At 46.7% G+C, this 115,343-nt stretch carries 86 protein-coding genes and 1 pseudogene (1 of these 87 running past the window's edge); 67 read left to right on the forward strand and 20 right to left on the reverse strand.

Annotation, left to right across the window (positions count from 1 at the left end):
- Window positions 1-323 precede the first annotated feature (323 nt).
- The 3 genes from GC096_RS18270 to GC096_RS18280 form a co-directional block, all read right to left on the reverse strand.
- The gene (locus tag GC096_RS18270; RefSeq protein ID WP_171632151.1) at window positions 324-3,440 is read right to left on the reverse strand and encodes a S8 family serine peptidase; all 3,117 of its coding nucleotides are present in this window, start codon (window positions 3,438-3,440) and stop codon (window positions 324-326) included.
- Window positions 3,441-3,547: 107 nt separating this feature from the next.
- Window positions 3,548-4,948 carry an MFS transporter gene (locus GC096_RS18275; RefSeq protein ID WP_171632153.1) on the reverse strand — a complete coding sequence of 467 codons (1,401 nt, stop codon included), beginning with the start codon at window positions 4,946-4,948 and terminating at the stop codon, window positions 3,548-3,550.
- A 61-nt stretch (window positions 4,949-5,009) separates the two neighbouring features.
- Entirely contained in the window at window positions 5,010-5,609 is a 600-nt protein-coding gene (locus GC096_RS18280) for a TetR/AcrR family transcriptional regulator (protein ID WP_171632155.1), read from the reverse strand.
- 321 nt (window positions 5,610-5,930) lie between these two features.
- Here GC096_RS18280 and GC096_RS18285 point away from each other — a divergent pair, with 321 nt between their 5' ends.
- From GC096_RS18285 to GC096_RS18320, 8 genes are all read left to right on the forward strand, one after another.
- Window positions 5,931-9,857, forward strand: coding sequence for a polysaccharide lyase family 8 super-sandwich domain-containing protein (locus tag GC096_RS18285; protein WP_171632156.1), 3,927 nt, complete (start codon window positions 5,931-5,933; stop codon window positions 9,855-9,857).
- Between the two features lie 138 nt (window positions 9,858-9,995).
- Window positions 9,996-12,308 (forward strand): AraC family transcriptional regulator, encoded by a 2,313-nt coding sequence (locus tag GC096_RS18290; RefSeq protein WP_171632158.1) that lies wholly within the window; start codon window positions 9,996-9,998, stop codon window positions 12,306-12,308.
- A gap of 202 nt (window positions 12,309-12,510) precedes the next feature.
- Window positions 12,511-13,503 carry an ABC transporter permease gene (locus GC096_RS18295; protein ID WP_171632159.1) on the forward strand — a complete coding sequence of 331 codons (993 nt, stop codon included), beginning with the start codon at window positions 12,511-12,513 and terminating at the stop codon, window positions 13,501-13,503.
- 1 nt (window position 13,504) lies between these two features.
- Window positions 13,505-14,383 (forward strand): carbohydrate ABC transporter permease, encoded by an 879-nt coding sequence (locus GC096_RS18300; RefSeq protein ID WP_171632160.1) that lies wholly within the window; start codon window positions 13,505-13,507, stop codon window positions 14,381-14,383.
- Between the two features lie 99 nt (window positions 14,384-14,482).
- The gene (locus GC096_RS18305) at window positions 14,483-16,030 is read left to right on the forward strand and encodes a type 2 periplasmic-binding domain-containing protein (protein ID WP_171632162.1); all 1,548 of its coding nucleotides are present in this window, start codon (window positions 14,483-14,485) and stop codon (window positions 16,028-16,030) included.
- A 79-nt stretch (window positions 16,031-16,109) separates the two neighbouring features.
- Window positions 16,110-18,440: a glycoside hydrolase family 95 protein gene (locus tag GC096_RS18310; RefSeq protein WP_171632164.1), complete on the forward strand. Its 2,331-nt coding sequence runs from the start codon at window positions 16,110-16,112 to the stop codon at window positions 18,438-18,440.
- Window positions 18,441-18,452: 12 nt separating this feature from the next.
- Window positions 18,453-19,634, forward strand: coding sequence for a metallophosphoesterase family protein (locus GC096_RS18315; protein WP_171632165.1), 1,182 nt, complete (start codon window positions 18,453-18,455; stop codon window positions 19,632-19,634).
- Between the two features lie 40 nt (window positions 19,635-19,674).
- The gene (locus GC096_RS18320; protein ID WP_171632167.1) at window positions 19,675-21,108 is read left to right on the forward strand and encodes an alpha-L-fucosidase; all 1,434 of its coding nucleotides are present in this window, start codon (window positions 19,675-19,677) and stop codon (window positions 21,106-21,108) included.
- 64 nt (window positions 21,109-21,172) lie between these two features.
- Here GC096_RS18320 and GC096_RS18325 read toward each other — a convergent pair whose 3' ends face one another.
- From GC096_RS18325 to GC096_RS18335, 3 genes are read right to left on the reverse strand one after another with little or no spacing between them, the layout of a single operon-like run.
- Complete coding sequence (locus tag GC096_RS18325; RefSeq protein ID WP_171632168.1) at window positions 21,173-21,991, reverse strand: alkaline phosphatase family protein; 819 nt, start codon at window positions 21,989-21,991, stop codon at window positions 21,173-21,175.
- Window positions 21,992-22,007: 16 nt separating this feature from the next.
- Window positions 22,008-22,862 (reverse strand): EamA family transporter, encoded by an 855-nt coding sequence (locus GC096_RS18330; RefSeq protein WP_312886310.1) that lies wholly within the window; start codon window positions 22,860-22,862, stop codon window positions 22,008-22,010.
- 35 nt (window positions 22,863-22,897) lie between these two features.
- Complete coding sequence (locus GC096_RS18335; RefSeq protein ID WP_171632172.1) at window positions 22,898-23,839, reverse strand: metallophosphoesterase family protein; 942 nt, start codon at window positions 23,837-23,839, stop codon at window positions 22,898-22,900.
- Window positions 23,840-24,074: 235 nt separating this feature from the next.
- Between GC096_RS18335 and GC096_RS18340 the strand changes: the two genes are divergently transcribed.
- On the forward strand, window positions 24,075-24,845 hold the full coding sequence (locus GC096_RS18340) for a DeoR/GlpR family DNA-binding transcription regulator (RefSeq protein ID WP_171632174.1): 771 nt from the start codon (window positions 24,075-24,077) through the stop codon (window positions 24,843-24,845).
- A gap of 302 nt (window positions 24,846-25,147) precedes the next feature.
- Here GC096_RS18340 and GC096_RS18345 read toward each other — a convergent pair whose 3' ends face one another.
- Window positions 25,148-26,068 (reverse strand): helix-turn-helix domain-containing protein, encoded by a 921-nt coding sequence (locus tag GC096_RS18345; RefSeq protein WP_171632175.1) that lies wholly within the window; start codon window positions 26,066-26,068, stop codon window positions 25,148-25,150.
- 173 nt (window positions 26,069-26,241) lie between these two features.
- Here GC096_RS18345 and GC096_RS18350 point away from each other — a divergent pair, with 173 nt between their 5' ends.
- The 12 genes from GC096_RS18350 to GC096_RS18405 all read left to right on the forward strand — a co-directional run bounded on the left by GC096_RS18350 (window position 26,242) and on the right by GC096_RS18405 (window position 38,936).
- Window positions 26,242-28,026, forward strand: coding sequence for a glycoside hydrolase family 35 protein (locus GC096_RS18350; RefSeq protein WP_171632177.1), 1,785 nt, complete (start codon window positions 26,242-26,244; stop codon window positions 28,024-28,026).
- A 217-nt stretch (window positions 28,027-28,243) separates the two neighbouring features.
- Complete coding sequence (locus GC096_RS18355; RefSeq protein WP_171632179.1) at window positions 28,244-29,671, forward strand: spore germination protein; 1,428 nt, start codon at window positions 28,244-28,246, stop codon at window positions 29,669-29,671.
- The gene (locus tag GC096_RS18360; protein ID WP_171632180.1) at window positions 29,668-30,741 is read left to right on the forward strand and encodes a GerAB/ArcD/ProY family transporter; all 1,074 of its coding nucleotides are present in this window, start codon (window positions 29,668-29,670) and stop codon (window positions 30,739-30,741) included. The genes GC096_RS18355 and GC096_RS18360 overlap by 4 nt, the downstream gene beginning before the upstream one ends.
- Window positions 30,738-31,856, forward strand: a complete 1,119-nt coding sequence (locus GC096_RS18365; protein WP_171632182.1) for a Ger(x)C family spore germination protein — start codon at window positions 30,738-30,740, stop codon at window positions 31,854-31,856. The genes GC096_RS18360 and GC096_RS18365 overlap by 4 nt, the downstream gene beginning before the upstream one ends.
- Window positions 31,857-32,004: 148 nt before the next feature.
- Window positions 32,005-32,550: an NADPH-dependent FMN reductase gene (locus tag GC096_RS18370; protein WP_171632183.1), complete on the forward strand. Its 546-nt coding sequence runs from the start codon at window positions 32,005-32,007 to the stop codon at window positions 32,548-32,550.
- A 167-nt stretch (window positions 32,551-32,717) separates the two neighbouring features.
- Window positions 32,718-33,263, forward strand: coding sequence for a nucleoside/nucleotide kinase family protein (locus GC096_RS18375; RefSeq protein WP_171632185.1), 546 nt, complete (start codon window positions 32,718-32,720; stop codon window positions 33,261-33,263).
- 110 nt (window positions 33,264-33,373) lie between these two features.
- Window positions 33,374-34,135 (forward strand): TSUP family transporter, encoded by a 762-nt coding sequence (locus GC096_RS18380; RefSeq protein ID WP_171632186.1) that lies wholly within the window; start codon window positions 33,374-33,376, stop codon window positions 34,133-34,135.
- Window positions 34,136-34,241: 106 nt separating this feature from the next.
- Window positions 34,242-34,385: a hypothetical protein gene (locus GC096_RS18385; protein ID WP_171632188.1), complete on the forward strand. Its 144-nt coding sequence runs from the start codon at window positions 34,242-34,244 to the stop codon at window positions 34,383-34,385.
- A gap of 106 nt (window positions 34,386-34,491) precedes the next feature.
- Complete coding sequence (abc-f, locus tag GC096_RS18390) at window positions 34,492-36,423, forward strand: ribosomal protection-like ABC-F family protein (protein ID WP_171632190.1); 1,932 nt, start codon at window positions 34,492-34,494, stop codon at window positions 36,421-36,423.
- A gap of 348 nt (window positions 36,424-36,771) precedes the next feature.
- Window positions 36,772-37,470 carry a pirin family protein gene (locus GC096_RS18395; RefSeq protein WP_171632191.1) on the forward strand — a complete coding sequence of 233 codons (699 nt, stop codon included), beginning with the start codon at window positions 36,772-36,774 and terminating at the stop codon, window positions 37,468-37,470.
- A 33-nt stretch (window positions 37,471-37,503) separates the two neighbouring features.
- Entirely contained in the window at window positions 37,504-37,833 is a 330-nt protein-coding gene (locus GC096_RS18400; RefSeq protein WP_171632193.1) for a hypothetical protein, read from the forward strand.
- Window positions 37,834-37,847: 14 nt separating this feature from the next.
- Window positions 37,848-38,936: a nitric oxide synthase oxygenase gene (locus tag GC096_RS18405; protein WP_171632195.1), complete on the forward strand. Its 1,089-nt coding sequence runs from the start codon at window positions 37,848-37,850 to the stop codon at window positions 38,934-38,936.
- 148 nt (window positions 38,937-39,084) lie between these two features.
- Here GC096_RS18405 and GC096_RS18410 read toward each other — a convergent pair whose 3' ends face one another.
- Window positions 39,085-39,945: a sugar phosphate isomerase/epimerase family protein gene (locus GC096_RS18410; RefSeq protein ID WP_171632197.1), complete on the reverse strand. Its 861-nt coding sequence runs from the start codon at window positions 39,943-39,945 to the stop codon at window positions 39,085-39,087.
- Between the two features lie 13 nt (window positions 39,946-39,958).
- Window positions 39,959-41,119 carry a Gfo/Idh/MocA family protein gene (locus tag GC096_RS18415; protein WP_171632199.1) on the reverse strand — a complete coding sequence of 387 codons (1,161 nt, stop codon included), beginning with the start codon at window positions 41,117-41,119 and terminating at the stop codon, window positions 39,959-39,961.
- Window positions 41,120-41,412: 293 nt separating this feature from the next.
- Here GC096_RS18415 and GC096_RS18420 point away from each other — a divergent pair, with 293 nt between their 5' ends.
- The 20 genes from GC096_RS18420 to GC096_RS18515 all read left to right on the forward strand — a co-directional run bounded on the left by GC096_RS18420 (window position 41,413) and on the right by GC096_RS18515 (window position 64,306).
- The gene (locus GC096_RS18420) at window positions 41,413-43,215 is read left to right on the forward strand and encodes a sensor histidine kinase (protein ID WP_246302830.1); all 1,803 of its coding nucleotides are present in this window, start codon (window positions 41,413-41,415) and stop codon (window positions 43,213-43,215) included.
- Window positions 43,212-44,021, forward strand: coding sequence for a response regulator (locus GC096_RS18425; protein WP_171632201.1), 810 nt, complete (start codon window positions 43,212-43,214; stop codon window positions 44,019-44,021). Before GC096_RS18420 ends, GC096_RS18425 begins: the two co-directional genes overlap by 4 nt.
- Window positions 44,022-44,114: 93 nt before the next feature.
- On the forward strand, window positions 44,115-45,473 hold the full coding sequence (locus GC096_RS18430; RefSeq protein ID WP_171632202.1) for an extracellular solute-binding protein: 1,359 nt from the start codon (window positions 44,115-44,117) through the stop codon (window positions 45,471-45,473).
- Between the two features lie 87 nt (window positions 45,474-45,560).
- Window positions 45,561-46,442, forward strand: a complete 882-nt coding sequence (locus tag GC096_RS18435) for a carbohydrate ABC transporter permease (protein ID WP_171632204.1) — start codon at window positions 45,561-45,563, stop codon at window positions 46,440-46,442.
- Window positions 46,443-46,463: 21 nt separating this feature from the next.
- Window positions 46,464-47,345 (forward strand): carbohydrate ABC transporter permease, encoded by an 882-nt coding sequence (locus GC096_RS18440; RefSeq protein WP_171632206.1) that lies wholly within the window; start codon window positions 46,464-46,466, stop codon window positions 47,343-47,345.
- Between the two features lie 96 nt (window positions 47,346-47,441).
- Window positions 47,442-47,594, forward strand: a complete 153-nt coding sequence (locus GC096_RS18445) for a hypothetical protein (protein ID WP_171632207.1) — start codon at window positions 47,442-47,444, stop codon at window positions 47,592-47,594.
- 131 nt (window positions 47,595-47,725) lie between these two features.
- Window positions 47,726-48,610 carry an EamA family transporter RarD gene (rarD, locus tag GC096_RS18450; protein WP_171632209.1) on the forward strand — a complete coding sequence of 295 codons (885 nt, stop codon included), beginning with the start codon at window positions 47,726-47,728 and terminating at the stop codon, window positions 48,608-48,610.
- 554 nt (window positions 48,611-49,164) lie between these two features.
- On the forward strand, window positions 49,165-50,031 hold the full coding sequence (locus GC096_RS18455; protein ID WP_171632211.1) for a MurR/RpiR family transcriptional regulator: 867 nt from the start codon (window positions 49,165-49,167) through the stop codon (window positions 50,029-50,031).
- Between the two features lie 292 nt (window positions 50,032-50,323).
- Window positions 50,324-51,238, forward strand: a complete 915-nt coding sequence (gene murQ / locus GC096_RS18460; protein ID WP_171632212.1) for an N-acetylmuramic acid 6-phosphate etherase — start codon at window positions 50,324-50,326, stop codon at window positions 51,236-51,238.
- Between the two features lie 70 nt (window positions 51,239-51,308).
- The gene (locus GC096_RS18465) at window positions 51,309-52,745 is read left to right on the forward strand and encodes an ABC transporter substrate-binding protein (RefSeq protein WP_171632214.1); all 1,437 of its coding nucleotides are present in this window, start codon (window positions 51,309-51,311) and stop codon (window positions 52,743-52,745) included.
- A gap of 89 nt (window positions 52,746-52,834) precedes the next feature.
- Window positions 52,835-53,734, forward strand: coding sequence for a carbohydrate ABC transporter permease (locus GC096_RS18470; RefSeq protein ID WP_171632215.1), 900 nt, complete (start codon window positions 52,835-52,837; stop codon window positions 53,732-53,734).
- Between the two features lie 17 nt (window positions 53,735-53,751).
- Window positions 53,752-54,612: a carbohydrate ABC transporter permease gene (locus GC096_RS18475; RefSeq protein ID WP_171632217.1), complete on the forward strand. Its 861-nt coding sequence runs from the start codon at window positions 53,752-53,754 to the stop codon at window positions 54,610-54,612.
- Window positions 54,613-54,640: 28 nt separating this feature from the next.
- On the forward strand, window positions 54,641-55,609 hold the full coding sequence (locus GC096_RS18480; RefSeq protein ID WP_171632219.1) for a GNAT family N-acetyltransferase: 969 nt from the start codon (window positions 54,641-54,643) through the stop codon (window positions 55,607-55,609).
- Window positions 55,609-56,313, forward strand: a complete 705-nt coding sequence (locus GC096_RS18485) for a PIG-L deacetylase family protein (protein WP_171632220.1) — start codon at window positions 55,609-55,611, stop codon at window positions 56,311-56,313. The genes GC096_RS18480 and GC096_RS18485 overlap by 1 nt, the downstream gene beginning before the upstream one ends.
- A gap of 106 nt (window positions 56,314-56,419) precedes the next feature.
- Complete coding sequence (locus tag GC096_RS18490) at window positions 56,420-57,559, forward strand: exo-beta-N-acetylmuramidase NamZ family protein (RefSeq protein ID WP_171632222.1); 1,140 nt, start codon at window positions 56,420-56,422, stop codon at window positions 57,557-57,559.
- A 34-nt stretch (window positions 57,560-57,593) separates the two neighbouring features.
- On the forward strand, window positions 57,594-58,508 hold the full coding sequence (locus GC096_RS18495) for an N-acetylglucosamine kinase (RefSeq protein WP_171632223.1): 915 nt from the start codon (window positions 57,594-57,596) through the stop codon (window positions 58,506-58,508).
- A 25-nt stretch (window positions 58,509-58,533) separates the two neighbouring features.
- The gene (gene nagZ / locus GC096_RS18500; protein WP_171632225.1) at window positions 58,534-60,156 is read left to right on the forward strand and encodes a beta-N-acetylhexosaminidase; all 1,623 of its coding nucleotides are present in this window, start codon (window positions 58,534-58,536) and stop codon (window positions 60,154-60,156) included.
- 634 nt (window positions 60,157-60,790) lie between these two features.
- Complete coding sequence (locus GC096_RS18505) at window positions 60,791-61,861, forward strand: serine hydrolase domain-containing protein (RefSeq protein WP_171632226.1); 1,071 nt, start codon at window positions 60,791-60,793, stop codon at window positions 61,859-61,861.
- A 286-nt stretch (window positions 61,862-62,147) separates the two neighbouring features.
- Complete coding sequence (locus tag GC096_RS18510) at window positions 62,148-63,335, forward strand: anhydro-N-acetylmuramic acid kinase (protein ID WP_171632228.1); 1,188 nt, start codon at window positions 62,148-62,150, stop codon at window positions 63,333-63,335.
- Between the two features lie 134 nt (window positions 63,336-63,469).
- Window positions 63,470-64,306: a tetratricopeptide repeat protein gene (locus GC096_RS18515; RefSeq protein WP_171632229.1), complete on the forward strand. Its 837-nt coding sequence runs from the start codon at window positions 63,470-63,472 to the stop codon at window positions 64,304-64,306.
- Between the two features lie 332 nt (window positions 64,307-64,638).
- Here the strand turns inward: GC096_RS18515 and GC096_RS18520 are convergent, their stop codons facing one another.
- Complete coding sequence (locus GC096_RS18520; protein ID WP_171632231.1) at window positions 64,639-65,235, reverse strand: hypothetical protein; 597 nt, start codon at window positions 65,233-65,235, stop codon at window positions 64,639-64,641.
- Window positions 65,236-65,460: 225 nt separating this feature from the next.
- On the opposite strand from GC096_RS18520, the gene GC096_RS18525 reads away from it, so the two are divergent.
- On the forward strand, window positions 65,461-67,626 hold the full coding sequence (locus GC096_RS18525) for a GAF domain-containing sensor histidine kinase (protein ID WP_171632233.1): 2,166 nt from the start codon (window positions 65,461-65,463) through the stop codon (window positions 67,624-67,626).
- 36 nt (window positions 67,627-67,662) lie between these two features.
- Window positions 67,663-68,313: a response regulator transcription factor gene (locus GC096_RS18530; RefSeq protein WP_171632235.1), complete on the forward strand. Its 651-nt coding sequence runs from the start codon at window positions 67,663-67,665 to the stop codon at window positions 68,311-68,313.
- 384 nt (window positions 68,314-68,697) lie between these two features.
- Here the strand turns inward: GC096_RS18530 and GC096_RS18535 are convergent, their stop codons facing one another.
- Together GC096_RS18535 and GC096_RS18540 are read right to left on the reverse strand one after the other, a co-directional pair.
- Window positions 68,698-70,344 (reverse strand): MORN repeat-containing protein, encoded by a 1,647-nt coding sequence (locus GC096_RS18535; RefSeq protein ID WP_171632236.1) that lies wholly within the window; start codon window positions 70,342-70,344, stop codon window positions 68,698-68,700.
- A gap of 39 nt (window positions 70,345-70,383) precedes the next feature.
- On the reverse strand, window positions 70,384-70,770 hold the full coding sequence (locus tag GC096_RS18540) for a DUF4280 domain-containing protein (protein WP_171632238.1): 387 nt from the start codon (window positions 70,768-70,770) through the stop codon (window positions 70,384-70,386).
- 224 nt (window positions 70,771-70,994) lie between these two features.
- Between GC096_RS18540 and GC096_RS18545 the strand changes: the two genes are divergently transcribed.
- The 10 genes from GC096_RS18545 to GC096_RS18590 all read left to right on the forward strand — a co-directional run bounded on the left by GC096_RS18545 (window position 70,995) and on the right by GC096_RS18590 (window position 86,754).
- The gene (locus tag GC096_RS18545; protein WP_246302845.1) at window positions 70,995-74,420 is read left to right on the forward strand and encodes a copper amine oxidase N-terminal domain-containing protein; all 3,426 of its coding nucleotides are present in this window, start codon (window positions 70,995-70,997) and stop codon (window positions 74,418-74,420) included.
- A gap of 17 nt (window positions 74,421-74,437) precedes the next feature.
- Window positions 74,438-77,206, forward strand: coding sequence for an adenylate/guanylate cyclase domain-containing protein (locus GC096_RS18550; RefSeq protein ID WP_171632241.1), 2,769 nt, complete (start codon window positions 74,438-74,440; stop codon window positions 77,204-77,206).
- A 15-nt stretch (window positions 77,207-77,221) separates the two neighbouring features.
- Window positions 77,222-77,725, forward strand: coding sequence for a GNAT family N-acetyltransferase (locus GC096_RS18555; RefSeq protein ID WP_171632242.1), 504 nt, complete (start codon window positions 77,222-77,224; stop codon window positions 77,723-77,725).
- A gap of 30 nt (window positions 77,726-77,755) precedes the next feature.
- Window positions 77,756-80,818 carry an MFS transporter gene (locus GC096_RS18560; protein ID WP_171632244.1) on the forward strand — a complete coding sequence of 1,021 codons (3,063 nt, stop codon included), beginning with the start codon at window positions 77,756-77,758 and terminating at the stop codon, window positions 80,816-80,818.
- Between the two features lie 12 nt (window positions 80,819-80,830).
- Window positions 80,831-81,268 carry an ATP-binding protein gene (locus GC096_RS18565; protein ID WP_216626174.1) on the forward strand — a complete coding sequence of 146 codons (438 nt, stop codon included), beginning with the start codon at window positions 80,831-80,833 and terminating at the stop codon, window positions 81,266-81,268.
- Window positions 81,265-81,600, forward strand: a complete 336-nt coding sequence (locus GC096_RS18570) for an STAS domain-containing protein (RefSeq protein WP_171632246.1) — start codon at window positions 81,265-81,267, stop codon at window positions 81,598-81,600. Before GC096_RS18565 ends, GC096_RS18570 begins: the two co-directional genes overlap by 4 nt.
- A gap of 36 nt (window positions 81,601-81,636) precedes the next feature.
- The gene (locus tag GC096_RS18575; RefSeq protein ID WP_171632247.1) at window positions 81,637-83,049 is read left to right on the forward strand and encodes a PP2C family protein-serine/threonine phosphatase; all 1,413 of its coding nucleotides are present in this window, start codon (window positions 81,637-81,639) and stop codon (window positions 83,047-83,049) included.
- Between the two features lie 129 nt (window positions 83,050-83,178).
- A complete protein-coding gene (locus GC096_RS38755; protein ID WP_171632249.1) occupies window positions 83,179-84,141 on the forward strand; it encodes an eCIS core domain-containing protein in 963 nt (320 codons plus the stop codon).
- Between the two features lie 43 nt (window positions 84,142-84,184).
- Complete coding sequence (locus GC096_RS38485; protein ID WP_216626175.1) at window positions 84,185-86,218, forward strand: hypothetical protein; 2,034 nt, start codon at window positions 84,185-84,187, stop codon at window positions 86,216-86,218.
- Between the two features lie 14 nt (window positions 86,219-86,232).
- Window positions 86,233-86,754 carry a YbjN domain-containing protein gene (locus GC096_RS18590; protein WP_171632251.1) on the forward strand — a complete coding sequence of 174 codons (522 nt, stop codon included), beginning with the start codon at window positions 86,233-86,235 and terminating at the stop codon, window positions 86,752-86,754.
- A 74-nt stretch (window positions 86,755-86,828) separates the two neighbouring features.
- On the opposite strand, the gene GC096_RS18595 is transcribed toward GC096_RS18590, so the two are convergent.
- Complete coding sequence (locus tag GC096_RS18595; RefSeq protein ID WP_171632252.1) at window positions 86,829-87,563, reverse strand: hypothetical protein; 735 nt, start codon at window positions 87,561-87,563, stop codon at window positions 86,829-86,831.
- A gap of 414 nt (window positions 87,564-87,977) precedes the next feature.
- A complete protein-coding gene (locus GC096_RS18600; protein WP_171632254.1) occupies window positions 87,978-88,844 on the reverse strand; it encodes a pentapeptide repeat-containing protein in 867 nt (288 codons plus the stop codon).
- Between the two features lie 127 nt (window positions 88,845-88,971).
- Between GC096_RS18600 and GC096_RS18605 the strand changes: the two genes are divergently transcribed.
- The 5 genes from GC096_RS18605 to GC096_RS18625 all read left to right on the forward strand — a co-directional run bounded on the left by GC096_RS18605 (window position 88,972) and on the right by GC096_RS18625 (window position 93,491).
- Complete coding sequence (locus GC096_RS18605) at window positions 88,972-89,397, forward strand: GTP pyrophosphokinase (protein WP_171632256.1); 426 nt, start codon at window positions 88,972-88,974, stop codon at window positions 89,395-89,397.
- A gap of 82 nt (window positions 89,398-89,479) precedes the next feature.
- A complete protein-coding gene (locus GC096_RS18610; protein WP_171632257.1) occupies window positions 89,480-90,730 on the forward strand; it encodes an ATP-binding protein in 1,251 nt (416 codons plus the stop codon).
- A 509-nt stretch (window positions 90,731-91,239) separates the two neighbouring features.
- Complete coding sequence (locus tag GC096_RS18615; RefSeq protein ID WP_171632259.1) at window positions 91,240-91,767, forward strand: P-loop nucleotide/nucleoside kinase family protein; 528 nt, start codon at window positions 91,240-91,242, stop codon at window positions 91,765-91,767.
- Between the two features lie 70 nt (window positions 91,768-91,837).
- A complete protein-coding gene (locus GC096_RS18620; RefSeq protein WP_171632662.1) occupies window positions 91,838-92,926 on the forward strand; it encodes a low temperature requirement protein A in 1,089 nt (362 codons plus the stop codon).
- 25 nt (window positions 92,927-92,951) lie between these two features.
- Entirely contained in the window at window positions 92,952-93,491 is a 540-nt protein-coding gene (locus tag GC096_RS18625) for a GNAT family N-acetyltransferase (RefSeq protein WP_171632260.1), read from the forward strand.
- A 43-nt stretch (window positions 93,492-93,534) separates the two neighbouring features.
- On the opposite strand, the gene GC096_RS18630 is transcribed toward GC096_RS18625, so the two are convergent.
- Both GC096_RS18630 and GC096_RS18635 read right to left on the reverse strand, forming a co-directional pair.
- The gene (locus tag GC096_RS18630; RefSeq protein ID WP_171632261.1) at window positions 93,535-95,532 is read right to left on the reverse strand and encodes a hypothetical protein; all 1,998 of its coding nucleotides are present in this window, start codon (window positions 95,530-95,532) and stop codon (window positions 93,535-93,537) included.
- A gap of 506 nt (window positions 95,533-96,038) precedes the next feature.
- The gene (locus GC096_RS18635) at window positions 96,039-97,379 is read right to left on the reverse strand and encodes an MFS transporter (protein ID WP_171632263.1); all 1,341 of its coding nucleotides are present in this window, start codon (window positions 97,377-97,379) and stop codon (window positions 96,039-96,041) included.
- Between the two features lie 48 nt (window positions 97,380-97,427).
- Between GC096_RS18635 and GC096_RS39560 the strand changes: the two are divergent.
- Window positions 97,428-97,555: pseudogene (locus tag GC096_RS39560) on the forward strand (transposase); the annotation flags it as partial.
- 52 nt (window positions 97,556-97,607) lie between these two features.
- Here GC096_RS39560 and GC096_RS18645 read toward each other — a convergent pair.
- Window positions 97,608-98,501, reverse strand: coding sequence for an AraC family transcriptional regulator (locus tag GC096_RS18645; protein ID WP_171632264.1), 894 nt, complete (start codon window positions 98,499-98,501; stop codon window positions 97,608-97,610).
- A gap of 365 nt (window positions 98,502-98,866) precedes the next feature.
- Here GC096_RS18645 and GC096_RS18650 point away from each other — a divergent pair, with 365 nt between their 5' ends.
- Complete coding sequence (locus GC096_RS18650; protein ID WP_171632266.1) at window positions 98,867-100,168, forward strand: heparin lyase I family protein; 1,302 nt, start codon at window positions 98,867-98,869, stop codon at window positions 100,166-100,168.
- A gap of 151 nt (window positions 100,169-100,319) precedes the next feature.
- Here GC096_RS18650 and GC096_RS18655 read toward each other — a convergent pair whose 3' ends face one another.
- On the reverse strand, window positions 100,320-102,512 hold the full coding sequence (locus GC096_RS18655) for a helix-turn-helix domain-containing protein (protein ID WP_171632268.1): 2,193 nt from the start codon (window positions 102,510-102,512) through the stop codon (window positions 100,320-100,322).
- Between the two features lie 311 nt (window positions 102,513-102,823).
- On the opposite strand from GC096_RS18655, the gene GC096_RS18660 reads away from it, so the two are divergent.
- From GC096_RS18660 to GC096_RS18685, 6 genes are all read left to right on the forward strand, one after another.
- The gene (locus tag GC096_RS18660; protein ID WP_246302831.1) at window positions 102,824-103,783 is read left to right on the forward strand and encodes an ABC transporter permease; all 960 of its coding nucleotides are present in this window, start codon (window positions 102,824-102,826) and stop codon (window positions 103,781-103,783) included.
- 24 nt (window positions 103,784-103,807) lie between these two features.
- Window positions 103,808-104,677, forward strand: a complete 870-nt coding sequence (locus tag GC096_RS18665) for a carbohydrate ABC transporter permease (RefSeq protein ID WP_171632269.1) — start codon at window positions 103,808-103,810, stop codon at window positions 104,675-104,677.
- 37 nt (window positions 104,678-104,714) lie between these two features.
- Window positions 104,715-106,343, forward strand: a complete 1,629-nt coding sequence (locus tag GC096_RS18670) for an extracellular solute-binding protein (protein WP_171632271.1) — start codon at window positions 104,715-104,717, stop codon at window positions 106,341-106,343.
- Between the two features lie 129 nt (window positions 106,344-106,472).
- Complete coding sequence (locus GC096_RS18675; protein ID WP_171632273.1) at window positions 106,473-112,367, forward strand: S-layer homology domain-containing protein; 5,895 nt, start codon at window positions 106,473-106,475, stop codon at window positions 112,365-112,367.
- Window positions 112,368-112,599: 232 nt separating this feature from the next.
- Window positions 112,600-112,878, forward strand: a complete 279-nt coding sequence (locus GC096_RS18680) for an autorepressor SdpR family transcription factor (RefSeq protein WP_056608162.1) — start codon at window positions 112,600-112,602, stop codon at window positions 112,876-112,878.
- On the forward strand, window positions 112,875-113,513 hold the full coding sequence (locus GC096_RS18685) for an SdpI family protein (protein ID WP_171632274.1): 639 nt from the start codon (window positions 112,875-112,877) through the stop codon (window positions 113,511-113,513). Before GC096_RS18680 ends, GC096_RS18685 begins: the two co-directional genes overlap by 4 nt.
- A 42-nt stretch (window positions 113,514-113,555) precedes the next feature.
- Here the strand turns inward: GC096_RS18685 and GC096_RS18690 are convergent, their stop codons facing one another.
- On the reverse strand, window positions 113,556-114,539 hold the full coding sequence (locus tag GC096_RS18690) for a bile acid:sodium symporter family protein (RefSeq protein WP_171632276.1): 984 nt from the start codon (window positions 114,537-114,539) through the stop codon (window positions 113,556-113,558).
- A 42-nt stretch (window positions 114,540-114,581) separates the two neighbouring features.
- A complete protein-coding gene (locus tag GC096_RS18695; RefSeq protein WP_171632277.1) occupies window positions 114,582-115,013 on the reverse strand; it encodes an Lrp/AsnC family transcriptional regulator in 432 nt (143 codons plus the stop codon).
- A gap of 126 nt (window positions 115,014-115,139) precedes the next feature.
- Between GC096_RS18695 and GC096_RS18700 the strand changes: the two genes are divergently transcribed.
- Window positions 115,140-115,343, forward strand: partial view of an MBL fold metallo-hydrolase gene (locus tag GC096_RS18700; protein ID WP_171632279.1) — the 5' portion only. 558 nt of this gene lie beyond the right edge of the window; only the first 204 of its 762 coding nucleotides appear in the window; its start codon is at window positions 115,140-115,142; its stop codon lies beyond the right edge, outside the window.

Below are 115,343 nucleotides of genomic sequence, written 5' to 3' on the forward strand. Positions count from 1 at the left end.
GTCGCGGTGTTGTCAGAGGCAAGTCCTTAACGGACATGGATGCCGTTATTTCATATATACACTGGCAGTCATGGTGATAACGGACAGGTGTGACGCTATTTGGTGAAAAGGAGCTTGTTGGACTAGCGAAATGGCGGGATAACGTCGCTGCTGTCCGTAACATCTGAAAAAGGCGCATATAGTGTGGAATAACGTCTCCCTTGTCCGTTAGGATACGGGGGATGACATCTTGTGTGACGAAAAACGCGTTGCAAAAAAAACATGGAAGACGGCCAAATGGCCGCTTTCCATGGTTTTTTTGTAGTGGGCTTAGAGCACAGCCCTTATTGTACTTTGTCCAGCAATCGGTAAATCACAACCGCCGCCTGCGCTCTAGAAGCGTTATCCGCAGGAGCGAATTGTCCACCTGTCGTACCGCTGAGTAGACCTAAGGCAGAAGCGATTCGAACATAGGATCTAGCCCATGTACTGATCGTGCCTTCGTCGGCATATTTGACCTCTTGTGTGGTGACGATATCTGCAAGCTTTTTACCTGTTGCATGTAAATAAGCGTTGACCATGGTGAGAGCCATTTGTTCCCGTGTGATAGGAGCATCCGGAACAAAGGTTTGCTCGCTCATGCCGCTAATAATACCCGCAGAATAGGCGGCATAGACGGAATTCTGATACCAAGCATCCTTAGAAACATCTTGGAATATGTCTGTTTGGCTACCTGCCTGTAATTTTAATGCCTTAGCGATGATGGTGACGAATTGTGCTCTTGTTAATGTTGTATCAGGTTGGAAGGAATCTTGATCGATACCATCGATAATCCCTTTGCCAGCCAAGTTTTCAATTTCTTTTTGTGCCCAATGATCCTTAATGTCCTTAAGGATTGTCTCGTTTTGCTTCTCGAGAACAGCATATTTGGAGAAATGGGCAAGTGAAGCCGTCATTGTGCCATCCGAATTGAGTGTGCCGCCGATTGGCGTCCAAGCACCTTGATCTTCATCATAGAAATAAACGCTTAGTTTATGAACATCTTTGACCTTTTTGGCATCAAAAGGAATTGTAACTTTCACAGGTGAAGCGAATGAACCGAGTTTCGCCCCATCCTCGGTTACGGAGAAATCATAAATAGCGGATGCTGATGTGAAATTCGGGATGGACGTATTGGTTTTGCTTGATGTAAATAGGATTTTGCCAGTTGAAAGCTTGATCGGCCAAGCATTTGGCGGAATCTGCATGTTGATATCATTAGCCGCGATAACGATTGGTCTGTTCATTTGCGAAGCTTTTTGAACAATATCAGTGTCCATCTCGACGGAGAGGATATCCACGTTTTCCTTCGTTTTGGCATCTAGGGTTAATTCTGACAAAGCTTTATTTAATAAGATTAATAAATCAACGTGTGTTGGTTTGAACTCATAGGCCATTTTTCCATCGGCATTGAGGGAAGGAGGTTGTTGGGAGCTGCCGCCGCCTCCACCACCGCCACCGCCACCGCCGACTCGGGGGGCTGTAATCGTATATTGATAAGTTACATCATTACTGAATTCATTGTTATGATACATGGCAACATTTAAGACAGTATCTTCACTAAGTGTTAGCTCGCCACCTGATACAGGGAACGTTGAAATGTAAGCAGCTTTATTCTTTTGCTCGATCATATAGTAAATGATACCATTCGCGAAGGGAGAGGTGAGGGTAACCTTCTGTGTACCCGTGTAGGTTCCTGAAGCCAAGCTAACCTGCGGTGGGGCTGAAATGATATTAGAGCGGTGCTGAACTATGCCCCCTGTTGGAGTAGGCTCTTCCCATGTCCCGAACATATAGAAGTTATATCCAGAACCTATATTGCTTATTGTAGCTGTTAACTGTTTTTGACCGTTATGTAAGGGGGCCCATGAGGGTGTAGCGACAAATGCGTATGGCAAGTCTACTTCTCGATCAATCGTAGTTTCGTTATAGGCTCTGGCATGCAGATATACCGAATAGGTAACACTCACGACCGTATCATTAACATTCACTAGTTCAAAGTTATAACTGAGCGAAGGGTTTGTAGGGAAATTGAATGCTACGGCAGGTGACATTTTCAGCCTAGGCACTTCAAATGCGCGAATGCCATTAATGAGACCAGTACCATAAGCCATCGTTTGCGAAACATAGTTATATGGATAGTGGATGGATGGTTCATAGATATTTACCTGCAACGATTGTAGAGCGGTTGGCTGTGCTGACGTCTGAAGAATGAGACGAATGTCTTCTGCCTCCAGATTATGATTAGCTGCTTTCAGTAAAGCAGCAAGTCCTGCAACAAAAGGCGTAGCCATGGATGTTCCTGACTTATAATCATAGCTGCTGCCAATAATTGTGCTATAGATATTAACGCCAGGTGCGACGACATCTATTTTGCCTATATTAGAGAAATCCGCAATCGCAAAGCTTAGATCAGAAAGTTGGGCTACAGCACCAACACTTATCACTTCTTCATAGGCTGCTGGGTAGCTAGTAAAATAGGCAGTACGGTGGGTATCTGTAGTATCCCAAGGTTGCGTAGAGTATTGACCTATTTCGTCCTTCTTCCAATTGTTACTGTCGTTGCCAGCGGCTGAAACAATCACAGTACCTTGATCATGGATTGTTTTAATAATGTCATGTATGGCTTTACTGTTTCCATAACTGCCCAAACTCATATTGATCACATCAACTGGATGGATCTGCAAGTATTGGAAAGCTTGGTACAAATAGCTCGTATCCCCACCACCAGTGCTATCAAGAACTTTAAGTGGCATGATTCGGACGCCATGAGCGACACCTACATCGGCGCCGCCATAAGCTTGCGCTGCAATAATCCCTGAAACGTGTGTGCCGTGACCATTATCGTCTTGTGCATTGGTATCACTATTTACAAAGTCGTAACCTTGGATAATAGCACTTTGTAGAGCTGGATGTGTCATATCAATACCAGTATCCATCACGGCCACTTTGACATTCTGATTCAGAGAGAAGTTGGAGTAGGTGCCCATTTGATCAACATGTGCCGCGAGTTTCCCCCAAGTCCGCTTATATGCCTCCGTTCCAGAATAGACCGATTGTGAGACAGTGGGTGATACATCCGTCGCAATCAAATGCACCTTATAAACCGGCTCCGCATACTCCACATTCGGATCCTTTTGAAGTTCAGTGACCTTATCCGCGACGGATTGCTCATTGCTGAAGTTGAGCGTTGTCCAAGCAGAAACGGAGTGAGCGGACAGAGCCTGTATGCCGTTAGCAGCAGGCTGTTGCTTGTATTTCACAAGCACCTTCCCCGGAACGATGTCGTTCTCATTGAAGGAAGGCGCAGTGGATATACTGGCTAGATCATTCGGTTCTTGAGCATAGCCGAGTGTGCCAAGGGAAAGATTGAAGACGGTAAAGAGTGAAACGAGTGCAAGGAGTAATTTTCTTTTATGCAAAACCATGACTTCCCCCTAGTAAATGTAATATGAATACGAAAATGAAGATCCATTTCATATTTTACATGTAGGGAGGGTGGATCTTTGTCGGAATATGTCGAAGAGTTCTAAATATTCGATAAAACACTTGGTTGAGTCGCGTTTACTCGACGTTTCCGTCTTCCGAACGAAATATAGTAGAGACCGAGTATGATAAGCTGTGAACCGACCAACACGACATAGATATTGCTAAAAATAGTACCAGATCCGTGGCTGAAAAGTGGATTCCAGCTAGTTATCGAAGACGACCCTAGGTCGACGGCCTTGCTATACAGACTGATGGCGATACCTTGCCCAATGAAATTGGCCATCGACATCATGCCCATACCCACACCGACTTGATCCGCAGGGAGTGTTCGGGAAACCGAATTGTTCACCGCAATGACGATGAAGGATTGACCGACATTGCCCAGAACCAGGAAAACGGCAATAAGCATCGGCGAGCTGCTAGTAAATGTAGCAAGTAGCAGGAAGCAGGCTAGCAATAAGCTGGAAGCCATGTAGGCAACATGCGAGTTACCTTTGGCATCGGCAAGCTTGCCACCTTTGCGGCCAAATAGGGCAGACGCGACAGCGGCAGGAACCAAGGCAAAGCCAATCCAAACCGAAGGAAGGTGTTGAACATCCGTTAACAGCAAGGGACTGAGTACATAGAGCGAGCAGCAGCTCCCGCTAATGAGGAACGAGAGGGTAAGCCCGAGCGTGTATTTTCGATTTTGAAAAAGTTTCGGTGCAATAAATGGCTCACCCGCGGTACGAATACGCACCATGAATAATCCAAGAACAAACAATGCACCGAGTAAAAGCCAGACGCTGTTCGTCACGCTGAGCAGTAATAATGCAATGGTGATACCTAACAAACCGCCGCCAATCCAGTCGAACTTACTTGGACTTACTGGCTGTTCATTGCCTAGATATTTGCGGTAAAAGGGAAGTGCGGCCAGCACAATGAGAGAGACGGCGAAGAGCCAGCGCCATTGAAGTGTGCTTACAAGTAAAGCCGCGACAACGGGGCCAAGTGCATTACCGAAGGCCAGACCGACCGCAGTCATGCCAAGGGCAGCCCCTCTTCGCTCCAATGGGAAGAACCGTAAGGGAATAATCATCGACATTGCAGGTATAACGGCGGCGCCAGAAGCTTGCAAGCATCGACCGACGAGCGCCATGGCGAACGTTTGCGAGGTCAGACCAATCAAGGAGCCTAGCGCAAACAAAAGGAGACCGAAAGTGACTAAATCTTTTAACCTGTAGCGATCTGCCAGCTTTCCGTATGTGACTGCACCGATGGCATATATCAAGATATAAGCAGAAGAAAGCCAGCTTACCTGAGAAATTGTCAGATGAAATTCATTGCTAATTTTGGGAAGAGCAATGTTGAACATGACGCCGCTCATCATGGAGAGGGCCATCGTGAACATGAGGATACGCATTAATTTGTCAGCGGTTTGCAAAGGTGCTTTAGTTGCCATAAGGGCACTTCCTTTCAAGAAAAGACTGTCAGTACTTACTGACATAGAGGTGAGAAAAAAACTAGGGCCGTAAAGCCCTAGCAAATAATTGGATACTCTCTTGCACGAAGGGAGCTAAGGTAATGCCAGGATAACTTTTCTGAGCATCCAGATCATTCATAAAAGCCCCGAAATGCATCATAATAAAGGTAAAGGCATGCAACTCAGGGTTCGTTGTGACGATTTTCCCTTTTGCAGACATTTCAATGAAATAGTTCGTTAGGATCTCAAGCAGCTGCTGCGGATGCTTCTGGGTACGATCACGAAAGCCGGGCAATTGGCCTTCATCTTCTTTGAGGGAGATTTGAATCATTTTTCGATTACGGTTCATGATCTCATGGTAGGTCGTGCTAACAAGAAGAAGATCCGTCTCCAAATCCCAGATGAGCTTCTCGGCAAACAGTTTCTTCATCTCTTCCGCATAATGATAGCGGTCGAAGGCAGCCTCTAGAAGCTTCTGTTTCGTGCCAAAATGGCGAAATAACGTCTTCTCGCTAAGGCCAGCCGCGGTGGCAATTTCCAGCGTCGTGACACCGTTATAGCCTTTTTCTGCGATTAAATGGAGCGCAGCTAATAGCAGCTTATCTCCGCTTCCCATTTTGCTGCCGCTGCTGTCGTCCATAGTATCCCTCTTCCGAAACAATGTCAGTGCTTACTGACATTTATGATAAATGGGTTAGCGGTTAAAGTCAATGACAATTTCAGAGTAGGCTTGCTAACAGGCAGACAGTGAAAACTAGCATGCTCAAAATTGGATATGAAGGCTCCTAGAATGTTAAAAAAAGTGCATTGAATCGATAGAGAAACCTGTCACAACGGGGTTCTCTTTTTTTCGTCTCCGTCCATGTAGTCAGCAATAATTGGTCATTGTCACGGAACAACCAGTCAGGTACGATCGGAGTTGTGCAAGAGCTGGATAGAATGAGATAGGGAGGATGAATTAATGAAGAAGGTTAAAAAGAAAGTGAGTATGCTGTTAGCTGCTAATTTGCTTTTTAGTGTGGTTGCCTCATCTGTTCCATTTTTTGAAAGCGCAACCAAACAGGCGGAAGCCGCTACGGTGAATTTGATGACGAACGGAAGCTTCGAGCAGGCGACAACGGCCACGGATGCAAATTGGAGCAGCGCGAGTGCTCCTGTGGGTTGGGGGCTATGGATTCCTACTGGAAGCGGGAAGGCCCCAAACAAAACCGTGAATGTCACGTTGGATATGACGACAGCCCATGAGGGAACTAAGTCCGTATTGGTAGATGCATTCGCAACGAGCAGAGTCTCCATTAATCAGACGGTAACACCGGTGACCGCGGGGAAATCCTATCGATTGAAAATGTGGTTGAAAACGGAGAATGTAACAGGAACAGGTGCATACTTCAGAACACAATTTTATAACGCAAGCAAAGTTGGAGACGGTCCCTCAACCCCCAAATTGTTAGGTACGAACGATTGGAAGATGCAACAGGTTTTTATGACAATTCCAACGAATGCAACCAAATTGGTCATAGAACCATTTCTGGAGACAGGTATGGGGAAAGTATGGTTCGATGAAGTAAGTCTGGAGGAATATAACGGAGTAACAGGAATTGTTTTGGACCCAAGTGCGATTTCCATGACAAAAGATACAATGACTACGCTCACAGCGGTGCTCACTCCCACGAACGCAGTGGACAGAACGGTGATGTGGTCTTCAAGCAACCCAAGTGCAGTGACAGTGGACAGCAATGGAAATGTGACGGCTGTAGGGGTTGGGACTGCAACCATTACCGTTGCGACACCAGATGGGACGATTTCAGCGCAATGTACAATCAACGTGGAATCAGCGGAAATGGGAGCAGCTTACAATGCACTTCGACAGAAATGGAACGACAAGCTAACGGGCGGTGCTCTATTCAATCCTGCTGACCCAGATATGGCGGCTAACCTCACTAAACTGGCAGACAGTGTATCGAATGCTGCTCAAATAGGTTTATGGGACACATTGATAAAAGCAGGTAATCGGACAAATCTATGGAGTGATTTGACGAGCACAACAGATTCGAGCCAGATTAGCACGGCGTATGCGCGTTTAAAAACGATGGCCTTAGCCTATTCCATGCCAGGGACTCCCTTGTATCAAAGCACTGCGTTGCGAGATGATATCGTGAGCGCTATGGAATGGATGTATACAAACCGTTATAACGAAAACAAGAACCCCTATGGGAATTGGTGGGACTGGGAGATTGGGGTCCCGCAAACCTTAAATGATCTCATCGTGCTCATGTACGGGCAACTGACTCAGGGGCAGATCACCAAGTTTATCAAGCCGATTGATAAATTTTGTCCAGATCCGAAAGTTGGCTCCGTACTTGGTGTCAAAGGAAGCAAAATGACGGGTGCTAATCTGCTGGATAAAGCATTGGTTGTAACGGTTCGGGGTGTAATCGGGAAAAACAGTGCAAAGATTATACAAGGACGCGATGTAATGGGGCCAGAATTTGTTTACGCCGATCATGGGGACGGTGTTTATGAAGATGGATCTCTTGTTCAACATACCAATATTGCGTATACGGCGGGATACGGAGCCGTTTGGCTAAGCCGGGCTGCAGATATGACCTTCTTGTTGAATGGATCCCCTTGGCCAGTAACAGATCCTAATGTTAATAACGTGTATCAATGGGTATCAGATACGTTTGAGCCCGTCATCTATAAAGGCCTCTACATGGATATGGTCAATGGCAGAGGTATGTCGAGGCAAGCTTCTGGCAGTGCCAGAGGCACGATTACAACGTTGCTTCGCTTAGCTGAAGGGGCGCCGGCGGATGTGGCGTTATCCATTAAGCGAATGGCGATGGAATGGATTTTGTCCGATACGACGTACACCAATTATTTCGATGGCTTATCTATCTACGATTTGAGTCTTGTCAAAAATCTCTTAAACGATGCCTCGATACAGCCTAGAGGTGAATTGCTGAAAAATCAGGTGTTTTCAGGTATGGACCGGGTTGTCCATTTGCGTGAGGGATATGGTTTCGGAATCAGCATGTTCTCTAATCGCATCTCGGCGTTTGAAAAGGGCAATAACGAGAATTTAAAAGGTTGGTATACGGGGATCGGTATGACGTACCTTTATGACCAAGATCTAGGCCAATATCGTAATGATTTCTGGCCGACGGTAGATTCGTTTCGTCTACCAGGTACGACAACGAACGGCTCAGGCAAAGGCGTGACGCCAGGTGAATGGACCTCGTACATGAACGCGAAAGAGTGGGTGGGTGGATCGACGATCGATGGGCTTTACGGCGCGTCAGGCATGGACTTTTCCTTGGCCAAAGTGACGGGAAGCGACCTGCAAGGTAAAAAGTCGTGGTTTATGTTCGATGATGAAATCGTTGCATTGGGTGCAGGTATTTCAAGTAACAGTGCTGGACCACAGCCTGTAGAAACGATCATTGATAACCGCAAGCTGAGTGATGCGGGTGATAATGTGCTCACCGTGAATGGCGCAGCCAAAACAAGTCAGCTCGGTTGGTCGGAAAATATGGAGAACGTTAAGTGGGCTCATTTGGCTGGAAATATGCCGGGAACGGATATGGGCTATTATTTCCCAGAGGCGACAAGCGTTTATGGACTGCGTGAGGCCCGAACTGGCAAATGGAGCGACATTAACAGCGGTCAATCGGCTACGCCAATTACTCGGAATTACATGAGCCTGGCCTTTGAACATGGGGCTACACCTTCGAATGCTGCATATTCGTATGTGATGCTGCCACATAAAGACACTGCGGCTACTCAGCTTTACAGCAATGCGCCAGATGTTGAAGTAGTAAGCAATACGACAGATGTGCATGCGGTTAGAGAGAAGAAGCTCGGTATTACGGCAGCGAATTTCTGGAATCCAGGTACAGTTGATTTTATCTCCGCGCAAAATCCTTCTTCCGTCATGGTGAAGGAATCTGAAACGGAGTTAACTGTTGCCGTATCCGATCCAACACAAAAGCAAAGTGCGATTACGCTGGAACTGAACAAAGCTGCGTTATCCCTCGTACGAAGTGATGATACGGTTAAGGTTCTACAAACGTTGCCGACGTTAAAGCTGCAGATTAACGTAGCAGGTTCCGTAGGCAAAACGCACGCCGTAACGTTCAAGAAGGATACGACAGCTCCGAATACGATTGATAATGCAAAGCCAGATTGGCAGCGCAATGCCCAGACTGTGATATTGACTGCAAGTGACGAGGGCAGCGGCGTGCAGAAGATGTTCTATAGACTGGATGGCGGCACGTTTACGGAAGGGAACTCGGTTACGATCGCTGAAGATGGCGTGCATGAAGTCCAATATTACAGCGTGGACAATGCCGGCAATCAAGAGTCGGTCCAAACCGCGATTGTGAAAATCGATGTATCGACTCCCATCATCGTTCCAACAGTTTCGATGGTTGTCTACTGGACGGCTGGTGGCAGCCTGAATTTCGATATTTCCGATCCTGTTAGTGGCATAGCTGGGAAGTCGCTTCAATTGAACGGCAAAGAGGTAAGCCTCCCATACACGTTCAGTCCTTTAAGTCTGACGATTGGTGATCATGCTGTAGTCGTTACGGCAAGTGATAAGGCGGGGAACGAAACAAGATCATCGTACACGCTAAAAGTAGTCATGGATGTAGGCCATTTGGATGAGTTAGTCAGATACGCGTATCAGCAAGGTTGGATTACCAATCAAGGCATATATAATAGCTTGCTAGCCATGATTGATGCTCTTCAAAAGCATTTGAATCAGACACAAGATCAGCAAGCATTCAAAGCGTTAGAAAATCATATTCGTGCGCAATCAGGTAAAAAGATCGAAGCAGCATTTGCTGAGAGGCTGTTAAACGCTATTGCCTTTTTAAAGTCATAAAGTGAACAAGCTCATTTGAACGGTTACAACCCGACTTTGTCTGCTAGACGAAGTCGGGTCATCTTTATTCTCAGAAAACTTGATTTTATAGGTATAACCGATTAAAATGCTCATTATTCCGTTAATGAGGTGATTGCCATGCGCAAAATACTTACGAATTTTTGGAAGCGTTTTTTTCACCGTAAAACGATTTTTCGCAATATGATCACCTTGTCATTGTTCGCTGCGATTATTCCCGTTCTCGTTGTTGGGATAGGGAGTTATTTATATTCAGCCTCCGCTGTACAAAGTGAAGTGAATCAATCGAATGTTCGGATTTTAAATAACGTATCCTCGACGATCGATTCGACGTTGGATCGGATTCAAAACAATGCGATTCAAATGCTGCTGGGCTATTTTTTTAGCTCAAATTTGACTGAACTGAAAAATACGAATTATGCGGGCTTCTATTCCCGCAGTTCAAGTGAATTATCTGCGCTGATGAATGGGAACAAAGAAGTTGGCGACGTTGCGATGTACGTGCCGGATGAAGGCTATTTGATCTCACCTATTTATGGGGGGAGGCGAATTGAAGGTATAGCAGAGCGCGAGGCGCTGCTGAAGGAGCTTGGGACCGATGATCAGATCAAATGGGTCAGTGGACCTTATCCTTCAATACCAGGATATAACGACAATGGTGTAACGTTAATTGCCAAAATGCCGCTGCTTGCTAAACAGCCTATCGGGCTCATGTTTATACGGATTAATGAAGAGCTGTTCCAAAATATTATGAAACGTTTTATTAGCTATAAAGGTGAACAGATGTTCATCTTGGACGACAAGGGAGCGCTTATTACCTCCATGGGTGGGAGTGAGGTTCCCCCAGGTTTATTTGATCGCGTTACTCAAAAGGGTTCCGAGCAGCGTTTCCAGTTCGCCTTTAATGGAATCGAATATATGGCGACCCCGATTACTTCTTCTTTTAACAAATGGCAATATATCAATATGGTTCCGATCGATCAATTGAATGCGAAATCAAATGGGATTAAATTAATTACACTGGTCATTGTTCTTGTATGCTTGGTGTTGGGTGCACTCATTACGCTGTGGGGCACACGTCGTGTCTATCGTCCCATTCAGAATCTTGTCGCTTATGTCAAAGACGGACAAACCGATGAAGTGGAAACCGATGAAGTGGGCTTCGTGCACAAACGATGGGCGGAGCTCAGTAGTACGGCTAATGACATGCAGCAACAACTTAGTGACCAGCTGCCGCTTATTCGTGAAATCTTTGCTCTGCAGCTCTTGCAAGGGCGATTCCTTTATTATTCCGAGGATCAACTGGCCTCCATGCTTCGGAGGTATAACGTGCCTGCAGATAAGGAAAGCATCGTCATCGTAATTGCTTTCGATTTGCAGTCAGAAGGAAAGGTTCGTTTCCAAGAAAATGACCGTGAGTTAATTGTTTTTGCTGTGAAAAATATAGCGAGTGAACTTATACAATCCCATGCGATGGAAGGCATAGGTATCAATCTGCTGAATGATCAGGTTGCTGTGTGGCTGTATAGGGATCCGCTGCAAGCGGAAGATGATGAGTCCGACATCAAACAATTTGCCGAGCGATTGCGGCTGCTTGTATCTGACTATCTACATCTGCAGGTTACGATTGGGCTTAGTGGAAAAAGCGAGCAAATTAGCGAGTTGCCTGAACTATACGAAGAGGCGCTGCTTGCGGTTCGTTCTCGTATCATCGTTGGTGGGAATCAAGTCATAGCCCATACGAGTGGTAAAAGTCATTCCGACATGCATTATCGGTATCCGTTGGAAATCGAAACGCATTTTGAGAATTCGCTGCAGCTTGGCGATCGTGATGAAGCGGTCAGGATGATGGATGAATTTGCAAAATCGATGGGCGCTGCGATTCAGAAGCCTGAGCTCATTCAAATGTCGTATTATCGACTGCTAACTGCTGCGATTCGTACGGCCTACATGCTCGGATTGGATACAGCTCAATTATTTGGCGAATCGAATGAAGATCCGTATCTTCATATCCGCAATATCAGTACGACCTACGAACTGAATGCCTGGTTTAAAGAGCAATTGGTTGAACCCATTGTTGCTTATGTGCATGGCAAGCAGCATCAGGAGCATGAGCAGCTGATTGCGAAAGTAGTTCGGTATATGGAGGAGAACTACCATTTCGATTTGTCGTTGGATCAATGTGCACAAATTTGTGGATTGAGTCCGCAATATTTAAGCAAGCTGTTCAAAAAGAAAAAGGATCTCTCCTTTATTGAATATTTGACCAAGGTACGGATTGAGAAGTCCATTGAGTTGCTTCGTACGACGGATTTATCGGTGTCAGATGTGGCTGAGCGAGTTGGGTATCAGATGAAGAACTTTATCCGGGTATTTAAAAAGCAAATGGGTGTGACGCCAGGTCAATTCCGTGGATCAGACGAGGAAAATTAGAATGCCCAAAAATCGTTATATGGATTCAGTATGAAGCAAAAAATGAGGAAAATAGGAAGAGAAACCGCGTAGTTACGGGGTTTCTCTTTTTTTGTCTTGCGGGAAAAGCGTGAATAAGAATTGGTCATTGTTCCTAATACTTCCGATCAGGTACGATCGTTTCAAGCAAAACAACGAGATGCCAACGCAATAATGAGAGGTGATGACATTGTCACATAGTCAGGTGGAACAGTTTCAGAAAGCGATCCCGAGTGGACTCGAAGAAAGAAAGACATCTAAGAAATCAGGAGTGCACGAGTGGCAGGTCGCGCTAAAGCGTGACAAATATCTATATCTATTGGCAGCGCCAGGATTACTATTTTTCCTCATATTCAAGTATGTACCGTTATGGGGATTATTGCTTGCTTTTCAAAATTACTCTCCTTATTTAGGTTTCTGGGATAGCGAATGGGTTGGATTGAAATACTTTCATGAGTTTTTCACGAATCCCGATTTTATGCTGTTGTTTCGAAATACGATGGCGATCTCACTTCTAAATATCGTGTTTTTCTTCCCCATTCCCATTGTGGTTTCCTTATTGCTGAATGAGGTGAAGAGTTTACCCTTTAAGAAATTCGTTCAAACGGTCATCTATTTGCCCCATTTCTTATCATGGGTGATCATCGTCGGTATTTGTTTCCTGATTCTGGGCCAAAGCAGCGGGGTCATTAATCAATTAATCGTTGAGTTCGGCGGGCATAAGATTGAATTCCTATCGGAGCCCAATTATTTCTGGGCCATGCTCACAGCTCAAAGTATCTGGAAGGAAGCAGGTTGGGGGACGATCATCTTCCTGGCTGCCCTTGCAGGGATTAACTCAGAGCTCTATGAAGCAGCGCAAATTGATGGTGCGACAAGATGGCAGCAGATGAGGAATGTTACGATTCCCGGCATCAAAAGCACGATTATTGTTTTGTTAATCCTACGTTTAGGTCAAGTCATGGATGTAGGCTTTGAACAAATATTCCTTATGGCAAGCGGACCCGTATCGCAGGTGGCTGACGTATTTGATACGTATGCCTACCGCGTTGGTATTCAACAAGGTCGGTTCAGCTATGCCACGGTTGCTGGATTGTTCAAATCAGTTGTAGGACTCATACTGGTTGTTTCAGCAAACCGTGTAGCCAAGAAGTTCGGGGAGGAGGGACTTTACTAATATGGATAATCAGATGGGTTCTAAGATATTTAATGTCCTAAACTATACGGTATTAACGATTATTGGACTTGTTACACTACTGCCTTTCATTTATGTTGTGATCATTTCATTTACCGATCCTACGGAATACTTGACGAAGTCGCTGGTCCTGATTCCTGAGAAATGGAGCTTATCTGCCTACGAGTACATTTTCTCCACGAACGCATTCGTTCATGCGATGGGGATAAGCGGAATACTCGCTGTGTTCGGTACCTTACTAAGCTTAATTGTTACAAGTGCGCTAGCCTATGTGCTATCTCGCAAACGATTGAAAGGGAAGAAGTTCTTCCTTGTAGCGATCCTCATGACTATGTTGTTCAATCCGGGCATGATTCCGAACTATCTGCTCGTGGATAGTCTTGGTTTAATGGATTCCATTTGGGCACTGATCTTGCCGGCATTGACTAGTGCGTGGTACGTCTTCCTAATGAAAAATTTTTATCAAGAGATACCAGACGAACTAGAGGAAGCTGCCAAAATGGATGGATGCTCGGATATCGGCGTATTCTTTCGCATTATGCTGCCGATCTCCGTCTCAGCCCTTGCCGCTTTCGGGTTATTCTACGCTGTAGCGTATTGGAACACGTACTTTAGTGGCGTACTTTACATCAATAGTGATAGCTTGCGTCCGTTACAGGTACTCCTTCAAATGTTGCTCATCTCTGCATCGCAAATGGCTGATCCTTCGATGGCTGCTATGTTGGAAAGTGAACGTACCGTGCCACCACAGGTGATCAAGATGGCTGCCGTTGTAATCTCTTCCTTACCGATTGTCATGGTGTATCCGTTCTTACAGAAATATTTTGTTAAGGGTATGATGGTTGGTTCTGTGAAGGGGTGAGAGAACTGTACGGAGAGGGGTGATTCAGGCAGGGAAGTATTGGACATGCAGGTTGATATTTCGAATTGTATAATAAGCATATAAACGGGAGGTCTTTACATGAAACCAATGGTTAAAAAATTGGCAGTACTCTTAACAGCAACAGGGCTAGTCGCTTCGTTAGCGGCTTGTGGTAAAGCGAATGAAGCTGGGCCAGCAAGTTCTTCAGCAGCGAGTACAACTGCAGCATCAGCTAAACCTGCGGCACCGGCGGATATTTCCATCACGACACTTGCTTTCGCTGCTGCACCTACAGGTGAGTTGGAAGCAGTGAAAAAGCTGAATGAGAAGCTAAACGTCAACCTAAAGTTAAATTGGATTCCAGCAGCCCAAATTTCAGAAAAATTGAATGCACTTCTTGCTTCCCGCGATTTGCCTGATGTCCTATTCGTAGAAGATTTTAACTTAACGCCTGCCTTCTTGAATGCGATTGATCAAGGCGCTTTCTGGGATCTAGGCCCTTATATCAAAAACTATCCAAACTTAGCTAAATATCCAGAAAACGTATATAAGAATGCTTCTTTGAAAGGCAAACTGTACTCCCTTCCACGTGTAAGACCGTTGGATGGCCACGAGTCCATGCTAATTCGTAAAGATTGGTTGGATAAGCTAGGCCTACAACAACCGAAAACGATGGATGAGCTGGCTACAGTTCTCGAAGCCTTCGCACAGAAAGATCCAGACGGCAACGGCAAACCAGATACTTATGGTGCAGTCATTCCAGGATCACCTGGACCTGCTAGTTATCTGCTCTCCATGTTTGGCACGGGCACGAAGTGGAAAGAAGAGAACGGCAGTCTCATCCCGTATTGGTATACACCACAAGCCAAAGAAGCGCTGGCTTTCTGGAATAAATCATTTAAAGCAGGCGGTATTCTTCCTGATTTCCCTGTTCTCAAGGCAGCACAAATTAAAGATATGCTCGTTCAGGGCAAAGCAGGTGTAGCATTTGCCAACGTGATTGATGCCTATAAATACAACTTGGAGTTGCAAAAGGTAAATCCGCAAGCGAACCTTATTGCTGTGGAATTACCAAAAGCACCAGATGGCAAAGCTTATTATGAGCAAGCAAGTGGTTATTATGGACAATTCCTGATCAATAAGAAATCGGTTGATGAGGCGAAGCTGAAGAAAATCCTAGAAGTCTATGATTATACTGCTTCGGTTGAAGGTTATAATCTTGCTACTTACGGCATCCAAGATGTTGACTATAAAGTGAAGCCTGACGGAAGCGTTGAGCAAACCGAAGAAGGCAAGAAAAAAGGATATTCCGGTGATACGACAGGCCAATGGGTAACCGGCTACTTTGATAAATATTCGAGAGCCAAAATCTCAGGTATTCCGATGGATGTTTACGAAGCCAATAAAAAAGTGGTTGATGCGATTTCCTCTATCACAGATCCGACTTACGGCTTAATGAAGTCAGCGCCATTTAAGGAAAAGGGAGCAGACTGGGATAAAAAGCTGAACGATATGATGGTTAATGTGGTTTTTGGCAAAAACACGCTTGAAGATTGGGATAAACTGGTGAAACAGTTCAAAGATGATCCAAGCTTCCAACAGCATCTTAAAGAAACGAACGAGTTCTACAAAGAAAAATCCAAATAAGTCTGATGCATGGAAAAGGACCCGATCGTGCCTGTTGATGGCGTGGTCGGGTTTCTTTTCAAAAAGAAGGGTGATCCTTATGAGTCGGCAACAGCTGAAGTTATGGTATCGGAGGCCTGCAGAGAACTGGGTAAACGCTCTTCCAGTAGGGAATGGCAAGCTTGGGGCTATGATATTCGGCAGAGTGGAGCAAGAAAGGATTCAAATCAATGAAGATTCCCTCTGGTATGGCGGGCCCAAGATGAGGGAGCAACCTGACGCCCATAAGCATCTTGAGGAAATTCGTAGGCTAATGTTCGAGGGCAAGCCGCAGGATGCTGAGTATTTGGCACGTATGGCGATGACACCAGGGCCCAAATTCTTTGCCCCCTATCAAACCCTAGGTGATATAAACCTTTATTTTCGACAAACAAATGGGGAAACCACCAACTATAGGCGTGAACTGGATTTGCCGACGGGTATTGCTACAACTTCATTTACCTTGGACGGGACGACGTATCACAGGGAGATCTTCGCAAGTGCGATTGATCAGGTGCTTGTTATTCGTTTAAGCTCGGATCGATCTGGCGCAATCAGCTTCTCAACGAATGTGAGCCGACGTCCATTTGAAGGCACGTCAGGTAGAGAAGGTGCGGAAAGTATCGTTATGCAAGGGCAATGCGGGCCGGATGGCGTTCAGTATACAACGGTTTTGAAGGCCGTAGCAGAAGGTGGGAACGTGCAGATTATTGGCGATTTCGTCTCTGTGGAAGCGGTAGACAGTGTTACTTTGTATGTGGCAGCTGCAACGACGTTTCGGCACCAAGACCCCCGTTCCGTGTGCCAAGCTAGAATTGAAAGTGGTGTTAGTAAAGGGTTCGAGGCCATTCGAGAGGATCATGTGAAGGATCATCGTTCATTGTTTGAACGTGTCCAATTAGAGATTGAGGATTCCAATGAAGCTGAATTGAAAGCTTTGCCAACGGATGAAAGATTAGCCAGAGTCCAGGATGGCCAAGCGGATCACGGACTCATTTCGTTATTCTTTCAATATGGTCGTTACTTGCTTATGGGCAGCTCAAGACCAGGCTCGCTGCCAGCCAATTTGCAAGGCATATGGAATGAGAGTCACACGCCCCCTTGGGAAAGCGATTATCATTTGAACATTAATTTACAAATGAACTATTGGCCGGCTGAAGTGTGCAATTTGGCTGAATGTCATGAGCCGGTATTCGATTTGATGGATCGGTTGCTTGAGAACGGGCGAAAGACAGCTAGGGAGATTTACGGTGCCAGAGGCTTTGTGGCGCACCACGCCACGAATCTGTGGGCGGAGACTGACATATGCGGCATTTATGTGCCTGCTATTTTCTGGCCGATGGGCGGGGCATGGATGTCCTTGCACTTGTGGGAGCACTATCGTTTTGGTGGAGATAGGGATTTTCTAGGTTCAAGAGCGTACCCGATTATGAAGGAGGCAGCGCTGTTTTTTCTTGATTTTCTCATTAAGGATGAGCAAGGTCGTCTGGTCACAGTTCCTTCTCTTTCGCTGGAAAATACATATCGCTTGCCGAATGGCAATGAAGGCGTTCTAAGTATTGGACCATCGATGGATTCGCAAATTATTCATACCCTTTTGGCAGCTTGTATAGAGTCGGGGATGATTCTAGATACGGATAAGGAATTTCTCGAAGAGCTAGAACAAGTAAGGAGGCGATTACCGGAACCCGCAATTGGGAAACATGGTCAATTGATGGAATGGGCGGTCGATTATGAGGAAGTGGAGCTCGGTCACCGCCACATCTCACATTTGTTTGCCCTGCATCCAGGTGAGCAGATTACTGTACATCATACGCCAAGGTTAGCTGAGGCTGCTCGACGTACGCTAGAGAGGCGGCTTGCATACGGAGGTGGGCACACAGGGTGGAGCCGCGCATGGATCATCAACTTCTGGGCGAGATTGCATGATGGCGAGCAAGCCTACATTAATTTGATGGAGCTGCTTAGTCATTCTGTACATACGAGTTTATTGGGCGACCATCCTCCTTTCCAAATTGATGGCAATTTTGGCGGTACAGCGGCTATCGCAGAAATGCTCCTCCAATCTCACAGGGATGAAATCTTGCTTCTTCCAGCCTTGCCGAAAGCATGGCGTCATGGCCGAGTTAGCGGCTTGCGCGCGCGGGGCGGCTTCGAGGTTGAGATCCAGTGGCAAGATGGCCAGCTGAAAGTAGCCGTGCTGCATGCCACACAGGATGGCTTGTGTACAATCCGAAGCGAATCACCCCTTGTGATCAGTAGGGAGGAAGGGGATGTGCTGGTGGTGAACTCTATAGATGGTTCGGTTTATTGCTTTACGGCAGAGGCAGGAATAAGGTATTCGGTTCAATGCGCTAATATAGACTATTCAATTCCTTCTACATGGAAATAAGGAGAGGAAGAAATGGTGAAGAAACCAAGTCTCAAGTTCGTCGTCTTAACAGATACCCATATTAAAGCGAATTTAGAGGGGACTGAAGCCCAGAATTTTGATCGGGCGCTTAAGGATATCTTGGCAACTTCCCCTGATTGTCACGGGATCATGCATGTCGGTGATATCACGGACAATGGGGAGCGAGCGGAATTTGAGATCGTGGAGCAGATTTGGAAAGCTAATATGGAGGGGCTGCCGCCAATCCATTTTACTTACGGCAATCATGATGTGCGTTGGAAAGATCTTGATAGGCAGATGTCGTTATTTAAAGATCATACGGGGATTCACCATGCTTACTATGACTTGTGGTTGGAAGGGTATCATTTTATATTCCTCGGCACTGAAATTGGCTTGAAAGACTGCGCTTATTTATCAGAGACCCAGCTCAAGTGGTTAGATCAAAAGTTGTCCGAACATGAATTGGCGGAGAAGCCGGCGTTTATTTTTGTTCATGAGCCCCTATTGAATACGGTCGCTGGCTCCCAAAATGAGTTTGGATGGAATGGGATCAGGCAGGACGCAGAATTAAAGACGATTCTAGCCAAACACCCGCAATCCATTGTCTTTACCGGTCACACGCACTGGGAGCTAGGCGCCAAGGAGACCATGTATAACAAGAAGTATGCAACCCTGTTTAATGCGGCTTCTGTCGCTTATTTATGGACGGATGATGACGTCTTGAAAGAGGGCTCGCAGGGTTTTTTTGTTGAAGTTTATGAGGACAGGGTTATTGTAAAAGGAAGAGATTTCTCCTCGAAATCGTGGGTTACTGATGCGGAATATACGGTACAACTGCCAGTGACCATTCCGGTGGTGGATCTGACTGTAGATCCGGATTGTACTCTTCGTAATCCTGCAATGAATATGAACAAGTCTCACTTTCAGCCAAATGAACAAATTGAGGTTACTTATGTAGGTTCGCTAAGAGAAGATGCCTTCGGCATTTATCGAAGAGGAGCTAAACCGAGTGAGACAGAACCGATAAGTCCTATGGTCCACGTACAGACCAAAACGTTCGGCCAGCCAGATGGCAAGTTGATTTTCAGTGATCTGGATCTTCCAGTTGGAAGTTACGATATGATTTATTTGGGTGAAACGCTGAATACAGAACTCACTCGTTTGCCATTCGATGTAGTGGTAGAAGCAAAATAAGCAGAAGATGAATTTATTACATGTGAGGAGCAATTTAGGGATGGCGGTTTCCATAGAAGAGGCAGTAAAAATCGTTCCAACTCCACGCCAATTGGCTTGGCAAGAGATGGAATTCTATGCTTTTATACATTTCGGTATGAATACATTTACGGGGATGCAATGGGGGGATGGGGATGAGGATCCTCAGCTGTTTCATCCTACGGAATTCAATGCTGCCCAGTGGGTAGAGGTCTGCCGATCAGCAGGAATGACAGGCATCATCTTGACCTGTAAGCATCATGATGGATTTTGCCTATGGCCAAGCGCCTATACAGACCATTCAGTGGAATCCAGCTTATGGCAGGATGGGCAAGGCGATGTTGTCCGTGATGTAGCCGAAGCTTGTCGTGTGCAAGGATTGAAATTTGGTGTATATGTCTCGCCGTGGGATCGTCATGAGCTTAGCTATGGGGACTCACCCGTTTATAATGCTTACTTTCAAAATCAATTGCGAGAGCTTCTTACGCAGTATGGTGAGATCTTTTGCGTGTGGTTTGATGGTGCTTGCGGCGAGGGCAGCAATGGGAAAGTGCAGGTGTATGACTGGGAGGCAGCTTACCAAATCATTCGTGAGTTGCAGCCGAATGCTGTCATCAACATCTGCGGCCCTGATGTTCGCTGGTGCGGCAATGAAGCCGGACATACGCGCGAATCCGAATGGAGCGTAGTACCTGCGTATTTGAAAGATACAGAGAAAATACACGCAGATTCCCAACAGACAGATGACCCCGCATTCGCACAACGGATCAACACGGAGGTTGACGATTTGGGAAGTCGGGCTATTTTGGCACAGGTCGATAACGTCATCTGGTATCCATCTGAAGTCGACGTATCGATCCGACCACAATGGTTCTACGATCCAACGGAAGATGATAAAGTCAAAACCGTAGAGGAATTGATTGATCTATATGAAAGCACGGTGGGTGGCAACAGTGCGCTGCTACTCAATATTCCACCTGATCAGCGCGGGCTGATACATGAGACGGATGCCAGGCATCTGGGGGAGTTGGGGCAATGGCTTCGCGGTACATATACAACAAATCGGGCTGTAGGGGCGAAGGTGAGGGTGTCTCAGACCGGGGATAGTGATGTTGATATGGAGGCTCATCCTGTCACAGATGGACGTTCTGATACGTATTGGTGCCCTCCAGAGGGGGGCGAGCATGCCGAACTGGAGATTGATCTTGGCGAGGAAGTGTCATTTGATCGTATTGTGTTGAAGGAATATATCCAATTAGGACAACGGATCGAACATTTTCATCTGGCTTATAAGGACGGAGAAGAATGGAAGCCGTTATATGAAGGTACAGTGGTTGGGTATAAGAAAATATGCCGAGTAGAGCGGACTATTGCGAGATATTTACGTCTTGCGATTACGGAATCACGTGTGCATCCGACGGTAAGTCACTTCGGTGTGTATGACTCGGGAGCGTGAATCGCTGCACCAAAAAGGAGTTAGGCCGGATGTAGCGGCTTAACTCCTTTAACTATTAATGGCCTTAAAGAGCGAGGAACAATCCCTGAGGCAACTTGCCTTCCCAAGACGCGGGGACATCCAGTCCAAGTGCATGTATGACAACGGTTGCTGTGTCGGCAATGGTGACATTGTCGAGTTGGGTGCCAGGGGCAATGCCAGGACCCGTGCAGCCCCAGAAGATGGTTTTGTCCATCGGATGATCACTGCCGTGATTGAATGTGCTCTCACCGCCGCCACCGTGATCGGTGACCGCAATGATGAGACTATCGCTCATGAGTCCAGCCGACTCTAGGGCATTCAAAATGACGCCAGTGTGACGGTCTGACTCTTCGATAACGCGAAGTTGTTCCGGCATATTGTACCCATACTTATGACCCGCTGCGTCAGGTAGGTCCAGTTGCACATAAAGCATCTTGAAATCTGGGTTTTCATGGATGTAGGCAGCTATAGCTTGGACTAGCTCATCATCAGGCATTGACATTTTATGGACGCCGATCGAAGGCTCAATAATCCCATCGTTAATGGGCTTCCAGGCGCTGTAGGCTGCTAGCTTAGCAAGTGGGAATGCTTCTCTAGCAACGCGGAAAATAGACGGATAGGGTGAATCGTCAGGGAAGGCTTCTACTTCTGCTTTCGTGTTCGTAAGTCCATGTTTCACAGGATTAACGCCGTGAAGCAGTGTTCCCCAACACTCGGCACTGATCGTTGGCGATGCGGTTTGTGCTTCGAGCGTAGAGGCGCCTGACTCGAACAATCGATCCAAATTCGGGGTATATGCATCACGGACAAAGTTGCCGGCGCCATCCCAACCAATAATAATGACACGATTACAGGTGTTCATGAATGTTCCTCCCTTTTCAGCCCCAAAAGCTGATCATAAGAATGCCAATTAAGATAAGAATAGAGCAAAGGATGCGTAAAGTTCCCTGTTTTTCTTTGAGGATAACGATGCCTAGCAGGGTTGCGAACACGGTCCCAATCTCGCGGAGCGGGGAGATTTGGGCAACGGGTGCGTATTTCATGGCGAAGAGAAATAATAAATACGATACGGGATTGAGAATTGCGCCGAGAGCAATCATTTTGAAGTTTACTTTCCACTCTCTGCGCAGTTGTTTGGATGCAATGACAAGCGGTGTGAGCCCTGCAACGAATCCGATATTCGTTACTTCTAATAAGGCGATAGGTGAGATATGTGCGAGATTCAGCTTATCGACAAGTACGTAGCAAGTCGTGCACAAACCTACACTTAGTGCCATTAGGAAGGGCTTAACTGATTTGACAGACGTCTGGCCAGTCGAACGCGCACTTGTGAAGATACCGCTGAGTGAAAGGAAGCCAATCACCATGCAAAGCAATCCCATCCATCCGAGGGGCGATAAGGATTCGCTTAGAAATAGAACACCGACAATTGGGATAAATAAGGTGTTGGTACCTCTCATAATCGGATAAATCTGCGAGAGATCCCCCATATTGTAGGTGCGCGAGAGCAAGAGGGCATAAACAGCTTGTAAAGCGGCAGATAGTAAAAGTAGTGCATATGCAGATAAAGTTAACGGGGTAAACCATAACTCTTTGATCAAATAAGGAAGTAGCAGAACGGTCGTGACCATGATGATGGACCATAGGAAAACGCCTTTGTTCAGGCTGCTTTTGGTAAACATACTCCAGATGGCGTGTGCAAGTCCTGAAGTAATAACGAGTACAATCGACACAGTCAACAAGTGATCAGCTCCAAACGAAAGTGAGGTTACAGCGTTGGTGAGTGTTCGGGTTGATCACGGATGACGGTGCCGTCAGCGAGTCGCAGCCACGTTTCAAAAGCACGTTCACCTTCACGGAGGCGAATCATTCTGGCACCGCGATGAAAGCCTTCTTTGCCATATGTATTGTAGCCAGTTGCTCTGCCATAACAGAGACGAATCCCGTGAAGCTCTCCCCAGTAATCATTGATGTGGTCATGTCCACAGAAGGTTCCTACGACATTGCCCATTTCAACCATAGCGGCGAACAATCCTGAATTAACGTGAGCACAGCAGACATTTTCCTGTTTGTTCCCATAGCAGGTCGCACGCTCCCATACGTGCTGGTACTCGGGAAGCGGGATATGAAAAAAAGCGAGTGCAGGCAGTTCAGGCTGCTCGTTACGGGACAGTTCGGTATACCAGCCGATTTGATCATGGTGAATCCAGTCATAGCCTGGAATCTGAGCGACTGTAGAGCGACTTCCTGAATCGAAAAAGTATAAGCTCGCTGCAGGCTGTCCGTCACGGCCACTGAGGGGAAGGCGGTAGTTGCCAACGCCGCTAAGCTCGGCAGGACCAGCTTGAGTCATTGAACAGGGAAACGTGAGGACGCTGTTCATGAGCTCTTGTCTTGTGATGAGGGTTTCGGTGTCGTGATTACCAAATACCACAGCCCACGGAATTTGGCGAGCTTCGGCAGCTTGCACAGCGTCGTGAAAAGCTTGGAGGGGCTCTTCACAGTGGTGCTCACCTTCTGAAACAGGGCCTGTGTAAATGATATCTCCGGTAAAAACAACAAGATCAGGCTGCTCTGCATCCAGTATTTCCTCCATCAATCGGAGGGTTTGTTGATCTTCCTTTCTGCCATCGATCCAGTGTAAATCAGTAAATTGTGTGATCGTAAATGTGGAATCTTCACGAAAAGTCAGCTGTTGCTGCTTGAGCATGAGCATAGCCCCCAAAATTGAAATTTAGTTGTGGAATCATGTTGATTCAATTAATAATGTTGTTGTTTGTTGACAATTGTAAACTGGTTGGGCAAAGCTGTCAACGAGCAATTTTCGTTGGTGAGAGGGATGATCGAGTTCTCCCGATTGACACACCTAGCACGAACCCCTAAACTAATGAAAACAACATAAAACAACATCATAGTTTAGATATCGGTCATGTTAGGAGGCTATTATGTCATTAACTTATGAAGATCGCAGGTTGACGATTCTTCATCATCTGGAAATGGAAGGAAAAGTACAGGTGCATCACCTATCTGAACTTCTTACCGTTTCGACGGAAACGGTGCGTCGGGATTTGGACCGCTTGGAGAAGGAAGGCAAACTGCGCAAAGTGTATGGCGGCGCCGTCAGAATGCGCATTGAGATGGTCGAGCCTCCCTTTTTAAATCGTGTACAAATGATGAAACCAGAGAAAGCAGCTATCGGGAGATTAGCTGCGTCCCTCGTTCAGGATGGGGAAACGATCATGCTGGATAATGGGACAACCACGATTGAAATCGTCCCCTTTTTGCATGACAAGACGAATGTGACGTTAATTACGAACTCTATCCCGATTCTCAACCTGGCTATGGAAACGTTCCGTGGACGTATTATTTTTGCTGGGGGAGAAGTCAGTCAAGAGTGTCGGGCTGTGACAGGCACGTTGACGGATCAACTGCTCGATCAATTTAAAGTAAACAAAACGTTTATTTCAGCTAGCGGCATCTCGTTAACGGATGGAATTACTGATTTTCATTTGGCTGAAGCGGTGATCTCGCGCAAAATGATGCAAAGAGCGGAAGAATGCATCCTGATCGCGGATCATAGCAAATTCGGCCTGTCTACGTTTGCCAGAGTCGCGAAGCTGGAGGAAATCTCCATGGTGATCACCGATGCCGGCTGCCCACAGGAGTGGGTGGATACGATTGAGGGACTTGGTATTGAGGTACGGATATGTGAGTAATGAGGAAAATAGGGCAAGGCCAATAGGAGGAACGGGCGTCCGTTCACTTATTGGCCTTTTGTGCGTATTCGGCTGTTGATGGGGATGCGGTGTGGACGCTAGCCTGTAAGTCGAAAAAATCGACTTACAGGTCGCGGAGCTGTGGAATGTGGGGCTGTAAGTCGAAATAATCGACTTGCAGGTCGCTGAGCGAGGGAGTGTAGCCGGAGTTAGTCGATTGTATCGACTAACTGTTCGCCGCGCGAGCAATTGCGCCCGTGTAAGTCGAAAAAATCGACTTACACACCGCCGAGCATGCCAATCTATTGCACCGAATGGTGCTTCGGCCGGAACTCACTTGGCGACTGGCCCGTCCAGCGGCGGAATTGCCGCGAAAAGTGGCTGGCCGATTGAAAGCCAAGCTTGTCGGCGATATGATTCATCGACAGATGGGTCGTAACGAGCAATTCTTTGGCTTGCTTCAGCTTCAGCTGGCTGACATACTGGCGCGGTGATAGGCCGTACACCTTGGAGAACAGCTTGCTGCACTGGCTGCGGCTCATGTTCAGCTCTTTGGCGATCCCCGCGACAGAAGCTTCCTCGCCGAGGCCTAGCGACAGCTTCTCCTCGATCGCATGCGCGACATCGGTCGAGAACAACGACGCATCGCGGTTCGTTGCACTCGTACTTTCACGCGTTGTTTTCACCACTGCGCTCTGCTGGGCGCGAAGAAGTGCGAGCACATCATGAATGATGAGCAGCGTGTAGGACTGCAGCAGCAGTTTATCCTCGAACTGTAACTGAGCCTGCTCAGCATCTTGCTCTAACAGCCGGCTGCGCGCCACAACGGCTTCCAATTCACCTACGTAGCTGCGCAGCTTGCTTGTGGAGGCGTCCTTTTGACGGATCAGCTGGTAGGGTGTTGCCGCGAGTAGACTGCGAATTTCCGTATCGTCGAGATCAAAGTGGACATTAAAGTATCCATAATGAACAGCCGATTGGTTGGCGGATTGATGTCGGACACCCGATTTAATAAGCAGCCAGTCACCTGCGAACATGGTGATGGATTGGCGATTAATCTCATGCAAGACTTCACCCTCCGAGCAGTACAGCAGCTCAAATAAATGATGATGATGCCTCGGATAGGCCCACCCTGGGGGCTGCAGCCCAAAATGACAACCGACAACCTGCAGCGTCTGAATCATATTCGGAAAACGGTAATTATCCCTATATAAATCCTCCATACGGATTGCCTCCAGTTAGCGTTTGTTCGTTGATTTTGATGTTTCTATCATAGCATCCTTCGGCACATTTGGTATAGAACTTGCGCTATTTGGAGATTGAGTAGAACGGTTAGAATCAGCGATGATGAGAGAAGAAGAAAGACCATTCATACGGATAATGCGGAGGGATCATCGTGGCGATTTTAACAGCAGGAAACAAACATTTTTTACTAGATGGGGAGCCCATTCAACTCTTGTCAGGAGCTATTCATTATTTCCGAGTAGTACCAGCCTATTGGGAAGACCGACTGTTGAAGCTGAAAGCATGTGGTTTTAATACGGTTGAGACGTATTTGCCTTGGAATTTGCATGAACCGAAGGAAGGCGAATTCAACTTCAGCGGCCTCGCGGACGTGGAGGCTTTCGTACAGCTAGCAGGAAACCTCGGTCTACATGTGATCGTGCGGCCTAGTCCTTACATTTGTGCGGAGTGGGAGTTTGGTGGGTTGCCGGCGTGGCTGCTTCAATATCCTTCGATGAAATTACGTTGCATGGACGCTATGTATTTGCAAAAAGTCGATCGCTATTACGACGAGTTGATTCCTCGTTTGAAGCCGCTGCTGAGCACGAATGGCGGGCCGATTCTGGCAGTGCAAATCGAGAATGAATATGGCAGTTACGGGAATGATACCGCGTATTTAACCTATCTAAGAGACGGCTTAATCAGCCGTGGCGTGGATGTGTTGCTGTTTACATCCGACGGTCCCGAGGATGGGATGCTGCAAGGGGGAACAGTGCCGGGGACGCTGGCTACGGTTAATTTCGGCTCACAGCCGGAAGCGGCTTTCGAGAAATTCCGTCAATATCGCGAGAATGAGCCGCTTTTTTGCATGGAGTACTGGAACGGGTGGTTTGACCACTGGTTGAAGCCGCATCACACGAGAGACGCTGGAGACGTCGCGGATGTGTTCGATCGGATGCTGCGAGCGGGTGCTTCGGTCAATTTCTATATGTTCCACGGTGGAACGAACTTCGGATTCTACAACGGTGCGAACTATCAAGAAAAGTATGAAGCGACAATTACTAGCTACGATTACGATTCACCCTTGTCCGAATGTGGTGATGTGACGGAGAAATATAGCGCTGTGCGTAAGGTAATTGCCCAGCATTTGGGCATAACGGTAGAAGAACTTCCCGCGCTGCCTGCGCCAATTCAGAAGAAAAGCTATGGGCAAATTGCGATGACAGAAAAGGCGGATTTACTAGAATCTCTGCCTTATCTGACGAAACCAATCCAACATATCACGCCAGTGTCGATGGAGCATCTCGGACAAGATTATGGCTTCATCGTCTATTCGACGAAAGTGTCTGGACCTCGAACCGGCGAAAGCTTGCACCTGCAAGAGGTACATGATCGTGCGCAAGTTTTCTTAGATGGCGTGTACCAAGGTACGGTAGAACGCTGGGATCCACGTCCACTCCAGATGGACATTCCTGCTGGGGGAGCGAAGTTGGATATCGTCGTCGAGAACATGGGACGTGTTAATTATGGTCCGCGACTTCGAGATTGCAAAGGGATCACAGAAGGCGTGCGAATGAATAATCAGTTCCTTTTTGACTGGACGATTCATCCACTCCCACTAGACAATATTGTGGCGGTTCCATTCGTTCAGACGACGGGAGAAGACCTTGCAGGAGCCAGCGTAGATAGCGAATTCCTAGATCGTCCGACCCTCTATCGCGGGGAATTCCTTGTAGATGGAACAGGAGATACGTTCGTCAAGTTAGCAGGCTGGTCCAAAGGTGTCGTGTGGATCAATGGCTTCAACCTTGGCCGCTTTTGGGAAAAAGGCCCCCAAAACACGTTGTATCTGCCAGCTCCTCTATTAAAAGAAGGACGCAATGAGATCATCGTATTGGAACTGCACCACACGGAGAATGCCATCATAGAACTGACGGATACGCCTGATTTGGGCTAATACCCTAGAATACGAAGCACCTTCGGCTGCAATTGCGGCAGGAGGTGTTTTTTGCTTAGGTGCTGCGTATGTCTGGCTCCGGTTTTGAAATCGTTGGTCACCTGAAGCAGCGCCGTCTGGGCATTGAGCCTAAGCGGTTTTTTCTCATTTTTCTATCTGGATAATCCCGAGAAACTGGTAAATACTAACGGAAATGTAGTTGGACGGAGGGCTCGGTATGGAAATGCAGCAGGATTCTCTTCTGATCTCTGATGAGATCGAGACGAATATACAAAACCTATTCCAGTATTTCCATTCTTCCGATGATGTGCGCTCCAGGGAATTCACCATGCAAGGCCTAAAGGGAAGTCTTCTTTATTTATCAACCATTACAGATACAGATAAGCTGCAGTCAGACATTCTCAAACCATTGCTGCAATCTCACGCAGGTCGTCTTGAGGACATTCTTCCTATTTTAGATATGGAACATGTCACCGATTTGAAGTCAGCAGCAGCAGGGATGCTTCAAGGTAAGTGCGCTATTCTGCTGGAACAAAGAATGGATATTGTATTGGTAGATGCAAGTTCAAGAGTCGTACATAGCGTAGGTGAACCACAAAACGAACAAACGATTCGCGGATCACATGTCGGATTTGTGGATGATGTATATATCAATGGGCAGCTGGTCCACCAACGGTTGAAAAATGCGAACCTGGTTGAGCGGCATTTCACCTTAGGTTCCGAAAGCCCGACGAACGTAAAGCTGTTATATATGTGTGATATTGCCGACATGACAGTTGTTGACGAAATTATTGCCAACCTGCTAACGAACCAGGCTACCTTCATTAAATCGGCTGGACAAATTACCGATCGGTTGGAAATTAGTCATTTATCGCCATTTCCACAATTACTACTTACCGAAAGACCCGACACGACCGTTTCGCATTTAATGGAAGGACGAATAGCACTACTAATAGACGGAAGCTCGTTCGCGACGATTCTGCCTGTGACGTTCTTAATGTTTTTTCAGGCGGCAGACGATTTTAATGCCAGGTGGTGGAATGGGACCTTTTTCCGTTTTCTTCGGTTAATTAGCGTCATGATCGGCCTTGCACTCCCTTCCGTGTATATTTCCATTGTTTCGAATCATTTCGATATCCTACCAATTGATTTGGTGTTTTCATTGAAAGCGTCATTGGAAAATATCCCATTCAATCCGCTCATGGAAGCGATGTTCATGATTACCGTGCTGGAGCTTCTCAGGGAAGCCGCGATCCGATTGCCAAAATCAATCGCAACTACGCTTTCTGTCGTCGGAGGTCTCGTAATCGGAAGTGAAGTTGTTAACGCCAATTTAGTTTCAACGACGATGATTGTTGTCATTTCATTGACAGCAGTAGCTTCTTTCAGCGTGCCTTCCCATGAAATGCGCCTTGCTATTCGGCTTATCTCTTTCCCCATCATGATTGCTTCTTCGCTGCTCGGTTTTGCGGGTATTGCCTTTAGCTTCTGTCTCTTGTTCATGCATCTAAGTAAACTCGAAACATTTGGTGTGCCTTATTTCTATCCGTTCACTCCATTCGAACCAAGACGCATTCTGACTACGCTTGTTCAGTTGCCAAGACGGATCTTCGGCCGTAAAGCGTCTGATAGGAGGGCATCATGACTAGGGTTCAATTATTTGCCTTCATTTTGCAAACGCAGATCGGTATCGCTGTGCTTTCTTTCCCTTATGATTTACATAAAGCCGCGGGTGTAGATGGATGGATTTCTGTTCTTGTGGCTGGAGCCTGCGTCCAACTCATTCTGGTAGCTTACGCATTGTTATGCCAGAGATTTCCACGACAACATCTATATCAATTTGTTCCTCTCATTTTGGGCAAATGGTTCGGGAATGTGATCAACGTGGTGTTTATCTTACATTTTACCTTTACGAGCTGTCTGATTTTATTGATGGAAATGACGTTCGTAGAGTTATGGATATTACCCCACACGAACCCCGGGCTCATCATCGTTGCGAATTTTATCGTTTGCTTATACATGGCCAAGGAGAATATTCGGATTATTGCCCGTTACAATGCGTTAATTACTCTATTAATTTTTGTGATGCTGGCGATCATGATGACGAACTTTAGCACGATGGATTACCGCTATCTGTTGCCTGTTGGGCAAGAAGGGCTCCATGCCATATTGTTGGGAGTAAAAAGCTCTTTGCTATCCTTTTTGGGTTTTGAAGTCGTTTTAGTGCTGAATTCTGATATTCAAGCAAAAGGAAAGAGCTTGATTCCTCCTATTCTGTGGGCAAATGGATTGGCAACCGCCTTCTTTCTGATCATGGTTCTCATCTGTTATATCAATTTCAGTCCGGAATCGATTAACTACATTCCGCAGCCCGTGCCGTACTATCTCAATGGAATTTCCTTGCCGTTTCTAGAACGATTGGATCTGCTTTTTCTTTCTATCTGGCTGGTAAAAGTAACGTCAACACAGATCAGTTATCTTTACAGTGCAGGGAAGGGATTGGGGTACTTATTTCATAGCAATGAGCACCGTAAAGCGATTTACTATCTGGTCCCACTTGTCTGTTTAACGGGGATATTCTGGCGATCGGAGAATCAAGTCCAGTTCTTAGAGCAGATCACTCAATACGATAGCTTTATTATTTTCGCGATTCCGATCGTACTCCTACTGGTAGCCTGGTTGAGCGGAAGAAGGGGACGGATGCCATCGGTATGAGAAAATTAGTGATTAGCTGCCTTAGTCTCCTAATACTATCAGGATGCAATTATCGAAATGAGCTCAAAAACCTGCAGCTCATCTATGCAGCCTCGATTGATATGAACGATCAGCAGGATATCGTCACTACCGTAACCATTCAATCACCTGGTGGAAAGGAACGAACGGCACCTGTCCATGAGGTGTTAACGGCATCGGGTCCTACGCTGCAAGATGCGTTATTCAAAAAAATTGGGTTGCAAATCGCAGGCCCCATTGGTACCTCCAAAAATCAAGTCATGTTGCTCGGGGAGAAGGTGGCAAAAAAAGATCTAGCGCAAATGCTGGACTCGTCCTTTCGGACTTCAAATGTTCCTATGCTTGCTAAAGTGGCTATTGTTCGCGGGCAAGCAGGCGACTTGATTCGTCTCGATCGAATTGGCTCTGCAACGGCAGGTGAATATTTGCGGAAAATCCTTCGAAGTGCTAGCTATGAAACGATCGTTCCTGCAATGACGCTGCATTCACTCTATCCCATGCTGCATGATTCAGGGCGAGATCCCGTCATTCCGATTCTAAGAAAGGAGACCGATAAAGCTGTGGTTGACGGATTGGCTCTTGTGCATGAACGCAAATATACAGGTTATTCGTTATCGCCAGAGCAATCGATGTTGTATCTATTAATGAATGGAGATAAAGGTGACATTTGTGTGATCACAAGAGATATTGATGAGGAAGCTTCCAATGACAAAGACGAACCCTCCGATTATTTAGCACTTAACATATCGAACTTAAAGCGAAAAAAAGAGGTCTGGATTGACGCGGAGGGGCAAGTGCAGATTCAACTCAACCTGAAAATGAAAGGAAGAGTCATTGAATATGCCAAAGATGACCTAACCGATAAACAAAAGGTTGAACAATTGAATAAGCAGTTCTCCGAGGTCATAACAAAAGAGGCCAATGGGATATGCAAGCAGCTTCAGCAGGCAAATTCCGACGCTTTGGGCATTGCGAGGGATCTGATGGCTTTTTATCCAAATGAATGGAAAAAGATGGATTGGGAGACCGAATATCCGAAAGCGAACTTTCAAGTTTCGATGAAAGTTGAGATTGTGTCACATGGGATTATTAATTAGTGAGTAGTAACATGCGAGGCTACAAAGTAGGTTTCCTAAAGTATACTTGGTACCTTTAAAGTGCCTACTTCCAGTGGCCCAAATTAATCGTTATACTGATGAAGTTACGTTAAGTAAGTAGTTCACTTTATTTTAGGAGGTAACAAAGATGTCGAACGAACTGAAAATTGGTATTATTCTTGGCAGCACGCGTCAAGGTCGTGTTAGCCCACAAGTAGGAGAATGGGTTAAGTCAATTGCTGACGGGCGTGGAGATGCTGATTACGAAATAGTTGATATTGCCGAATTTAAACTTCCTTTCTTCGGTGAAGGTACAGGGGAAGAACCTGGACTTGCAGCATGGAATACGAAGCTTGAAAGCCTGGACGGATTTGTATTCGTTGTCCAAGAATATAATCACAGTATTACAGGTGCTTTGAAAAATGCATTGGACTCCGCACGTGAGCCGTGGAATAACAAAGCCGCTGGTATCGTGAGCTACGGTTCAACAGGTGGTGCTCGTGCAGCTGAACATCTGCGTGGCATCCTAGGCGAGCTATTGGTAGCAGACGTTCGTGTGCATCCGACATTCTCCTTGTTTACAGATTTCGAGAACTTCTCCGTATTCAAGCCAGCTGATCTACACAAAGACAATGTGAATGCGATGCTTGACCAAGTGAAAGCTTGGAGCGGCGCGTTGAAAACGTTGAGATAAATAGTGGTATAGAAATACCCCACAGGGATGAGCTGTGGGGTTATTTTATTTGTGGAGAATGTCACATCAGAAGATCGGCGGCTTTTTGTTATGTATTTTAATAGGCCCCTAACGAGGAAGTATGATAAGCTAATATGGATAATTATTCCTATTGGAGTGTGACGTTCGTGATGAAGAAGCCGCGAGTACTATCCGTTTCAGGCGTATCTGGTGGAGGGAAGACAACGACAATCAAACACTTAATTCATAGATTAGATCGCGCTAAGGCTCTCTATTTCGATGATTACGATTTTGAGAATTGCCCTGATCTATGTGAGTGGGTGGAGGCGGGGGCCGATTACAATGCCTGGGTGCTCTCCCCATTCATTACAGATATTCAGCTGCTGCTCAAAGACCAATCACTCGACTACATTATCCTCGATTATCCTTTTGCCTACTTGAATGATGGCGTGCGCGACTTTATTGATTTGGCCTTTTATGTGGACACCCCATTGGATATTGCCATGGCTAGACGCATCTTACGCAACGAGCAAAAACATGCGATGCACGAATTGCAAAGTGACTTACAGAACTATTTGACCAGGGGAAGAGCCGCTTATTTGGAAATGGAAAAGACGGTGAAAGTAAATTCGGATGTGATCATTCAAGGGGATTTGGCTACTGATCTCATCGTTGACCAAATTATAGAGGAATTACGGAAGTATTCAGTGTAACCTTTGCTTATTTTACCTTAGGTAAATTCTTGCTTGAACGGGAACATCGTGCGAGAATAGGTGTTGGACAAACCATACTTATTCAAACACAAGAGGAGTTCATTCACATCATGTTGCATTTGAGTTGGGAAATGATGATTTTCGTTATCGTCGGCGGGTTCTTGGCAGCCTATGTAGATTCGGTTGTTGGGGGAGGCGGGCTTATTTCGGTGCCAGTCTTACTGGCAACAGGAATGCCGCCAGCGCTGGCGTTAGGCACGAATAAATTAGCGGGGACCATGTCGTCGCTGACAAGCACGATTTCATTTATGCGGACAGGGAATGTTGATCTCAAAGCGGTGCGCGGATTGTTCGTGCTATCCTTGGCTGGAGCGGTGTGCGGGGTATTCGTGTTGCAGCAAATTCCTTCCGATTTTCTAAAACCACTGGTTGTGGTGATGCTGATTCTAATTACGATTTACACGATATTCCGCAAAAATTGGGGAGACATCTCGACTTTCAGTCAGTACTCGGCGAGGACAGCTTTCCTTATGGGCTGCGCAGCGTTCCTCTTAGGTTTCTATGACGGGTTCTTTGGCCCAGGAACAGGATCTTTCCTGATTTTCGTATTTCTGATGGTCGGCTTCGATTTCGTCAAAGCAGCGGGCAATGCCAAAATTCTCAATTTCGGCAGCAACATCGCAAGTTTAATTACGTTCATGGCGCTGGGCTCCATTAATTATTGGATCGGAATCCCGATGGGCTTGGCAATGGTATGCGGCGCATTACTTGGTTCTCGCATGGCGATCCGTAAGGGATCGGCGTATGTGCGGCCGCTTTTTATCACTGTATGCGTGCTGTTGGTGGGTAAGCAGATTTGGAGCTTGATGTAGGGGGAATTGGGGCAATGCATACCCTAACAATCGCAGCTCATTGCGAATTGACCGAAGGTTATGGTACTATTTTAGCAGAGTGTACATGGAAGGAGGTGAAGGTAGGATGAATCGAGAGTTCGTGAACAACCGTGTGAGCCAGTTACCCATTGCGATGGCTGGCATCGTTCATGCAGAAGTCAAAGACGCGAGAGGTCTGTCCACTTATGCGCATACGGTTTACCAACTCACGAAAAGACGCCTACCTTAACCCTCTACGGAAATGATCCGAAAGGTCGTAGGAATTTTCCTGCGGCCTTTTTGTGTTAGCTGCGTGCAGGTCAGGGTCGTCTTCAAACCAAGGAGGATCCTTTATCATGTTAATTATTAATGGTCAAAATATAAAAAAATACCACGGTGCCCAGCTGGTGCTAGAGGATGTTACGTTTGAAATTCATCAAGGGGAACGTGTTGGACTTGTGGGACGTAATGGCAGTGGAAAATCAACGCTGCTGCGACTTATTGCCAAAATGGAGAAACCTGACGAAGGGCAGCTAACGGTGCGTAAGGATACGGGGATCGGATATTTGGCCCAAATCCCAAGCGCTTGGGAAAGTTTCACGGTGTATGATGTGCTGGCTGCGAGCTTTCAAGAGCTGCTTGCGTGCCGAGCGACGATGCGGGAGCTGGAGAGCGAAATGTCGAGCCCAGCGGTCATGAACGATGAGAAACAGATGGATCAGCTACTGTCGCGATATGCAGTGCTGCAAGAGCGATTCGAACGCGAAGGCGGCTACGAGCTAGATGCACGAATTGATCAAGTGGCGAATGGGCTGCGGATTGCGAAGGGGTTTTATGAGCGAAGCTTTGCCTCGCTGTCGGGGGGAGAGAAGACGAAGATCACGTTGGCTTCCCAATTAATCGGCAAACCAGACCTGTTGTTGCTGGATGAGCCGACGAATCATTTGGATTTGGCAGGTGTGGAGTGGTTAGAGGATTACCTCAAGCATTATGACGGCGCTTGTATCATCGTCTCCCATGATCGTTACTTTCTGGACCTCGTTGTGACGAAAATCGTGGAATTGGAAGATGGCGAGTCGACTACGTATCACAGCTCTTATTCGGGGTACGTGAAGGAGAAGGAAGTACGTCTGCTTCAGCAGTTTGCGGATTACCAAGAGCAGCAGAAGGTGATCCGTAAAATGAAAGAGACGATCAAGCAGCTGATCGAATGGGGGCGGATTGGCGGCAATGAAAAGTTCTTCCGCCGGGCGTTCTCCATGCAGAAAGCACTGGATCGGATGGAAAAGCTCAAGCGTCCTGTGCTTGATCCGAAGGCGGCTGATTTCGATTTGAAGCCGGAGGATCGCTCCGGCCGCAAGGTGTTGCGCTTCGAGAATGTCACGAAGCGATATAGCGAGAAGACGCTGCTAGAGCAGGCGAGCGGCTCACTCGAATACGGTGAGAAGGTTATGCTCGTCGGGCATAACGGCTCTGGGAAAACGACGCTGCTGAAGATGCTGCTCGGTGACGTGCAGCCGGATGGCGGGGAGCTCGAGCTTGGGGCTCGCGTCGACATCGGCTATCTAGCGCAGCAAGCGTATCCGGCGGATGACAAGAAATCCGTTCTCGCATATTTCTGCGAGGAAGCGAAGCTGGAAGAAGGGGAAGCGCGGGGGCGGCTGGCTGCGTATTTATTTTATGGCGCGGATGTGTTCAAAGCGGTGAGTTCCTTGTCTGGCGGCGAATGGACGCGATTGCGATTAGCACTGCTCGTCCTGCGTAAGCCGAACCTGCTCATCTTAGATGAGCCGACGAATCACATGGACATCGCTTCGCGCGAAGCGCTTGAAGATGCGCTGGAGGAATTCCCCGGCACGGTGCTGGCAGTGACGCATGATCGATATTTTATGAACCGGCTGGCGCGTAAAATATGGGAGTTGGATCAGGGGAAGATCACCGTGTATGTAGGTGATTTTGATGCGTATAAAGAAAAGAGCGGTGAGCTTCGCGCGCAGGAAGCGCTTATGGCCGAGGAACGTGGCAGGCACACCACCGTCGACAAAGTGAAAGTGAAACAGCCGGAGGCTTCGGCGGTTAAGCGGGGGAAACCAGCGGCGGCGTCTGAGAAAGCCGCGTTGGAGAAGCGGATCGCGGGCGTAGAAGCGGATTTGGCCGCGTTGGATGAGCGGCTGCAGCAGGAAAGCGAAACACGGACACCGGCGGAGCTCGCGGCGCTTTGGGAGAAGCGGGAAGTCGTGCAGGGGCAGTTGGATGCGCTGTATGAACAGTGGGTGTTGTTGGAGTAGACGCGGAGCGCAACATAAGTTGACCAACGTGGCTAACGGACATCAGAGACGCTAAATAGCGCAAATGATGAATATTGAAAAACTAACGGACACACCAGCTGCTATTCAACGGAATTTGGCCTCAAGTGGAGGTTAGATGCAACAATAACGGCTATAGCGTCCGTTAGTTCTTAGAAAGAGCTCATTTGTTTGAAATAACGTCCAGTGTGTCCGTTAGGACACCTGCCGTCCATCTTGAACCCACGTTACCATCGTCACAAAACTGGCTTAGTTCCGCCATTGTTCCGACATGGAGTCCGTACCCTGAGTATGATAAGCTAGAGGTACTTATAGAAGGAGGCGATTGCTGTGATCCAAGTTTTCCCGGCCGACACGCGTAATTCAACTGATTTGGGGTGGCTCAAAAGCCACAAAAGTTTCTCATTTGGCGACTATTTTGATGAAGAAAATGTCAGCTTTGGTGTCATGCGTGTGTGCAATGACGATGATATCGCAGCAGGACGGGGCTTTGGCCCGCATCCCCATAGTGACATGGAGATCGTCAGCATCGTGCTCAGCGGAGCGATTAAGCATGAAGACAGCCTCGGCCACGTAGCCATTACGGCTTCCAATGGTGTACAGCGAATGTCCGCAGGCAGCGGCGTGATTCATGCCGAGTATAATGCATCGGAAACGGAACCGATGAGTCTATTTCAACTATGGTTTATGCCAGCTAAGCGAGGAATAGAGCCTTCTTTTGAAAATGTGACGTATGAGCCGGAGGCGATGGTTAATCAGCTCTTGCCTGTCGTGACACCTGAAGGAGGCACTCATATCGCGAAAATCCATCAAGATATGAGCATCTACCTCAGCAAGCTGGATGCAGGGAAAGAGCTTGTGTTCGAGCAAGGCGAGAATCGCCGTATTTATCTCATGCTCGTGAGCGGGAAATGCTCGGCCAACGATGCGGTACTCGAAACAAAGGACAGCGCGCGTATCCAAGCGGAGTCAACGTTAACGATTCGTGCGCTCGAAGATACACATTTCATGCTTATTGATCTGCCATAAGGCGATAATGGAGAGATAGAGGAGGTTGCAGCGATGAAGGAAACGTTTCTAGTGAAGCATGCGGTTGGCGGTCGCGCTTTTATCGATACAGGCAAGCAGTCTGTGCCCTACACATGGGAGCAGCAAGGCGAACAGTGGTTGTTCCGTGTTCAGATTGATCAGCCGGAGCGGATTGCGGAGCTTTTGAAATGGAAAGAAGAGCTCAATGTATTTGTTTTCCAAGAGTTTGAGAATGAGCCTACACGGAAACTATGGTTCTATGTTGGTGATGATGCGGTTCAGTTTGCGGACGAGACGGGCGAGCTCACGATCGTCGCAACCTCCCACATCAGTTATATTCCCGACCAATTTAGTGTGAAATGATTGGAGCTATACCGATGAAAGTTCAGGACCAGCAACTAGAGAAAGCGATCCCTTTTATACAAGAATGCTACACCGAATTGGGCAAAAGTGAGGCGCAAATTAACGCGCGTATTGCCGAGATTACGCAAGCGATTCAGTATACGGGGACGTATGAGCATACGATTGAAGAGCTGACGCATGGCGCGAAAATGGCTTGGCGCAACAGCAACCGCTGCATTGGGCGTTTGTTCTGGGAGTCGCTTCGTGTACACGACGCTCGTCATATAGAGACGGAAGAAGCCACGGCCCAGGCGCTGTTCAGGCATATCGAGGAAGCGACGAATGGCGGCAAAATCCGCCCCGTCATCACGATATTTCCCCCATCGCGTGAAGGGAAGCCTGTTGTTCAGATCAAGAATGAGCAGTTGATTCGCTATGCGGGCTATGAGACGGAACAAGGCATCGTTGGCGACCCTGTTTCAGTGGCCTTCACGAAGCAATGTCAGGCACTTGGCTGGCAGAGTGAGGGGACGTATTTTGATGTGCTGCCGCTCATGCTTCAGATAGGGGAGCGGGAGCCGCGGTTGTTCGAGATTCCGAAAGCGTTGATTCTGGAGGTGGCGATTAGCCATCCAGAGCTGCCAACCTTCGCGGAGCTGAACCTGCAATGGTATGCGGTGCCGATGGTTTCTAACATGTACCTCGAAATGGGCGGCGTGATGTATCCCGCGGCACCTTTTAACGGGTGGTACATGGGTACGGAAATCGGCGCGCGGAACTTTGCCGATGAGGCCAGGTACAACATGCTGCCGCGGGTGGCGTCGATCATGGGACTCGACACGCGGCGCGAGTCCTCCCTTTGGAAGGACAAAGCGCTGGTCGAGCTGAATGTTGCGGTGCTGCACTCGTTCGCGCAGCAGGGTGTCGCCATCGTCGATCACCACACCGCAGCGAAGCAGTTCAAGCGCTTCGAAGACAACGAAGAGAAGAGCGGGCGCGACGTCACGGGTGATTGGACATGGCTGATTCCGCCGATGTCCCCGGCTACGACGCATATTTTTCATCAGCATTACTCGAATGAGATCAAGCTGCCGAATTTTTTCTACCACAAAAAGAAATTATAGCTCTCGTGGAGCTTCCTAATGCTTCCTAGCCTACTCGTGCCCTCACCTATGGTGAAAGCGGGTAGGCTTTTTGCTGTATGTAAAAATCACCCAGCTATGACCGCCATCTGAAGGCGGAAGTGGGTGATTTTTGATAAACCAATATGTGTTAGAACCAGTCGGCAAAGCCTAGCTTCCGCAAATTAGTCGCCGAGATGGCAAGGCAATCGAACGGATCTTTCCCATACACATCGTCTTGTTCAACGAGGAAATATTTCGAGCCGCTGGCTACGCCAGCTTCCATGATGCCTTTAATATCGAGACTGCCTTCGCCAACCTCAGCGAATTGGATGATATTGTTAAAGGCAGTCATAAACGATTGCATATCCATGCCTTTGGAGAAATCGTAGCTCAGCGTTCCGATACGGTAGTCTTTCAAGTGAATGAGTGCAACACGACCCTTGTATTGCTGAATGAAGGTAACTGGATTTTCCCCACCGCGTTGGATCCAGTGGACGTCCATCTCGAAACCGAGATGCTTCGTATTGTTTTTGATAATATCCAGCAAGTATTCGCCATCAAACTTCTGGAACTCGGCATGATGGTTGTGATAGTACAAAGAGATGCCGTGTGGTGCTAACTTTTCTGCATAGTTGTCTGCGCTCTGAACGAAGGCTAGTACAGCCTCTTTATTTCCCATCGATGTGAACGGTAGCATCGGAATGCGCAGGAATTTACAATTCAGCGTGTGGCAATCCGCGACGATCTTATCGAAGTCCGTCGAAAGAAATTCTCCTGGCATGCCTGGAACCATCGGTTCGATGGAGGCACTTAAGGAGGCGATTTCAATATCGAAATAGACGCTGGCCCTGTGCAGTTCAGCTACATTCTCTGGTGACATTGGAATTTGTGATACTTCAACACAGCTGTAGCCAAGCTCTTTCACTCTTTTCAAAGTCTCGAAGATACCAAGCTCTTCAACCTTACCTTTCAACATCATCATTTGAACGCCAATTTTCCCCTTTGCCATGACTAGTGCCTCCTTATTGGTTAACTGGATATTTGTTTTCTGCTTCGACCTTTTTGTTCAGTTCTTGCAAGAACAGATCCTCATCGAAAGGAAGTTCGATTTCTTTGCCTAGCCAGCTGGATAGGTGAATGGCATTGGCGAGTCGGACACCGTAGATGCCATCGCTGCCAGGTGCGATTAGCGGAGTGCCGTCGAGCACGTTCGCAGCAAAATTTTCGAGCACAGCGATATGCTGAATTCCGAAGGCCTCCCCGAATTCGAGCACTTCCTCTGTGAAAATATCCCCGGTGTTTTGACCCATGAAAATTTTCATCACGTCTTGCATGTTCATCGAGTTACTCATCTCGGACTCTGGGGTAGTAAGACGTTTGATTGTAATTTTCTTACTGCCGTCTACAACAATTTTCCCTTTATCGCCAAGGATTTCGAAGCGGTCTGTGCCTAACACATCGTGTGTGCAAGTAACGAATACGCCAGTCGCACCGTTCTCGTATTCAAACATGGCTGTCACTTCATCCTCAACAGCAATGTTTCGTTGAAAACCGTATTTCACGTTCGAGTATACTTTCTTCGGCATCCCGCAAATCCACTGCATTAAATCCAGCTGATGTGGCGCTTGATTCACAAGAACGCCGCCGCCTTCGCCGCCCCAAGTTGCTCTCCATTCACTTTGGTCATAATAGCCTTGCGGTCTCCACCAAGTGGTAATGATCCAATTCGTTCTGCGAATAGCGCCGATCTCGCCATCGTCAATTAATTGCTTTAACTTTTGATAAAGTGAGTTGGTACGTTGATTGAAGAAGATGCCGAAAGTTAGTTCAGGTTTCGAAGCTGCAAACTCGTTCAACTCACGAACTTGTTTCGTGTAGACACCTGCGGGTTTCTCGACCAAGGCGTGAATGCCACGTTTCAGTGCTTCGATACCCATCTGTGGGTGCAAGTAGTGCGGCACACAGGTGACGATGGCATCCACATGTCCGCTTTGCATCATTTCGATATAGTTGTCATAGAAAGGGATATCCGGATACTTCTCAGCGGCCATTTGCTTCTTGGCAGGATCCGTATCGCATAAAGCCCCGATGATCATGTTGCTTACCTTGCCGTCTGCAAGAAAGCCTGCGTACATGCCTCCTTCTGCTCCTAGTCCGATAATACCCATACGTACTTTATTCATAATGAAACATCTCCTTTGGAATGATTTTCATGTTGTAGGAATTTCGGGACATGCCTGTTTGTTGTAATCGCTTTCAATATGTTGATTATAAAGGAATTCCTCGTTTTTGAATCGGATAGATTTGACGCGATTAGCCTTATTTTTGCAATTTGAGATGCTAGGACAATTCATGAACAGGAAATGGACGCGTATGGAAGCGAAATCTGACATAGTTTAATAGCCAAACTTACTTGGATGTAGTATGATTTGGCATATTGAAAGCACTTACTTATATGTGAAAAGGGGAACTCCGCTTGTTGCAAAAGCTGGCTAACTGGAATACATTGCGCAATCAGATGTTAGCGGGATTCATTGCTGTGATGATTATCGTTCTGGTCTGTGCAGGCGCGATTACGTACAATTCGGTATCCACCCTCCTGGGTACGAAGGCGGAGACACAGATGAAACAAATCGCCAGTCAAGCTAACGGCAGACTGGAAGCGATCATTACACAAATCGATACGTTGACATTACAAGCTGTAAATGATGTGTATTTGCAGCAATTGTTTTTATCATCCGTCCAAGGGAAGGCGCCAAACTTCAGCGAGCGTCAGTCGCTTCTGAAAATCGCCAATCACATCCAAGCTTACAGTGGTGTGAGCAATGTGGAGTTGTATACGACGGATTTTGCGCGTATGTTTCCATTGGATGAGCAGAAGCTAACGGATCTGATCGAGCCGAACTGGATTGAACAGGCGGATAAAGAGAAGGGCAGGCTGGTTTGGATTGGGAACGATCCGAAGAATCCGGACACGGTTCTAGCCATTCGTCGTATCAATTTAATTGACCGATGGTTCTCGAATGGCGGGTATTTGATGGTGCGGATTAATCGCAGCTATTTCGATTTCCAAAGCAAGCTCCCCGATACAGGGCAGCGCGAATTAATGCTGTTAGCCGATAGCTCGGCAAGACCCATTGTCACTGAAGGCGGAGCACTTGCTGACATCAGCGGGCTCATGCATACCGATTCGCAGCAGGTTACCTTAGAGCAGAAGCGATATATTTTGGTGAAACAGCTCTCTGAGCAGACAGGCTGGACGCTAATGATTTTGTACCCGGTGAGTGATGTGACGGATGGGATTTCCGTGCTGCGGTGGGCGATTATCGTATCTGGGGCCATCGGGTTGGTGCTGTTTATTATCCTGTCGTTTCTTCTATCTTCGATGATTACGAGGCCGATTCTTAGGTTGATGAGGGCCATGAGAAATACAAGACAAGGGGTGCTGACGCCCAATTTGACGCAGTCATACACAACCGAGCTGAATGACTTGAACATGACCTACAATCAGATGGTAGATAACATGAATCGACTCATTAAACTCGTGTACGAGAAAGAAATGATCCAAAGCCGAACAGAGCTGCAAGCCCTTCAAGCGCAGATTGATCCGCATTTTTTGTATAACACATTAGAAGCACTTTATTGGTCCTTGCAGGAAAAAGAGGAAGAAGAGCTAGCCGATCTTGTTGTCGCTATGTCTGATTTATTTCGCTATGTCATCGGCAATCCGAACAAGGATGTGTGGGTCAACCTATCGGAGGAACTGGAGCACATCAAGCGTTATCTAAGCATTATGAGTGTGCGGTTCGGTTCGCGGCTCGTTTGGGAAATTGACAGCGAAGACATGTACAGTCATGTGAATATTCCGAAGCTGCTGATTCAGCCTTTGGTGGAGAACGCTATCTTGCATGGTTTGGAAGGCAAAATCGGAGTGGGACTGATCACGATTCGCGTGGAACCGTCGTCGCTTGAGCCGTCGTCTGAGCTGCGCATTACGGTACGTGATGACGGTCCAGGGATGAATGAACAGACACTGCAAGCTGTGCTGGAGTCGATGGAACGCGGAAGTGCCCCATCCGCCAAAGGAAAAGGCATGGCCATCTCTAACGTGCAGCGGCGTCTTCAGCTCTACTACCCGTCACTTCCAGATACGTATCGTGGCTTAACGATCACGAGTAGTCCTGGTCAGGGCACCAGCGTGAGCTTCGATATTCCGATTTACGCAAAAGCTTTCGAGGCCAATTTTTCTAACGAAAAACTTGAAGGAGGAACACAATGAACCAATCGGGGAAAACCATTCTCATCGTTGACGATGAGCCATTAACGAGAGAAGGCATACGCAAAACATTAGAAGCTTGGTCCATCGGGCGCTATGCGATACTCAGTTGCAGCAATGGTACGGAAGCGCTCGAACTTTTACAATCGCGACCCGTACATCTCTTGATTACAGACATCCGTATGCCTGAAATGAACGGACTGCAAGTCGTGGAAGGCACGCGTGGTTTCGCCCACAAGCCAGTAGTCATCATTATCTCGGGACATCCGGATTTTCAATATGCACAAACAGCGATCGAATTAGGCGTTGTTAACTATCTGCTCAAGCCGATTCAGAAAAGCAAGCTGATCGACGCCGTCGAGCAGGCGCTGCGCATGGAAGAAGAACGCGGGCGCGTTGAAACGATGGAGAAAATGGTGGATTCTCGCCTGATGCAGGCGAAAACTTCAGCCAAGAATTACAGTCCACCTGTTCAGCAAGCGGTAGATTATGTGGAGGCACATTTACAAGAACCCCTCGGCATGAGCGAGGTAGCAAGTCAGATCCATCTGAATCCGAGCTATTTCAGCGCTCTTTTCAAAGAGCAAACCGGCTTCACCTTCAGTGAATATGTTACGAGAAACCGGATCCAGAAGGCGAAGGAGCTACTGCTGCAAACAAGACTAACCATTGCGGATATCTCAGAGCAAGTCGGCTACCAGACGTCGAAATATTTCATCAAGCTATTCAAAGAGTACGAAGGGACGAGCCCGAATCAGTATCGGAAACAGATAATGGATGCGGATGATCGGATAGATACCTCGAAATAGTGGAATATTACCCGATAGCTGTTACTCCCTGCGGCCACAATGAAAGCGCTACAATAAAACACGTAGCACATAAATGATTAGGGGGAAACAAACATGGTAAGAAAAACGCTTACATGGTCGCTAACTACGATGCTCGGCCTCTCCATGGCACTGACGGGCTGTTCTAGTTCCACAGATAATGCGAGTCCAACGACAGCTCCTAAAGAATCAGCAAAAGCAACGGAAGCAGCAACTGCACAACCCGCCAAAAAAGTAACGATTAAAATGATGCACCTATGGCCGACAGGAAACTCCGCTACGCAAAACAAAATTGTAAACGATATCATTAAAGAGTATCAAGCAGCGAATCCGAATGTGACGATTGAGCAGGAAGTGCTCGAGAATGAACAATACAAGAACAAAATGAAAGTCCTTTCTACCTCAAATGCCCTTCCTGATGTGGGCTTCACGTGGGCAGCAGGCTACATGGATCCATATGTAAAAGGCGACATGTTCGCTCCGCTGGATGACTTGCTGCAAGGGGATTTGAAAGATAAATTCGTGAAAGGCACAACTGATGCTTACGCATTCGGCGGTAAAACCTACGGTCTACCAGTTGAATTGAACATCGTGCCGGTGTATTACAATAAAGCGCTTTTTGCCAAGTATAACCTTGCACCGCCTAAGACGTATGATGAGTTCAAAAACATTGTCAAAACACTTAGCTCGAACGGTGTAGCTCCAATCGCACTAGGCAACAAAGACCGCTGGACAGGTTCACTCTGGTACATGTACCTTGCTGACCGTATCGGCGGACCCGAAACGTTGAAAAAAGCGATTGACCGCACAGGCTCATTCAACGATCCAGGTTTAGTTCGCGCAGCTTCGGAAGTTGCCCAGCTTGTCGACATGAATGCCTTCAACAAAGGCTTCAATGGACTTGGTAACGATGAAGGTAAAGCGGAGTTCATGAACAGTAAAGCCGCGATGTATATGATGGGAACATGGGAGTTGCCGAACTACACAACGAACAAAGATGTGCCACAAGCGTTCAAGGATCAAATCGGATTCTTTAAATTCCCAACGGTAGATGGCGGTAAAGGCAACATGGATAGCTGGGTTGGCGGACCAGGCGTAGGCTTGTTCGTAGCAAACAACTCCAAAGTGAAAGAAGAGTCCAAGAAATTCGTCAGCTTCTTCGTATCGAAGTGGGGCGAGCACGCGATTTCTGAAGCAGGCGTTATCCCAGCAACGAAAGTAGACACATCCAAAGTGAAGCTGCCGCAAATGTACATTGACCTATTGAACGAATTGAATAAAGCGAGCAATATTACGCTTTTCGCAGATGTTCAAATGAAGCCTGCTTCTGCAGAAGTTCACTTGAATATGATTCAAGCGTTGTTTGGTAAAGCGGTGACACCTGAAGCTTTTGCGAAGAATCATGAGGATGCCTTGGCGAAGGAAGCGAAGTAGCCTAACGAATACGAACGATTTGGGAAAGGACATATCCCTCCAAGTGATATGTCCTTTGTCATAATCGCTGAAAGGGAAGTGCCTGCTATGGATAAAGTCATGTCTAACAAATCCATGATTGCGATCTACGTAATTCCCGCGTTATTTCTGCTGCTAGCCTTGATCTATATGCCGATCATAATGACGGGCTACTACGGGCTTATGAAATGGGATGGCGTAGGCAAAATGAGTTTCATCGGTTTGCATAATTATGCCGAACTGCTTAAGGATAAATTATTCTGGGGAAGCGCGAAGCACTCGTTTTTGCTGGCAATTTTCTCAACAATCTCTCTGCTTGGCTACTTGTTAGTCGCATTAGTACTCTCCGCAAACATTCGAGGGGCTAACTTTTTTCGCAAAATCTATTTGATTCCCATGCTGCTTTCTTCTGTTGCTATCGCTCAACTATGGTTGAAAATATTCCACCCAACGAACGGGGTATTGAATGCTATCCTAACGTCTCTGGGGGTCACGCATACACCGGAATGGCTGTCCAATCCATCTATTGTTTTATACGCGATTTTCATGCCGATCTTATGGCAGTACGCCGGATTTTATATTTTGATCTATTATGCTGCATTGAAAAATGTACCGACCTCGCTGATCGAAGCCGCACGCATTGATGGGGCTAGTCCATGGCGCATCGCCTTATCCATTCGTGTTCCGTTAATCGCGGAAGTGATGAAAGTAACGGTCGTTCTGGCCGTCGTTGGATCACTGAAATACTTCGATCTGATCTATGTGATGACAGGCGGCGGACCTAACGGATCCAGCGAAGTAATGGCCTCCTACATGTACCGCAAAGCGTTCAAAGGCTATGATTTCGGTTATGCCAGCGCAATTGGCTTTTTCTTACTCTTGATATGCCTCGTGGCTACATGGTTAATCCGTAAAGCGACAGCTTCCAAAGATGAGATCCAATACTCGTAACGAAAGGAGATTCCAATTCCGATGCAGCTCGAAACCACTCGTCGTCAGGCACAGGCGCTAACCCTACGAAGCAAGCTACCTGGACAAATCGGCTATGGCGTCTTATATATCGTGTTATCGATTGTCGCTGTGATTCAGATTTTTCCGCTCTTGTGGCTCATGCTATTCTCCTTGAAAAATAATGAGGAAATCTTCAATCTCGCCCCGATGGCATTCCCAGAGAGACTGCGTTGGGAGAATTATGAGAAGGTCTGGACGCAGGGCCATATCAATAGTTACTTTTTTAACAGCGTCTGGATGACATTAGTGTCGGTTGGGGTCACGGTTTTATTAGCAAGCTTAGTGACATTCGCGTTGACCCGGATGAAATGGAAACTGCAGTCCTTTGTGCTTGGATTGTTTATGGTAGGGATGATGATTCCCGTGCACTCGACGCTCATTCCCTTATTCAGTATGTTTATGAAAATGAACCTAACTAATCATCCATTGTCAATCATCTTGTCCTACATTGCTTTTAACTTGCCGATTACGATCATGATTATGCTCGGCTTTTATTACACGCTGCCGCGTGAAGTGGAAGAAGCTGCCGTTATGGACGGCTGCTCCGTGAATCGCATATTCTTTAGCATTACGCTGCCGATGACAGCATCTGTGCTATCTACAGCTGTGATCATCAACATGATCTATAACTGGAATGAGTTTATTTTCGTGAATACGTTCATCTCCTCGGAAAAGTATAAAACCCTAACCGTAGGCGTTCAGAATTTCGTCGGCCAATACACGACCGATTGGGGCGCGATTGGCGCGACCCTGATGATCAGTATTTTGCCTATTATGATTGCATTCATCTTATTGAGTAATCGGATCGTAGAAGGAATAGCTGCGGGTTCGGTAAAAGGATAATTGTTCGGAAAATCCCCGTGTATCGGGGATTTTTTTGTTATTTATACACCATAATAAGGATATTCCATACATGCATCCAGGAAGGAGATATACGCCATGGATCTTGATGCTTTTTTGGCCGAAGTGATCAGCTCGAATGAGGATTGGCATGTGACAACGAAGGATGGTATATCCGTCATTGATCCGATTATTGAAAAGGAAATTCCTTACTTTGACAACCATGATGATTATTTAGAATCCGGGTTTTAACGAACGAGCAGGCGATTTTTATTTGTACAAAAACCCCACTATCCATTACAATGAAGCAATGTTATTAACCAATGGACAGATTTTATGGTGCATAGAATTGTGTTACTTGTACATGAAGTGGGGTTTTTATTATGAAAAAAGGTCTTGGCTATGCCATTATTGCTTACATTGCCTGGGGCTTGCTGCCTATGTATTGGAAGCTTTTTGGGTCGTTGATGGCAGGAGAAATACTATCGCATCGCGTGATATGGTCATTCGTGTTTATGGCGATTCTGATCGTCGCTGGAAAAGGAAAATGGCAGCAATTTCGCAGCTTGATCACGAATCGCACCACCTTATTACTGGTGGGGGCGAGTAGTTTGTTGATCAGCACCAATTGGCTGATCTTTATTTGGGCCGTTAATAATGGGCATGTGATCGAGACAAGTCTCGGATATTACATCACGCCGCTTTTCAACATTATGCTGGCGGTGTTGTTCCTTCGTGAGAAGCCGACGGGCAGACAATGGCTGGCTGTGGCTTTGGCAGGAATCGGTGTCTTGATCGCCACCGTGGATTATGGCAGATTTCCATGGGTATCCCTCACATTAGCAGGTACCTTCGGTTTATATAGCCTCGTGAAAAAAAGAGTCACCTACGATGCCGCAACCGGCCTCGCTGGAGAAACAGCGTTCGTTTTCCCGATCGCCCTCGCCTATATCATCTACCTATTTGCTACGCATCAGGATGCTGCGTGGTCATTGCCGCCGCTCACGTTGATCATGCTTTTCCTGGCAGGAGGAGCTACCGCGCTGCCTTTGCTATGGTTTGCCAAAGCTGCGTCACAGCTGCCGCTATCTATGCTGGGCTTCATTCAGTATATCGGCCCGTCGATTACGCTTCTGCTTAGCGTATTCGTGTTCAAAGAGAAATTTTCACCTATGCTATTGATTAGCTTTGCATTTATCTGGAGTGCGCTTATCGTTTATGCGTTGGCATCGATTAAGGTAGCGCGAACGGCAGCAGTTACGGAATAAAGTAGTAAAAGTAGAAGTAGAAGTAGAAGTAGAAGTAGAAGTAGTGTGCTCATTTGAGTAGCTGGCTTTTAGTTAGATGTAAAATATACAGCTAATTTTGCCGTATCACCTGAGATTTTGCGAATAGATGGAAAAAGTACAGCTAATATGAGCTAGATTGGCGGTTTGGTCGATTTTAGTGGAAATTAACTGTAGGAAATCCATCTAATGCTCCTAAGTGGGGAGAATCGGCAAAATTAGCTACATAAAATACATCTAGTTTGTTTGGACGACGGAGAACAGGTTAGGTGGTAGAAGTAGCAGTTGGTCTATAGCACATGGAACCCCGCTCGAGAGCAATTCTCGAACGGGGTTTTTCCCCTTGTGCGTCGCGGGATTCATGGATTCAAATATCGGCATAATATTTCATTTTATAAAATATAATTGAAATAAAAATTCTTTAATGGCATTAAATTTTACAGATAATTTACAGAATCATCTTGTGTTTTCGCCTAATTATCCGTATGATGAAGGTGATTTCAGCTCGGATAATCTATGGTGAGTAGGGAAACTATATGTCAATAAATGATAATATTTTGATCAAAATTCGCGATATGAAAGACAGCCTAACTCCCGTGGAGAAGTTAGTAGCTGAGTATATATTAGACAATGTGGACGAGATCCCGCATCTCTCGATTAAGAGTCTCGCTCAATCTACGAAAACAAGTGATGCTTCTGTATTGCGCTTCTGCAAAACGATGGGATATAAGGGATATCGCAACTTTATCGTTAGTATTTCAGCTTCGCTGGGGTCGATGGATGAGGAGCAGAAGGACCAATACACCGATATCCAACCAGGTGATGATCTCTCAACAATTATCTCTAACATTTCGCATAATAATAGCAAATCCATTGAAGATACACTGAGCGTTATTGATCGCAATGAAATTGCCCGCGCAGTCAAAGTGTTAGTGGCTTGCAATCGCATTGTTTTCTTCGGGATCGGTGCCTCCGGTCTAGTTGGGATGGATGCGGAGCAGAAATTCTCACGCATCAACAAGATGTGCCACACCTACACGGATGGCCATAGTCAACTAACGGCAGCCACGTTGCTTGGAAAAGGTGACGTTGCGATCTTCATTTCCAATTCGGGCAGCACGATTGAAATCCTAGATACGCTAGAAATCGCCAAGAAGAATGGCGCCACGATCATTGCCATTACCAAATATAATAAAAGCGCCTTAGCGGATAATGCGAATATCGTGCTTAGTATTTCGACACCTGAGATCACGATTCGAAGCGGAGCTATGGGCTCGCGCATTGCGATGTTGACGGTAATTGATATTCTTTTTGCAGGGGTAGCGAGCAGCGAATATAAGCATGTGAAGAAGTATTTGTCCAAAACACACGACATTATTGCCAGCAGTAAGCATAGAAAATAAGCGAATCGAACACACTAACGATGTCTTGGCAGACGTCGTTTTTTTGTCGAAAATTAAGAAATAAAAATTCAATTATTTATTTTAGAATAAAATAAAATTTCAAAAAGTATTGACCAATGTGAAATTTTTCGTTAATATTAGACCAGTGAGAAAACTTCTATCGAGGTCATTCGAAGATGAGCGACCGAGTTTAGATGATAGTTTTATCGCCAAATAGAAAGACGTTTTCGGGAACCGAAAACTTATACTTTCTATTGTGGTAAAGAGTACAGCAGGCAGGAGGACAGCAGCTATGGATGAGTATCTATCGGGTTTAACTACGGAAGAGATTAATGAGAAGACACAGACAATTGACGAATGTTCAACAGAGCAAATGCTCCGGATGATGAATGAACAGGATGCATTGGTTCCAGCAGCAGTCGGAGCCGAGATACCGCAGATCGTGAAAGCGGTTGATATCTTGCATCAAGTTCTCAGAAACGGTGGCAGGATGCTCTACGTAGGAGCTGGTTCTTCTGGCAGACTCGGTGTGCTTGACGCCTCTGAATGTCCTCCAACCTTTGGTATTGATCCAATGTTGGTGCAAGGTCATATCGCCGGTGGCGATGGAGCACTACGAACAGCAGTGGAAGGTTTTGAAGACAACGCTGAGGAGGGGGTCGCCCTCATTGAACGATGCGGAGTAACAGCGAAGGATGCGGTAATTGGGATTACGGCCAGCGGAAGTGCACAATTCGTTATTGCTTGCTTGAAGAAAGCGAAAGAAATTGGTGCTGCAACGATTGGTGTTGTGAATAACAAGAATTCCAAATTGGTAGCTGTAACGGATGTATGCATCGCGCCAGTGGTTGGGCCGGAAGTGATTATGGGATCTACTCGTCTGAAGGCGGGTACAGCACAGAAGCTGGTCCTTAACATGCTGACTACGGGAACAATGGTTAAGCTTGGAAAGACGTATAACAATCTCATGGTTGACATGAAGGCTAGTAACATCAAGTTGTACGATCGTTCCGTTCGCATTATTCGGATTGCGACTGGGGTGGATGAATCCACAGCGATTGCTCATCTTGAGAAAGCGTCCATGAACTGTAAACTTGCCATTATGATGATTAAAACCGGCATGGAAGTGAAGGAAGCGATCGACGCGTTAGAGCAGTGTGAGGGTAGTTTGAAGAGAGCCATACGTACCTTTCAAAAAGTGGTTTGATCATTTTAAAACAAAAAAGGAGAGACTTGAGCTACAATCAAGGATCCCTAACCTAGGAGGTTTGTTTTTCATGAAAAGAAAAATGCCCGTATTAGCTTCTGTCGTAGCTTTAACAATGGCTCTAACAGCTTGTGGTAGTAATTCTGGTACGAAAGAAACGACTACACCAGCAGGTTCAACAGCTCCTGCAGCTACGGCCAGTACTGCGAAAGACACGATCACAGCTTTGCTTCCTCCGGTTTCACCGAACTATCAGAAAAATTTCGAACAAATTTCCAAAGATTTCACGGCGCTATATCCGAATCTTACGTTGAAAATCGAACCAGCTAGCTGGGAAGATGTGAAACAAAAGCTAGATACACAAGTGAATGCAGGTAGCCCGCCGGATATCGCTTTTGGTGGTTCTGACGGTATTCCGAAGTACATCGAGCAAGGTTTGTTGATGGATATTACGAGTACAGCAACGCCTGAAATGATTAGTGATTACGATAAAGCACCACTTGAATATATGAAGAACGGCAAAGGCTTGTACGGCTTCCCAGCTTATATGGAAGTTCATGCACTTGGCGGTAACAAAGATTTCTTAGAGAAGGCCGGCATTGATTGGAAAAAAGTACAAACAAACGGTTGGACGTATGATGAATTCCGTCAAGCAATCAAAAAAGGCGTAGTTACTGAGAATGGTAAAACAAGATATGGCTTCGTATTCGCAGTAAAAGGCGTAGCCGCTGTGGATTACCTAGGAATTATGGCCAAAAATGCAGGCATGCCGCATGCGTTTAATAAAGACTTGAAATATGCGTATACTAGCAAAAACTACTTAGGCTTGCTGAAAGATCTTCGTGCATTGATCGACGATGGTTCCATGCCGAAAGAGCTTAGCTCTGTAGATGCAGGTAAACGTTGGAACATGTTCTTAACAGGACAAACGATGATCACAGGTAAAGGTCTTGCGACATTTGAGAACTCTGCAAAAACGAATAATGCGAAGATTAAAGCTGCTGACGGTTCCGCAGTAAAAGACAGTATCCCAGTTGACTACATCGTATTGCCAGCGCCAACGTTCCAAGGTGCGAAACCTTCGGCTGCTACAGTTGTTGATGGTTACATGACGTTCCGTGGTAAGAAAGAACCAACTGCAGAACACAAAGCAAACGTCGTAAAAGCCGCTTACTTCCTAGCTAGCGGTAAGGTTGCAGCAACAACGAACAACGATTTGTTCGCCGCACACATTACACAAAGCGCTAAAAAAGAAGCAGCTAACATGAAAATTGACAGAAACCCTGACAACGTTGCAGCTGTAGACAATATGCTTAAAAATGCAACACCAGCTCGCTCCGACATTCCATCTGACTTGTCTGCAAAAGCGATTAAGTTAGAAACAGAAGTGATCGTTCCTAAATTCCAAGGTCTAATCGCAGGTGAAGTTACACCTGAAGCGATGTATGAAGCTGTTAAAGCTGCTGCCATTGCTGCCTTCGGTGCAGACGGAATCGTTAAAGACTAAGAATAGCGTATAAACCTCGGATAGTCGGGCAGAACATTGCACGACTATCCGAATCATTTTAAGCAAGTTCGAAAAGAGGGTTGGATTGTATGGCTGTAGCTAAGTCGATAAAACGAAAAGGAATTAAAGGAGATGGCACCTGGGGATATATCTTTATTGCAGTGTCCTTGCTTGTGTTTGCCATGTTCACAGCCTACCCGGTCGTAAGCGCGTTCATCATTAGTTTGCAAAAGTACAAACCATTAGGCTCCACCTATGTCGGCTTTGATAACTATGTAAGCTCATTGAAAGATGGCCTGTTCTGGCAAGCCATGAAGAATACGCTTGTGTATACGGTATTGACTGTACCAGTTAACTTGTTTCTCTCGATGGCGATTGCAGTATTGATTCTGCCGCTTAGAAAGAAAACACAGTCCTTTTTTAAAGGTATTTACTATTTACCCGTTGTAGCTTCAGGTGTTGCTTTATCCGTTGTTTGGTTATGGATTTTCGATCCTTTAGAGGGTGGAATTCTGAATCAACTTATTCATTTCTTTGGTTTTGAGAATCAGAACTGGCTGGGATCGAGTAAAACAGCTATGTTTTCATTGGTATTAATGTCTTGGATGTCCAGTCATGGTACCAGCATTATTATTTATTTGGCCGGCTTGCTCGGAATTGATGATACGTATTATGAAGCTGCTGAGATCGATGGAGCGAATTTTCTCCAAAAACTTTGGCACATCGTCGTTCCTAGTCTTAAACCAGCAACCTTATTCCTGCTAGTAACTGGTGTGATCGGTTCCTTCCAGGTGTTCCAGAACGCTTACCTGATGACAGGTGGTGGACCTAACAATGCAACGACGATGGTGGGGTTACTCATCTTCAACAATGCATTTACGTATTTTGAATTTGGCAAAGCAGCGGCACAATCTCTGATTCTAGCCGTCATCATAGCAGTAATATCGGTTATTCAATTTAAATATGCGGGCAAAGACGTCGAGTATTAAGAAAGGGGAGATAATAAATGTCTTTATATAGCAATCATGCAGGCAATCCAAAAGTCAAAACAATGCGTAACTCCATCATTTTTATCGCCCTTCTTCTTTTTGCTCTGGCGACGATTTTCCCGATTTACTTTATGTTCATTTCTGCACTCGGGGATCCTGTAGAAGCTGGTGCGGTGAGTTATTCCATTTTCCCAACCAAAGTTTCCTTTGCTTCCTTTAAGTTTTTCTTTGACTACAGTGAGTACTCCTATCGGTGGTTATTGAATTCACTCATCGTGGCTGCAACGGTAACGGTCTCGAATGTGATTTTTGCCAGTATGGCGGGGTATGCCTTCTCGAAGCTTCGCTTCAAGGGTAGAGGCTTCCTGTTCGGACTGTTGCTGATGTCCATGATGATTCCTTATCAAGTGACACAAGTTCCGTTGTACATTCTGGTTGTGAATGTATTTAATTTGCAAGATACGTACAGTGCGTTAATTATGCCGGGGCTAGTAACCGTGTATAACATTTTCTTGGCGAAGCAATTCATGAGCAGTATCCCGAACGAGATTATGGAAAGTGCCAAAATTGAAGGCTGCAGCCAATTCCAAATTTATGTTCGTATCATTTTGCCACTATCCAAAACGGTTATGGCAGTTATGGCGATTCTGACCTTTATGGATAGCTGGAACACGTTCTTCTGGCCGCTTCTCGTTACGAATACGATGGAAATGCAGACGATTCAGGTTGGTCTCAAAAACTTCCGTTTTGCCAATACAACCTATATCGCGCCAATGATGGCTGGAGCAACAATCTCAGCATTACCTATGTTTGTTCTGTTCTTTAGCCTACAGAAGTACTTCTTGGAAGGCGTAACGGTAGGTGCGGTGAAGGGTTAATCTCGGGTTAAAAGGAGGCTGCTGCAGCATGCTGGTAACATGGGATGCTTCCTATCGGCACGATGTCATCGCGTTATGGAATGATGCCGCGGTGAAGGATGGCTATAAGGAGCTTACAGAACAAAGCTTTGATGAGATCTTTGCGGAAAATCGTTACTTTGATAAGGACAGCACGTTTCTTCTTCTAGCCAATGATAAGGTCATCGGTTTTGCCTGTGGATGTACAGGGGAAGATCTTCCGCTTGGCGATGTGGCTGGATATATCACCTGTAACGTGTTAGCGAACGGTTTTGACACCGATGATAACTATTTAATGCTATTAAGTGCTTTGGAAAACCGCTTTAACCAGTTGGGTAAAAAGCAAGCCGATATCCTCTTTTTCAATCCGATGTTATTGCCATGGTACATCCCAGATACTCCTCAGCATGAGCACAATAATGCCCCAGGTGTACCAGTGGATAGTAAGTTATATACGTTTTTGCTCGGCGCAGGCTATGTCGAGCGTGCGAAGCAATGCGCCATGTATCTCCATTTGTCAGCGTATGCGATGCCAGAGGAATATAGCGTGAAAGAAACCAAAGCGAGCGCCCAAGGGTACACAATCGAATTGTTTGATCCGGGTAAGCACGTTGGTGTGGAAGACATGCTGGAGGGCTTTGGGAATTCATTATGGCAAAAGGAGATCGGCGCATCCACGGCAAATGGCGTGCCCGTTGTCATCGCTGCCTATCAAGGCAAGACTATTGGCTTCGCAGGTCCGGTCATTCGACAAGCGAATGGACGAGGTTATTTTGCCGGTATCGGTGTGCTTCCTGAGCACGAGGGTCATGGTTTAGGCAGTCTTTTATTTTACAAGCTATGTGAAGCGTTTCAAGAAACGGGGACCGAATACATGTCGCTATTTACAGGTATATCGAACCCAGCCATCCGGATTTATGAACGAGCAGGTTTTCAAACTGTGAAACTATTTGCTGTCATGAGAAGGGAGTTTGCATAATGAGCGAGCCAAAAATGACCATTCTAGCTATCGGAGGTCACGTCGGAGATGCGGAACTAACGGCAGGCGGTGTATTAGCCCACCACTCTCTGAAGGGTGATCGAATTGTTACTTTAGCGTTAACTGCTGGGGAACGTGGCGTTCCTGCAGGACAAGACATGAAGGAATATCGTGCACAAAAAGTGAATGAGGCTAAAACCTTTGCCGAGATGTTAGGCGGGGATTCCATCGTTTTTGACATTCCCGACGGTGAACTGCAAGATAACGAAGAAATGCGCTATCGCGTATGCGATGTGATTCGCGAAGTGAAGCCGAACGTAATTATTACTCATTTTAAAAACAGCATGCATAAGGATCATATGACGACTCACCGTATTGTGAATGATGCGCGCTTTTTCGCGGGGCTAGCCTCGTTTGAGAGAGAGAACCCTGCGCACTTTGCAGCTAAATTGTATTACGCAGAGAACTGGGAGGATGCCGTTGACTACGTTCCTTACGTCTATGTCGATTTCCCGAAAGAGGCGTTTGATCTCTGGGTGAAGGCTGTTTCGACCCATTGGTTCGTAACAGGCAGTAAATCGTTCCAATACTTGGAATACTACAAGCATTTGATGCGTGTACGCGGTCTTGAAGCGAGAAAAGAATATGCGCAGACGTTCATGGTTCCTGAAGAAACAATGCGTATTCGTCAATCGGAATTATAAAATTGAATTATAAAACTAAATCATAAAAAAATACCAAATGACTGTAACGAGGCTTGAGCTTGTTGCAGTCATTTTTTAAAATCAAGGCGAGTTTGGGGAGGCAGCGATGATCTTAAATGGTATCGATTGTATAGAACGGTATGATCACTTGTTCAAAGGTAAACGTGTAGGGCTGATTACAGCACCTACTGGATTAAACAAGGATTTCGTATCGACGATACAAATCTTTCATGAGAAGTTCAATCTGGTCGCTTTGTTTTCGCCAGAACACGGGGTTCGTGGAGATCTAGCAGCAGGTGCGCTGGTTGACACATATTTGGACCCGTTGACGGGAGTTCCCGTCTATAGCTTGTATCGGAAAGATTCCAAACGTCTGACACAGGAAATGTTGGATGAGGTCGATATCATCGTCTACGATATTCAAGACGTAGGGACCCGTTACTATACTTTCCTGTATACAATGCTTTATGCGTTGGAAGATTGTGCGCTGGCGGGCAAAGAATTTGTCGTTCTGGACCGCATTAATCCGCTTGATGGGGTAACGGTAGAAGGCAATGTGCTCAAAAGCGGCTTCGAATCCTTTGTCGGCAACTATCCGCTCAGTGTACGCTACGGACTGACGCCGGGAGAGGTCGCTATGATGGCGAACGATGAAAAGGGGTGGCATGGCAAGCTGCATGTTGTACGCTGTGAAGGTTGGGAGCGAAACATGCTGTTCTCGGACACAGGACGTCCTTGGATCATGCCTTCGATTGGCATTCCTCGATTTGAGACAGCGGTGCTGTATCCCGGCACTTGTATTATAGAAGGAACGAACCTATCGGAAGGCAGAGGAACGACAGTCCCGTTTGAGATCGTAGGTGCTCCGTTCATTGATGCACAGCAGTTAGCGGATGGAATGAATGGGAAAAAGCTGCCAGGCGTCGTGTTCCGACCTGTCTATTTTAAACCGACTTTTTCTAAGTTCCAGGGGGAACAATGCGCAGGCGTGCAAATTCACGTCCTCGACAACCGTGCGGTTCGCCCCATCGATATAGGTGTTACGTTGATGTACACGATTCAGAACAATTATGAGCAATTTTCATTTTTACCACCATTTAAAGAGGGTTCACGACCATTCATTGATTTACTTGGTGGCGGTAGCCACTATCGTGAGACTGGGGTTAACGTTCCGGCTATGCTGGAACAATTCCGTGAGGAGAGCCGTGAATTTGCTCGCAGAAAGCAGCCCTATCATCTGTATTAGAGAGCACTAGAGGCATTAGGAGGTGAGTTCATATATGAAGAGATATGCAGTGGGACTTGATGGCGGAGGTACGAAAACCGCAGTAACCATCGTCGATGAGAACGGTCTCGAGGTTCACACCTTTACATCGGGGGCTATTAACTATAATGGCCAGGATGAGGCGAGTGTGCAAGCTAGTCTAGCGGAGATTTTTCGGGAAATTGATCGTGTATGCGGTGGACTTCAACATTGCGCGCAAGTGTGCATTGGGGCGGCTGGCGTGAGTAATCCAACAGTTACGACCCGTTTGGAATCCAGTGTTCGGGCTAGTGGGTATGAGGGACCTTTGTTCATAACCGGTGATCAAGATACTGCCCTTTGCGGTGCCCATAACAAGGAACTCGGGATTATACTGATCGCAGGGACAGGTTCAATTTGTTATGGCAAAAATGAAGCTGGTGACACGCACCGCGCTGGCGGCTACGGCTACCTGATTGATGATGAGGGCAGTGGCTACAGTATAGGGAGAGATCTGCTTTCTGTCGTTGTGCGGGCTCATGATGGACGGGTGCCTGCGACGGTCATTACAGGAATGGTGTTTGAGCAATTACGTATGACAACGATTGGGCAAATCATCGGGTTTGTCTATGACAAGCAGACTAATAAGAAAGATATCGCTGCGCTTGCACCTATTTTATCCCTAGCATGCGAGCTTGGGGATGAAGCGGCACTGGCTATCGCCGACAAAAGTGCCCGTTCTTTGCTCGAACTGGTTGTACCCGTTGCGGAAAAACTTTCGATGCAAGAAGGCGATCTTGCGATGGCTGGTAGTGCGCTGCTTAAGAATAGCTTTATACAAACAGCTTTTATTAATGGGCTCAAAGAACGTTATCCAGCTATGACCTGTATAACACCGAAGAGAGATGCCGCTAGCGGTGCTGCGCTCATGGCGCTGAACCGTTTGCAGTGATTATGGGACGAGGATGGTAGTAAAGATGAGAGAAATTCATGAGATGTCGCTGCAGGAGAAAATCGGACAGATGATTCTTTGCGGATTTGAAGGTACGGAACCGTCAGCATCGCTGGAAACGCTAATCGCGGAACAGCGCATCGGCGGTGTTATTTATTTTGCACGGAATGTACAGAATACCAAGCAGATTGCTGCGTTATCCGGCCGTCTGCAGGAAATTGCGGAGCGTAACGGAACGTTGCCGCTCTGGATTTCCATCGATCAAGAGGGCGGCATGGTAGCCCGCATTACCGAGGGGGTCGCTCTCATGCCAGGGTTAATGGCGCTAGCTGCCGGAGATGCAGGTCCAGAAGGCGTGTATGAAGCTTCCTTTATTTCGGGCAAGGAACTGCGTTCGCTCGGTATCAATCTGAACTTTGCACCGGATCTGGATGTGAACAACAACCCGGATAATCCGGTTATTGGCGTGCGCTCATTCGGCGAATCACCGGAGAAAGTCGCTCAGTATGGCCGAGAGGCTATACGGGGCTTCCAAGATGCGAACGTTGTGGCAACCGCTAAACATTTTCCTGGTCATGGGGATACGAATACCGATTCCCATCTGGATTTGCCAACGATTACACATGATGAAGAGCGAATTCGTTCGGTGGAGTTGGTACCATTTGTAGAAGCGATTGAAGGTGGAGTAGATGCGATTATGTCTTCGCATATTTATTTCCCAGCTTTAGAGTCTAAGAAACTGCCGGTTACACTTTCGAAAACAGTTCTCACGGGACTGCTTCGTGAGGAGCTTGGCTATGACGGGGTCATCATGACAGATTGCATGGAGATGCACGCGATCTCCGAGCATTACGGTACGGTTGCTGCTGCTGTCATGGCAGTTGAAGCAGGGGCTGATCTGGTGTTGATCAGCCACCGTCAAGATCTACAGGTCGGCGCCATTGCGGCGATCGAGCAAGCTGTGCGCGAAGGGCGTATTTCCGAAGCGCATATCGACGCTTCGGTACGGCGCTTGCTGGCGCTGAAAGCGCGGCGCGGGGTTATTGCGGAGCAGCCTCATGATGAGGCTGCTCTTGAGGTCGGGACCGCGGCGCATTGCGCGGTTGCTACTCGCCTCAGCGAGGCAAGCATCACGCTCGTCAAGGACGAGCAGCAGCTCTTGCCGCTGCCGCGCGTGCGGACACTCGCGGTCACCGTGGCCGCGGCGGTTTCGTCGGGCGTCGACGAAGCCTATGCGGGCGTCGCAAGCTTGGGAGTTGCGCTGGCCGAGCACGGCTTGGACGTGATCGACCGCGTGCTCCCGCTTGCGGAGGTGAACGAGCACCGCGCAGCGGTGCTCGCGGAAGCGGCGGCTGCGGAGCAGATCGTCATCGGGACGTACAACGCCCGATTCCATCCTGCGCAGGTCGCGCTGGTGCGCGAGCTGCAAGCGCTCGGCAAGCCGCTGGTCGTTGTCGCGCTGCGCGTGCCGTACGACCTGCTGGAGTTCCCGGACGTCGCGACGTTCGTCGCGGCTTACGAAAGCCGGCCGCTGGCGCTGCATAGCACAGCGCGTGCGCTGCTCGGACTGGTGACACCACAAGGGCGTTTGCCGGTGTCGCTTGGTTCTGACTACCCAGCGGGCTGGAGATGGAAGAGCGGTCAGTGATGGAAGTTGTACGTCGATTTTTTCCAGAGGCTGCTGTGTTTAGTCCGATTTCTCCGACTTAAATTGAGGATTACGTATGTAGAAAGACCATTAGTCCGGTTTTGCCGAATTATTTAACCATTTATCTGGCATGTGACTTGTTTTGGTCGATTTAATTTGGTTATTTAGGACTAAATAAGATTTAATGGTAGCTTCAATTGGATTAATTTGGGAATTTCGGTCTATTAAGCTAGTGGGGGTTAGTAAGTCGATTTTATCGTGTGAAACCGACGACTAACTTACGTGTGCCAATGGAAATTGAAAAGGAATTAGTCGGTGAAACCGACTAACTCTGGAGCAGCAGTGAAAATTGGAGTGAAGATAGTCGGTGAAACCGATTAATTCGAGCGCAGCAGTGTCAATTGGAGAGAAGATAGTTGGTGAAACCGATTAATTCGAGCGCAGCAGTGTCAATTGGAGAGAAGATAGTTGGTGAAACCGACTAACTCGGGCGCAACAGTGTCAATTGGAGAGAAGATAGTTGGTGAAACCGACTAACTCTGGAGCAGTAGTGGTTTTTGGAGTCTATAAGTCGATTTTATCGACTAGCTCACTTCCGGATTCAAAGCAATAAAACTGAAGGAGCACAGTCGTTATGTCCAATTGGGATATCGCTAAGATAAGCAACTTCATCGAACAAGAAATTGCCGCAGGTCATCTACCTGGCGCAGTCCTTTACATCGCTCAAAGAGGGAAAGAAGTAGTGAAGCAAGCCTATGGGAACCGTGTCATGTATCCAGAAGCTGCTCCGATGAGCGTGGATACGGTTTTTGATTTGGCTTCACTGACCAAGGTAGTTGCAACGCTGCCAGCTGTGCTTCAATTGATGGATCAAGGGAAACTTACTTTGGCTGATCCGATTGGTAGCTTTTTGCCGCAATTTCGCTTCTTTCAGGAAGAACCTATTCGGATCGTACATCTACTTACACATTCCTCAGGGCTTCGGGCAGATATCCCAGGTATGAGAGGGCTGATGCATCTATCCCGGGATGAGCTGGTAGATCTGATCTTAAACGAACGACCGTTGCATCCCCCTGGAACTAAGGTTGTTTATAGTGATATTGGCCTGATATTGCTCTATCTGATCATTGAAACTGTGACTGGTGAAGCCTTCGACACCTACCTCAAACGGGAGATTTTTGAACCGCTGGAGATGGCGGAAACGGGGTTTTGCCCAACCTTCGTGGAAACGCGTTATGCGGTTACCGAGTTTTCGGAACAGCGTCAAGCGTACAAGGCAGGCATTGTTCACGATGAAAAAGCAGAGCTCATGCACGGTATAAGCGGTCATGCGGGACTATTCTCGACGATTCATGATGTAGCGAATTATGCTGAAATGATCCGGCAGAAGGGCATTTTTAAGGGACGAAGAATTATTTCCAAGGCAGCTATCGAGTTGTCATCCCGTAATTTTACACCGTATGACCAAGAGTTTCGGGGGCTGGGTTGGTTGCTTAGAAATCCGAGAAGTTTCTTGTTTAGCGGAGACTATGTCTCCGAAGACTCCTTCGGACATACTGGTTTTACAGGGACGAGCCTGTTGTTCGAGCCTGAGCAGGATCTGCAAGTCATTTTTCTTACCAATCGGGTTCATTTCGGTCGAACGGAACACATTTTACAAATTCGGCCAAGGCTGCACAATCTCATACTCTCTCAATCCCAATAGATTTGTTGAAAATAAAAAGTATTAACCCATAAGGCCTCCCAGGCCATGGACAGGGAACTAGAATGCTCTATCTTGGAGGGAATAGATAAAATCGTCATCGAGAGGGAACTACAGTATCCTATTTTGTTGAAAACCGTCATAACGCACGAAAATCGACCCGATAGTGCCTCTACGTTCCCCTTAGGTATCGTTTCGTCCGATTTCGGCCAATTTAGGACATCTACGTTCCCTTTCTAATCCGTTTGAGCTTATTTCAGCAAAAATGAAAGAATGGAGATGAGTTATCATGTTGCGTACACTTTTGAATAAAGCTTCCCTAACCATAGCGGGGCTCATGTCAGGCACCTCCCTAGATGGCATTGATGTTGCCATTGTCCACATAGAGGGGCGAAGCGTAGAGACGAACATCAAGCTGCTTCACTTTGAGAGTCTTCCTTTTGATGAGGAGATGCGAGAAAAGCTTAAGCGTTTATGCACGATCGAGCATTCCGATGTTGCGCAAGTGTGTGGCATGAACTTCGCCATAGCCGAGCGTTTCGCAGATGCCGTCATCCAAACGGCCCAAGCAGCAAACATAAGCATGGACGACATCGATCTGATTTCGACGCATGGGCAGACGATCTGGCACATCCCGGTAGCGGATGAATCGGACCGTTTTCTTCCCAAATCAACGCTGCAAATCGGGGATTTGTCCGTCATTGCCAAACGAACAGGCAAACCTGTCGTTGGTGATTTCAGGACAGCGGATATCGCTGTTGGCGGGCAAGGCGCACCGCTTGTACCTTATGGCGACGATCTCATGTTCAGAGATGCGGATAAGGGCCGAATCCTTCAAAACATAGGCGGAATTGGCAACTGCACGGCTCTTCCGGCCGCTAGTGCGGATGGCGGTATGATCGCTTTTGATACGGGCCCGGGGAATATGGTGATGGATCAGGTTGTGTATGAGCTATCCCAAGGGAAGCTTTCGTACGATGCCAATGGCGATTGGGCTGCCAAAGGCAAGGTACATAACGGATTGCTAGCGGACATGCTCGCACATCCGTATTTCCAGGAACCGCCTCCGAAGACGACGGGCCGTGAAATGTTCGGGAAAACCTATGCCTCGGCATGGCTGGTTTCTGCTCTGGAGCAGGGGCTGTTGCACGAGGATATCGTGGCGACAGCGACAGCTTTTACCGCGCATACGATTGCACGCGGGTATCAGGCATACATTTTGCCACAGTGTAGCATTGCGGAAGTGATCGTGAGTGGAGGCGGTGCGCATAATCGCACGCTGCTTCTGATGCTGGCAGATTTATTGCCTGAGCAAGCCATTCTTACGTCAGATGAACTTGGTATTTCAGCAGATGCGAAGGAAGCGATTCTGTTTGCTTTGCTTGGCAATGCATTCATCCAAGGAGAGCCGAACAACGTTCCAGCGGCGACGGGAGCAGAACGACCGACGATCTTGGGGAAATTAGCTCTGCCATAGGTTCTACCTTGTATCAGACCGAAGCCATCTATGTAACAGATGGTCATTCGGTCTTATTTTTGGTTAGGAGAAGTGTCTACTTTTTTGGTACAATGTTTACAACTTACTAGAGTTTGTAAAGGAGAGAAGTATGCATGCCGCCTATCCTCAAAAGTATTCTTAAATTAATCGTTGTAATTCTCTTAATTGTTATGGCGTTTCAGGCTAACTGGTTAATTGGGGTAGCTGCAATCTTGGTCATCCTAGGTTATTTTGTTTATGTGAACCGATCTGCTATGTACGCTCAGAGGGGCAATCTGGCCTATATGAAGGGTGATCGTGAGCAAGCGTTGATTTGGATGGAAAAAGCGTATGACTCGAAAGCCTTTCTGCCAAAACATCAAATTGGATATGGTTATTTGTTAATGAAGACAGGTGATCTCACCAAGGCTGAGCAAATGTTCGAAGAGGTTCTGCAATCAGCGAAAGCTTCAGATATCCGCATACAAGCGAAACTCAATGTGGCTACAGTGTACTGGTTGAAGAACAAGCGGGACGAAGCATTGGGCATGTTGCAGGAGCTAGCAAACGAGGTCAAGAACACACTGGTCTATGGGAATTATGGTTATTTTCAAATTTTGCAGGGAGACTTGGAAGAGGCACTTACTTATAATCTCGAGGCCTACGCCTATAATGACAACGATATCACCATTATGGATAACTTAGCGCAAAACTACTATATGCTCGGTCGTCTGAAAGAGGCGGATGAGATGTATACGAAAGTGATTGCCAAAACGCCTAAGCACGCGGAGTCCTATTATTTCTATGCGCGAACGCTTGAGCAACTTGGACGAATAAAGGAAGCTCGGGAACAGATTCAAACGGCGCTAGGGAAGGAACTTGCCCTCGTAACGCCTTTGACGAAAGAGGATATTGTGTTATTCGCTAGTGAGTTAGGTGATGACGAGGTTGAGCAAATGGTAGGGGAGTAGTTTGAAGGTTTAAAAACAGAGCCCGTTCGAGTGAAGAATCTCGAACGGGCTCTGTTGGTTGGGAGCGGCCATGCTAACGGACATGGGAGCCGCTAATTGACTACAAAGCAGGGGAAATAAATTCTAATGGACCCTGCAACTGTTATTTGCATTTATTACCATAAATGAGCGCATGAAACAGTAAATAACGCTCCTAGTGTCCGCTAGCTATTAAAATGTACTGATTTACAGCTCATAGAGGCTGTCAGGTCCGTTAGCTTGACTTGATGGGAATTTGTCGCTGAGGCGTCGATGGGATGCAAGTACGGCTGCCTGACGCTAGCCCGTTTCATTTACCCAGAAATCAATTCATCCCGATGATAAGTGAGTTGCGATGCTGGTGACGCAGCGTTCGTCAATTTTTTAGTCCAGATGCAGTACCCCATGCCTACATACGACAATCCCCAGAAGAAAGCAAAATATTTGTTATCGGCAATTGGCAGGAACATGGAGAGTATCATGATCAGCATGAGTGCGGGGACCCAACGCGGAAAAACTTTTGCCAAGTAAGTCAGGATCATGAACACCAAAGTACCGCCGAGGAAACCAATCGTACCGAATATTTGTGAAATGTTAAGCAACAAGCCTTCCGGTTTGAATGCATTTGCACCGCCGTTAGCAAATTGGGACCACAACATCGCTGTTGTTAGTATATTTCCAATGATGATGGCGAGGATCGTGATAAAACCAGTGATTCCTGTTTCACGGGATTGTACCTGATAAAAAGCGATGGATCCGACAGACATGAGGATGCAAGCTATTAATCCTGCGGTCAATTCTTGTGTGCTATCGGTTCCCCAAATGAGAGAGGCAGGGGTCATCCCCATCCTTGCAATTCCTGCTAAAATACAAATCATACCCAGCCACTTTATTACTTTGTGCTCCGTCATGGTTACTCAACCTCCAATGTAATAGTGTGTTGCTCCTGTGTTTAGACTACTGGAAGGGAAATCACGGAGAACAGAGCAGTGAGTTCCTGAATTTCGGGATATTCGCAGGAATGTTTTGGGAAATGACGGGTAGGCTCGGGAAATTGCTCAATTTCCATATTCAGCTATCGATTCAACAAACTATAATACATACAGGCAACATTCATGCAGAAAGAATGGCGGTGTATGAAGATGTTACATCTGAGCAAAGCAGGTAGTTCGGAAGTTGTTAACAAGCGGCAAGTCGTGTGGTCGATGCGAATTGCACAGCTTTTTGTACTCAGCTTCAGTCTACTGTCAGCTGCGCTATATGTAAGTTTGATCCCACAGTACTACAACGTACTGGTAGGGAAATGTATCCTACAAGGCTGCGGTAATCTCGTTCCTGCCATGCCTTTGCCGGCAAATGGGTTTAGCTTGGAGCAATTTGGACTGTTATTCGTACTCATTGATGTTTTGTTTACATTCGTTTTTTATATGACATCGGCGATCGTGCTTTGGAAAGGATTCCGTGAACCGATGGGGCTGGTGGCAGTCGTCGCAATGGTGTCTTTCGGATCAACGTTTCCGTCGTTAGTCATGGCGGCATCCAAAGGAGCTGGTTTTGCCCATTATTGGTTCTTAGGTATCTCCATGCTAAGTTGGGTTTCCTTATCCTTATTTCTCTTGCTATTTCCGAATGGCAAGTTTGTGCCCAACTGGTCGCGTTTCGTTTTTGTGCTGATTATGATTGTGGATGTGATGACGCTCTTTTATGAAGGGCAGATGTGGGAAAAGTTTCATATCCCGGCCATAGTCCAGTTTCTCTGGTATGGCTCATCCACACTAATTTTGATCTATTCCCAACTATATCGGTTCCGCAATAGGGCTACTGCTGCGGAGCGGCAACAAACGAAATGGGTCGTTTATGGCGCTTCCATTGCTATTGTGGGATTCATTGGCATGAGTGCTTTGTTTGACCCTAGTCTCAATGATGGAACAGCACTGACTTATGTGTATTTAAACGCTGTTTTGAATGCCTCCCTGACGGCTATTCCCATTACATTAATGTTCGCAGTGTTAAGGCAAAGGCTGTGGAACATCGATCCGCTGGTCAAAAGAACGCTGGTTTATGGATCCTTGTCAGTTTGCATTGTGCTCATTTATACAGTGACTGTTTTATATTTAAGCCGTGTAATTCAAACTCGGGATCATTATGTCGCTTCGTTACTGGCAACCGCGATTGTGGCGGTTGCTTTCGCTCCGCTGAAAGAATGGTTGCAGCGGCAAATAAATCGGCTAATGAAAGGCCGCCACGACGATCCTTACGCAGTGCTGCTTGAGCTAGGCAATCAGTTGATTCAGCCTCAGGATCCTGACGCTATGCTGAATGCAGTTGTAAGAACGGTGAAAGATGCGTTGCGAATTCCCTATACGGCCATTTATACCGGTATCGGCGGACAGACGACATTAGTTGCTTCGGCGGGCAGCCTGCTTTATGAGCAACATGTCTTGCCGATTATTCATCGGGGGAAAGAAATGGGAACCCTGCACATAGCCAGCCGGTCAGCGGGGGAAGGATTTACGGCGGAAGATAACAAATTTTTGGATGTTCTACTCAGGCAAGCTGGCCCAATTGTGGAGAATTGGCATATGACGCAGGGGATGAAGTTGCTGGCACAGGACCTGCAAGAGTCAAGGGAAAAGCTGGTGATAGCGCGGGAAGAAGAGCGCCTGTACATTCGTAATAATTTGCACGATGATTTGGCGCCTAAGCTGGCTGCGCTTGCACTGAATGCGGCGACTGCTCAGATTTATGTCGAGACACAGCCGAAAGTAGCGATTGACATGCTGGCGGATTTGCGCAAAGTCATCCGCTCTACAGTGGATGAAATTCGTACGCTGGTCCATGACCTGCGGCCGCCAACACTGGATGAGCTTGGGCTGATTGGGGCCATACAGGAACGGATTGCCCTTCTGTCCAAGCCTGCGGCAATGCTGGCAGGGGAGAAGGGTGCTGAGGTGCTGGACATTCAGCTATATACACCTGGGCTGCTGCCTCCGCTTCCAGCCGCTGTTGAAGTAGCGGTGTATCGCATTGTCACGGAAGCTTTAGTGAATGTCGTGAAACACACCAAAGCTACCACCTGTACTGTAAGGCTGGAAGTGTCCGAAGTCGATCAGCTTCATGTGGAAATTAGAGATAATGGGGCACACTTTACACCTTTGACAGTTCATCCAGTTGCTGAGGGAAAAAGCGGGATTGGGCTGGTTTCTATGCGGGAAAGGGCGGCTGAATTGGGGGGGCACTGTCACATTGACCGGCCTGCGGGCGGAGGGACCCGGGTTTTGGCGGTCATTCCCTTGTCTTGAACATATATAAAACGGTGTGGAGGAGAATGACAGACGATGAGGATAATGATTGCAGATGATCATCCGATATTTCGAAGCGGTGTCCGAAATTTGCTGCAAACTACGGAAGATTTAATTGTCGTAGGAGAAGCGGCATCTGGAGATGAAGTTTTGGGGCTCGTGGAACAATGTCAGCCTGATTTGATATTAATGGACATTCGAATGCCAGGGCTCAATGGCATTGAAGCGACCCGGTTAGTCAAAGAGAAATATCCGCACATCCATGTGCTAATTCTCACCATGTTCCGTGACGATCAATCGGTCTTTACGGCTATGCGTGTTGGAGCCAAAGGATACGTACTCAAAGACGCTGATGAAATCGAATTGCTTCAGTCTGTTCGGATGGTTGGCAATGGAGGCGCTGTGTTCAGCTCTGATATTGCGGCCCGCATGATGCATTTCTTCTCGGAACCGAGAACACGCAATCCCTCGGAGCATCCGGTATTATCTGAACTGTCCAAACGTGAAATGGAAATTTTGGAGCGGATGGCTGAAGGTCATACCAATGCCCAGATCGGCGCGCGTTTAGCGATCAGCGCCAAAACTGTGGCCAACTACGTTTCGACGATATTGAATAAGCTGCAGGTCGTGGACCGCAATGAAGCCAGCAGAATCCTGCAAGAATTTCGGGAGGGTTCATCGAATTAAAGAAGCCTCGGCCACGGAAATCATGGCCAGAGGCTTATATTTGGTCGAGCCTTGATAAACGCACGCGTCTCAGCAGTCAAATTACCCAAAATCAACAAACTGCTGAGTGGAGTCGCCTAAATCTGCCGTCTCAGAACCCTGATCACCGGAAAGTATCTCCGAGCCGTGTGCTCCAAGCAAATAGATGGATATTGTACAGTTATTCTTCGGGATTTTCCGATCAAGCGCTCATTTGATGGAAAACCTACAGCTAATTTCATACATTTTAGCCATGTGGAACAAAAGAGGCAGTTTTAACAACATATTTTCCAGTTAAATCGAGTTTTCGAAGAAACTTGGCTTAAATAGCTGTACTATTTCCAGTTAAAGCAACGAAGTAGCCAGTTATTTGGTTGAGCTCACCTGCAACAGGTGAGCTTCTTTGGTTCGATTGAAATGGGTGAGCGTGAACAGATAATCACCCTTAAAGTAACTGTTCTTGTACGCGCCAGCACCTGCGCCAACTTCCAGTTCCATAATGCTGTAGCCTGCATCATTCGGCTCGTTCAGCTTTTTGAACGTCTCGATGCCTGGCTGCAGCAGCGCTAGAGGCTTGGAGCCCCAAATACTAAGGGACGTGACCACCGCTTCCTTCGGGTTGGTCTTCGACGGCTCTACCAGCAGCGACAGCTGGTAGGCCGGGTAGCTCAGCAGCAGCTTCACGCCTGCTGCCGCGCTAGCCCCAGCGCCTGCCGCATCGGCAAGCGGCGAAGCAATATCGGAGGCGGCTGCGACCGCCGCCTCCTGGCCCGCGAGCATGACGCTGTCATCCTGCAGCGTCACTTCCGCTGGTTTGCCCAGCAAGTCTTCGACTTTCTTGCTGGACAAACCGAGGAAGCCCTGCAGGCTGACGGCGCCGCCTGCCCAGAAGCTCCGCAGCAGCGGCGCGCCGTCTGCGTCAAACACCGTGCCAAGGCCGTCATAGACGCTGGCCTTGAAATCCCCTTTGTAGACGAGTTTGCCTAACTCGTCATACGCTTCCCCGGCGCCGGTCAGGGCGCCGCTCTGGAACGCGCCTTTGAGGCGCGGAACGCCTTTTTCATCAAAAGAGGTGCCCTCGCCGTTATATAAACCTACAAGAAATTGACCTTTATACTTCATCATGCCGCTAGGGTAGAATTCCGTGCCCTCGCCGGAGTAGCTGCCATTTTTGAAGCCGCCTTCGTACATGAGAATGCCCTTCGCATCAAAGAGCTTGCCTGCCCCATTGTACAAACTTGCGGAGAATTCTCCCTCGTACTGGATGATTCCTCCCGAGGAGAAGAGCTTGCCAGCGCCATTATACATGCCGCCATTGAAGGCTCCTTCATAAAGCAAGTCCCCGCTAGGTACAAACAACTTGCCAGCCCCGCCGAATTTGCCATTTTGAAACTCGCCTGTATAGATGACTCGCTGCTTCTCATCGTACAAGGCGCCAGCGCCATTATAGACATCCGCCGTGAAGGCGCCTTTGTAAATCAGGTGTCCTAGTTCATCATAGAGAGCGCCGTTCCCATTTTTGAGACCTTTTTCATAATCACCCTCGTACGCGAGGATGCCGTTGTCATGGTACAGCTTACCTTTACCAGAGTAAAGACCATCAACCAGATCGCCGACATAGCGAGCTTCTTTTTTATCTTTTTTCGGATCGACAACGACTTTACCATTACCCGAAAAGCTATTGAGTTTAGGTGTATTTTCCTGAAGTACCGGTACACGGTTAAGCCATTTGTTCACGATCGCAGGCGGGCGTATGAAGATGAAGTAAGCTAGAACGAGCAGGAACAATACGATGAAAATAAGCAGTCTCTTGGAGATGTAGTAGGAGCCGATCAAAACGTAGTTTTTTAAAGAGGATTCACGCGTTTGCAACATGGTTCGCATCATTTGCTGAAATTTAATAATCGCTAGCTTAGGCAGCCTTCCAACGGTCAGGATGGCCTTCATAATATGTCCGATGAAAGGTGCTACGATAGGCTTTAGCACTTTCTCAATCGTTTTAATCGGCTCCAATGCTCTCACTCCTTGTTTCAATTGTAAAAAAAGAACAATTTATGGGACCTGAATCGTCATCTGACCAGGCTGTTGAACGGAAATAACGCCGCCCCAATTACACATGCATTTGGAGCTATTGTTAAGCGCGGGCATATTCGCGACAAGGACGGTAGGCGCTCCGGGTGCCCAAGGAGCTGCTGTGACGGGGATGCAGGGCATCGGTGTCAGTACGCCAAGAGCTGCAGCTGTCGCTGCGGCCACCATGGGATTCGCCATCGAATTGCACATCCCAAACGGCAGTATATTCACCATGGGCTTATTATCCATGATATTGGCAATAGGCATCGCGGTCATGACCATATTCGCAGGAAGCACCATTAACGAGCTAGGTGCAGCACCGAATGTGCATTGCAGCATAGCGCCACCGCATACGATATTCCCCATCTGCAAGCCCCTTCCTTGAAATTATTTCCCGTGCAATAATTCGGCAAAATTTGCTTTCATCTTTCTTTTATACTACTAGAAAAGGTTATATGCGGCAATCTAATCCTATATTCGCTAGATTTCGCTATTTTTCTCCAAAGAATGGATGCGAGAGTGGTAGAGATATTGTACTATAAAGAGAGAGAAGTACGTGAGCGGAGGGGTTTGTTCTGAATGGTTTGAATATGGTGAAAATAGGGCTCGTAAGTCTACTTGCGACATCCTCGATCCTGACGGCAAGTGCACGGGTGGAAGCTGCTGGGGTCAAGGTTTTGACCATGCAGGATGCGATTAAACAAGGGCTTCAGAAGAGTCCTCAGCTGCGCGATGCCAGAACGGATGTCTTGAAGAAAAGAATCGAGCTTGAACAAGCGCAGCATACGGTTAACAATGAGGAAGCCAAAGCTGCCGGATTATTCGCCAGGCCCCATAATTTAAGCCAGGATATTGGTACGCGGATGAAGGTGCCAGATGCCAGATCGCAGTTGTATTTGGCCCAGGAAACCTTGCGGCAGCAAGGGGATTCAGCGCGATATGAGATCGAGAAAAGCTATTTAACTGCCTATCAAGATGCGGTGGCTGAGGAGCGCTCTCGTAAGAAAGTTGAGGAAGCGAAAACATCCGTCGACACGGTTCTTAAAAAGCGAAAATTCGGTCTCGCCGATGCGGCCGAACAGGACAAAGCGGACAAAGCGCTAGAGAAGGCGGCATCGGACTACAAACAAGCGCAATTGACAGCGAAATCTAGTCGTTTGGCACTAGGTAAATTACTACAGCTTGATATGGAAAATAAAGTGGAGCTTTCGTTTCAGCCGGATTACGCGGATTTGAATGAGAAAACGCTGCCTACCTATCTAGCTATGGGGCAGAAGACAACATTAAGCCTATTAAGAGATACGGAGGCTCGTCGTTTGGCAGATGAAAAGCTGAACACGACCCGTAATTTATATAGCAGTAAATTTGGCCCGGCACGCATGAGGGTGATGGATGGCTTATTTAAAGAGCAAGAGATCGATATGGAGCTTTTTCAAGCAAGCTATGATGAAACACTTGGGCGAGTGAAAGAGGATTGGCAGGGATTTTTTATGCTGCTCGGGTTCATTCCCATTCCGAAGTCGCTGCTGCAAGGTGAATTTGATGGACTGCGCTATTTGGATGACCTGACGAATGCTTTACCACTGGCAACTATGGAGCAGAATAAGGCGCAGCTGCAGGAAAAAGAAAGCCGAAATGCGGTTATTGCGGATGTGAGGCAATCCTTTTTGGAGGCTAAGGGAGCTGAAGAAGCCTACGCACAAGCGTTGCGTGATAAGGATAATGGGGTAACCAATTTATCGAAGGCGAACCAGAAGGTGAAGCTGAGTTTGATGAAATCAGAGGAGCTTCAAGCCTATAAAGATGCGGTTGATCAGGCGGATCAACAAATTATGTCTGCACAAATTGCCTATAAATTGGCGCTTGGCAAGCTGGATCAAGGAACAGGCGGAGCAGTGAATCGTACGCTTCGCGAAGGCATATTGCCGTATCGTGATCTCGATGATGGCTTGTCGCCGATGAAACCGCAGAAACCCAAAGCTCCATTGGGTACGTGGAAACTGAAACCAGCGGTTGGACAGCTGCTTAGCGATTTCAGCATAAGTGTGAGCAAGAAACTGGGAGCAACGGACTACGCCGTATTTACCAAAGACGGTAAACGTGTTGGAAAACGGACGAAGATCAATAAATCGGTACGGAATTTAACACTGAAATTCAGTCAAATTGATCAACTTAAGGTTGTTTTCTATAACAAAGGGCAAGTCATTCAGACGCTGCCACTTGATGGAAAAGGTAGCACAGGGCAGTTAGTTGCTGCTAGCGCTGAGAACGGCGGGGCTTCGGGAGACGCAAGCGGGAGTACTGGTGCGGATGGCAGCGCGGGTCCTGATGGACAATCAGGAAGCGATAGCAGTACTGGAAACAATGGGAATAACGGAAACTCGGGAAATACGGGAAATAATGGTGGCAAAGGAACGACAGGTACCGGTGGCGACAATGGTGCTGGCGGTGATGACAACGGAACAGATGACAACGCTGAGAATGCTGGGCAGGGTGTAGACTCTAACGGTGAGAACGAAGGCTTAGGGACGGTCATTATCGGCTCGTACAAAGTGAAGTTAGAAGCGTTGACGCCTGAGGCTTTTAATGCAGCAACCGCTACAATGGCGTCTACGGGACAAGGGATGGTGTATCAATCGGATGCGCCAGGCGCTCCTTGGGTAAGTATGGATGATGTGCTAGATCCTCATGCATTAACAGATCCACCAAGCTCCGCCGTTCTTTCTAAAAAAGTTGTGGATGCGATTAAGGTGACCGTTGAGATCAAGGAGCCAGGCACGATTGCTTCCCTTGAGACACCTGAGCAACTTCAAGGAAAGATAAATACGTTAAAGCAAGACATTGTGAAACTAGAAACGGCCAAAACTACCGCAATTGCCGCCATGAAGCTGAACGACATCGCCGATCTCGCGGTGCAGATCAAGGACGCGCAGGCCCAGCTCGGCATGCTGGAGGCGCTGCTCAAAGGCGACACCAAAGCCGCACTCGCGCAGATGGCGCTCGTGAACAACCCGGACGCGCTGATCGCTGCGCTGTCCGAGGAAGACACATCGCCGGCTGAGCCGGGCGATGGCTCTACAGGCACAGGCGGCGACGGTAACCCCGCCACCCCAGGTCAAGCGGCCAGCGAGGATCAGCTGGCCACCGAAGCCGCGCTCCAGCAGCAGAAGCTGGAGCAAGCCCTCGCCGCCGGCGAGCCGGAAGCCGCTGCAGCCTTGCTGCAGCAGCTTCTCGCGACGCAGGCGCAGCTCGCGGATGCGGGGTCTGGCGCATCCGAAGGTCTGGCTTCGCTCGCAGCAGCGAAGCAGAAACTGCAGGCTGCGCTGAGCGCAGCGCAGGCGCAGCAGGACACGGAGCGGGTGGCGACGCTGACCCGCTCGATCGAGGCCGTCGACGCAGCGAAGCTGTCGACGCAGAAGGCCGTGCTGTTCGCGAAGCTGGACGCGGTACAGGCTTTGCTGGCGGAACTGCCAGCAAACGAGGCCGTACAAGCGCAGCTGGAACAGCAGGTAGAGAAGCTGCTGGGCGATCTGCAGCTTCAGGAGAAGTTGAAGTATGCGCCAGAGGAGCTGCAGGAACTTGCAGCAGTCGCTGATAGCTTAGCGAGCATAACTTCGATCCCTGCTTCTACTGGCCTTGCTGAGGTTCCTGTCACGATTCAGCCTCTTTCGGCAGAAAACGTGCTTTCTTCCAATATTTCTATCAAATTTGCCGCTCCGCCTGTTATAATAAATGGACAAGCCTATTTACCTATTAGATCTGTTTCCGAATCATTTGGAGCGGCGGTAGATTGGGACTCGGAGAGCTTGACAGTCACGGTAAGCACGGAATATACAACTATTACAAGCTCTATTAATCAAGTTACGGCTTACATAGATGGACAACCTATCGTGATCGATGGACCATCCTTGCTGCTAGATGGTAGGACTTATGTGCCATTAAGATTCATTTCTGAGTCCTTAGGCTTAGGTGTCGACTGGAACGCAGCCATGCAAATCATTCAGATTACAAATTAAGAGGAGATTACACAACGATGAAGAAATCGATTGCGGCATTGCTGCTCGTCTTGCTGCTACTGGGTGCTGCAGGTACTTACCTAGGCACACACCAAGATAGCATCCAGCTGTGGCCATGGAAAAAGAGCATGCCATTCGACGGATTATCGAAGGCCATCTCAGACTCGCAGAATAACTTATTCGTCATCGATAACGCCAAGAAAACGATACATAAACTGGATGCCCAAGGCATTCTTCAATTCTCCATTACGAGTGAAACGGGGAAGAATGGTGAAGTGTATCGTTTTAACGATATGGCTGTCGATGATCAGGGCTATTTATATACCATTCGTACGTTATTAGATCCTTATGGGATTGCAGTTAAATCCGAACAAATAGTGCGCTATAAACCAAACGGTGAGTTTGATCGCAGCCTATTCACTCAGGAATATGGCGATGCGCAGACGAAGAGATACCGACTTGGCTCCTTGCGCAATGTGCAAGTACATGAGGGTATGGTGTATTTTTTCAATGATGAAGTGAAGAAATTATCCTTATACGAAACACCTGTTGGCAACACGACAACCACGGAGCCTAAGCTAACGTATTCGATTACGCTTCCAGCTAACAAATATGTGTCAGAAGCAGATGGATTTAAACCGGGTGAAATTTACTACTCCACGCGTAGTGGTGAAATTTATCGTGCTATTAACGAGGGGAACTCCGAGTTGGTTTATCCGCTTGCTGGAGTAGATCGCACACAACGCAATTTCCCAGAGAGCCTGCATTTGGATCATCAGGGACGGTTGATTTTCATTGATTTTAACTCGCGTATGATTACAAGACTAGATCCGAAACAACCTTATGTATTAGAGGGGATTGTTAACGACGAGAAGGCCAAAGCGAGCGGCGTGGAGCTTGCTTTTGACGCGACTACGAGCAGTATTGGTCCCGATGGCAGTCTTATTATCGTAGAGTCCGCTCAAATTAATCGCCGACTCCCCGATGGTACGATTACGCCTTCCCTAATTGAAGCGCAATTTAGTCGGTCTGCTCAAAACCATGCAATCCTCGTATGGTCGATTGCCATAGTATTCATTTTGTTGGTTCTATATGCCATCAAAATCGTATTTGTTAACCTACTGAAAAGACGCTTGCCGCTTATGGTGAAGCAAATTTTCATTCTCATTCCTGTCATTGCTTTCTCCATGATTCTACTCTCTACCGTCATTTACAACAGTTTCTCTAAGAAAATGGAAGAAGAGACGTTCAGTGAGCTGATTTTACTGGCCAGAAACGGGCAAAACCTTGTGGATGGTGACAAATTGGAAAGCCTCACATCTCCCTTGGATTATGGTGGTACCACATATCAATCATTCCGCAAGAAGATTCAATCTGTTTTCGAGAACAATGCACGAGATGATAATCAAGGCTTTTACAAGGCTGTATACAAGTATGAAAATGGCGTTATTTATCGCATTCTGGAAGATGATGACGGCATGCATATGTTTAATCCATTCCAACAAACGCCTGAGAATCAACAGGTTGTATTAGAAGGCAAGCCAGCAACAGGTCAATGGGAAGATTTCTCTGGAGAATGGCGCTATGCCATTGCACCTATTTTTAATTCAGCGGGTAAAATTGTCGGTGTTTTCGAAACGAGTAAAAACCTAGATGGCTTGCTGAAGCATCGTCAATCCGTCCTAAACTCCATCATTCGCAATATTGCTTTTATCTCGGTAGGCTTACTGCTCGTCCTTGTGTTCATGACCTATGTGCTTCTCTCTTCTATTCGGAAGCTGCGCAACAGTGTCGGTGAAATTGCCAAAGGGAACTGGGATACGGTCGTTAGAATTAATACACGGGATGAAGTGTCGGACCTGGGCGACAGTGTGAACATCATGGCTGCTCGTATTCGAGATTATATCACCAAGGTTGAGAATTTCAGTCAATCCTACTATCGATTCGTTCCGCAGCAGTTTTTGCGCTTTTTGAATAAAGAGAGCATTCTAGATGTCGAGCTCGGGGATCAAGTGGAACAGCACATGTCCATTCTCATTTTTAACATCCGAGGATTTTACCAATTATCTAAAAGGTTGTCGCCAGAAGAAAACTTCAACTTCGTCAATTCGTTCCTCAAACGATTCGGACCGTATGTCCGCAAGCATGAAGGGCTTATGAATAAGTATTTGGGCGCAGGTTTTATGGCTTTATTCCCGAATCAGACAGATGAAGCGCTGCTCGCTTGTGTGGAGATGCGGAAGGAGCTAGATATCTACAACTCGCATAGAATGAGTGTAGGTTATTCACCGCTTGATTTCGGAATCGGTCTACATAAAGGACCTCTTCGCCTAGGCATTATTGGGGAGGAACAACGTTTGGAAGGCAATGTTATCTCCGACGGAGTGAATCTAGCGACCATGTTGGAGAAGATGACGGAGCCGCTAGGATCATCCATTCTAATCACGGATTCCGTGGTCAAGACCTTGGAGAAGCCTAAGGACTTCCTCTATCGAGACCTTGGACTAATTCAAGTGGATGGTGTGAAAGAGCCTCTTCACTTGTTCGATGTTTATCAAGGTGATGTAGAAACGATTCGTGCTCTGAAAGAGAAGACGAAAGCCTTGTTTGAGCAAGCAGTTACGTATTATCAGGTTGGACGGTTCTATGATGCACGGGAAGCGTTCTTGATGGTTATTAAACAGAATCGTCAAGATAAGGCAGCCCAATTGTATTTCTATATGTGTGATGAATATTTCCAAAAAGGTACGACTGGTGAATGGAATGGTACATTATCTGTTTCTTAATGAGGTGCTTTTTAGATGCAAGTAAGTAATTGGACTGTGCATGAATTGACCAATGAGAAAGATGCGTTACGGATTACAGATTTCTACTTATCACCTGTTTCTTTCGACGATCAACGTCATACACCAGGTGAGTTGGATCATTTCCGTCATGCGCCAATGCTTAGTTTAACGCAGCGCAATCACCGGCATTGGTATATAGAGAATGAGACGGGGGACATTATCGCCGTGACGAGCTGCAAAGAAAATGAGCATCAATCCGGCGGATTCCTCTGGGATTACTTAGCTGTTCACCGAGAATATCGCCGACATGGATTTGCCAAGGTGTTATTTCAGGCGTTAGAAACGTTTGCACGTTCAGCAGAAGGACGTTACATTTTAACGTACACGTGTGATTTACCCGAATACGTCCCCATTCAAAAGATGTTCAAAGCTAATGGATTCGATCTCATTGGTACGTATCCCAATTATTATTATGAAGGTGAAGCTAGACTCGCATTTTATAAACCACTGTCCCCTTGACAGAAAGACTAATAGATTGGACCTGATGATATGCAAGGAACCTTAAAAGGGTGGATAGGGCTGCGCACAGAAGACAGTCGTAAACTTTGGATGATGCTGCCGATCTTTTACTTTAGCGGAATTGCGGAATCCTTAAATTACACGGCGTTCATGGCACTTTTTAATCAGCGCTTCGGCGTGCAATATTTGCCCTATATTTATATGGTTGAAGCTGCTATCATGCCGCTCGAAGGCTGGCTCCTGGCCAAACTGGCGAACCGACTGCCGAAGGCTAAGATGATGACGACGCTCTATCTCATTATGATGGGACTTCTCTTCTTGAACGGCGTTGTGCTCCTGGGATTTAAGCTAGGCGGCATCGACTATCGATACTACTATCCGATTCTTTTTCTCTCTTCTAACTTTGTTGTAAGACAGCTAACCTTGCTCCTGTGGAGTACAGCGTTTGACTTGTGTCCTACCCAACAGGCGAAGCGACTTATGCCCGTTTTCATTGCTGCTACAACGACAGGTGGTATTACCGCAGGCTTGCTGGCGCATCAACTAGGTAAACTGCTTGGCACGGAAGCCGTGTATGCACTCGCCCCAATTCTCATGGTGTTCGGCTTCGTCTTCTTTCGCAGGGCACTCATGCGGTATTTAGTTCCGCTAACTCTGAAGGAAGATAAGAGACTGAATAGGGCCCAGCCCGTCTCCCGCACTGATGACGAAGAGAAACAGCCAACTTCTGGCTACTATGCGAAGCAGATGCTGCGGAATCCCTTCCTCCTGTGTGCGGTTGCTCTAATGACACTGATGCCGGCTGTTTATTTTATGATGGAGTATCAATATTTCACGGCTGCTGAATATAAGTTCTCTAATGAGGGAGATTTGACCTCGTTTTATGGCTTAATCACAGCGATTCAATTTACGTTCTGCTTATTGCTACAAACGGTATCTACGCGCTTAATGAACTGGTTAGGCGCCAGTAATATATTATTAGGCATCACGATCATCTTCTTCGGCGGCTTTGGCCTTACAGCATTATTCATGAATCAATCGCTCGGATTGGTCATGGTTTCCGGGTCGTATGCGGTGTTTTATATTTTGCTCTACTACATTGCAGAGCCTTGTTATCAGCTTTTCTTCAAAATGATGCCAATCTCCAAACGGGATGGCTATCGTTATTTTGCGCAAGGTGTTGCAGCTTCTGGCGGTATACTTATTGGCTCGCTCTTCTCTATGCTGTACTCGTTTGGTCTCATACAATTGTCGCCTCTGGCTTGGCTTGGTGTGGTGATTGCAGGGATTCTAGTTGTTGTAGCGTGGCTCGGCCGGAATTTGTATATTCGTGAATTGGTCAAAAGCGTTCAATCCCTACATGGGGATTTATCCGAAATTGCGAGCTCTTTTATCGGGGGCATTCGCAGCTCCAAAGCGTTATCGGCTATTCTAGCCTATCTGAAACATCCGAATGATTACGTGCGAGAACTAGCCCTAGAAATTATTGGTAAAGCCAAAGATTCTGCGTTCTTGCCGCATTTGATCCAAATGATTGGGGAAGAGAGCTCGCGGATTCGCATTGCGGTATTACGTGCGATGAACTTGCAGGGTGCCACCATTCAGGACCTCGTGCAAGTCGCATCCTTCTTGGAGGATGAGGATCCAGAAGTTCGCGCGGAGTGCGTGAAATTGATTTCTAAGGCTTCGCATCTGAAAAGTCAGTCCCATTTCTTTATCCGTGTGAAGCTATTGGATACGCATCCGAAGGTTGTGCATGAAGGCGTCAAAGCTTTGTATGCCCTAGAAAGCGAAGAAAGCTACGCGGCTTGCGACGAAGCCATTATCAAAATGCTGGATACCGGCGGCGAATGGGCCGTCTATGGCTGCCATACCGTAGCTGATTTGAAACTGAATACGTATGCTGCTTGGGTCGTTTCGTTACTCGATGAGGAGCGTCCTGCCGTGAAGGCAGCAGCTGCGCATTGTATCGGTAAGCTTCAGCATGTGGAAAGCATCCCCATGATGCTGGGAATGGTGTCCATGGCAGATCAGGAGCTGCGCAAAGCCATTTTGCAAGCTTTTGTGGATATGGGTGATAAAGCACTGCCGATCTTGCTGGAATATAGTCACCATCCGAATCCATTCATTTGGAATGCGGTTGTCACCACACTTGCTGAGCTATTGGATGAGGGCAGACTTCATTCAGAACTTGTTGAGCTATGTGCGCAGCGTCTTCAAGCATCAACCCAAGAACGTACACTGCCTGCTGCGTTAGAGAAGCTTGGTCTGTCGGGCCTATCAGAATTGGCGAAAGAACGATGCGGAGAGCTGCATGAAGCACTCATTGACGGAGCATGGGCAGTCATGGCTAAGCTCGTCGATGAGCGGATCATTATGACGCTGCGCGAAGCCATTCAAGATGAGAACATCGATCTTCGTGAGAACGCGTTAGAGATCCTTGCGGAGGGGCTCGGCGATCGTAAACTGGCCTATGCCTTATTAGACCAGTTGAAGCAACAAGGCGTTACGGATGTCATGGGGGAATTACAACCGCTGGTGCTGGTTCAAGAGGCGACAACATGGTCAGATAACTGGCTCAAGGATATTTCCATCTACGCACTAAGCGCATTGGAGCGTGCAGATATGAAAGAAGAACGTAAATTTTTAACGATGCTGGATAAAGTGATTTTCTTGAAGCAAGTCAGCTTATTCGCGGATTTGTCGGTCGATGAATTAGGATTAATTGCGGGTATTGCGACGGAAGAAGTGCACGAGGATTTAACTTACTTATTGCGCCGGGGAGAATCGAACGCTGCTATGTATCTCCTTATTGAGGGACATGTTGAATTAAGCAATGAGACCGGTGTTGGAGAGACATCGACGATCGGTGTTTTGGGACCTAAACAAGCGGTTGGAGAAACGACTGCGTTAGATGGCTCACCTTCATCGGTTACCGCACAGGTCATTTTTGATGAGGTACGTGTCCTTACTTTGCAAGGGGAGAGTTTGTCTCGCTTAGTGAGGTTATATCCGGAGATCGGGATCGGGATGCTGCACGCATCAAGTGCAAGAGTACGATTGCTTGAGAACATGCTGTTGAAAATGTCGTAGGAGTGATCGTCCTTGGGTATTGAGTCCATCGTATTACGCAACGATTTACAAGAGCTAGAGCGTCTAGCAGCCTTTATCCAAGGCTTATCAGGGTCCTTCGGCATGGATGAGAAGTCTCTGTTTCAAATCAATTTGGTCTGCGATGAGCTCGTAACAAACATTATTCTATACGGCTACCCATCGGCTCAAAATGGGATGCATACGATTCGCCTTGATGTTGGGCAAACCCTCGATGGTTGGGAGCTTTGTCTGAGTGATCAGGGAATTCCTTTTAATCCACTGCTCGAGTCCAGCCCCCGCACCGACCAGAGCATCGAAGAGCGCGGGATCGGGGGGCTGGGTATCCACTTTGTCCGGCAAGTGATGGACGAACTTCGGTATGAGCGTTTGAATGAGGAGAATGTGCTGCTAATGAGAAAAAATCGGATCCAAGAGGAGGGTGTTTCATGACTATTACCGAGCAGGTGCAAGGTGACGTTGTGCTAGTGAGCTTACAGGGCAGATTGGATGGAAATACATCGGCAAGCTTGGAATCGACATTTGCTAAGCTGGTGGAGCAAGGCAATGGCAAGTTCGTATTTAATCTACAAGGGCTTGATTATGTCAGCAGTGCAGGACTAAGAAGCTTGTTATCCGCTGCCAAAATGGTCAAAGTCATTCAGGGAAAGCTAGCGCTGGCCCGTATGAATGAGCAAGTGAAGGAAGTTTTTGATATGTCGGGCTTTAGCAGCATTTTCAAACTGTATGAGACGGAAGACGAAGCAGTTAATGCCATTAAATAAAGGCTAATTACATGACATGCAAAGGAGCTGAGCTGGATGGAGATAGTCGTAGGTGTGCTTGTTGTCCTGTGTCTTGTGGCTGTCATCCAGTTGCAGTTTGGGAATCGAAAGCGGCGAGTAGCAGAGCTGGAGCTTGAGCGGACGATGCAGCTTTTTGATGTAAGCCTGGAAGTGAACTCGACGATTCGCAAACAGGATTTGCTTGTCAAAATCATGGAAACCTCTTCCCGCATCATGAACGCGGAGGCTTCGTCCGTTATTTTGGTCGATGAGGAGAAGGGCGAACTGTTTTTCGATCTTGCACTTGGAGCCAAAGGTGATGAGGTGCGTGAAATCCGCCTCAAGATCGGCGAGGGCATCGCAGGCTGGGTCGCACAGACAGGAAAGTCTGTCAAGATTGACGATGCTGCGCGAGATGAACGCTGGTCGTCCAAGGTCGCGAAACGCGTCGATTATCCAACCCGCAACATGCTCTGTGTTCCTCTCGTCAGCAAAGGGAAGATCATTGGCGTATTGCAGGTGTTGAACAAACGTGGTGATGCACCGTTCACGGATCGAGACTTGCAGTTGCTGGAATCGATCGCTTCGCCAACAGCAGCTTCGCTAGAAAATGCTATGCTGTACGATGCACTCGAGAAGTCGGTACATGCATTGAAAGTTACGACGGCAGCTAAGGAACGCATGGAAAGTGAACTGCGTATCGCAACGGATATTCAGATGGGATTTCTTCCTCGGAAGAGCTTAAGTCTACAGAGTCGTTGCGAGGATGCTGAGGGGCTTACAAGTGCTCAAGCAGAAGCTCAGGCGACGATTCGACCAGCGCGTGAAGTCGGCGGTGACTTCTATGATTATTTTCGAATCGACGAGAATCGTTTGTTTTTCGTGCTGGGTGATGTGTCTGACAAAGGAATTCCAGCTGCTCTATTCATGGCGGTAACCATGACGCTGCTCAAAGGGAAAATGTCCGTGGAGTTGACGCCAGGTGAGTTGCTGACGGCTGTCAATCAAGAGCTGTACAAGGATGATTCGACCATGTTTGCGACAATTTTCTGCGGCGTATTGAACATTGCAACAGGTCAGCTTCTATATAGTGATGGCGGTCATTGTCCGCCTTACATTGTGAGAGCTAGCGGTGAAGTGGAGCTTTTGAAAGGGAAAAAAGGACTCCCTCTTGGTGTTATGGACGACATGTTGTATATGGATAATGAGGTCATGTTAGATCTAGGAGATCGCATAATCGTGTATACGGACGGTATTACGGAGGCTGAAGACCAACTTCAGAACCAATATGGTTTTGTCCGCCTGAAGGAAGTATTGGTAAGGGAGCAGGCAAGTAAGCCTGAACAATTACTTAGTCAAATAGTGCAGGATGTGGATCTGTTCGCAGATGGCGCCGTGCAATCCGATGATATTGCTGTGCTCATTATAGATCGCAATTCGCTCAAATAGTAAACTCCGCTTCATAGCGTTGTGATATAGTTAATTGACAGACATTTTGCACAGATGAACGGACATATAGAAGTGCAAATCAGGATTGAACGAATGCTTCCATCAAAAGCTCGCTAGGAGGGTTATGCCATGCAAAAATCCCATATTAACCGGCAACCAGATTCTTCTTTGCATACGAATCAGAAAAGTAATAAAACAAACACTTCTGCCTCATCTGATCTGATGAACATTCAACGTGCTATCGGCAATCGCGCTGTGGGCAATATGTTGAATATTCAGACCAAAATGACGGTTGGTCCAGCTGGTGATGCATACGAGCAAGAAGCGGATCAAATGGGGAAACAAGCGGCGGACCATATTGCTGCTTCGGAGAGCAGCGGCACTTCAAAACCAGATGTTCAGCGCTCAGAAGGCGGGGAGTCAGAAGATGAGGAACTGCAGATGAAGCCATCATCAGAGTCGATTCAACGCTCAGAAGGCGGGGAGTCAGAAGATGAGGAGTTGCAGATGAAGCCATCATCAGAGTCGATCCAGCGTTCAGAGGGTGGGGAGTCGGAAGATGAGGAGCTGCAAATGAAGCCATCATCAGAGTCGATTCAACGCTCAGAAGGCGGGGAATCTGAGGATGAGGAGCTGCAAATGAAGCCATCATCAGAGTCGATTCAGCGCTCAGAGGGTGGGGAGTCGGAGGATGAGGAACTGCAGATGAAGCCATCATCAGAGTCGATCCAGCGTTCAGAGGGTGGGGAGTCAGAGGATGAGGAACTGCAGATGAAGTCATCGTCCGAAGGCGGTTTTGAAGCTGGTGAAGGGATTGAATCGCAGATTAAGGCGAAACAAGGCAGCGGCAGCAAAATGGATTCAAGCATTCAAGCGAAGATGGAGTCAGCGTTCAAAACTGATTTCAGCAACGTAAATATACATAATGATTCAGAGTCATCGAAGATTAATCGATCTTTAGGCGCAGAAGCTTTTGCTACGGGAAATGATGTGTTCTTCAGGGAAGGCCGATACAATCCAGATTCACGCGAGGGGCAAGAACTGCTTGGTCATGAATTAACGCATGTTGTTCAACAACGAGGCGGTAAGTAAAGCAAAATAATAAGAATTTATAACATGAAGGAGCTAGGTAGAGATGCCCCAAGGAAAACAAGGCCTAACCAAACCAGTGAGCCCCTCGCATCAGCAACAGCAGCCATCGCTATCGGGCCAGACAAGTACGAGTGCCGCGCAATTGTCACCTATGGGGACAAACATCTTTATGCAGATGCAGCGTACGGTTGGTAACCGTGCTACACAAGCTTACGCGAATCAGGTCATTCAGCGTAATCCCAATCAAACACAAACACCATTGCCCACCGTGCTACCGCCAGTAGCCTTCCACCGCCGCAGGGCAGGGACTGGCACACCACCATTGCCTACAGTACAAACGCCAGCGCCAACACAAACGGGAACTGTTCAGACACCAGCTCCAACACAAACGGGGACTGTTCAGACACCAGCTCCAACACAAACGGGAACTGTTCAGACACCAGCTCCAACACAAACGGGAACTGTTCAGACACCAGCTCCAACACAAACGGGAACTGTTCAAACACCAGCGCCAACACAAACGGGAACTGTTCAGACACCAGCTCCAACACAAACGGGAACTGTTCAAACACCAGCGCCGACACAAACGGGAACTGTTCAAACACCAGCGCCAACTGTGCTTGTGCCTACAGTACCATCTGCCTCTACCATGCATCCTACTGGCGACGATACCAAGGATAATGCAGACATGACAGCTGGGGTTGGCGGAACGTTCTCCGACAGCTTCGGGAAACGTTCCGATGATTTGAAAGAATCTTATGATAAGACGAAGGATGCTGGGACTGCGCAGCAGTCAGCTACGATGGGCGCAGTAGCATCTACGGCAGATCTTGTAAGCGGGCCTTTCCAGATCATGAGTGCCATTAGAGAAACGCTCTCTGTTTCTGGTGATGCGAACCGAACGGGTCATAACAAACGTTGGCAGTATGCAGGCACAGGATCGTCTATGATCGAATCAGGCGGTAAAATGGTCAGTGGCTCGGCTGGTTTAGTCGATAAAGCAGCCAAATCAACAGGGAAAGAAAATGGGGTCGGTGGTTCTTCCTCCGTCAGTGATTATGCGGGTACCGTAGCCGAAGCGATCTCCGCAGTTAAAAATACGATTATGGCCGTTAAAGGCATTTATGATATGTACAGTAAGGCCTCCGAAAATGGCGGGCTCGATAAAGGTGAGAAAGCAAGAGGGACGCTCGAGATCATTAGTAATGCGATCCAAGCTGCACAATCGGGTATCAAAGTGGCGAAAGGCATCATGGAGATCATGGAGACAAGCACAGCTAGCTTGACTGCTGTTATACCAGGCGTCAGCATTGCCGTAAGCGGTGTGAAAATTGCCATCAAAACGGTTGATGTGATCAAAGCTGGTATAAATCGCAGCTCGATGACGACGATGAAACGTGATTTCAAAGGTAAAGCAGAGTATGCCGATATTCTCAAAGAAAAACGTTGGTACACGCGCAATGCCGGTGTCGACAAAGCGAAGCTAGCTACGAAAAAGGCGCAGTTGAACGCTGATATTGCGTCCGGTGATCCAGCGAAAGTAGCAGCAGCCAATCAGCAACTCGATGAAATCGCTCAATATGAATTAGCGAAAGAAATGAAAAATATTAACGTGAAGCGAACAGACCGAGGCGCTATTCAAATCGGGCTTGAGCTTACGAAGATCGCTGCTGATATCGCGACGCTTACTGGGGTAGGGGCTCAAGTCGGTACGCCGCTGAAAATCGTTGCGACAGGTATTGGCGCAGCTATGCCAATTGCCAGAACATTGAAGCAAGCTGGGCGTGATCGCGCATCGAAAGCAGGCGCATGGGGAATTACTAAGGCAGTCTTTAACGCGGATAAATCAACCGAGAAGAAGCTGGAAAAACGTGCGCATGACACAGATCTTATCTTTGATATGTTTGCGAAGCTCCCTGTCTACGATGAAGCGGACCAAGCATGCGTAGCGCGATACAGACAAGTAGAGAGCTTTGTAGAGGCAGCTGGCGTTAGCATTCAAGCTCTGTATAAGTTCGAGAGCGATCCAGCTAAGCTGAAGGGCGCCATTGTTGAAGCAATGGGCAAGAGAGAATAGGAGATTGAACCGATATGTTGACTGAGCTTGTACATGCGCGTCATTTGGCGCAATTAGGGCAATTGAAAGAGATTTTGGATGAAGCAGAGCTCGCCACGAATTTATTAGAGAAATCCGAATCGATTCCACTGCATGTACTAATGGCAGGGTTTCAAGAGGATAGCCAAGGAAGGGATCGTTTCCTTCACTTTAGCTTTTTACCGTTAAATGATGAGGATATTGTCGCAATTCAACTTCTACAGATCTACAGTACACTGCCGTTTCATCTGCAAGCAGATGCACGTGAAGGTGTAGCCGCGCTCTTGCTCGAAATTAATACACGGTTGCCAATTGGTCACTTTGGCGTGAATGAGGAAGGCGAGATCCACTATCGTTATGTGTATAGCCTATCGGCTTCACGCACGTTCGAAAGTGATGAAGTGTTAGAGATTCTTACCTTGTTCGTATACATGTGTGATATGTTTGCAAACCACATTGAGCAGGTTGCCAGCGGTGAAGCGAAGGCAGAGCAGGTCATTCAAGCGTTACGATCATAAGGAAATGTGATAAAGCCTCCAAACCCACTCGTTGTGGTGTTGGAGGCTTTATCATTTCCTCGGAAATATTCGACTTATTTCACCTTGTTTTGCAAGAGTTCAATGAACTGTTTACCTGCATCTCCCATTTGACCGCCTGCAGGACGATTGCCGCCACCGAAGCCACCATTTTGGCCTCCGCCACCAGCATTGCCGCGCTCGCCTGCGCCATTCGGTTTTTGTCCTCCGGCTTGCTGGCCACTACCAGCCCCATCCGTGGCGTTTGCTTTAGGCGTAGCTGAAGCATCTGGCGTTTGAGCTTTGCCGGCATCGCCGCCGGAGCCACCATTTCGATTGCCTTGTCCCTGGCCGTTTTGCCCAGCATTACCTTGTCCGTTCGGCCCTCCGTTGCCACCGTTACCACGGTTACTCATACGTGTTTCTGCATCCGTTAGGAAGGTCTTCTGAGCATCTGTCAAATTGGCCAGCAGCTTGGTTTTATTGTCGTCGCTGAGCTCGGTCTTCGTGACGATATCCTGAGCGACTGGCAGCATGGCTTGCGCTTGCTCCTTCGTGATGGTCAATCCATCGGATTTATCCATCATGTTCAGCATTTGAAACGTGCTAAAAAGCTGTCTCTGTGCTGGATCCATCGCAGGGCGATTTTGTTGGTTATTCTGTTGGCCATTCCCATTCCCTGCGGCCTTCTCCGTTTGCTGCCCAGGCTGAGTGGTGCTGGCTGCAGCGGTTGGTGTGTCAGATTGATTCCCGCATCCAGCTAGAAGAATGGGGATCAGGATGCATATGCCTGCTAATTTTTTAATACTCATACGTGTATGTATCACTCCTATTAGTTTTGTCTACGTTGTCATTGTACGATAGCAATATGAAAGAATAGCGAATAAATGCTGAAAGCCAGCTTAAAATTAGTGATTAAAATGCCCTAAAGGGGCAGCGAATACTGTTTGGCGAATGGTCAAAGACCTCTCTAGGGCGGCAGATTGAATGTCTAAAGCCTCATGGGAAGAGCTAACTGTAAAACATACAGTTAAATTTCACCATTCTAACCAGTAGGAAGGATTAGATGGAAAACCTGTAGTTAATTCCTTTGTATTCGGCCATTTATGTAAATGTAGCTTGAATTAGCTTCATAAAATCCAGTTATTCTCCAATATGCGCTTAAAATCGCAAAATTACATGGAGTTTTTCCATCTAACTCCACAGGACGCTCCCACACCATGTAGCTACTCACTACTGAAGTATGCAGGTCGTGTTAAGTGCGCAGGCAGCTTCGTATGCTTATCGCCTTTGGCGGCGTTCACTTGAAATTGGGTAAGAAACAGACTGTCGCTCAAATCGGCCCCGCGAAGGTCGGTGTCCCGGAGATCAGCACCGATGAGATCTGCTTTGCGCAGGTCGGCACCTCGCAGATCAGCTGCTATCAAATAGGCGCCTCGTAGATTGCTGGCCCGGAGATCAGCACCTTTCAAATTCGCACCGATCAGATCGGCACCTCTGCCATAAGCTTTTCGACGTCCTTTGGGGAGTTCTTGGCGTGCCGCTTCGCGCACGTGTTCGCTCGTTTGAAGGAGCAACACATTCACGGCAGCTCGATGTGCAGCAACGTCCAGCGTGGTCAGGCTATCGGGATTGAGGTTCGTCAGTCGTTCCGTTTCAGCGAGCAAGGCGCTCAGTTCCCCATGAATCTCATCAGTCGATGACAAGGTTAAGGCATCCGTCAAATACCAGAGCAGCTCATGAAGCTGGCGCATGAGAGGGAATACCTCAAACATTTGCTTCGCAGTGTCTGGTTCTTTTCGCCAGTCTTGACCGCCGAAAGTGATCTGCGAAACCTTCTGTCCCGCACCGAAGCAGTCGTATACGGTACATCCTCGAAAGCCAATCTGACGGAGCTGGGTATGAACACCACAACGAAAGTCGGTTTGCAGGTTCGTACAGGGCTGTCCAGCATCCTTATCGTTAGCGAAATCAGTTGAAGCTGCGTAGGGCAGCGCCACACAACATAAACCAAAGCAGTTCTCGCAGTCTCCTTGCATATGTAGGCGTTTACCGGCCGTTGTTATTTCTGAAAAGTTTTCATTCTCTAGCATCAGTGAGGATCTCCTTGTTTCGTTATCATTTTTACATTATACAATGCGACAGCCATATGCAAAAGCAGGGACTTATGCTATAACTGGTGAAAAAGCTATTTCACGAACAAGGTGAGAGGTGACATTCATGAGCACATTAACGAAAGCCATTTTAATCGCAGCAAAGGCCCATGATGGTCAGGTAGACAAAGGGGGCAGCCCTTACATTTTACACCCCATTCGTTTGGCTAGCAGGGCCAAATCAACGGAAGAATCCATCGTTGCTGTTTTACATGATGTCGTGGAGGATTCGGATTTCACCCTATTTGATTTGAAAAAAGAAGGCTTTAGTCTAACTATCCTTGAAGCGCTAGATTGCCTTACTAGAAGGCCGAATGAAACGTATGAGGGATTTATCAAGAGGATCAAGGTAAACCCACTAGCGACGGTTGTGAAGCTTCTGGACTTAGAAGATAATTGTGACCTCGGCCGAATTGAACACCCAACCCGACAAGACTATGAACGAATTGATAAGTACAAAAAAGCGATAGCTGAATTGAAATATGGAAGCTGACACCTGAGTGTCAGTTTTTTTTGTCGAAAAAGACTTGAAGAGAGAGGACATCAATCGACATACGAAATGAGCTTTTTGCAATATGATAAGTGTATGCGTACAAGCTGACTATATGAAGAAAGGGTTGATCGCCATGAACAACATAAAAATATCCTCAAAAGGTATCGAAAAAGCGCTTCGTAAGTTTGATTATTTGCAAGCTATTGCCGAATATATTTGGAACGGTTTCGACGCTGAGGCTACGGCGGTAGACATAACCCTTCATAAAAACATACTAGACGGCGTGGATCAAATCGTCATTGCAGATAACGGCTATGGCATTAAACTGAAAGATTTAGAAGGAAAGTTTACGCCTTTCTATGAATCTGAGAAGAGTGTGGATCCTGATAAACGAGGAAGAACGACTTCGGCCATGCATGGGAAAAATGGGATAGGTCGCTTAACCTTTCATCATTTTGCTTCGGAAGCGATTTGGCAAACCACGTACGAGGATGGTCTCCTGCTCAAAAATACGTATAAGATTCATATTCAAGCGAAACAATTGGATACCTATCATGTCACCAAGCCTGATTTAACAGATAAGGATAGAGGGACGACCGTCACGTTTAACAATATCGTCAAGGAGTTCGTGGTTGAGGACTTTTTGGCATTTTTGAGCAGAGAATTCGGATGGTTCTTAGAACTGCACGCGGACAAGCCTTACACGATTCGTATTGATGGTGAGCCACTGGACTATGCTAGCTTGATTGCGGAGAAGGAAACCTTCACATCCGTGCATCCGATGTCGCAGACGAAATTTCGAATTACATATATTCGTTGGGAAGATCGCATGAATCATGAATATTCCAAGTTGTACTTTATCGACTCGAAGTTGAAAGAGCAGCATAAACAGCCCACAACGTTTAACAATAAAGGGGATTCCTTTTATCATAGTCTCTATATTCAGAGTAAATTGTTTGATCAGTTTGATTTCAGTAGTGAGGAGTTGAGTGGACAGCAGTCATTTACGTTCGGTGCGAGTCGCAAAAGTGATGCTTTTCAATTCTTATTGGAAGAGCTGGGCACGTTCATTAGTGAGAAAAGGGAGCCCTATCTGCGGAAATTATCCGATGCTGTCATCAAGGAATTCGCGGAAGCAAAGGCGTTTCCGACGTTCACTGGTGATCCTGAGGCGGCGAGTCGTAGGGATGAGCTCGAAGCTGCGATTCGTGAGTTATGCCATGCGGAACCCAAGGTATTTGCACGATTGAATCCGGAACAGAAGAAAGTGCTTGCGCACTTGATCCACGCTGTAGGGGCGGAGGAACGACAATGGTTGATGGCAGCTCTATGAGATATAATGAGTGGAGACAAGTTAATCTTGGAAGGAGTCCCTACAATGAATATTGAAGAAGTGAAGCGAATTAGTGATGTGTCTAAAAAGGAGCGTTGGCCCTACCCGCGCACGTTTCAAGCGCTATTGGATGCAGGTGTGACGTCCTATCGAAAATAAGGTTGTACAGCTAAGCTGCGTCCACACAGGGCGTGGCTTTTTCATATTGAGCAACTAACTGGATTTTCTCCATCTATTTTCACAATTATCACGATATTTGGTGAATTAAATGTGTTTTCTACAGTTATTTTTCATTAAAATGACCGATTGTCCATGATTGTTATAAAATAACTACATATTTTCCATCAAATTCCGATAATCAGTTGGATTCGAGGAATTTAGCTGTAGGTTATACAGTTAAACTCTACTCTGGAGCTACAGGATTATCCATTTTCATCACGAATACGTGGAGATGGCAATTTTTAAGGGAGAACGAGAGACTCATTATGCTTGCAAAAGGGGTGTTAACCATGCAAACTGTCTATCTGGTATCTGGACCAGCAGGGGTGGGGAAATCTACGACTTCACGTGCGTTGGCCAAAGCTTTGCCAAACTCCGCATATATTTCAGGTGATGCTGTCAGTCATATGCACGTGAATGGTCGTGAGAAACCATGGGAAAGTCGGTCCGAGTTATCACTGATTTGGCAAAACATTTGGCGGCTTACTTCTAATTTTATTGCACATGGTGTAGATGTGGTCGTCGATTATGTGACATTTCCTGAAGAGGCAAAGTGGCTTCACAAGCAATTAATAGCATTAAATACTAATGTTGTTTATGTTGTATTGTGGACAGACAAAGCGACGCTTCTGCAAAGGGATCAAACGAGATTACCCCAGCATCAAATGGGCGAACGTTGCCTAATTCTCATTGATGAATTTGAAAATTCTGGATTAGAACCGAGGCATGTTAAGGATACAAGCTCACACCAAATTGAGAACTTGAATGAGATCGTAGATGACATTCGGAGTAATGACAGCTATAGGTTGAAATCGTAATGACGAGGAAATTGAGTAAAGGAGTCCAATAATGAACAATCCCGCAACAGGGCTGCATCACATCAAAGCAATGGTCGAGAAAAAGGTAACTTGGCTTGAGCTATTCTATGACCTGCTTTTTGTAGCAGCAGTTTCCAAAGCAAGTCACGTCCTACTGCATGTGCATCACGGAACGATCCCACTGGAGTATTTAAGCAAATTCCTTCTTATCTTTATTCCGATTTGGTGGGCATGGGTGGGGCAGTCCCTATTTGTAAATCGGTTTGGACGGGACAGTACGTCGCATCGTGTTTTTCTCATACTGCAATTATTTTTCGTGTTAATTATGACGGCTAGCTTGTCCGTCGACTTTGATCAGTATTTTGTGCCCTTTCTCATCGGTTATTTAGGTTTGCGAGCGATGACGGCGATTCAATATTTGGCTGTACATAAAAAAGAAGAAGATCATCGACGAATCACTGCACGTTATTTAGGCAGCCGTTTTTGGATCGGATTGGCCATATCGGCACTCTCCCTGTTTTTTGACTCGTGGATTCGCTATGCGGTGTTATATGCGGGCATTATGGTGGATATTTTGCTCCCCTTACTAGGTCGAAAATACTTGGTGAGAAGCCCGATCAATACCCACCATTTATTAGAGCGTTTCTCGTTGTTTACGCTGATTCTGCTTGGGGAATCAGTCATAAGCATACTGACTGTTTTACAGTCGAGTGATTGGACATGGCGATCTATTCTTTTCGCATCGTTCACCTTTCTGCTCATTATTGCGATGTGGTGGCAATACTTTGAGAATGTCGAGAAGAAAGTGAATAAATCCCTAGAAACGGCAGGGCAGACCATCATCTATGGGCATTTATTCATCTATTTATCGTTATGTATGATTGCCGCATCGATCCAGCTGTTATTTTTGGAGCAGTTGAACTATGGGTTTATGTTAAGCTTTATTTTCGGCTCTGTTCTTCTGTATTTTTTCTCAACATCGCTAGTCTTCCACAAGTATAGACATGCACATCAACGATTAAAGATCGTGCATCTAGCCGTATTTCTAGGAGTACTTGCTGTATTTCTTGGGTTGGATCTGTTTTTCAAAATGCCGAATTACGTAATCATCGGAGAAATGATGTTATTTTTTGCTGTTTATGCGAAGGGAACGACTTGAGAAATCACCTGGAGGGGAAGAAGATATGCGCATTGAACTGGATGCTGATCTTACACTTAAATCACTCGAACCTAAGGATGCTGAAGCCATATTTGCATTAACAGACAGCTGTCGCGACTACTTGAGAGAATGGTTGCCATGGGTAGATGCAACACGGAATAGCGATCATTCAAGAGCTTTTATCCAGCACTGTCAGAATCAAGAGGCATCGAATAATGGCTTCAATGCTGGCATTTGGTTCAAAGGAGAGTTCGCAGGCTGCGTCGGATTTCATCCGATCAATTGGGCTAATCATTGTGCTAGTTTGGGTTACTGGTTAGGAGAAGGCTTCCAAGGTCAGGGTATCATGACCCGAGCCTGCCAATGGCTAGTGGACTATTCGTTTAACGAACTGGGCTTAAATCGAATTGAAATCAGATGTGGGGATAGCAACTTCAAAAGCCGAGCCATTCCCGAGAAATTAGGGTTTACGAGAGAAGGGCAAATTCGGGATGCTGCATGGCTGAATGATCATTACATCGACCTCATTGTATATGGCATGCTGAAGCGTGAGTGGAGGAATTGAAAAAAGCAGGTTGCCTCGGCAACCTGCTTTCTTGTACATAAGGCTATTTCGCATTATTCATGATATCCCAATCCCGCTGCAAGATAATTCGTTCGCCAACTTGAAAACGAATGGTTAGATGATTCATTCCTGGCTGAAGTGGGTGATCCATTGAAATGTCATAAAGCCGACTACTATAACCTAAATCATAAAGTAGTTTCATCGCGGCAACTTGCTCGGTAGTGGATGTGTCGCCCAAATCTCGGTTCCTCACTGTGATTTGTAAGCCAGGAGTGGTGCTGTTGAACTCTACATTCCGATTTTCATAGATAAGCCCTGATATATGCAAAGGATGATCAGCAGCAACAGGTGGCAGTTGTAAGTTATTAATCTTGTACTGCTGAGCGCTCAATGCGATAACCTTGCTATCCTTATAGCCGATGTTAAGGCTTGTGGTAGCTCCAAACAAAGTCCTTATATCGGTCAGACTGAGGAATGGCGGGCCTTGATCACTAGAGGAATCAGGTGAAGACGATAGTTTCAATTGTTTAGCTAGTTTACCGTCCCAGAGCGTTCTAGCCTGAAGATCGCCTGCTTTTATTTGAAAAGCATAGCCGGAATCGTTCTTTAACGTCCACCAGCCCGCAACGTCTGGACCTGATAGAGCGAATTGATACAAACGCGCTAGATAAGCAGTATCTAAGAAGGGTTCACCTTGCTTGTCGTCGTATCCGATGGATTCATTGCCGTCGGTATAGGCACCGTTCTCATTTTGATTAAAACCTCCTTGATAGGAGCTATCACTCTGGATTAACATATCGGATTCGCGGTCCTTCAGGATCACCCTATCTTGAAAGGGATCAAGACGAATCCAAGATTTACCTACGAAAGAGTTAATCTGGAACCACCGGATCCCATTCGGGTCCGTCCAAGCAGCTATTGGGTGGAGAGTTTGTGGGCCGATCTGTCCATGATTGAGGATAATTCCTGTATTTGGATAGCGAAAAAGCGCCGTGACAGGAGAGTTAAGCTGTATCGTTGCGGTCTCAGCGACTGCATCCTCAGGCTCGGCAAATGTAGGATTAAACCAGCCTTCACCCTGCGCGGTACGAATGTGATACCAATCACCGTCATAGCCATAATTCGTGATGTACTCGTTATACGTCTTCTCAAAATAAGGCAAGTCACCCGTAAGAATGAGCTTAGGCTCATCCTCATACTGGGAGGAGGGATACGTATACAAAGCACTTGGCTTTGTTCGTTTAATGATCTTGGTTTCGGCTACGATCGGTTGTCCGCCACCAAATGTCCATTTCACACCATCAGCTGTTTCAGTTTGATAATAGGTGCCGAGAAAAGTGCGGAATTTACCGGTCACATGCGCAAACTGCTTCGAAAGCGTTCCATCTGTTTGATAGGTTTGATAATCGAATTGAGGCTTAAGATTATAGTAATAATTTGAAAAATAACTCATTTGATCTGCTGGATAAAAATTACCGATCTGATCTAGATTTAAATGAACCCATTGATCTCCCAGCCAAGTTGTGTGGATTTTAAGCCACTTTTTTGGATTGTATACTTCGCCTGTTCCAGAGCTATTCCTGAACCAACCTTTTTCTGCGTCAACCACTTGGACTTCTTGTGGGGAAAGAGCCGCTGTAGGCTTGGTGTTTTCTGAAGGCTTCGCATATAGTGGAGTCTCGGTCATCAAATTGATTGTCGTTGGCGGCGGGGTATCGAATTGCCAAGGAGCCGTTTTAATCCATCGATCTCCGACGTCGGTATGAATTTTCCACCAATTCCAAGCGCCTGACCAGTGGTTTTCGGCCTCAATAACTTGAACGGTTTGGGGGGAGAGGGAGCCTTCCGCTTTGTTTAACAGGGCATTCGGAATGACATAATAGGGAATGTCTTCAAGCAGAGTTAATTCTTTGGGGATCTGGATCCCGTCCGCGACTTCCGTTGGTGTATCTTCATATTCATAAGCGTTTCCTGAAGAAGCCCCAAGACTGACTTGCAAACCTATAGCGACTAGCCCTAATGCTATCGTCTTTTTCCACATCGTCTGTCACTTCCTTCATTGACTATTTCAATCACCTAGTATGTTCTACTATAAAATGGATAATAAGTTGTGCAAAAGGGCTAAAAAATTGTGTGGAAATGTTATTTGAGATTTATGTACAGGAGATCAATCAAGAGGACAGGATTGCTTCCGAGCATCGCGCTCAAAAAGGCACCATCACTCCCAAAATGGAATGAAGGTGCCTTTATTCAACGGGGCAGAGAGTTTAGATGGAAAATCTACAGTTAAATTTCGCGAATGTTCGACCAAACGCAGAATAGATGGAAAACCTACATGTAATAATAAGATTTTTACCTAATACGGCCCAAAAGAAGGGAATTTAACTACATAATTTACAGTTAATTCAAGTTTCCGAAGGAATTAAGCATAAATAGATGTATATTTTCCAGGTAATAGCGTGTATGTAGCGATCTAATAACAGTAGTCGTCTACCCTCGAAGGACTTGGGCGGTATTTTCTCCATGTATTGAGCATGTATCCCCCCGCTAGTTGGCTGCTGAGCCATCCTCGGCACCGGTTCGTATCCTCGACAGCCCATACCACAGCAGCATTCCGAATGAGCAGAGCCCAACGACGATTAACAAACCATAAACATGCTTGTACGACTGTAGGAGTGAGGTATTTCGCTGAATTTCAAGTAGAATGCCGCATATCGCGACAGACATGGATCCCCCAAAAAACTGGATCAGCTGCATAAGTCCCATGCCCGAGCCGATTAAATGCTTCGGCAAGATGCGTGAAGTCTCATTATTCAACGATGCGATTGTCGCGGAAAAGGCAGGAGAGAAACAAAGATAACCGATCATGACGACAAGCGGTGAAGCACCAAGCCATATCGAGAATGCGATCATCACCAGCGATAAAACCCCGTGGCCGATGAGCAGAAACCGCAGATTGCCGAACTGATCTATCCAGCGGCCGACGAAGCGGGTTAAGAACGCCGACAGAATCGCTCCCGGCGCAATCGTTAAACCGATGGTCATGGCGGATTGATGGAACACCTTGGCCAGAACGAGTGGCATTAGAAATAAATTCCCAAGGTTCAGGAACAAGATGCAGAACCCAATGACGACAAGCTTCCGAAACGCAGGATTCGCTAACAATACAGGATTAATGAACGTGTCGCTTGATCGCCGTAGATGCCACACATGTAGGCCAAAGGAAAGGCTACTTATGGCAAGCCACACGCCAGAAATTTGTGTGACCGCGAGTAGCAAGGTCGCGGCATTGACGACCGTCAATAGCGCTCCAAGCATGTCAAAGCGGAACGGCACAGGCTGTTCTTTGGGAAGCAAGCGCAAGAGAATGGGAAGAATGACTAGGACAAGGCACGTAATGGCGAACAACCCGTTCCAGCCAAAGTATTCACTTATTAATCCGCCAACGATCGGGCCGAGTCCGAAGGCCATCGCGCTCCCAGCGGAAATCATCGCAATCGCCGAGCCTCTTCGTTCAATCGGGATGTAGCGGCTGGCGAGAACCAATCCAAGTCCAGCCATCACCCCTGCGCCTGCGGATTGGAGAATACGTGCCGCCAGCAGTGTGTGGAACTCCGTTGCGAACAGTCCGAACACCGAGGAAAGTCCGAGCACAATGAGCCCTACCGTGAGCAGTTTACGAATCTGAACCACATCGGAAAGTCTACTGTATATAACCGTAGATAAGGCATAGCCAATGGAATAGCTGGAGATGACCCAAGATCCGAGATCCGCCGTGATATTAAGATCTTGAATAATACTGGGAATCGAGACGTTGAACATCGTCGTATTCATAACCACAATGAACAAGCCGATTGTCCAAACGGGCATTACTATTTTATCGTTCATGTGAACCATCCTGTCTAAGCGAGAAGTATGTATGGTTTCCAGCGTTAACATTATCCCAAGTTATTGCATGACTTCCTAAACGAAAATCAACGGTCGAAGTTCGTTTTTTACCGCCGTACAGCCAACAGTTAAACCTAGTAGAAGAGTTTTGGAAGTGGCTCAAAGCAGATGATATCAAATAATGTGTTTTATCACAAAACCGCCTAGCTAGTTCCCCAATCGAAGGTTTCATAAACTACCTTTTCGGTATTCTGTTGGCGTAATGCCGACCAACTTCTTAAAGGTTTTATTGAAATGAGCCACATTGTTGTATCCGGATTCAAAAACAATTTCCGTAATGCTCTTTTCTGTTTCGGCTAATAGTTGAGTAGCATTCAGAATACGTAAATAATTTAAAAAATCACTGAAACCCATGCCTTTAACCAACTTAAATACGCTGCTGAAATAAGTAGGAGACATGTGAGCCAGTTCAGCCATTTCTTCAAGGCAGATACTCTCTGCAAAATGCTTTTCCATATGAGAAATTGTCTGGTAGAAAGATTGTCGGTACTTACTGAACGACTTGCGGTCGTTAGCGCTTCGACGATTATATTGGAAGGCCCTTCCAGCGAGGACGAGAAGCTTCAATAAATCCGCTTTGATAGCCAACCTGTACCCCTCTTCCTTGTTAATGAGTTCTTTTCTCATTGATGCTATCCGTGTCTCTGCCTCCAGCTTATCCACGATACTAAAACTCATTTTTGGCATCAGAATTCCATTCTTTTCGATCAGGGGCTGTATATATGCAAAGTCCATAAAACTACTGAAGCTGGACAAATCCCGCATGTTTTCATGAATAAAATACGGAATAAAGTCAATCTGGATGATTTCGAAGGGCGTAAGATTCATCGGTAAAATCTGATGTTCGAGAAAGGGGGGGACCGAGAAAAAATTGCCTTGAAGCACTACGGCTTCCATGCTGCCTAATCTATGAATGCATGTACCATATGTCACATAGCACAATTGAAGATGTTCATGCGCGTGCAACACCGGGTTGAAATTATCCTGAGAGCGAACTGCTATTTTAAAGGGGAAATCTTCCTCTGGCAGAAACTCTCTAAATCCATAAACGGGAAAAGACATACTGCGGCCTCCTTCATCTTACATGATGATCGTTGCCATCCCTTATTCAGATTAACTATAGCACGATTCCAAATTCTAAAGAAATGCAAAGCAGTTCTAAAATTACTATAGGCTTTTGATAATCCGGAAGTTGTAAAGTAGAGAGGGGGATAAGGAAGGAGGAGGGATTATGTTGCGCCAATATGGCTTTAGTACGCTGCCATGCGAAGGATGGTGTGCTGAGAAAATAGCTTTCTAACGTAGTGGTGACTTTAATGAGGTTGAGCTGAATGAAGTTCTATTAAATATTTAGCATTATTTGAAAGCGTTTCCATTACGTGAATCTGAAAAGCTGTGCAGCGGATAAAAAAAGAGGAGTGATCATTATGCAAGTATTTGCAAGTGCTAAGAAGTCTTTGTCAATGTTCTTGGTTGGTTTAATGATGTGCATAGGTAGTTCATTATTTGCCCCGAATACGACACTGGCCGGAACGCTTGATGCGTATATTGATGCAGAAGATGCATCCGTTAACACAGGAAATGATTTAATCGATAATGGCGTAACATATTGGGGATATGAGCAAGGAACATACGTGGCACCAGTCATAACAACGGCGCAAAAACGTGCGGGTTCCAACTCGATTAAATATGAAATTGATAGTGATAGCTCAACGAATGGCGTACCTTATGATCGAGACAGAATAGAAAATTATATCGAGTTTAACAGTGCTAGTTTTCCTGGTTTGAACCATAATATTTGGCAGCAAACGAAATATCTTGGGTTTAGTATATATATCCCAACTGACTTTATTGCGCCTTCCGGCTGGTTCGTGTTCTATCAAATCAAACAACATGATAACAGTATTAATCCTTCTCCAAACATAGCATTGGAAGTAGATACAAGTGGAAATATAAGAGTTGCTCTGAGGCATGGAACCGGAAATCAAGACTCAAGCACGGTTGCAACATTTACTAACATTGGAACACTATCCAGTTTTAAAGGTAAATGGGTTGACTTTGTCGTGAAATTCAAAATTACAACAGGATCAGATGGGATTGCTCAAGTTTGGCAAAAATTATCAACTGAAACTACTTACACAAATGTAGTTAATTATAGTGGGATGACAGGATATACAGCTTGTATTACCACTAAGTTTGAAATAAAAGGCGGTATCTATAGAGCCGCTATGCCAATTAGTCATAAGTTGTATATAGATGAAATCCGTTATGGCAATGCGATGGATGATGTTAAATTTCCTAGCACGACAATCAATGAATTCGGTACAAGCAGCTATTCCTTCCTAGCTGCAGCAGCTTCGTCTCAGAGCAGTTTCTCCCCATTCACAGTTGTTACTGACGCATCTGCACCAAGCGGAACCTATATACAAGCTCCTGGACAATACAGCACGGGTTCAGCACCTGTTGCTGGGCAAGCAGCTTATAATTTTAGTATGCCAGCGACGGGGAATGCTACCATCTCTGCAACAATACTTGCGTTAGATGCATCGTCGGATTCATTCTGGTACAAAATTGATAATGGCAGTTGGAGCGCATGGTATGTTCCTGCTACCGGCAGCAATTGGCAAGTTGTATCGAAGAGTGTAACCGGTTTATCAAGTGGCAACCATACTATGTATATCGCTTATCGCGAAGGTAATCTGAAAATAGATTCACTAGCTGTAAATTGAAGCCAGGTTGATCTTGCATACAAAAACATGCTCATCCAGAATGGATGAGCGTGTTTTTGCTTTATTCAGGTGCCATTGCGATACTCTGCCAGCGTAATCCCCGTATACGTTTTAAACACGCACTGTGGCAGATGCGACATGATTCTAAGTGTTATCTGTTATCACTGTCTTCACCAAGTATGACTTGCTTACGATAATCGTTAGGCACCATGCCCGAATACCGCACGAACAGTCTGGACAAAGCATCGGTATTACACCCTACCAGTTCCGCAACTTCCTTGATCTTCATATCCGAATTTTCCCGAATCAGCTGGCAAGCCTTGCTGTGGCGATACTCGCTGATGTAATCCTTGAAATTGCGGCCGGTAGAACTTTTGAATAGTGTAGAAACGTAGTTTCGGGACAGGTTCAAGTAATCTGCTAGATCCAAAAGAGTGATCTCTTGCATGTGATGCTCATGAACATAAGCCAGCATCTTGGCGGCCAGACCACTATCGGATTTTTCCTGCTCCGCTGCAAACCAAGAAGCAAGTACTCCGAAAGCTTGCAGCGTCTGTTGCCTCAACTCTTCATAGGTACGGCAGGAACGGAAAGAGATGTCTATGATATTGGCCTGCTCTTGAAATAAATCCAGCCCGGCTGCTCCTGAGCCGTCCATCAGTCGGTTCAGCGTCCCTCCAAGCATCACGGAAAGCGAGCTCAGACTAGCGCTTCTTTCATGAATATTGGTGTCGATGATTTCATTTACTGCGGATTGCCATATGGCGGTTTTGCCGTGAATAACAGAATTGATTACATTCTGTTCGACATGCAGCGGATAATATACCGTATTTTTCAATGAAGTATCCGCTTCCTCCCAGTTCATAACCTTGGCACTGGAGCCAAGATATTCGCTGGCATCCACCATTTTTATCCCTTGTCGGTAAGACAGCGGGATATCTAGCAGTTTTTCGCAGAAAGGGGGGATAAAAGCATTGATATCAAGGCCATATTCCGGCTCTACGCCGATAATGATATTCTTCAAGCCATCCGTCATTCCTTCTGACCATTTTCCCTGAATGATGATGGCCTGCATGTCATAATTCATATCCATCAGTCGAAAGAATGGATTAGCAGCCAGATACTGCTGAAGAGTATGGGCTAATCTTTGTTTGGCATCGTAGGTGATACTACGGGAAAAGCCGGTAAATGGATCGGTTTCGGTATATCTCAGCACAACAACAGAAAAGGGACCCTCTACCTTCAAATGGGGAAAAGGAGCCAGTGCCTCCTCTGCTTGCTCAGGCGCAATGACGCCGATCAGAAGATTATAGAGCGTATTGTACTCTTGCGACGCCTTATTCTTGACTAGAACTTGAGACATTTCTTCCACATCCATATGAAGGCTGACAATCGTATCACGTATGTGGGCGATTTCGTCTCTATTGGTGACCTGTCCTGTCGTTTGCAGCACGCTCCGGATCGGCTTATACATTCCTTTCGTAATCAGCATAGTGATGCCAATGCTTGCGGCGAGGGCGGCCAAACCCGCACCGATCATCCACATTAGGACGGGGGTAAGGACATGCTGCGGCTCTGCTAGATACACATAGCGGAAGCCGGGAAGCGAGGATGCGGCGTAATGGATTTCCATATCTGAATAATTGGTTCCCTTGTGGAGGAGCTTGTTCACCTGTTCCATATTCAGGCGTCCTTCAGCTGCCACCAGCCGATTGTCGTAATAAACGGCCAAAGTACCTTCTGAAAGGGCTTTCATATGGAAAAATTGTTGAATATTATAGGCGTTGAAGATATACAAGGGCTGCAGCTGCCCTACCCATTGGCAGAAGGCTAATACAACCATGTTCTGACCGGAATCGTCTTGGACATGGAGAAGCTGTAAGGTCTCATTGGGGCTTTCTTTGAATTGTTCTATCGTACGATTCAGCATTTCCTCGGGGATATGAAAGCTGCTTCGGAAGAAATCCAGATTTCCTGTACTGTTTCTCATGATGACGAAATCATCGTCGAATCGGGTGACCGCCATTTCTGCCTTGAGCGTGGGCGTAATCCCTGACATATAAGTGATGAAATTGATAAACTTCAGTCGTTCGTAGTTGCTTAGACTGCCTGACAAATATTTCGGAGTATATTCAGACAGATTCACCATTAATCCCATTTCCTGCGGTGTACGAAGACGAATATCGGTAAATTCGCTGGCTTGCCTGGCCGTCTGGTCGAGCCCTTGGGAGAATTGGCGCTTGGACGGAATCCAGTAGAGGCTCATGAATATCGTCTCCAGCAACAGGGTGAAAACCAATGACACGCTGGCGAATGCGAAGAACATTTTCCGGTAATAACTCAACTAGGTCCCCGCCTCCCCTAATTTGCATAGGCATAATTTATCTCTCTATATTCTAATACTAAATCTAAATCGAAAAAAAATGAACTCTTTTAACCGTAAAAAGTTCCGATTATTAAAATTGTAGAAAATCCGGGTGCCGATTGGAACTTTTGCGACCTCCCCGAAAAAGAAAGGGTTTTCAATTTTCTCTAGTGGTGCTAAATTGCAACTATGCAATTCGCCGGTGAATCATGATTGCAGAATTATGCCTTAGAGAATCTAGAAAGCCTGAATCGGATGCATACGCTTCAGGAGAGGAAGGAGCCAAAGAGTTGAAACTAACTGTTAAATCGGATAAGCTCCTGAGCGGGAAGCAGCTCACGCGTTCAGCCGAATGGATCATGTGTCTGCGCCGGGATAAGTTGTTATATCTGATGCTGATTCCCTTTGTAGTCTATTATGTACTGTTTTATTACCTTCCCTTCGGTGGCCTGAGAATGGCCTTTATGGATTACAAGCCGTTCCTGGGAATGTCGGGTAGTCATTGGGTTGGGTTTGACAAATTTAGAGAGTTTTTTACGGGACCTTACTTCTGGAGAATTATCCGCAATACCCTGAGCATCAGCGGCCTGAATATTCTCTTTGCTTTTCCGGTGCCCATCGTGCTGGCTATATTGTTCAATGAGATCCGCAGCAGAAGATTCCGCACAGCAGTGCAAACAATTTCCTATATGCCACATTTTATTTCGACGGTGGTCATTGCCGGTCTGGTGGTTAATCTTCTGTCGCCTTCTACGGGAATTGTGAATATAGTTATGCAAAAGTTGGGAATTGAAAGCGTATACTTCTTGACTAAACCGGAATATTTCCAGCCGATTTATGTGCTTCAGGGCATATGGGCAAGTGCCGGGTTTTCTTCCATTATCTATTTCTCAACATTGATGTCCATCGATTCATCACTTTATGAGGCTGCAACAATCGACGGAGCCGGCCGTTGGAAGCAAATCAAGCATGTCACACTGCCGGGGTTATTGCCTACTGTCGGAATCATGCTGCTCTTACAGATTGGTCACATCATGCAGGTCGGATACGAAATGATTATCTTGCTTTATCAGCCGATTACGTATGAAACCGCCGATGTCATCGGTTCCTTTGTATACCGTGTAGGTCTCCAGAATTCGGACTACTCCATGTCTACTGCGGTAGGGCTTTTCAACGGGGTGATCTCGCTAATTCTCGTCATGAGTGCCAACAAGCTGTCCAAAAAAATTAGCGATGTATCCATTATGTGAGCGTACCACCGGGAGGTATAAAAGATGAACCGAACAATCGGCCAAAAATTCTTCGGAGCAATCAATATTGTATTTATGATACTGCTCGTTTGTGTAACCCTTTACCCCTTGTATTATGTGATTATCTCATCGTTTTCTGATCCGACTGCCGTTGCTACCGGCAATGTTATACTTATGCCCAAGGGCTTCGAGTTGGCCTCCTTCAAGAAGGTCATCGGTATGGAGAACATTTGGACCGCTTATGGCAACACCGTTTTCTACTCCGTATTCGGTACACTGGTCAGCATGGTACTGACTGTTCTCGGGGCGTATCCCTTATCGAAACGGCGGATGAAAGGAAGAAAGGTCATTACGTTTTTCGTTCTTCTGACCATGTGGTTCAATGCAGGCATGATGCCTACCTATCAGAATTTCCAGGCACTGCATTTGATAGACAGCCGTCTAGGCATTCTACTCTGTTTTGCTGTTGATACTTTCAATGTGATTTTGATGCGAACATTCTTTGAGAATGTACCCGATTCTTTGGAGGAGTCAGCCAAAATGGACGGAGCCAACGACTGGAAGATCTTGACCCGTATCTACCTGCCTTTGTCCGGTGCGGCCCTTGCTACTATTACTATGTACTACTTTGTCGCTCGCTGGAATTCGTATTTTTGGTCGATGCTGCTACTAAAGAACCAAGATCTGATCCCGCTTCAGGTGCTTCTGAAAAAACTGATTGTAGAGGTTTCCTATAATGTGAATGAGGCCTCGGATATGAGCGCAGGTGTCATGACTGAGCAAACCATTGTTTATGCCACAATTGTTATTGCTGTTATTCCCATGCTATTGCTATTTCCGTTTATCCAGCGCTTCTTTGTCAAGGGCACTATGGTTGGCGCGATCAAAGGCTGATACGCTAATAATTAACTATTCAGGGAGGTCTTTTTATATGAAAAAGAAATATACGGCACTAATGTTAACTGTGGCTATTGCCCCATCCTTATTGGCAGGCTGTCAAAGCTCCAAGGATAAAGCGGCTTCATCCGATTCCACCGTCACCTCGCCATCGGCGTCTGCCACGGCTTCCGTTCAAGGCTACGACGGGAAAAACAATCTGAAGGTTTCCGACACCCCAGTAACCATTTCACTGTTTTATCCTTTCGGAGCTAATGGAGCGCCTAAAGGGGATATGCCTGTCTGGCAGGAAGCTGCCAAGATCACCAATGTGACCATGAAGAACATCGCCAACGCATCGATCACCGACGATCGGCAGTCGTTCAATACGATGCTGTCCTCGGGAGATTTGCCGGATATTATTCAGGGCTTCCGGACTAATATTAACCCCGTCATTTCCCAAGGGGTCTTTCTACCGCTTGACGATCTGATCAACCAATATGCCCCTAATATCAAGAAATTTCTGGCGGATTATCCCGATGCTAAACGTGCAGGCTTAGGAGCTGATGGCAAGATGTATACGATCACCGGAACTCTGGGGGGCGAGCCGGGCAAGGTGTTGCCTTCGATGGGTTACTTCCTCCGGCAGGACTGGCTCGATAAGCTCGGCCTAAAAGTGCCGAAGACGCAGGACGAGTACAAGAAGGTGCTGTATGCGTTCCGCCAGCAGGATCCGAACGGCAACGGGAAGCAGGATGAAATACCTTTCTTCTACCGTAATAAGGGCATCGGTCCGTTGCTTCAATTATGGGATGCCAAAGAAGGATGGTACATCGGCAAGGACGACAAGGTGCATCATGGTAAGGCGGAGCCGGAATACCGGACTGCGCTGAAGGAGTTGTCCCAATGGTACAAGGACGGCATTATCGATCCGGAAATTTTCACCCGTGGCTCCCAGGCTCGTCAATTTTTGCTTGGGAATAACTTGGGAGGAGCAACGATTGACTGGTTTAGTTCCACCGCAGCGGTCAACGATACAGCAAAGGCTCAGGTGCCAGCCATCAATTTTGTGGCGATCGCGCCACCAGCAGACGTGACGGGAAAGGTGAAGTTCAATCAAACCCGTGAGCCGATCCATGGGTACGCATGGGGCATTTCCGCGAAGACGAAGGACCCTGTAACGGTCATCCGGTATATGGACTTTTTCTTTAGTGAGAAAGGGGAGCGGCTTGTGGACTTCGGTCTAGAGGGTACGCATTACAAGTTGGAAAATAACGTGCCTGTTCCACTACCGGCAGCATTGACCAACCCCGGCGGATATCCAAACTTTCTGCGGAGCATTGGCGCAGGCTATGAAATCGGCAGCCGTGGTTCGTTGGTGGGGGAGTTGAGCGGGATGAACGATATTGGCAAGAAGGGCTTTACGATGTACCAAGATAGCGACTGGCTTGTGAAGCCGTTCCCTGTTCTTTCATTTACCGAAGCGGAGAAAAAAACGATCGACAGCGCGATGGCCAACATGACGCCGTTCATCGACGAATATGAGCAAAAGGGGCTGATGGCTGCTCAGGCCATCGACGCTACGTGGGATAAACATCTGGAGGAAATGAATAAGCTGAACCTTCAGATAGTGTTGGATGCCTACAACAGCGCTTATGCCCGGTTCAAGTTAGAAGCCAAATAGAAGAAGGTAAGATCATTCAAGCGGGCGGTTTAGGGAAACCTGAATCGTCCTTCCTATCGAAGCTGTGGTAGAGCATCGTTCAACAAAAAGTATGTAAGCGCATGCAATCAATGAAATGGAGGAAAGATAATGAAAATAGCAAAAAGGGCGTTAAATATGCTTCTATTTTTATCGCTCGTTGTATCCATGTTTACTGGTGTTATACCCGTTTCCGGTGCAATAGTTCCTGCAGTTGTCCCGTTATTCCATACCACTGATGGCTCAGTAATGTTCGAAGCGGAAGATACTTCCATTAATACAACTTATGTTACTGTTACTAATACAACATATGCATCAGGTGGAAAAGCTATCCTATTGAGTAAGGAGGTCAAACCACCAGCACCAGCACCAACACCAGTGGCCAGTGATCCTGGCGGTTTGGAGTTTCAAATAACACCGGACATGGCCGGGAAATATCAGATATGGATGAGATATGTATGCATTAGCGCCTCTTGTGACTCACAATGGGCATCTATAAACGGAGGCGATTATAAGTATATGGGCCCACCTCCCATCTCCAAAGACACTAACGACTATGTTTGGGTAAAATACGACACCTTCGGTTCGCTGGTTGAAGGGCAGACCTACAGCTACAGAATTCTTCCCCGTGAAACCGGAGCAAAAATTGATAAATTTATTGTTACAGCGGTGGCCAACTTTACCCCAAGCGGCATGGGGACTTTGCCAGACCCTATTGTAGTAGGTGCACGGACCCCGTTGAATCCGAATGCTTATCCTATGCCTCCTATCACTCCTCCAGCTGAGCATCCCCGATTACTGTTCAAAACGAGTGATATCCCAACTCTGAGGGCCAATTTGGCAGCGGCAGAAAACGGAGCGGCTGTTGCAGCGTACAATGAGCTTCTTGCAAATACATCAGACGGCAATTTACCGGATAAACCGGGCAGCTATAACTTTGATGGAAAGCTTTTGGGAGTAATTGAAGCAAAGGCCTTTGAGTATGCAATCAACGGTAATGAGGCATATGGCAGGCAAGCACTGTCTATGATGAAGAATGTGCTAAAAACCGTTACTTTTAAAAATTATAACCCGGACCCGGAGCGTCCCATGGGTCAAGTAATCTTCACTGCATCACAGGTATATGATTGGTGCTATCCGCTTCTGACGAAGGAGGACAAGGAAGAAATTGTTGCGGGAAGCGAACACATTGCTGCAAATGCCGATGGCGGTACAATCACAGGCATGGAAATAGGCTGGCCGCCTAATAAGCAAGGGGCAGTAACTGGCCATGGAAGTGAGGCGCAACTGCAACGCGACCTTTTATCTTTCGGTATTGCCACATACGATGAGTATCCTGATATCTATAACTATGTGGGCGGCAGATTCTTTGCTTATTGGCCGCAGGCGAGAAATTACTGGGCAACCTCCAATACCCAGCATCAAGGCAGCGCATACGGCCCATACCGCTATGATTGGGATCTCTGGAGCCAATGGATTATCAATAGAATGAGCGGGGACACCATCTATGTTCCGGACGCGGGGCTTACCTCTTATCAGTGGATATATACCCGGCGTCCGGATGGACAATTGTTGCGGGAAGGCGATGAATATAACGAAGGCGGAACCAGAGGGTCGTATTGGAACATATTGTCTCCAACTCTACTTCATGCGGCCAACTTCTACAAAGACCCTTATCTCAAGAAGGAGCTATTGAGAGAGAACCCTTTACTAAGTACATTCACCTATTCCAACTTCACGATTACGCCTGTCCAAGTACTCCTTTTCAATGATCCAGCTGTGGGGGTAAAGCCTTTGTCCGGGTTGCCGCTGACTAAGTATTTTGGCTCGCCCGTTGGGCAGATGGTTGCCAGAACAGGCTGGAACGATGGCATAAATGCTCCCGATGTAATGGCCTTTATGAAGATTGGCGAGCAGTGGGCGGCTAATCACAATCATTTGGATGTTGGCAACTTCCAGATTTATTACAAGGGAATTCTTGCGTCGGAATCGGGATTTTATGATTCTTATAACACACCGCATGATTTGAATTACAATAAACAAACCATTGCGCATAATTCGCTTCTAATCTACGATCCCAATGAACAAATGTCAGGCAGTATTGTAAATTCCGGCGGACAACGGACTCCAGGCGGAGAAGTAGGCAATTTGAGTCAGTGGATGAAGGACGGAAAGTACGAGATGGGTGTTGTGACAGGACATGAATTTGGCCCTGATCCTGTAAAACCGGATTATACGTACCTATCGGGCGATATAACCAAAGCGTACTCTGACAAAGTTAAGCAGGTTCTAAGATCCATGATGTTTCTGCCCTTGGATAATGCGGATCACCCTGCCGCTTTTATCGTAATGGATAAGATTAAATCTTCCGATCCTGCTTTCAAAAAGACATTCCTCTTGCATTCTCAGCAAGAACCGGAGATTGATGGGAATGTAACCGTTATCAAACGCAATACGGAAGGATATAATGGTATGCTGACCAACCAGACGCTTTTGCCCAAAAATCCATTGATCGATAAGCTGGGCGGTCCCAATAAAGAATACTTGATCGGTGGTAGTAACTATCCGCTTAAGACCACAATAGACCCGGTGAAAAATAGTACGGAAGCAGGATGGGGAAGGGTTGAAATTTCACCTTCGTCTCAGAATGAGACAGACTACTTCCTGAATGTCATGTATGTTGGCGATGCAGACAAGAATTTGGCAGTTGAAAATGCGAATCTTATTGAAACTGACGTTGTCGCGGGTGCGAAGATCTTTGACAAAGTTGCTATATTTGCCAAAGATTCCGCGCGTTTGGATCAAACGGTTACCTTTGATGTTTATGGCAGCGACACCGCTTTGAAGGTGAACATTGCCGGTCTGAAGGAAGGAACCTGGGCGGTAACGGTGGATAACGCTGCTATTGGCGAGCAAATTGCTACGGCTGATGGAGGGATGATATATTTCACGGCGCCTGCGGGCCATTATACATTGAATTATGTCAGTGGCAACGCCGACAAGCCTGTCGTTCCGGAGCAAAGACCAGACCATGAAGGTATTGATATTAAAATTAATAACATGTTCTTGTATTCCGCTGCTTCCGCGACTATACAAAATAACGTTGTTTTTGTGCCTATGCGGGAAGTATTGGAGAACATGAAGGCAACCTATTCGTGGGACGAGGCAACGTTAAGCGCTACGGCGGTTAACGGAAACCAAACAATAAAGCTGACTAATAATTCCGCTACAGCTTATATCGACGGTGAGGCAAAGCTGCTGGAAGCCCCTGCGAAGCTGATAAACGGCAGTTTTATGATGCCTGCAAGCTTTATTTCAGAAGCAATGGATGCTCAGGTAGTTTGGGATCCATTTGGGCGTGGCGTACACATTACGTTCAACAGAAGCGGTACAAACCCGCCAAGCCCGCTCAAGGAAGGGGTTGCCCAAATTATAAGCAGCAAAGCAAGCAAGGTTTTTGAGGAAACCTATCCCTACCTTTCATATGACGGTAATCCGGATACCCTATGGTCCGCGGAAGGCACTGCCGAATGGATATCATATGAATTCAGAAAGCCACAAACGATAGCTTCCGTATATATGCATTTTAATAAAGCAACCGCACGTCGGTCATACTTTGATATCCAGTCGTCCACGGATGGAATAAACTACAGTACCTTATTTTCCGGTGAGGGAGACGGCTTGAGCGAGGGCCAGGAATATTTTCTGGAAGTCCCTGCTACCGCTCAATACTTCAGAATACTCTGCAAGGGCAATAGTGCAAGTAGTTGGAACGCGATAAAGGAAATTGAGTTTAGATTGGCGAACTCTGCGAAAGCAATTACAGCATTTAGCTTTGCGGGCTTGAATCCGGCGGTAAATGGAACGATTGACGAAACTAACAAAACAATCGCACTGACCGTCCCATACGGAACGGATGTCACTGCGCTCGTCCCTACTTTTACATCGACAGGTGATAGCGTAAAATTAGGAAGCACTGTACAAGTGAGTGGAACAACACCGCAGAATTTCACAAGCGGAATTACGTATACAGTCGTAGCTGCTGACAGCACTATACAGAACTATACCGTAACAGTAACGGTATCCCCAGCGGTTGGAGGTGGAGGCAGCGAAGGTAGCGGTTCAACACCAAGCACCAATGCGTTGCTGGCTAGCTTGACAGTAAATCAAGTTGCGATAGCAGTTTCGCCATCGCAACTTGATTATACGGTGGACGTACCTAACTCCGTTACTAGTCTCAATTTTAACGTAACCAAAGCAGAGTCAAACCAAACTCTCACAGTTACGGGTTCTGTATATAAAACGGAAACAGGTGCCGTATATAGCACAGTAATAGGCAATGTGTATTCTTATAAAACATCAGATCTGATTGTTGGGAATAACCCAATTCAGATTGTAGTAACTGCACAGAATGGCACAAGTAACACGTATAATCTCATAATGAACCGCGAGAAGATTATTGCAACAGCAGCACCTATTCCAGTAACCAATGAACCTTTAAACATTTCAGCACCGGCAGGGGTGAATGCAAGTATACAAGCTGAACCTACCATCATTGGATCGACTGCACATGTAACTCTCCCTTTAGTGGAAGTAACAGCAACTACATCATTGGGTAACGTCAGCGTTACGATACCTAGTGGAACGACAGTTACAGCCCCAGCAGGCTGGAATGGAATTATCAACTTGCCTCAAGCACACGCAATTAACAGTGTAACAACCAATGGAACTGTTAATGCGGTTATTGAAGTGGGATCATCAGCGTATTCATTATATTTCGATAAGGCAGTAAGAATAGTTTTGCCTGGTCAATCAGGCACAAATGTCGGTTTTGTTAGTGCAGGCAATACCATAGTAACACCTATTACAACTGTGCTAACCACAGATAGCCAAGCTGTTGGCGATGCATTGCCAGCTGGTGGGGAAGGCAAGATTGATTCTGGAAGCGACTTAGTTATTTGGACGAAGCACTTCACTAAATTTGTCAGCTATACGGCAACACCAACATCAACACTAACAACTGGTGGAGGCGGAGGAGGTTCTTCCAATTCTGCTACAATTATTGCATCCATTGGGGGCACTGAAACAATCAACGGAGTAACAATCGATTTTCCTGAAGGTGCATTTGCTAGCAACTTTAAAGTAACTGTAAATAAAGCATCAAGTACGACTGGCCTACCGAAGGATGCAACATTGAAGTTGATTGGTGATGTTTATGAAATCACGAAAGACAAAGATGGTAAATTTACCAAAGCGGTAACGATCAAATTACCATTTGATATTAAAAATGTTGATTTCGAAACATCAATAGTTAGCATCTACTGGTTAAACGAAGAGACCAAGGAATGGATTCAGTTAGATAACATCCAAGTGGATAAGGATACAGGGACCGTGACTGGTTCTACCAACCATTTCACGAAATTTGCAGTATTAACTTCAGCAAGGCCAACAGATGCAGTAACTCCAGTAGCGTTTTCTGACATCGCCGGACACTGGTCTGAGGCCAACATTAAGCAAGCTGTAAGCGACGGAATCGTCTCTGGTTATCCCGACGGCACGTTCAAGCCTGAGAATGCCGTAACGCGTGCGGAATTTACGGTTATGCTGATGAATACGTTGAAGCCGAAAGTTGTAGGAGCGGCGCTGACTTTCGCAGATAGCTCGAAGATTGGAACTTGGGCGCAGAAAGCAGTAGCGCAGGCGGTACAAGCTGGCGTGATTAACGGCTATGAGGACGGCACATTCCATCCAGATGCGCAAATCACGCGTGCTGAGATGGCAGCGATGTTTGCTGGCGCTTTGGGTCAGTCGAACGAAGTAGCTACAACAACCGGCTTCGCAGATGACAAGGACATTCCAGTGTGGGCGAAATCGAGAGTTGTTTACGTGAAGCAAGCGGGCATCGTGCAAGGGAGGGAAAAGAATCTATTCGCTCCTAATGATCATGCGACAAAAGCAGAGGCTGTAACGGTTCTGTTGAATCTGTTGGCACAGAAGAGCAAGTAGAATAGGTTAGTGAGAAAGTTATTGAATAGATTCAATTCGAATAGCGGAAGCACCGCCAGACGTAGATTTTTTACGGCTTGGTGGTGCTTTTAAATTTGGAAACTCAATTCTAAAGTCACTAGCTTGCCTAGCCAAAGCAAATGAGGACACATGCCAATTGACAGGTGGGGAAAAAGGAGGTACTATTTTATTATACATTTAGATAAATATCTAAATAAGGAGGAGCTTCCATTTGAATGAGGCATTTAAAGCGCTGGCGGACCCGACTCGTCGTGAAATTTTGCAACTGCTGCGAGAAAAGAGTATGAATGCTGGCGATATTGCTGATCATTTCAAGATTAGTAAGCCGAGCATATCGCATCATTTGAACCTGCTTAAACAGGCTGGATTGGTGATGGATGAACGTCATGGACAACATATCCTGTATACCTTGCATACCACGGTTGTTGAAGACGTCATCGGATGGATGTTTAACATACTTAACAAAAAAGATGAGGAGGAATCGTCATGAAAAAATGGAAGGAGATTTTGTTACTTGTGATTAGCCTTTCCCCAGCGATCGGGGGCTTCATTCTGTATAACCGTCTTCCGGACACGATGGCGAGCCATTTTGGCGTTAATAATGAAGTGAACGGGACGATGAGCAAAGAAATGTCACTGCTCATGCTGGTGTTGCTCGGTCTGCTGCCGCTGTTCATGCGGGCTATGAGAGCGATCGATCCGAAGAAAGCAAATTTCGAGAAATTCCCTGTAGCATTTGAGGTGACGCGGTTCGGGGTTACGATCCTTTTAGCTATCGTAGGTTGGGCGATCATTGTCTTTAACTTGGGCTACAGCCTGGACTTTAAGAAAATAACGATGATATTGCTGGGCGTGCTGTTTGCTGTGATGGGGAACTTTTTAACACAAGTGAAGCCCAACTATACGTTCGGCATACGGACACCATGGACACTCGCTAACGAAGAAATTTGGAGAAAGACGCATCGTTTGGGAGGTCCGCTGATGATGATTGGCGGGATTGTTGCCTTCGTTGCAGCGTTTTTAACGAGCTCAATTGCGATTGGCATATTTATAGCTGCTATCGTCATTAGTTCCTTCATTCCGGTAATCTATTCGTATGTGATGTTTACTCGCCTTTCGAAATAAAGAGGAGCGTTTAGACTGCCAGCGATTGCTGAGCAGTCTTTTTTACATTTGTTTAACACCATTAACATGTAAGCTTGGCGTATCACTTTTCAAGGCATATTTCCGATTCAATAGAAAGCCGAAGAGGGAAGCAAGGGATTGCTGGAATAGCATACCAAGCACGACAGGGATCGCCACGGGTGGCGGGAAATAAGCTACAGCGAGTACCGCGCCCGCACTAATGTTACGCATACCACTGTTAAAAGTAAGGGCAACCACGACATCTTGTTCCCAGCGGAACAATCTAGCGACAAGCCAACCGATCATGTAGCCAAGGGAGGCCACGAGAAGCACAAATCCTGCCAAACCGAGCAGTTTTGCGTTAAAGTCACGCAAATACGGAGCGATGACGGAGCTGTTAATGGCAACGACGATGCCCATGAATATTTTCGAAAAAGGACCTAAACGTCCTCCCCATTGCTCCTTAATTTTCCCGCGCGTCCATTGATTCAGCCCCATCCCAATGAGAGAAGGAACGACGATCATGAAGAACAAGCCTTTCATCATCGCAAACGTATCGAGCTGCACTTTGGTGCCAACCAGTACAGATAGCGTATACGGTACGACAAAGGGTGAAAGAATCGTATCCATCAGGATGATCGACAACGTTAATACAATATTGCCTCGATAAATGGCCACCCACACGAAGCTTGTAATCCCTGTTGGAATGGCTGCGGCCAAAATAAGTCCCGTAATCGTCAGCGGTTCGTGACTATAGACAGCATGACCCAGTCCGAGCGCGATCAGCGGCATCCCGACATGCAAAATGAACAAAGTCGTGAGAAGAGGCAGTGGTTGAACGACGACTTTGATGAACTCTTTGAAGCTCGAAGCGATGCTCCCCGAAAAAGTCATGAAAGCAAACAACCACGGCGACAAATAAGTAAATCCTGACAAGTGACTTCCAAGTAGAACCCCGATAAGAACACTAATGGGTGTGATCAGCGGCAAAATCTTTTCTAATTGACGATTTAATTGAGGCAGCATCTAGGTGAACATCCTTTCGTGACCAGTTTGAAGCGCAGGCTGCTATTTGACTTGACCGATGGAAAGACTGACTTTGTAATTGCCATAGATAAGAAGCTCATCCAGGAACGCATTTAGTTCAAGTGGCGTATGAACGCGAACTCGCATCCAGTAGCAGCCTTCGCCGCTGACACGGTGCGTCTCTACAACACTTTCTTGATGTTGAATATAAGTGAGGAATGCTTGATGAGCAGTGTTAGATTTCATAAAAACAACGATAAACGCATGCACGACCTGACCGATTTTCTCGGGATTCCAGTTCACGGTGTAACCGGTAATGATACCGAGATCTTGGAGCTTACGTATACGTGCGCCGACCGCTTGGCCAGTTAGATGAACCTGTTGGCCAATGGCTTTGTGCGACTGAGTGGCATCTTGCAGTAAATGCTGTAAGATACGTAAATCGATTTCATCGATCGGTGGGTTGCTTAGCACGTGTTGAATTCCTTTCACAATGAAATGGAAAATCGGTTATTCTTTTCAGCAGATGGTATGGGTTATGCGCCAATTATTTTACAATTGTAGCAGAACATCAATTAGAAGATAAGAGGTGCTTTGAAAATGAAGCTTCAATTCATTCGCCATGCCACACTTTGGCTGGAATACGCTGGAATAACATGTCTCATTGATCCGATGTTTAGTGATGCAGGGGTCAATCCGCCGATTGTGAATACCGCCAACCCAAGACGGAATCCACTTGTGCCTCTGCCATTTCCAATAGCGGAAATCGGTCAACCAGACGTGATTATCGTGACCCATCTGCAT

The organism is Paenibacillus plantarum (assembly GCF_013141695.1).
Taxonomy (GTDB): Bacteria; Bacillota; Bacilli; order Paenibacillales; family NBRC-103111; genus Paenibacillus_E; species Paenibacillus_E plantarum.

What these genes read in the sequence shown, in the direction of transcription:
- GC096_RS18275 (WP_171632153.1), bottom strand. Translation starts at nt 4,948, where the DNA reads ATGGCAACTAAAGCACCTTTGCAAACCGCTGACAAATTAATGCGTATC.
- GC096_RS18280 (WP_171632155.1), bottom strand. Translation starts at nt 5,609, where the DNA reads ATGGACGACAGCAGCGGCAGCAAAATGGGAAGCGGAGATAAGCTGCTA.
- GC096_RS18285 (WP_171632156.1), top strand. Translation starts at nt 5,931, where the DNA reads ATGAAGAAGGTTAAAAAGAAAGTGAGTATGCTGTTAGCTGCTAATTTG.
- GC096_RS18290 (WP_171632158.1), top strand. Translation starts at nt 9,996, where the DNA reads ATGCGCAAAATACTTACGAATTTTTGGAAGCGTTTTTTTCACCGTAAA.
- GC096_RS18295 (WP_171632159.1), top strand. Translation starts at nt 12,511, where the DNA reads ATGACATTGTCACATAGTCAGGTGGAACAGTTTCAGAAAGCGATCCCG.
- GC096_RS18300 (WP_171632160.1), top strand. Translation starts at nt 13,505, where the DNA reads ATGGATAATCAGATGGGTTCTAAGATATTTAATGTCCTAAACTATACG.
- GC096_RS18305 (WP_171632162.1), top strand. Translation starts at nt 14,483, where the DNA reads ATGAAACCAATGGTTAAAAAATTGGCAGTACTCTTAACAGCAACAGGG.
- GC096_RS18310 (WP_171632164.1), top strand. Translation starts at nt 16,110, where the DNA reads ATGAGTCGGCAACAGCTGAAGTTATGGTATCGGAGGCCTGCAGAGAAC.
- GC096_RS18315 (WP_171632165.1), top strand. Translation starts at nt 18,453, where the DNA reads ATGGTGAAGAAACCAAGTCTCAAGTTCGTCGTCTTAACAGATACCCAT.
- GC096_RS18320 (WP_171632167.1), top strand. Translation starts at nt 19,675, where the DNA reads ATGGCGGTTTCCATAGAAGAGGCAGTAAAAATCGTTCCAACTCCACGC.
- GC096_RS18325 (WP_171632168.1), bottom strand. Translation starts at nt 21,991, where the DNA reads ATGAACACCTGTAATCGTGTCATTATTATTGGTTGGGATGGCGCCGGC.
- GC096_RS18335 (WP_171632172.1), bottom strand. Translation starts at nt 23,839, where the DNA reads ATGCTCAAGCAGCAACAGCTGACTTTTCGTGAAGATTCCACATTTACG.
- GC096_RS18340 (WP_171632174.1), top strand. Translation starts at nt 24,075, where the DNA reads ATGTCATTAACTTATGAAGATCGCAGGTTGACGATTCTTCATCATCTG.
- GC096_RS18345 (WP_171632175.1), bottom strand. Translation starts at nt 26,068, where the DNA reads ATGGAGGATTTATATAGGGATAATTACCGTTTTCCGAATATGATTCAG.
- GC096_RS18355 (WP_171632179.1), top strand. Translation starts at nt 28,244, where the DNA reads ATGGAAATGCAGCAGGATTCTCTTCTGATCTCTGATGAGATCGAGACG.
- GC096_RS18360 (WP_171632180.1), top strand. Translation starts at nt 29,668, where the DNA reads ATGACTAGGGTTCAATTATTTGCCTTCATTTTGCAAACGCAGATCGGT.
- GC096_RS18365 (WP_171632182.1), top strand. Translation starts at nt 30,738, where the DNA reads ATGAGAAAATTAGTGATTAGCTGCCTTAGTCTCCTAATACTATCAGGA.
- GC096_RS18370 (WP_171632183.1), top strand. Translation starts at nt 32,005, where the DNA reads ATGTCGAACGAACTGAAAATTGGTATTATTCTTGGCAGCACGCGTCAA.
- GC096_RS18380 (WP_171632186.1), top strand. Translation starts at nt 33,374, where the DNA reads ATGTTGCATTTGAGTTGGGAAATGATGATTTTCGTTATCGTCGGCGGG.
- GC096_RS18385 (WP_171632188.1), top strand. Translation starts at nt 34,242, where the DNA reads ATGAATCGAGAGTTCGTGAACAACCGTGTGAGCCAGTTACCCATTGCG.
- abc-f (WP_171632190.1), top strand. Translation starts at nt 34,492, where the DNA reads ATGTTAATTATTAATGGTCAAAATATAAAAAAATACCACGGTGCCCAG.
- GC096_RS18400 (WP_171632193.1), top strand. Translation starts at nt 37,504, where the DNA reads ATGAAGGAAACGTTTCTAGTGAAGCATGCGGTTGGCGGTCGCGCTTTT.
- GC096_RS18405 (WP_171632195.1), top strand. Translation starts at nt 37,848, where the DNA reads ATGAAAGTTCAGGACCAGCAACTAGAGAAAGCGATCCCTTTTATACAA.
- GC096_RS18410 (WP_171632197.1), bottom strand. Translation starts at nt 39,945, where the DNA reads ATGGCAAAGGGGAAAATTGGCGTTCAAATGATGATGTTGAAAGGTAAG.
- GC096_RS18415 (WP_171632199.1), bottom strand. Translation starts at nt 41,119, where the DNA reads ATGAATAAAGTACGTATGGGTATTATCGGACTAGGAGCAGAAGGAGGC.
- GC096_RS18425 (WP_171632201.1), top strand. Translation starts at nt 43,212, where the DNA reads ATGAACCAATCGGGGAAAACCATTCTCATCGTTGACGATGAGCCATTA.
- GC096_RS18430 (WP_171632202.1), top strand. Translation starts at nt 44,115, where the DNA reads ATGGTAAGAAAAACGCTTACATGGTCGCTAACTACGATGCTCGGCCTC.
- GC096_RS18435 (WP_171632204.1), top strand. Translation starts at nt 45,561, where the DNA reads ATGGATAAAGTCATGTCTAACAAATCCATGATTGCGATCTACGTAATT.
- GC096_RS18440 (WP_171632206.1), top strand. Translation starts at nt 46,464, where the DNA reads ATGCAGCTCGAAACCACTCGTCGTCAGGCACAGGCGCTAACCCTACGA.
- GC096_RS18445 (WP_171632207.1), top strand. Translation starts at nt 47,442, where the DNA reads ATGGATCTTGATGCTTTTTTGGCCGAAGTGATCAGCTCGAATGAGGAT.
- rarD (WP_171632209.1), top strand. Translation starts at nt 47,726, where the DNA reads ATGAAAAAAGGTCTTGGCTATGCCATTATTGCTTACATTGCCTGGGGC.
- GC096_RS18455 (WP_171632211.1), top strand. Translation starts at nt 49,165, where the DNA reads ATGTCAATAAATGATAATATTTTGATCAAAATTCGCGATATGAAAGAC.
- murQ (WP_171632212.1), top strand. Translation starts at nt 50,324, where the DNA reads ATGGATGAGTATCTATCGGGTTTAACTACGGAAGAGATTAATGAGAAG.
- GC096_RS18465 (WP_171632214.1), top strand. Translation starts at nt 51,309, where the DNA reads ATGAAAAGAAAAATGCCCGTATTAGCTTCTGTCGTAGCTTTAACAATG.
- GC096_RS18470 (WP_171632215.1), top strand. Translation starts at nt 52,835, where the DNA reads ATGGCTGTAGCTAAGTCGATAAAACGAAAAGGAATTAAAGGAGATGGC.
- GC096_RS18475 (WP_171632217.1), top strand. Translation starts at nt 53,752, where the DNA reads ATGTCTTTATATAGCAATCATGCAGGCAATCCAAAAGTCAAAACAATG.
- GC096_RS18480 (WP_171632219.1), top strand. Translation starts at nt 54,641, where the DNA reads ATGCTGGTAACATGGGATGCTTCCTATCGGCACGATGTCATCGCGTTA.
- GC096_RS18485 (WP_171632220.1), top strand. Translation starts at nt 55,609, where the DNA reads ATGAGCGAGCCAAAAATGACCATTCTAGCTATCGGAGGTCACGTCGGA.
- GC096_RS18490 (WP_171632222.1), top strand. Translation starts at nt 56,420, where the DNA reads ATGATCTTAAATGGTATCGATTGTATAGAACGGTATGATCACTTGTTC.
- GC096_RS18495 (WP_171632223.1), top strand. Translation starts at nt 57,594, where the DNA reads ATGAAGAGATATGCAGTGGGACTTGATGGCGGAGGTACGAAAACCGCA.
- nagZ (WP_171632225.1), top strand. Translation starts at nt 58,534, where the DNA reads ATGAGAGAAATTCATGAGATGTCGCTGCAGGAGAAAATCGGACAGATG.
- GC096_RS18505 (WP_171632226.1), top strand. Translation starts at nt 60,791, where the DNA reads ATGTCCAATTGGGATATCGCTAAGATAAGCAACTTCATCGAACAAGAA.
- GC096_RS18510 (WP_171632228.1), top strand. Translation starts at nt 62,148, where the DNA reads ATGTTGCGTACACTTTTGAATAAAGCTTCCCTAACCATAGCGGGGCTC.
- GC096_RS18515 (WP_171632229.1), top strand. Translation starts at nt 63,470, where the DNA reads ATGCCGCCTATCCTCAAAAGTATTCTTAAATTAATCGTTGTAATTCTC.
- GC096_RS18520 (WP_171632231.1), bottom strand. Translation starts at nt 65,235, where the DNA reads ATGACGGAGCACAAAGTAATAAAGTGGCTGGGTATGATTTGTATTTTA.
- GC096_RS18525 (WP_171632233.1), top strand. Translation starts at nt 65,461, where the DNA reads ATGAAGATGTTACATCTGAGCAAAGCAGGTAGTTCGGAAGTTGTTAAC.
- GC096_RS18530 (WP_171632235.1), top strand. Translation starts at nt 67,663, where the DNA reads ATGAGGATAATGATTGCAGATGATCATCCGATATTTCGAAGCGGTGTC.
- GC096_RS18540 (WP_171632238.1), bottom strand. Translation starts at nt 70,770, where the DNA reads ATGGGGAATATCGTATGCGGTGGCGCTATGCTGCAATGCACATTCGGT.
- GC096_RS18545 (WP_246302845.1), top strand. Translation starts at nt 70,995, where the DNA reads ATGGTGAAAATAGGGCTCGTAAGTCTACTTGCGACATCCTCGATCCTG.
- GC096_RS18550 (WP_171632241.1), top strand. Translation starts at nt 74,438, where the DNA reads ATGAAGAAATCGATTGCGGCATTGCTGCTCGTCTTGCTGCTACTGGGT.
- GC096_RS18555 (WP_171632242.1), top strand. Translation starts at nt 77,222, where the DNA reads ATGCAAGTAAGTAATTGGACTGTGCATGAATTGACCAATGAGAAAGAT.
- GC096_RS18560 (WP_171632244.1), top strand. Translation starts at nt 77,756, where the DNA reads ATGCAAGGAACCTTAAAAGGGTGGATAGGGCTGCGCACAGAAGACAGT.
- GC096_RS18570 (WP_171632246.1), top strand. Translation starts at nt 81,265, where the DNA reads ATGACTATTACCGAGCAGGTGCAAGGTGACGTTGTGCTAGTGAGCTTA.
- GC096_RS18575 (WP_171632247.1), top strand. Translation starts at nt 81,637, where the DNA reads ATGGAGATAGTCGTAGGTGTGCTTGTTGTCCTGTGTCTTGTGGCTGTC.
- GC096_RS38755 (WP_171632249.1), top strand. Translation starts at nt 83,179, where the DNA reads ATGCAAAAATCCCATATTAACCGGCAACCAGATTCTTCTTTGCATACG.
- GC096_RS38485 (WP_216626175.1), top strand. Translation starts at nt 84,185, where the DNA reads ATGCCCCAAGGAAAACAAGGCCTAACCAAACCAGTGAGCCCCTCGCAT.
- GC096_RS18590 (WP_171632251.1), top strand. Translation starts at nt 86,233, where the DNA reads ATGTTGACTGAGCTTGTACATGCGCGTCATTTGGCGCAATTAGGGCAA.
- GC096_RS18595 (WP_171632252.1), bottom strand. Translation starts at nt 87,563, where the DNA reads ATGAGTATTAAAAAATTAGCAGGCATATGCATCCTGATCCCCATTCTT.
- GC096_RS18600 (WP_171632254.1), bottom strand. Translation starts at nt 88,844, where the DNA reads ATGCTAGAGAATGAAAACTTTTCAGAAATAACAACGGCCGGTAAACGC.
- GC096_RS18605 (WP_171632256.1), top strand. Translation starts at nt 88,972, where the DNA reads ATGAGCACATTAACGAAAGCCATTTTAATCGCAGCAAAGGCCCATGAT.
- GC096_RS18610 (WP_171632257.1), top strand. Translation starts at nt 89,480, where the DNA reads ATGATAAGTGTATGCGTACAAGCTGACTATATGAAGAAAGGGTTGATC.
- GC096_RS18615 (WP_171632259.1), top strand. Translation starts at nt 91,240, where the DNA reads ATGCAAACTGTCTATCTGGTATCTGGACCAGCAGGGGTGGGGAAATCT.
- GC096_RS18620 (WP_171632662.1), top strand. Translation starts at nt 91,838, where the DNA reads ATGGTCGAGAAAAAGGTAACTTGGCTTGAGCTATTCTATGACCTGCTT.
- GC096_RS18625 (WP_171632260.1), top strand. Translation starts at nt 92,952, where the DNA reads ATGCGCATTGAACTGGATGCTGATCTTACACTTAAATCACTCGAACCT.
- GC096_RS18630 (WP_171632261.1), bottom strand. Translation starts at nt 95,532, where the DNA reads ATGTGGAAAAAGACGATAGCATTAGGGCTAGTCGCTATAGGTTTGCAA.
- GC096_RS18635 (WP_171632263.1), bottom strand. Translation starts at nt 97,379, where the DNA reads ATGAACGATAAAATAGTAATGCCCGTTTGGACAATCGGCTTGTTCATT.
- GC096_RS18645 (WP_171632264.1), bottom strand. Translation starts at nt 98,501, where the DNA reads ATGTCTTTTCCCGTTTATGGATTTAGAGAGTTTCTGCCAGAGGAAGAT.
- GC096_RS18650 (WP_171632266.1), top strand. Translation starts at nt 98,867, where the DNA reads ATGCAAGTATTTGCAAGTGCTAAGAAGTCTTTGTCAATGTTCTTGGTT.
- GC096_RS18665 (WP_171632269.1), top strand. Translation starts at nt 103,808, where the DNA reads ATGAACCGAACAATCGGCCAAAAATTCTTCGGAGCAATCAATATTGTA.
- GC096_RS18670 (WP_171632271.1), top strand. Translation starts at nt 104,715, where the DNA reads ATGAAAAAGAAATATACGGCACTAATGTTAACTGTGGCTATTGCCCCA.
- GC096_RS18675 (WP_171632273.1), top strand. Translation starts at nt 106,473, where the DNA reads ATGAAAATAGCAAAAAGGGCGTTAAATATGCTTCTATTTTTATCGCTC.
- GC096_RS18685 (WP_171632274.1), top strand. Translation starts at nt 112,875, where the DNA reads ATGAAAAAATGGAAGGAGATTTTGTTACTTGTGATTAGCCTTTCCCCA.
- GC096_RS18690 (WP_171632276.1), bottom strand. Translation starts at nt 114,539, where the DNA reads ATGCTGCCTCAATTAAATCGTCAATTAGAAAAGATTTTGCCGCTGATC.